112 protein-coding genes, 1 tRNA gene, 1 other RNA gene and 5 pseudogenes (1 of these 119 running past the window's edge) are annotated in these 115,343 nt (G+C 42.7%); 18 read left to right on the top strand and 101 right to left on the bottom strand.

Annotated elements, in window-relative coordinates:
* The 6 genes from MK370_RS07925 to gla all read right to left on the bottom strand — a co-directional run.
* A protein-coding gene (locus MK370_RS07925) for a phosphomevalonate kinase (protein WP_268684846.1) crosses the window boundary here: on the bottom strand, nt 1-527 show its 5' portion. Its footprint begins 493 nt before the window's first position; only the first 527 of its 1,020 coding nucleotides appear in the window; the start codon lies at nt 525-527; the stop codon falls past the left edge of the window.
* The gene (gene mvaD, locus MK370_RS07920) at nt 517-1,464 is read right to left on the bottom strand and encodes a diphosphomevalonate decarboxylase (RefSeq protein ID WP_268684845.1); all 948 of its coding nucleotides are present in this window, start codon (nt 1,462-1,464) and stop codon (nt 517-519) included. Before mvaD ends, MK370_RS07925 begins: the two co-directional genes overlap by 11 nt.
* Entirely contained in the window at nt 1,446-2,324 is an 879-nt protein-coding gene (mvk, locus tag MK370_RS07915) for a mevalonate kinase (protein ID WP_268684844.1), read from the bottom strand. Before mvk ends, mvaD begins: the two co-directional genes overlap by 19 nt.
* A 150-nt stretch (nt 2,325-2,474) precedes the next feature.
* Nucleotides 2,475-3,410 carry a serine hydrolase domain-containing protein gene (locus MK370_RS07910; RefSeq protein ID WP_268684843.1) on the bottom strand — a complete coding sequence of 312 codons (936 nt, stop codon included), beginning with the start codon at nt 3,408-3,410 and terminating at the stop codon, nt 2,475-2,477.
* Nucleotides 3,407-4,141: a CppA N-terminal domain-containing protein gene (locus MK370_RS07905; RefSeq protein WP_268684842.1), complete on the bottom strand. Its 735-nt coding sequence runs from the start codon at nt 4,139-4,141 to the stop codon at nt 3,407-3,409. The genes MK370_RS07910 and MK370_RS07905 overlap by 4 nt, the downstream gene beginning before the upstream one ends.
* A gap of 234 nt (nt 4,142-4,375) precedes the next feature.
* Nucleotides 4,376-5,281: an aquaglyceroporin Gla gene (gene gla / locus MK370_RS07900; RefSeq protein ID WP_011836437.1), complete on the bottom strand. Its 906-nt coding sequence runs from the start codon at nt 5,279-5,281 to the stop codon at nt 4,376-4,378.
* Nucleotides 5,282-5,385: 104 nt separating this feature from the next.
* Between gla and MK370_RS07895 the strand changes: the two genes are divergently transcribed.
* Genes MK370_RS07895 through MK370_RS07885 form a run of 4 tightly spaced genes read left to right on the top strand, consistent with a single transcriptional unit; the run spans nt 5,386 to nt 8,971 of the window.
* On the top strand, nt 5,386-7,671 hold the full coding sequence (locus MK370_RS07895; protein ID WP_268684841.1) for a Xaa-Pro dipeptidyl-peptidase: 2,286 nt from the start codon (nt 5,386-5,388) through the stop codon (nt 7,669-7,671).
* Nucleotides 7,672-7,700: 29 nt separating this feature from the next.
* Entirely contained in the window at nt 7,701-8,093 is a 393-nt protein-coding gene (locus tag MK370_RS07890) for a helix-turn-helix domain-containing protein (protein ID WP_268684840.1), read from the top strand.
* Between the two features lie 56 nt (nt 8,094-8,149).
* Nucleotides 8,150-8,398 carry an IS3 family transposase gene (locus MK370_RS11365; RefSeq protein ID WP_419152997.1) on the top strand — a complete coding sequence of 83 codons (249 nt, stop codon included), beginning with the start codon at nt 8,150-8,152 and terminating at the stop codon, nt 8,396-8,398.
* Between the two features lie 21 nt (nt 8,399-8,419).
* On the top strand, nt 8,420-8,971 hold the full coding sequence (locus tag MK370_RS07885; protein ID WP_419152999.1) for an IS3 family transposase: 552 nt from the start codon (nt 8,420-8,422) through the stop codon (nt 8,969-8,971).
* A gap of 54 nt (nt 8,972-9,025) precedes the next feature.
* On the opposite strand, the gene MK370_RS07880 is transcribed toward MK370_RS07885, so the two are convergent.
* Complete coding sequence (locus MK370_RS07880; RefSeq protein ID WP_268684838.1) at nt 9,026-9,430, bottom strand: glycosyltransferase; 405 nt, start codon at nt 9,428-9,430, stop codon at nt 9,026-9,028.
* Nucleotides 9,431-9,622: 192 nt separating this feature from the next.
* On the opposite strand from MK370_RS07880, the gene MK370_RS07875 reads away from it, so the two are divergent.
* Nucleotides 9,623-9,922: a YbaB/EbfC family nucleoid-associated protein gene (locus tag MK370_RS07875; protein ID WP_268684837.1), complete on the top strand. Its 300-nt coding sequence runs from the start codon at nt 9,623-9,625 to the stop codon at nt 9,920-9,922.
* A 116-nt stretch (nt 9,923-10,038) separates the two neighbouring features.
* On the opposite strand, the gene MK370_RS07870 is transcribed toward MK370_RS07875, so the two are convergent.
* The gene (locus tag MK370_RS07870) at nt 10,039-11,793 is read right to left on the bottom strand and encodes a glycerophosphodiester phosphodiesterase (protein WP_268684836.1); all 1,755 of its coding nucleotides are present in this window, start codon (nt 11,791-11,793) and stop codon (nt 10,039-10,041) included.
* Nucleotides 11,794-11,883: 90 nt separating this feature from the next.
* Complete coding sequence (locus MK370_RS07865; protein ID WP_111676580.1) at nt 11,884-12,378, bottom strand: DUF536 domain-containing protein; 495 nt, start codon at nt 12,376-12,378, stop codon at nt 11,884-11,886.
* A gap of 269 nt (nt 12,379-12,647) precedes the next feature.
* Here MK370_RS07865 and MK370_RS07860 point away from each other — a divergent pair, with 269 nt between their 5' ends.
* Nucleotides 12,648-13,823 carry an NAD(P)/FAD-dependent oxidoreductase gene (locus MK370_RS07860; RefSeq protein ID WP_268684835.1) on the top strand — a complete coding sequence of 392 codons (1,176 nt, stop codon included), beginning with the start codon at nt 12,648-12,650 and terminating at the stop codon, nt 13,821-13,823.
* A 117-nt stretch (nt 13,824-13,940) separates the two neighbouring features.
* Here MK370_RS07860 and MK370_RS07855 read toward each other — a convergent pair whose 3' ends face one another.
* The 7 genes from MK370_RS07855 to tsaB form a co-directional block, all read right to left on the bottom strand.
* On the bottom strand, nt 13,941-14,681 hold the full coding sequence (locus MK370_RS07855; RefSeq protein WP_268684834.1) for a MerR family transcriptional regulator: 741 nt from the start codon (nt 14,679-14,681) through the stop codon (nt 13,941-13,943).
* Between the two features lie 104 nt (nt 14,682-14,785).
* Nucleotides 14,786-15,532 (bottom strand): class I SAM-dependent methyltransferase, encoded by a 747-nt coding sequence (locus MK370_RS07850; protein ID WP_268684833.1) that lies wholly within the window; start codon nt 15,530-15,532, stop codon nt 14,786-14,788.
* Between the two features lie 121 nt (nt 15,533-15,653).
* Nucleotides 15,654-15,992 carry an AzlD domain-containing protein gene (locus MK370_RS07845; protein WP_268684832.1) on the bottom strand — a complete coding sequence of 113 codons (339 nt, stop codon included), beginning with the start codon at nt 15,990-15,992 and terminating at the stop codon, nt 15,654-15,656.
* On the bottom strand, nt 15,982-16,677 hold the full coding sequence (locus MK370_RS07840; protein WP_268684831.1) for an AzlC family ABC transporter permease: 696 nt from the start codon (nt 16,675-16,677) through the stop codon (nt 15,982-15,984). Before MK370_RS07840 ends, MK370_RS07845 begins: the two co-directional genes overlap by 11 nt.
* Before the next feature lie 9 nt (nt 16,678-16,686).
* Nucleotides 16,687-17,697: a tRNA (adenosine(37)-N6)-threonylcarbamoyltransferase complex transferase subunit TsaD gene (gene tsaD / locus MK370_RS07835; protein ID WP_268684830.1), complete on the bottom strand. Its 1,011-nt coding sequence runs from the start codon at nt 17,695-17,697 to the stop codon at nt 16,687-16,689.
* Nucleotides 17,687-18,139 carry a ribosomal protein S18-alanine N-acetyltransferase gene (gene rimI, locus MK370_RS07830; protein WP_268684829.1) on the bottom strand — a complete coding sequence of 151 codons (453 nt, stop codon included), beginning with the start codon at nt 18,137-18,139 and terminating at the stop codon, nt 17,687-17,689. The genes tsaD and rimI overlap by 11 nt, the downstream gene beginning before the upstream one ends.
* Nucleotides 18,136-18,822 (bottom strand): tRNA (adenosine(37)-N6)-threonylcarbamoyltransferase complex dimerization subunit type 1 TsaB, encoded by a 687-nt coding sequence (gene tsaB, locus MK370_RS07825; protein WP_268684878.1) that lies wholly within the window; start codon nt 18,820-18,822, stop codon nt 18,136-18,138. Before tsaB ends, rimI begins: the two co-directional genes overlap by 4 nt.
* 280 nt (nt 18,823-19,102) lie before the next feature.
* Between tsaB and MK370_RS07820 the strand changes: the two genes are divergently transcribed.
* Together MK370_RS07820 and rnjA are read left to right on the top strand one after the other, a co-directional pair.
* Nucleotides 19,103-19,333, top strand: coding sequence for a DNA-dependent RNA polymerase subunit epsilon (locus tag MK370_RS07820; protein ID WP_002903426.1), 231 nt, complete (start codon nt 19,103-19,105; stop codon nt 19,331-19,333).
* 3 nt (nt 19,334-19,336) lie between these two features.
* On the top strand, nt 19,337-21,019 hold the full coding sequence (gene rnjA, locus MK370_RS07815) for a ribonuclease J1 (protein WP_002898451.1): 1,683 nt from the start codon (nt 19,337-19,339) through the stop codon (nt 21,017-21,019).
* Nucleotides 21,020-21,048: 29 nt separating this feature from the next.
* Here the strand turns inward: rnjA and MK370_RS07810 are convergent, their stop codons facing one another.
* The 22 genes from MK370_RS07810 to MK370_RS07705 form a co-directional block, all read right to left on the bottom strand.
* Entirely contained in the window at nt 21,049-21,795 is a 747-nt protein-coding gene (locus MK370_RS07810; RefSeq protein WP_268684828.1) for a DNA alkylation repair protein, read from the bottom strand.
* The gene (locus MK370_RS07805) at nt 21,779-22,366 is read right to left on the bottom strand and encodes a TetR/AcrR family transcriptional regulator (protein ID WP_268684827.1); all 588 of its coding nucleotides are present in this window, start codon (nt 22,364-22,366) and stop codon (nt 21,779-21,781) included. Before MK370_RS07805 ends, MK370_RS07810 begins: the two co-directional genes overlap by 17 nt.
* Entirely contained in the window at nt 22,359-22,778 is a 420-nt protein-coding gene (locus MK370_RS07800; RefSeq protein ID WP_268684826.1) for a VOC family protein, read from the bottom strand. The genes MK370_RS07805 and MK370_RS07800 overlap by 8 nt, the downstream gene beginning before the upstream one ends.
* An 89-nt stretch (nt 22,779-22,867) precedes the next feature.
* Nucleotides 22,868-23,287 carry a GNAT family N-acetyltransferase gene (locus MK370_RS07795; protein WP_268684825.1) on the bottom strand — a complete coding sequence of 140 codons (420 nt, stop codon included), beginning with the start codon at nt 23,285-23,287 and terminating at the stop codon, nt 22,868-22,870.
* A gap of 54 nt (nt 23,288-23,341) precedes the next feature.
* Nucleotides 23,342-24,688 carry a type I glutamate--ammonia ligase gene (gene glnA / locus MK370_RS07790; RefSeq protein WP_002896640.1) on the bottom strand — a complete coding sequence of 449 codons (1,347 nt, stop codon included), beginning with the start codon at nt 24,686-24,688 and terminating at the stop codon, nt 23,342-23,344.
* Between the two features lie 31 nt (nt 24,689-24,719).
* Nucleotides 24,720-25,085 carry a MerR family transcriptional regulator gene (locus MK370_RS07785; protein WP_125351030.1) on the bottom strand — a complete coding sequence of 122 codons (366 nt, stop codon included), beginning with the start codon at nt 25,083-25,085 and terminating at the stop codon, nt 24,720-24,722.
* 80 nt (nt 25,086-25,165) lie between these two features.
* Entirely contained in the window at nt 25,166-25,690 is a 525-nt protein-coding gene (locus MK370_RS07780) for an FUSC family protein (protein WP_002903432.1), read from the bottom strand.
* A gap of 183 nt (nt 25,691-25,873) precedes the next feature.
* On the bottom strand, nt 25,874-26,539 hold the full coding sequence (locus tag MK370_RS07775; RefSeq protein ID WP_002898473.1) for a COG3942 and LysM peptidoglycan-binding domain-containing protein: 666 nt from the start codon (nt 26,537-26,539) through the stop codon (nt 25,874-25,876).
* Nucleotides 26,540-26,711: 172 nt separating this feature from the next.
* Nucleotides 26,712-31,277 carry an antigen I/II family LPXTG-anchored adhesin gene (locus MK370_RS07770; RefSeq protein ID WP_326845085.1) on the bottom strand — a complete coding sequence of 1,522 codons (4,566 nt, stop codon included), beginning with the start codon at nt 31,275-31,277 and terminating at the stop codon, nt 26,712-26,714.
* A 313-nt stretch (nt 31,278-31,590) separates the two neighbouring features.
* A complete protein-coding gene (locus MK370_RS07765; RefSeq protein ID WP_002911168.1) occupies nt 31,591-32,787 on the bottom strand; it encodes a phosphoglycerate kinase in 1,197 nt (398 codons plus the stop codon).
* A gap of 255 nt (nt 32,788-33,042) precedes the next feature.
* Nucleotides 33,043-34,050: a type I glyceraldehyde-3-phosphate dehydrogenase gene (gene gap, locus MK370_RS07760; RefSeq protein WP_002893859.1), complete on the bottom strand. Its 1,008-nt coding sequence runs from the start codon at nt 34,048-34,050 to the stop codon at nt 33,043-33,045.
* Between the two features lie 320 nt (nt 34,051-34,370).
* A complete protein-coding gene (gene fusA / locus MK370_RS07755; RefSeq protein WP_268684823.1) occupies nt 34,371-36,452 on the bottom strand; it encodes an elongation factor G in 2,082 nt (693 codons plus the stop codon).
* A 241-nt stretch (nt 36,453-36,693) separates the two neighbouring features.
* Nucleotides 36,694-37,164, bottom strand: coding sequence for a 30S ribosomal protein S7 (gene rpsG / locus MK370_RS07750; RefSeq protein ID WP_002893865.1), 471 nt, complete (start codon nt 37,162-37,164; stop codon nt 36,694-36,696).
* A gap of 19 nt (nt 37,165-37,183) precedes the next feature.
* On the bottom strand, nt 37,184-37,597 hold the full coding sequence (gene rpsL / locus MK370_RS07745) for a 30S ribosomal protein S12 (RefSeq protein ID WP_002893867.1): 414 nt from the start codon (nt 37,595-37,597) through the stop codon (nt 37,184-37,186).
* Between the two features lie 215 nt (nt 37,598-37,812).
* Nucleotides 37,813-38,277, bottom strand: coding sequence for a hypothetical protein (locus MK370_RS07740; RefSeq protein WP_268684822.1), 465 nt, complete (start codon nt 38,275-38,277; stop codon nt 37,813-37,815).
* 21 nt (nt 38,278-38,298) lie between these two features.
* Nucleotides 38,299-39,114, bottom strand: a complete 816-nt coding sequence (gene purR, locus MK370_RS07735) for a pur operon repressor (RefSeq protein WP_223312124.1) — start codon at nt 39,112-39,114, stop codon at nt 38,299-38,301.
* 92 nt (nt 39,115-39,206) lie between these two features.
* On the bottom strand, nt 39,207-40,151 hold the full coding sequence (locus tag MK370_RS07730; RefSeq protein WP_268684821.1) for a 3'-5' exoribonuclease YhaM family protein: 945 nt from the start codon (nt 40,149-40,151) through the stop codon (nt 39,207-39,209).
* Nucleotides 40,141-41,397: a DNA recombination protein RmuC gene (gene rmuC / locus MK370_RS07725; RefSeq protein WP_268684820.1), complete on the bottom strand. Its 1,257-nt coding sequence runs from the start codon at nt 41,395-41,397 to the stop codon at nt 40,141-40,143. Before rmuC ends, MK370_RS07730 begins: the two co-directional genes overlap by 11 nt.
* Before the next feature lies 1 nt (nt 41,398).
* Complete coding sequence (locus MK370_RS07720; RefSeq protein WP_268684819.1) at nt 41,399-42,031, bottom strand: thiamine diphosphokinase; 633 nt, start codon at nt 42,029-42,031, stop codon at nt 41,399-41,401.
* A complete protein-coding gene (gene rpe, locus MK370_RS07715) occupies nt 42,024-42,683 on the bottom strand; it encodes a ribulose-phosphate 3-epimerase (RefSeq protein ID WP_268684818.1) in 660 nt (219 codons plus the stop codon). The genes MK370_RS07720 and rpe overlap by 8 nt, the downstream gene beginning before the upstream one ends.
* Before the next feature lie 11 nt (nt 42,684-42,694).
* Nucleotides 42,695-43,573 (bottom strand): ribosome small subunit-dependent GTPase A, encoded by an 879-nt coding sequence (gene rsgA, locus MK370_RS07710; protein WP_268684817.1) that lies wholly within the window; start codon nt 43,571-43,573, stop codon nt 42,695-42,697.
* A gap of 232 nt (nt 43,574-43,805) precedes the next feature.
* Entirely contained in the window at nt 43,806-48,491 is a 4,686-nt protein-coding gene (locus MK370_RS07705; RefSeq protein ID WP_268684816.1) for a Cna B-type domain-containing protein, read from the bottom strand.
* 194 nt (nt 48,492-48,685) lie between these two features.
* On the opposite strand from MK370_RS07705, the gene MK370_RS07700 reads away from it, so the two are divergent.
* Nucleotides 48,686-48,768, top strand: a tRNA-Leu gene (locus tag MK370_RS07700).
* A gap of 146 nt (nt 48,769-48,914) precedes the next feature.
* Here MK370_RS07700 and rsmA read toward each other — a convergent pair.
* From rsmA to MK370_RS07670, 6 genes and pseudogenes are all read right to left on the bottom strand, one after another.
* On the bottom strand, nt 48,915-49,787 hold the full coding sequence (gene rsmA, locus MK370_RS07695) for a 16S rRNA (adenine(1518)-N(6)/adenine(1519)-N(6))-dimethyltransferase RsmA (protein WP_268684815.1): 873 nt from the start codon (nt 49,785-49,787) through the stop codon (nt 48,915-48,917).
* A gap of 20 nt (nt 49,788-49,807) precedes the next feature.
* On the bottom strand, nt 49,808-50,662 hold the full coding sequence (locus MK370_RS07690; protein ID WP_268684814.1) for an SDR family NAD(P)-dependent oxidoreductase: 855 nt from the start codon (nt 50,660-50,662) through the stop codon (nt 49,808-49,810).
* A gap of 11 nt (nt 50,663-50,673) precedes the next feature.
* On the bottom strand, nt 50,674-51,252 hold the full coding sequence (gene rnmV, locus MK370_RS07685) for a ribonuclease M5 (protein WP_268684813.1): 579 nt from the start codon (nt 51,250-51,252) through the stop codon (nt 50,674-50,676).
* A 575-nt stretch (nt 51,253-51,827) separates the two neighbouring features.
* Nucleotides 51,828-52,598, bottom strand: coding sequence for a TatD family hydrolase (locus MK370_RS07680; RefSeq protein WP_268684812.1), 771 nt, complete (start codon nt 52,596-52,598; stop codon nt 51,828-51,830).
* A gap of 97 nt (nt 52,599-52,695) precedes the next feature.
* On the bottom strand, nt 52,696-53,937 hold the full coding sequence (locus MK370_RS07675) for an MFS transporter (RefSeq protein WP_268684811.1): 1,242 nt from the start codon (nt 53,935-53,937) through the stop codon (nt 52,696-52,698).
* A 131-nt stretch (nt 53,938-54,068) separates the two neighbouring features.
* Nucleotides 54,069-55,155, bottom strand: a pseudogene (locus MK370_RS07670) (ArsR/SmtB family transcription factor).
* Nucleotides 55,156-55,360: 205 nt separating this feature from the next.
* Between MK370_RS07670 and MK370_RS07665 the strand changes: the two are divergent.
* From MK370_RS07665 to MK370_RS07655, 3 genes are read left to right on the top strand one after another with little or no spacing between them, the layout of a single operon-like run.
* Nucleotides 55,361-55,837, top strand: coding sequence for a DUF2975 domain-containing protein (locus MK370_RS07665; protein ID WP_002917772.1), 477 nt, complete (start codon nt 55,361-55,363; stop codon nt 55,835-55,837).
* An 8-nt stretch (nt 55,838-55,845) separates the two neighbouring features.
* Complete coding sequence (locus MK370_RS07660; RefSeq protein WP_002899126.1) at nt 55,846-56,064, top strand: helix-turn-helix domain-containing protein; 219 nt, start codon at nt 55,846-55,848, stop codon at nt 56,062-56,064.
* A 2-nt stretch (nt 56,065-56,066) separates the two neighbouring features.
* Nucleotides 56,067-57,482: a DUF4153 domain-containing protein gene (locus MK370_RS07655; protein WP_268684810.1), complete on the top strand. Its 1,416-nt coding sequence runs from the start codon at nt 56,067-56,069 to the stop codon at nt 57,480-57,482.
* Between the two features lie 130 nt (nt 57,483-57,612).
* On the opposite strand, the pseudogene MK370_RS07650 reads toward MK370_RS07655, so the two are convergent.
* Nucleotides 57,613-58,158, bottom strand: a pseudogene (locus tag MK370_RS07650) (DNA-3-methyladenine glycosylase I); the annotation flags it as partial.
* A 9-nt stretch (nt 58,159-58,167) separates the two neighbouring features.
* A complete protein-coding gene (locus MK370_RS07645; protein WP_268684809.1) occupies nt 58,168-58,632 on the bottom strand; it encodes a pyridoxamine 5'-phosphate oxidase family protein in 465 nt (154 codons plus the stop codon).
* A 24-nt stretch (nt 58,633-58,656) separates the two neighbouring features.
* Between MK370_RS07645 and MK370_RS07640 the strand changes: the two genes are divergently transcribed.
* Nucleotides 58,657-59,274 carry a helix-turn-helix transcriptional regulator gene (locus tag MK370_RS07640; protein ID WP_268684877.1) on the top strand — a complete coding sequence of 206 codons (618 nt, stop codon included), beginning with the start codon at nt 58,657-58,659 and terminating at the stop codon, nt 59,272-59,274.
* A 61-nt stretch (nt 59,275-59,335) separates the two neighbouring features.
* Here MK370_RS07640 and rpmH read toward each other — a convergent pair whose 3' ends face one another.
* The 15 genes from rpmH to MK370_RS07565 form a co-directional block, all read right to left on the bottom strand.
* Nucleotides 59,336-59,470, bottom strand: coding sequence for a 50S ribosomal protein L34 (gene rpmH, locus MK370_RS07635; protein WP_002893904.1), 135 nt, complete (start codon nt 59,468-59,470; stop codon nt 59,336-59,338).
* 138 nt (nt 59,471-59,608) lie between these two features.
* A complete protein-coding gene (locus tag MK370_RS07630; protein WP_268684808.1) occupies nt 59,609-60,241 on the bottom strand; it encodes an HI_0552 family protein in 633 nt (210 codons plus the stop codon).
* 16 nt (nt 60,242-60,257) lie between these two features.
* Nucleotides 60,258-61,352 carry a DUF6287 domain-containing protein gene (locus MK370_RS07625; protein WP_268684807.1) on the bottom strand — a complete coding sequence of 365 codons (1,095 nt, stop codon included), beginning with the start codon at nt 61,350-61,352 and terminating at the stop codon, nt 60,258-60,260.
* Nucleotides 61,324-62,349, bottom strand: coding sequence for an RNA-binding cell elongation regulator Jag/EloR (gene jag / locus MK370_RS07620; protein WP_268684806.1), 1,026 nt, complete (start codon nt 62,347-62,349; stop codon nt 61,324-61,326). Before jag ends, MK370_RS07625 begins: the two co-directional genes overlap by 29 nt.
* A 21-nt stretch (nt 62,350-62,370) precedes the next feature.
* Nucleotides 62,371-63,186: a membrane protein insertase YidC gene (locus tag MK370_RS07615; RefSeq protein WP_268684805.1), complete on the bottom strand. Its 816-nt coding sequence runs from the start codon at nt 63,184-63,186 to the stop codon at nt 62,371-62,373.
* Complete coding sequence (rnpA, locus tag MK370_RS07610) at nt 63,170-63,529, bottom strand: ribonuclease P protein component (protein ID WP_268684804.1); 360 nt, start codon at nt 63,527-63,529, stop codon at nt 63,170-63,172. The genes MK370_RS07615 and rnpA overlap by 17 nt, the downstream gene beginning before the upstream one ends.
* Nucleotides 63,530-63,676: 147 nt before the next feature.
* Entirely contained in the window at nt 63,677-65,062 is a 1,386-nt protein-coding gene (gene argH, locus MK370_RS07605) for an argininosuccinate lyase (protein ID WP_268684803.1), read from the bottom strand.
* 14 nt (nt 65,063-65,076) lie between these two features.
* Nucleotides 65,077-66,276: an argininosuccinate synthase gene (locus MK370_RS07600; RefSeq protein WP_268684802.1), complete on the bottom strand. Its 1,200-nt coding sequence runs from the start codon at nt 66,274-66,276 to the stop codon at nt 65,077-65,079.
* Nucleotides 66,277-66,452: 176 nt separating this feature from the next.
* A complete protein-coding gene (locus tag MK370_RS07595; RefSeq protein WP_268684801.1) occupies nt 66,453-67,088 on the bottom strand; it encodes a DUF6287 domain-containing protein in 636 nt (211 codons plus the stop codon).
* An 89-nt stretch (nt 67,089-67,177) separates the two neighbouring features.
* Nucleotides 67,178-68,635 (bottom strand): glutamate--tRNA ligase, encoded by a 1,458-nt coding sequence (gene gltX, locus MK370_RS07590; protein WP_268684800.1) that lies wholly within the window; start codon nt 68,633-68,635, stop codon nt 67,178-67,180.
* A gap of 106 nt (nt 68,636-68,741) precedes the next feature.
* Nucleotides 68,742-69,521, bottom strand: a complete 780-nt coding sequence (locus MK370_RS07585) for an alpha/beta hydrolase (protein ID WP_268684799.1) — start codon at nt 69,519-69,521, stop codon at nt 68,742-68,744.
* A 74-nt stretch (nt 69,522-69,595) separates the two neighbouring features.
* Nucleotides 69,596-71,263, bottom strand: coding sequence for a ribonuclease J (locus MK370_RS07580; protein WP_124764993.1), 1,668 nt, complete (start codon nt 71,261-71,263; stop codon nt 69,596-69,598).
* Between the two features lie 265 nt (nt 71,264-71,528).
* Entirely contained in the window at nt 71,529-71,690 is a 162-nt protein-coding gene (locus MK370_RS07575) for a hypothetical protein (protein WP_002908616.1), read from the bottom strand.
* Between the two features lie 385 nt (nt 71,691-72,075).
* Entirely contained in the window at nt 72,076-72,777 is a 702-nt protein-coding gene (locus MK370_RS07570) for a hypothetical protein (protein WP_268684798.1), read from the bottom strand.
* A 94-nt stretch (nt 72,778-72,871) separates the two neighbouring features.
* Nucleotides 72,872-73,786: a hypothetical protein gene (locus MK370_RS07565; protein WP_268684797.1), complete on the bottom strand. Its 915-nt coding sequence runs from the start codon at nt 73,784-73,786 to the stop codon at nt 72,872-72,874.
* 1,097 nt (nt 73,787-74,883) lie between these two features.
* Between MK370_RS07565 and MK370_RS07560 the strand changes: the two genes are divergently transcribed.
* The gene (locus MK370_RS07560; RefSeq protein WP_268684796.1) at nt 74,884-75,936 is read left to right on the top strand and encodes a TIGR00341 family protein; all 1,053 of its coding nucleotides are present in this window, start codon (nt 74,884-74,886) and stop codon (nt 75,934-75,936) included.
* 112 nt (nt 75,937-76,048) lie between these two features.
* Here MK370_RS07560 and MK370_RS07555 read toward each other — a convergent pair whose 3' ends face one another.
* The 5 genes from MK370_RS07555 to MK370_RS07535 form a co-directional block, all read right to left on the bottom strand.
* Complete coding sequence (locus MK370_RS07555; protein ID WP_002911569.1) at nt 76,049-76,261, bottom strand: CsbD family protein; 213 nt, start codon at nt 76,259-76,261, stop codon at nt 76,049-76,051.
* 76 nt (nt 76,262-76,337) lie between these two features.
* Nucleotides 76,338-76,958 (bottom strand): Asp23/Gls24 family envelope stress response protein, encoded by a 621-nt coding sequence (locus tag MK370_RS07550; protein WP_268684795.1) that lies wholly within the window; start codon nt 76,956-76,958, stop codon nt 76,338-76,340.
* Nucleotides 76,959-76,975: 17 nt separating this feature from the next.
* Nucleotides 76,976-77,146, bottom strand: coding sequence for a DUF2273 domain-containing protein (locus tag MK370_RS07545; protein ID WP_002899156.1), 171 nt, complete (start codon nt 77,144-77,146; stop codon nt 76,976-76,978).
* 11 nt (nt 77,147-77,157) lie between these two features.
* Nucleotides 77,158-77,739: an alkaline shock response membrane anchor protein AmaP gene (amaP, locus tag MK370_RS07540; protein ID WP_002911566.1), complete on the bottom strand. Its 582-nt coding sequence runs from the start codon at nt 77,737-77,739 to the stop codon at nt 77,158-77,160.
* 55 nt (nt 77,740-77,794) lie between these two features.
* Nucleotides 77,795-78,034 (bottom strand): GlsB/YeaQ/YmgE family stress response membrane protein, encoded by a 240-nt coding sequence (locus tag MK370_RS07535; protein WP_032913352.1) that lies wholly within the window; start codon nt 78,032-78,034, stop codon nt 77,795-77,797.
* Between the two features lie 304 nt (nt 78,035-78,338).
* Here MK370_RS07535 and MK370_RS07530 point away from each other — a divergent pair, with 304 nt between their 5' ends.
* A complete protein-coding gene (locus tag MK370_RS07530) occupies nt 78,339-79,820 on the top strand; it encodes a M protein trans-acting positive regulator PRD domain-containing protein (protein WP_268684794.1) in 1,482 nt (493 codons plus the stop codon).
* A 196-nt stretch (nt 79,821-80,016) separates the two neighbouring features.
* On the opposite strand, the gene MK370_RS07525 is transcribed toward MK370_RS07530, so the two are convergent.
* From MK370_RS07525 to MK370_RS07460, 16 genes and pseudogenes are all read right to left on the bottom strand, one after another.
* A complete protein-coding gene (locus MK370_RS07525) occupies nt 80,017-80,775 on the bottom strand; it encodes an ABC transporter ATP-binding protein (RefSeq protein WP_268684793.1) in 759 nt (252 codons plus the stop codon).
* Nucleotides 80,772-81,638: an ABC transporter permease gene (locus MK370_RS07520; protein ID WP_002908605.1), complete on the bottom strand. Its 867-nt coding sequence runs from the start codon at nt 81,636-81,638 to the stop codon at nt 80,772-80,774. Before MK370_RS07520 ends, MK370_RS07525 begins: the two co-directional genes overlap by 4 nt.
* Nucleotides 81,639-81,735: 97 nt before the next feature.
* Complete coding sequence (locus MK370_RS07515) at nt 81,736-82,233, bottom strand: beta-class carbonic anhydrase (protein ID WP_002928140.1); 498 nt, start codon at nt 82,231-82,233, stop codon at nt 81,736-81,738.
* 146 nt (nt 82,234-82,379) lie between these two features.
* Entirely contained in the window at nt 82,380-83,075 is a 696-nt protein-coding gene (locus MK370_RS07510) for a TIGR00266 family protein (RefSeq protein WP_002908599.1), read from the bottom strand.
* A 112-nt stretch (nt 83,076-83,187) separates the two neighbouring features.
* Entirely contained in the window at nt 83,188-83,904 is a 717-nt protein-coding gene (locus MK370_RS07505; protein WP_268684792.1) for a TIGR00266 family protein, read from the bottom strand.
* A gap of 115 nt (nt 83,905-84,019) precedes the next feature.
* On the bottom strand, nt 84,020-85,387 hold the full coding sequence (radA, locus tag MK370_RS07500; RefSeq protein ID WP_081102994.1) for a DNA repair protein RadA: 1,368 nt from the start codon (nt 85,385-85,387) through the stop codon (nt 84,020-84,022).
* A gap of 5 nt (nt 85,388-85,392) precedes the next feature.
* Nucleotides 85,393-86,025 (bottom strand): methyltransferase domain-containing protein, encoded by a 633-nt coding sequence (locus MK370_RS07495; protein WP_268684791.1) that lies wholly within the window; start codon nt 86,023-86,025, stop codon nt 85,393-85,395.
* Nucleotides 86,026-86,077: 52 nt separating this feature from the next.
* Nucleotides 86,078-86,593 carry a histidine phosphatase family protein gene (locus tag MK370_RS07490; protein WP_268684790.1) on the bottom strand — a complete coding sequence of 172 codons (516 nt, stop codon included), beginning with the start codon at nt 86,591-86,593 and terminating at the stop codon, nt 86,078-86,080.
* An 18-nt stretch (nt 86,594-86,611) separates the two neighbouring features.
* Nucleotides 86,612-87,070 (bottom strand): isochorismatase family cysteine hydrolase, encoded by a 459-nt coding sequence (locus MK370_RS07485; RefSeq protein WP_268684789.1) that lies wholly within the window; start codon nt 87,068-87,070, stop codon nt 86,612-86,614.
* A gap of 9 nt (nt 87,071-87,079) precedes the next feature.
* Nucleotides 87,080-87,523, bottom strand: coding sequence for a dUTP diphosphatase (locus tag MK370_RS07480; RefSeq protein WP_268684788.1), 444 nt, complete (start codon nt 87,521-87,523; stop codon nt 87,080-87,082).
* Between the two features lie 84 nt (nt 87,524-87,607).
* Nucleotides 87,608-88,057 carry an 8-oxo-dGTP diphosphatase gene (locus MK370_RS07475; RefSeq protein ID WP_268684787.1) on the bottom strand — a complete coding sequence of 150 codons (450 nt, stop codon included), beginning with the start codon at nt 88,055-88,057 and terminating at the stop codon, nt 87,608-87,610.
* Between the two features lie 265 nt (nt 88,058-88,322).
* Nucleotides 88,323-89,012: a gamma-glutamyl-gamma-aminobutyrate hydrolase family protein gene (locus tag MK370_RS07470; RefSeq protein WP_002907876.1), complete on the bottom strand. Its 690-nt coding sequence runs from the start codon at nt 89,010-89,012 to the stop codon at nt 88,323-88,325.
* Between the two features lie 181 nt (nt 89,013-89,193).
* A complete protein-coding gene (locus MK370_RS11360) occupies nt 89,194-89,982 on the bottom strand; it encodes an ABC transporter ATP-binding protein (RefSeq protein ID WP_419152998.1) in 789 nt (262 codons plus the stop codon).
* 135 nt (nt 89,983-90,117) lie between these two features.
* A pseudogene (locus MK370_RS11355) lies at nt 90,118-90,849 on the bottom strand (ABC transporter ATP-binding protein); the annotation flags it as partial.
* A pseudogene (locus tag MK370_RS11350) lies at nt 90,825-90,963 on the bottom strand (ABC transporter ATP-binding protein); the annotation flags it as partial. The pseudogenes MK370_RS11350 and MK370_RS11355, both read right to left, overlap by 25 nt.
* Before the next feature lies 1 nt (nt 90,964).
* Nucleotides 90,965-92,671 carry an ABC transporter ATP-binding protein gene (locus MK370_RS07460; protein ID WP_268684785.1) on the bottom strand — a complete coding sequence of 569 codons (1,707 nt, stop codon included), beginning with the start codon at nt 92,669-92,671 and terminating at the stop codon, nt 90,965-90,967.
* 159 nt (nt 92,672-92,830) lie between these two features.
* On the opposite strand from MK370_RS07460, the gene MK370_RS07455 reads away from it, so the two are divergent.
* Both MK370_RS07455 and galU read left to right on the top strand, forming a co-directional pair.
* Nucleotides 92,831-93,853: an NAD(P)H-dependent glycerol-3-phosphate dehydrogenase gene (locus tag MK370_RS07455; RefSeq protein ID WP_268684784.1), complete on the top strand. Its 1,023-nt coding sequence runs from the start codon at nt 92,831-92,833 to the stop codon at nt 93,851-93,853.
* A gap of 16 nt (nt 93,854-93,869) precedes the next feature.
* The gene (gene galU, locus MK370_RS07450) at nt 93,870-94,775 is read left to right on the top strand and encodes a UTP--glucose-1-phosphate uridylyltransferase GalU (RefSeq protein ID WP_268684783.1); all 906 of its coding nucleotides are present in this window, start codon (nt 93,870-93,872) and stop codon (nt 94,773-94,775) included.
* A 157-nt stretch (nt 94,776-94,932) separates the two neighbouring features.
* Here the strand turns inward: galU and MK370_RS07445 are convergent, their stop codons facing one another.
* The 17 genes from MK370_RS07445 to MK370_RS07365 all read right to left on the bottom strand — a co-directional run bounded on the left by MK370_RS07445 (nt 94,933) and on the right by MK370_RS07365 (nt 110,721).
* Nucleotides 94,933-95,616 (bottom strand): rhomboid family intramembrane serine protease, encoded by a 684-nt coding sequence (locus MK370_RS07445; RefSeq protein WP_268684782.1) that lies wholly within the window; start codon nt 95,614-95,616, stop codon nt 94,933-94,935.
* A complete protein-coding gene (locus tag MK370_RS07440; protein WP_268684781.1) occupies nt 95,597-96,136 on the bottom strand; it encodes a 5-formyltetrahydrofolate cyclo-ligase in 540 nt (179 codons plus the stop codon). The genes MK370_RS07445 and MK370_RS07440 overlap by 20 nt, the downstream gene beginning before the upstream one ends.
* Before the next feature lie 20 nt (nt 96,137-96,156).
* Complete coding sequence (locus MK370_RS07435) at nt 96,157-97,290, bottom strand: N-acetyldiaminopimelate deacetylase (protein ID WP_268684780.1); 1,134 nt, start codon at nt 97,288-97,290, stop codon at nt 96,157-96,159.
* Between the two features lie 75 nt (nt 97,291-97,365).
* Complete coding sequence (gene dapD, locus MK370_RS07430) at nt 97,366-98,064, bottom strand: 2,3,4,5-tetrahydropyridine-2,6-dicarboxylate N-acetyltransferase (RefSeq protein ID WP_268684779.1); 699 nt, start codon at nt 98,062-98,064, stop codon at nt 97,366-97,368.
* A 236-nt stretch (nt 98,065-98,300) separates the two neighbouring features.
* On the bottom strand, nt 98,301-98,840 hold the full coding sequence (locus MK370_RS07425) for a PepSY domain-containing protein (RefSeq protein ID WP_268684778.1): 540 nt from the start codon (nt 98,838-98,840) through the stop codon (nt 98,301-98,303).
* Nucleotides 98,841-99,046: 206 nt separating this feature from the next.
* Entirely contained in the window at nt 99,047-100,387 is a 1,341-nt protein-coding gene (locus MK370_RS07420) for a HAMP domain-containing sensor histidine kinase (RefSeq protein WP_268684777.1), read from the bottom strand.
* Complete coding sequence (locus MK370_RS07415) at nt 100,365-101,042, bottom strand: response regulator transcription factor (protein WP_268684776.1); 678 nt, start codon at nt 101,040-101,042, stop codon at nt 100,365-100,367. The genes MK370_RS07420 and MK370_RS07415 overlap by 23 nt, the downstream gene beginning before the upstream one ends.
* 323 nt (nt 101,043-101,365) lie before the next feature.
* Complete coding sequence (locus MK370_RS07410; protein WP_268684775.1) at nt 101,366-101,746, bottom strand: PTS glucitol/sorbitol transporter subunit IIA; 381 nt, start codon at nt 101,744-101,746, stop codon at nt 101,366-101,368.
* A 98-nt stretch (nt 101,747-101,844) separates the two neighbouring features.
* On the bottom strand, nt 101,845-102,825 hold the full coding sequence (locus MK370_RS07405; protein ID WP_009660130.1) for a PTS glucitol/sorbitol transporter subunit IIB: 981 nt from the start codon (nt 102,823-102,825) through the stop codon (nt 101,845-101,847).
* 16 nt (nt 102,826-102,841) lie between these two features.
* Nucleotides 102,842-103,384 carry a PTS glucitol/sorbitol transporter subunit IIC gene (locus MK370_RS07400; RefSeq protein WP_002893982.1) on the bottom strand — a complete coding sequence of 181 codons (543 nt, stop codon included), beginning with the start codon at nt 103,382-103,384 and terminating at the stop codon, nt 102,842-102,844.
* Nucleotides 103,381-103,878 (bottom strand): transcriptional regulator GutM, encoded by a 498-nt coding sequence (locus MK370_RS07395; protein ID WP_002893984.1) that lies wholly within the window; start codon nt 103,876-103,878, stop codon nt 103,381-103,383. Before MK370_RS07395 ends, MK370_RS07400 begins: the two co-directional genes overlap by 4 nt.
* Nucleotides 103,878-105,704, bottom strand: coding sequence for a BglG family transcription antiterminator (locus MK370_RS07390; RefSeq protein ID WP_268684876.1), 1,827 nt, complete (start codon nt 105,702-105,704; stop codon nt 103,878-103,880). Before MK370_RS07390 ends, MK370_RS07395 begins: the two co-directional genes overlap by 1 nt.
* Before the next feature lie 62 nt (nt 105,705-105,766).
* Nucleotides 105,767-106,567 carry an SDR family oxidoreductase gene (locus tag MK370_RS07385; RefSeq protein WP_002902100.1) on the bottom strand — a complete coding sequence of 267 codons (801 nt, stop codon included), beginning with the start codon at nt 106,565-106,567 and terminating at the stop codon, nt 105,767-105,769.
* 184 nt (nt 106,568-106,751) lie between these two features.
* Nucleotides 106,752-108,101 (bottom strand): glucose-6-phosphate isomerase, encoded by a 1,350-nt coding sequence (locus tag MK370_RS07380; protein WP_061595369.1) that lies wholly within the window; start codon nt 108,099-108,101, stop codon nt 106,752-106,754.
* Nucleotides 108,102-108,587: 486 nt separating this feature from the next.
* An RNA gene (ffs, locus tag MK370_RS07375) (signal recognition particle sRNA small type) lies at nt 108,588-108,686 on the bottom strand.
* A gap of 28 nt (nt 108,687-108,714) precedes the next feature.
* Nucleotides 108,715-109,185, bottom strand: coding sequence for a tRNA adenosine(34) deaminase TadA (gene tadA / locus MK370_RS07370; RefSeq protein ID WP_268684774.1), 471 nt, complete (start codon nt 109,183-109,185; stop codon nt 108,715-108,717).
* Between the two features lie 243 nt (nt 109,186-109,428).
* A complete protein-coding gene (locus tag MK370_RS07365; protein ID WP_002893992.1) occupies nt 109,429-110,721 on the bottom strand; it encodes an adenylosuccinate synthase in 1,293 nt (430 codons plus the stop codon).
* 297 nt (nt 110,722-111,018) lie between these two features.
* Between MK370_RS07365 and gshAB the strand changes: the two genes are divergently transcribed.
* Complete coding sequence (gshAB, locus tag MK370_RS07360; RefSeq protein WP_268684875.1) at nt 111,019-113,271, top strand: bifunctional glutamate--cysteine ligase GshA/glutathione synthetase GshB; 2,253 nt, start codon at nt 111,019-111,021, stop codon at nt 113,269-113,271.
* A 152-nt stretch (nt 113,272-113,423) separates the two neighbouring features.
* Here gshAB and tnpA read toward each other — a convergent pair.
* Together tnpA and MK370_RS07350 are read right to left on the bottom strand one after the other, a co-directional pair.
* Nucleotides 113,424-113,730, bottom strand: a pseudogene (gene tnpA, locus MK370_RS07355) (IS200/IS605 family transposase); the annotation flags it as partial.
* 690 nt (nt 113,731-114,420) lie between these two features.
* Nucleotides 114,421-114,579 (bottom strand): hypothetical protein, encoded by a 159-nt coding sequence (locus tag MK370_RS07350; protein WP_268684773.1) that lies wholly within the window; start codon nt 114,577-114,579, stop codon nt 114,421-114,423.
* Nucleotides 114,580-115,343: the final 764 nt, after the last annotated feature.

The raw sequence follows: 115,343 nt of genomic DNA, 5'->3' as shown, positions 1-115,343 counted from the left end.
CGCTTGCGGACCAGCTCTCTATCAAAAGACCGGTAGTAAATCAGATCTTCAAAAGCAATGCAGGCTAGATCTCCCATGGAGCCATTGTCTCCGCGCTTGAGGAGAACGTAGGAAGCCAGCTTAAAGAGTAGCTCTGGCTCTAAGTACAGCTCATAAAGTGCTGCCATGGCCTTGATGGTTAGAATAACAACACTACCACTGGAGCCAATCCCGAACTTCTTGCCGTCCCTTTCCATCTTGCCACTAATCTTTAGAGAAAAAGGCTGAAGCTGGTAGCCTAAGGCTAGCAAATAAGTGTTCATAACTGCTATCGTCTCCTGAATCAAGGCATAATCAGGGTCTGGCTTTAGGTTAGCGCTGTGATCAAACATATCTGATGTCAAGCAATAGGCAGAGGCTGCCCGGATTTCTCCCGTCATATAGATTGGGATGGCCTTGATAATGGCTGGCTGGCCGGCCGTCAGCACTGCATATTCACCCGCCAGATAGAGCTTGCCGCAGGTTTGAACTCTTGCACTAGTCTTCATCTGACAAGTCCTTTGTTTTGGATACGATAAGTCGGTAGTCCTTCTCAAAAATAGCCACCAGATGGTCTAGGTCTTCCTCCAAGCAGAGGACCTTGACATTTGGCCCTGCATCCATGGTAAAGTAGCAACGCTCGCCCTGGTCCCGCAGCTTTCTGACAGCATCCATAGCTTGGTAAGACTCCTCTGTCAGATAAGAAAACGGCGGATAAGTTTTTTCTGTTGTAGCATGCATTCGAAGAGCATTTTCTTCTGTCAGCTGACCCACCTTGGCAAAATCATTGTCCTGCAAATAGCCTAGCATAGCCTGATAATCCAAGGCAGACTGGGTAATCCAATCTGGGAAAATCGTGGAAGTTTTAGCACAGAGCTCCATACCGTCGCGGCTGGAAATAGGCTTTTTCTCATCGTGAAGAACCAGCATAATCATAGCTAGCTTCAAATCCGTCTTGACTGGATAAATATCCCCACTGTCCTTATCCCAGGCCGCTAGCGGACCAAAGAAAGAGCGAGCAGACGATCCTGAAGCAAACTTGGCCAGCTGAGCCAGCTCTTGCGTCTGATAGCCCGTCTGAAAATAAGCATTGCAGGCCTTGACGAGGGCAGACAGACCGCTGGAGCTGGAAGACAGACCCGCTGCTGTTGGCATATTGTTGCTGGTATCAACACGGACAAAACCATCTTCTGGAGGTCGGAAACGGTCAATTATCTTACTGATTTTGGCATGTTCTGCCGGACTTTGCAGCTGACCGTCAATATAAAACTCATCTCCAGTCGCTGTATCCGGCAAAGGACTCAGCTGGGTCTCGGTATACATATTTTCCAGTGTCAGCGAGATACTGCTGGTAGACGGAATCATCTTTTCTGCATCTTTCTTCCCCCAATATTTGACAATTGCAATATTGGCATAGGATTTGACACTTACAGGCTTTCGATCCATGTGTTAATGGCCCCTTTCTCTCTCAGTAAGGCGGCTAAGGCCTCCGCCTGACTTTTTTCTCCTACAAGAGCAATGACACAGCCACCCAGACCGCCGCCGCTCATCTTAGCACCCAAAGCTCCATTTTCAAGCGCTGCCGCCACCAGCTCATCTGCTTTCTGGCAAGACACTCCTAGCTTGGCTAGCTTCTCGTGCGCCTTGGTCATAGCTTGTCCCATTGTCATCAGGTCCTTGATAGAAATAGCCTTCTCAAGGATTTTCGTTAAATTCCCCAATTCCTGCAGCAAAGGCAGAGCCTTTTGACCCTGACTTTCTACAGCACGGATAGCTTCGCGGGTATGACCATGAATGCCCGTATCTGCAATGACTAAAAAAGCAGCCAGATCCAGCTCAATTTCACTGAAACCGAAATTGCGGATGAATTTGATAGCCACATCACTGAGGCAGGTCTTAGCATCAAGGCCACTGGGATTCATATGGGCAATCATCTCTGCCCGATTAGCTAGAATCTCCAGTGTTTGGTCATCCAGTTCTTCCTCAAAGTAGTCAAAGACCGCCCGAATAGCCGCAATACTGACCGCTGCTGAAGAACCCATCCCCCTCTTCTCAGGGACCATGGACTCCACCTGACAGCGAATCTTAGCCCCTTGCCGACCTAGATGTTCTAGACAGGCAAAGACAGCCATGGACAGCGTATCCTCGGCGTAGAGAGTCCAGGCCCGCTCAGACGGAAAGACCTGACAGGTCACTTCAATACGATTAAGAGGCAGGGATATGGCCGGATAGCCATAGACTACTGAATGCTCTCCCATTAAAATAATTTTACTGTGTGCCTTGCCGACACCGATTGCTTTTGTCATAGTCTTCTCTTATCTGTAGATTCTCTCTATCTTATTTTAATATACTTTGGCAAAAAAAGCGATTTTTATTAAGAGAAAATCACTGGGGCTAGAGACCGATATTTATATAGGCAGACATGATAAAACTCCGGGGCTTGCAGCCGGAGTCTTTTAAAGTTCTATTCTTATCAGGTCCATCAGCTGGTTCCGATCCAAGATCCATTGAGCCCGCTCGTCTTTTTCATAGGTCCGGTTGGATAGGAAAATAGCCGCCTTTTGCTCTTTATGATTATACATGATAAAGGTGCCCGTGTAGCCAGTGTGGTCCAGCCAGCTGCCCTCCAGATTCCAGGCTAGACTGCGTCTTTTGCCTGGCTCCTTGGAAAAATTCTGGGTCAGATTGGTCGCAAAGTCATCCTGTAGATAATGTTCCAGAAATATTTCCAAATCCCTGAGAGTTGAGAATAAGCCTGCACTGCCAGCATGGATGCCTAGAACACGCGCCTTAGGATCATGAACCTGACCATCCTTGAAACCGCGAACGGTCGGCACAGCTCCTGGAACTGGACCAAAACCAGTCTCAGCCAAACCCCAAGGCTGGAAAATCTGACTTTGAAAAATCTGAACCAAGGCCTGACCATAGATCTCTTCCAACATAAAGCCCAAGAGCAGAAAATTTACATCCGTATAGCGAAAGGTCTTATCTTCAAGCACCGTCAAATGATTAAGCGCTGCTTTCAACTCGGGAGCTGTCAGCTGGTCACGATTGGGAATAAAGGGATCCAGCCCAGATGTGTGGGTCAAAAGCTGACGCAAGGTCACATCTTCTCGATGGAAGGCTGGATAATAATGCTGTAAGGGCAAATCCAGCTCCAGCTTGCCCTGCTCATACAAAAAGGCTGCCAGAGTGCCAACTCCGACCACCTTGCTGACGCTAGCCAAGTCATAGACCAATCCCGCTTGAGTCTTCTTTCCTTCTTGCGGATCTGCCAGACCAAAGTAGAATTCCTGCCACCGGCCAGCTTGATACAAGGCCAGACTAGCACCGGGATAGATACCGTCTTTCAGCTGTTCTTGGATTTTACTGATGATTTTTTCTAGAGTCATGCTTCAAACCACAATTCAATCTTGCTAGAATCCTGACTCAGCAGGAACTTATCTGACTTGGGTACAAAGACCTCGCGTCCTTCAAAAATAGGACGCAGCGCAGCGGTTTCTAAACGATTGACCTGGGCTTTGAGCATGGTCAAGTCCCAAGTTAGGGCATTGTCTGCCTGCAAGTCTTGTCCCTCTGCTTCTGTAAAGGTCAGAAAATCCAGCGCATTTTCAACCTTGCTGTAAAATTCTTGAGCTGCATTAGCATCAGGTACATGAATCTCAACTGTCTCTATCTCAAAGTGGCTAAGACCGATAAAGTCCTCTTGCTTTTCAAATTCAGGCGCTGCCGTGACTTCTTGAAGATTTGCTCTATTCTCTTCTGCATGCAGGAGAACTAGGTCGCCTTCTGGTGACATCGCTTCAAAAGCATAGCCTTTCTCTCCTTGATAAAGCTTAGTCCAAGCAGGCTTTTGAGCCAATAGAGACTCGATTTCTTTAGCATCTGCAACCTTGACAACGATTCTGGCTAATTTTTTAGGGCCTTTGACTCGCCGAGACCGCATACTGGGCGATTCTTCCAACTGCAGTTTCTCAGTCTTAGTCTGATCTCCCAAAGACAAAATAGCAGCTTCCTCTAAAAGGGCCTTCATGCCCAGCCGTTTTACAAAAAACTCTTGATTTAAATGACGATTATTGATTTTTAATACAGGGATAATTCTAATAATATGATTCGCGCTCATAATTCCTCCAAACCATTTTATTGTAATGGATTTTCATCTTTTTGACAAGAAATTATGCGCAAATAAACAATTTTTAAAACAAGAAGGCCTTGGATTTATTGGTAAACAGTCTGAGCAATGAACCTTATAGATAGTGAAATGAATATAAAATTGCCAAACTTGTATTTTCCTATTGACCTCCTCTATCGTTCAAAAAAAGAGCTGGGGAAATCCCCCAACTCTGATCTTATATGCTTATCCGTAGATTGTTTTAAATAAGAGGACTGCTGTGATACCTGCAAGAATCGGTGCCACAACTGGAACCCAAGAATACCACCATTTTGAATCACCCTTGTGTTTGCCCAAAACAGATTCTGGCAGGATGAAGTGGAGGATACGAGGTCCAAGGTCACGAGCTGGGTTCAGTCCTGGTCCAGTAGGACCTCCCAGAGAGGTTACCAAAGCCATTACCAAGAAACCAAGTGCCAAGTGAGCGACTGAAAGGCTACCAACTTGGAATGGTGCAACTTGGTCTTTAGCCTGAGATATTGCAGCAGCAATCTGTTCTTTAGGAACCGAAGTCCCTTGTGCTGCCATCTGAGCAGCTTGAGAATTGATAGTTGCTTCAGCTTTGCTCAACAATTCTGCTCCAAAGAAGTTCTTGGTCAAGCCCATAGCAGCAAAGAAAAGAACAAAAGAACCAACAAATTCATTGATAAAACCATTGAACAAGGCTGCTTTACGTGATTCAGGCGTGCCATGGTCTAGACTAGAGATGGTAGAGAAAGTACCCAAAATATTATTAGGATTTTCTGTTCCCAAATAGTAAGGACGGTGGGTCGCAACTACTAAAGCCTGTCCGAAGATAGCTCCCAAAATCTGCGCTGCAATATATGGTGCAACCTGTGCCCAAGGGAAATAACCGCTGACAGCAAGTCCCAAAGTAAAGGCAGGGTTGATATGGTTACCGGACACATTACCAAACATCAAAGCTGGAATCATAACCCCCATACCGTAACCGACAGCGATGACTAACCAACCGCTCTGATGTCCCTTAGTTCCTTTTAATTCAACGTTGGCAACAGCTCCATTCCCCAAGACAATGAGGATAGCTGTCCCTAAAAATTCTGTGGCGTATTTAACGACCCATTCGAAATCCATTTAGTGATACTCCTTAAATATTTTTTAGACAAAGTCTATTTTATCAAGTATAATGGATAATGTAAAGGTCATTTTTAATAAAAATAAGAAAAAGAGGGAAGAATATGCGTTTTAATCAGTATAGTTATACAAGAACGAATCGGGAAAATATGTTGATAGAATTAGCTGAATTAGGCTTTTTTTATGACAGCAATCGCTCTGATAAGGAAAATCTTGAAGATTTTCTCCGCAACAGCTTTTTCACTTATAAAAATACAGATTATCCCTTGAAGTCCTGGGCTGCTGACAGCCAAACAGACCTGCTGAGCTTTTTCCAGTCTGACAGAGAACTGACGGCATCTGTCTTTTATACTGTGGCCTTTCAGCTGCTTGAGTTCTCGCCCTTCATTGATTTTACAGATGTTGAGGCCTTTCGCAAGGAAACAGGCTTTCCCATTACATTTGGAGACTTGTTGGAAAATCTCTACCAGCTGCTCAACACTCGGACAAAAAATGGCAACCTCTTAGTTGATAAGCTAGTCAGCGAGGGTTTGATTCCTGAGGACAATACCCACCACTACTTCAACGGCAAGAGCCTGGCAACCTTTTCCAGCCATGATGCTATCCGAGAGGTGGTTTATGTGGAATCACGCGTGGATACTGATCGAGACGGTCGTCCGGACCTCATCAAGCTCAGCATTATCCGGCCCCGCTATCAAGGACAAATGCCTGCAGTTATGACCGCTTCTCCTTATCATCAAGGAACCAATGACCCCGCAAGCGACAAGGCTCTCCATGATATGAATGTGGACTTAGCAAAAAAAGAGCCTCATCAAATCACAGTACAAGATCCTGAGCTCAAATTGCTCCAACTGGATTCGCCGGATTTTGCCCAAGAAGTCTCTGAAGCCGAGGAAAAATTAGGCCATATCGGTACCTACACGCTCAATGATTACTTGCTGCCCCGCGGCTTTGCCAATCTCTATGTGTCTGGCGTAGGAACTAAAGACTCTGAAGGACTGATGACCAGCGGCGACTATCAGCAAATCGAAGCCTATAAGAACGTTATTGATTGGCTCAACGGCCGCTGCCGAGCCTTCACCGACCACACTCGCCAACGGGAAATCAAGGCCACTTGGTCCAACGGAAAAGTGGCTACGACCGGTATCTCCTATCTGGGCACCATGTCCAACGGGCTGGCAACGACTGGCGTAGATGGTTTGGAGGTCATTATCGCTGAAGCTGGAATTTCTTCTTGGTATAATTACTACCGCGAAAACGGCCTCGTTACCAGTCCTAGCGGCTATCCAGGAGAGGACTTTGAATCCCTGACCGAACTGACCTACTCCCGCAACCTGAGGGCTGGTGACTACCTGCGCAACAACGACGCTTATCAGCAAAGCCTAGAGCAGCAGCGCAAAGACCTAGACCGGCAAACTGGGGATTACAATCAATTTTGGCATGACCGCAACTACCTGCTCCACGCAGAGAAGGTCAAGGCTGAAGTCGTCTTCACCCATGGCTCTCAAGACTGGAACGTTAAGCCTCTCCATGTCTATAATATGTTTCGGGCCTTACCGCCCCATATCAAAAAGCATCTTTTCTTCCATAACGGTGCCCATGTTTACATGAACAACTGGCAGTCCATCGACTTCCGCGAGTCTATCAATGCTCTGCTGAGCAAGAAACTGCTGGGATGTGAATCAGACTTCGAACTGCCAGCAGTCATCTGGCAGGACAATGGCCAAGCTCAAAGCTGGCTGACCTTGGAAGACTTCGGTGGACAAGAGCAGAATCTTCATCTCCAACTAGGCCAAGAATGCCAATCTATCCAAAATCAATACCCAGAAGAAGACTATAATCGTTTTGCTAAAAACTACCAAAGCTTCAAGACTGAGCTCTTTGACGGTAAGGTCAACCAGATTACTCTAGACTGGACCTTGGAAAAGGACCTCTTTCTCAACGGAGCGAGCCAGCTCAATCTTCGCCTCAAATCCAGCACAGATAAGGGACTGATTTCTGCTCAATTGCTGGACTTCGGACCAGCTAAACGCCTCACACCACTTCCTACGCCTATTGAACCTAGAGTCATGGACAACGGCCGCTACTATATGCTGGACAATCTGGTTGAACTCCCCCATACTGAAACGCCTCATCGCGTCATCACCAAAGGCTTCATCAACCTGCAAAACCGGACAAACCTACTGACTGTCGAAGAAGTCACTCCTGACCAATGGCTGGAATTTTCCTTTGAACTGCAACCAACCATCTATAAAATGAAAAAAGGCGACCAACTGCGCCTCGTCCTCTACACTACAGACTTTGAGCATACCGTTCGTGATAAGACCGACTATCAGCTGACGGTAGACTTGGAGCAATCTAGTATCGAACTCCCTCATACACTTTATTAGATCAAAATGGTAATGAAAAAAGCACAAATTTGAACAGAACCGCTTATAATGGACAGTATAAAAAAGTACACTATACTGTTCTTATAAGGAGGTTCTTTTCTTATGGCAAAAAAGGAAGTCAATTCACTACATATCATCCAGATTTTAAACTCCAAGTAGTAGAAGATTACTTAAGTGGAAAAAGTGGAGGACTGTCATTAATTGCACGAAAATATGGCTTAAAATCCAAAAATCAGATAGAGAACTGGGTTAAAAAGTATCGCAAAAATCCCGATCTTCTGAAACAAGATTTACGAGGGAAATCATCTGTCAGTCGTCCAAAGTCTGTCAAACTAGAAGATATGACATTAGAGGAACAAAATAAATATCTTAGGATGGAAAATGATATTTTAAAAACTTTAAGGGCACTCCTCAAGAAGTGAAAAGTGCCCAGTATCGAGTGGTTCACCAATTAAAAGATCGTTATTCAGTAGTGGCTATGTGTGCTTATTTTGGATTTCCTCGCTCGTCTTATTATCTATGGCTAAAAAATGGCAAACCAGATTATAAAGCGTTTGATTGGAATTTAGCTGAACACCTTACAGCATCTTTCAAAGAGCATCCTAAGGGCTATCGCTATCATTGGCGGCAACTCCAACGCCAAAAAAATATCTATCATAATCCGAAAACCATTCATCGTTATATGCGAATCTTAGGGCTCAAATCCCCCATTCGCAAGAAAAAATAGGACTCTTGTACACAAGGTGAGATAAACGAAAAGGCAAGACACGTCCACTACAACATGCTTGCCCGCAGGTTTGAAGCATCTCGTCCCAACCAAAAACTCGTGACAGACGTTAGTTATGTCTATTACAAAAATGGACGGATGTTTCTAAGTGTTATAAAAGACTTATATGACAACTCTATTCTAGCCTATCAGCTTTCCGATTTCAATGATAATCGTCTTGTTTTTGATCATTTAGATTTGATCTTTAATGAAACATGGGATACGACCCAATCTTGTATTCTGCATTCAGATCAAGGCTTTCAATACACAAACTTCCAATACTTGAGAAAATTAGATGCCTACGGCGTAACAATCTCTCACTCAGGAAGAGGAAACTGTTATGACAATGCTTGTTGTGAGAATTTCTTCTCCCATTTAAAGAGTGAGTCACTTAGCCTTCACAAACCAGAAACTAGAGATGAGTTAATCCAACAAATTGGCTACTATATTCAGTGGTATAACTTTGATAGACCACAAGAAAAATTAAAAGGTAGGACCCCTGTGGAATTCAGGGAGTCCTACCTTCATCAATAATGTACTTTTTTTACTTTCCAGTTTAGCTGGGGCTTGACAATCCACGCCTTTTTCTTATCGATTCATGTATTTTTCTGCATATTTCTCGTAGTTAGGAACTTCCTTACGGTTCATAGCCAAAATCATCTCTCCGTTCAGATAGTCATCATCTGAAGACGGCTGGAGCAGAATAGCAATATTCTTATCAGCATCTGGGAAAACTATTGAATATTTTTGCTTCTCGATCTCAATAACTACATAATGAGAATTATTCTTAAATCCTGTAGCAACTTGCTTATACTCTTTCTCCTTATCCTCAACAACTACTTTTTTATCTGTAAATTCCGTAGTATTTGTATCACCATAAGCTCCTTGAACGTTCCACTTCCCTTTGATACTAGGTGTACCATTACAGCCAGCTAAGAGGAAGAGAGGTAATAAAAGTCCAAGAAACAAAAGTTTCAATTTATGTTTTTTCATCCGAAAGTACTCCTAAATAATATATAAATTCTAGAATATTTTACCATAGTATCGCCTTTCTTGTCAAACTCACTATAAATCAATATCAAAATATCATTATACATTCTTGCCACTTTTCCAAAAAATGATATAATTTGAAGAGTGAAGATTACCAAGGGCTGAGCCCTTACTAGAGAAAGGAAAGAAAATCTTATGATGAACATGCAAAGCATGATGAAGCAAGCACAAAAGCTTCAAAAACAAATGGAAAAAGGACAGGCAGAACTAGCTGCAACAGAATTCACTGGCAAATCAGCCCAAGATTTAGTTGTTGCTAAACTGACAGGCGATAAAAAGGTAGTCAGCATTGACTTCAATCCGGCCGTTGTGGACCCTGAAGATTTGGAAACTCTGTCAGATATGACTGCGCAAGCTCTGAATCACGCGCTGGCTCAGATTGATGATGCCACTCAGAAGAAAATGGGCGCTTTCGCAGGCAAATTGCCTTTTTAAGCAAGATAAATAACCTTACCTCTTGACTAAACATAAGTCAAGTAATACTCGAACCAGCAAAAAAGACTGAAGAATCTCAGTCTTTTTTGATTTATAGTCGTTTCCTCACTAATCCACTACACAAAATTAAGCAAATCTGCTGCCTTACTCATCAAAAGCAGGGCATAGTCAGGATTGTTCTGCAGTTCCTTGATAGAGCTTTGCACCAGCTCTAAATCATCGGTAATCATGCCGTCAACACCCAAGCGGAAGGATTTGCCAATGCTGTCTGCATCATTGATGGTCCAGTCATAAAGCTTCTTATCCGTCGTCCAAAGCTTATCGACAAAGTTTTCATCGAGGGTCGAATACTCCATCGTATAGCCGGAAGCCTGTGTCCGTGGGAAAATAGTATTGTAGGGCAGGATAAAGAAGGTCGGTATGCTCTCATCATACTGGACTGTCTTGTCAATAACCTGATAGTCCAAAGACTGAATCTGGTGGCCATAAACCTTGATATTGGCTCCGTATTGACTCAGGAAGCGGTCCATCATATCGTCTGAGTCCAAGCTGCTGGTCTTGATTTCTATCAAGAGTCGCTGCCCCATCTGATTGGCTCGTTTGAGATAAGCATCAAAGCTTGAAATTTTGGCAGTGTGTCCATTTTCTGCAATATCTAAAGCCGTCAGCTCTTTCAGAGTCAGCTCTTGCGGTTTAACATCAACGCCGGCCAAGACCTTTAGATTGGCATCGTGCATCATGACAAACTGGCCGTCCTTGGTCTCCTGTACATCCATTTCGATATAATCTGGCTTGAGCAGGGCAGTTTTCTCTAGCGACTCAACCGTATTCTGAACACCATTTCCCTGCGAAACTCCGCGGTGAGAAATGGTCAGAGGGACGTTTTCCAAGGGTAGATTAAGATAGACATATCCTTCAAGGGCAAAGGCAGAGCTAGTGACCAAAAGGATAAACCAGCGCATGAGAGGCAGGCCTTTCCTGTAGCGGTATTCAGACAGCTCACTGTCTGTCAGAAAAGCCACAAACTTAATCAGAAAGTAGGCTACCATGAAGTAATAAGCCAGCTTGATGAGGCAGTAATTGACAACCGCTGCTATCAAGGCTATCTGATTGGACTGGCCACCAGCATACTGCTGCAACACTAAAATCGGAATGCTGCTTAAAAGAAAGAAGAGAAAGCTCTTGGCTAGCATCCAAAAGAGCTGCCAAGTATAGCGAATCAAGTGCCCCTTGGTCTTCTCCAAACTATACCTAATCGCATCTCGTAGGCGGAAATGCTCAAAAAAGAGCTTGGGCAGGGCAAACATCAGGCGAACAGCTATCAAAAAAAGCAGAAAACCTAAAGCATAGATTGATAATTTCATCCATAAGGACCTCTTGAGATAGGTCACAATAAAATCTGGAATCAAAATTTTATTCAAGTAATAGATTTTGAGAATTTGTCGCAGAAAGGGAAAGATAAAGCCCATATACAGCGCAATAAAGAGGATCTTGCTGGGCCTAGCGTAGCGAATCAGCGAACCGCTGTCTTTGAAACTTTTCTTAATAAACTGGAAGGCGCTGCGTTCTTCCTCGTCCAGAAGATTGCGGAGACCCATAAATATCAGTCCAATCTGAAAATAAGCGACAAAGAGATTAGCTGCAAAAAGCGCTAGAAAGGCTAAGCCAACCCAGACATTTGAAGTCAGAACTTTAAAGGCATTCGTATAAGATAAGAAGAGGTAGCCTGTCTGCTTGAGCAGAGTCTCTGCTGCAAAGGAGTTAAAAGGAACCCAAGCCAACTCCATGAGCATAAAGACTGTGAAAAAGAGCAACAGAATTTTATCAAGATTGCGATAGAGACGTAAAAGCCCTAGTCTTTGTGATTTCATTTTCTTCCTTTATGTTGTGAATAATACAAAACTTGCTAAAAAGCGATTCTTATTTAAAACAAGGTTGAGACAGATGTCCCAACCTTATTTTTATTTTCCAAATAAACGTGCCCAGAAGCCTTTGCGTTCCTGCTCCTGCACCTTTTCCTTGGCTTCATCCAACTCCAACAGCAAGGTTTCACGCTCATTCATAGCCTTGGCTGTTAGCTGCTGCTGCTGGTCCAGCTGTTTGTCCTTTTCAGCAATCTGGACATCCTTGATGCGCAGCTGCTCATCTTTCTTAGCCAGCTGGCTGTCCTTGGCCTTAAGCTGCTCATAGAGACGCACAATCTCAGCATTTTTTTCGTCCACCAAGATTTCCATCAGCTCGCGTTGCTTCACATCTTCGCTGACAGGTTCATCTTCAAAAATAGTTTTCTTATAAATCTCTTCCAGCTTAATCAAGCCGCTGCGGGTCACCACCGTGACTCCTTTTTCATTCTTTTCCGTATCTTCTGGCGGCAGTGCCTTGACACGATTGTTAATCGCCTGGCGGCTAACTCCAAGAATCTCGGCTAACTCGCTGACTGTCTTTTCAATTGCCATAATTTCCTCAAAAACTTTTTCTAGTTTGTAGATACCTAAATCTTATCATATCAAGCCTTAACTGTCAAATTTCACAATATTTTTTGAGCCTGACTCCTATCTTTTTAGCCCTTTTTTATGATACAATGAGACAGATTAAGTGACTTAAAAATGAGTAAGATACCACAGCTAAAATAAACAGGTGAGCAATAGATAACTCCTAGATAATAGTAGCTGATAAAAAACTCAACCTAGTCTTAGCCGAACTTATCTCTGAAAGGAAACCACCAATGAACCATTTCGACACAATCATCATCGGAGGAGGACCGGCTGGCATGATGGCTGCCATCTCAAGCTCCTTCTATGGACAAAAGACCCTGCTCCTCGAGAAAAATAGACGCCTAGGCAAGAAATTAGCTGGAACAGGCGGCGGCCGCTGCAATGTGACCAATAATGGAAATCTAGATGACCTCATGGCCGGAATTCCAGGCAACGGGCGCTTTCTTTACAGCGTATTTTCCCAGTTTGACAACCATGATATCATCAACTTCTTTACAGAGAACGGTGTCAAACTCAAGGTTGAGGACCACGGCCGTGTTTTCCCAGCGACAGACAAGTCCCGCACCATTATCGAAGCTTTGGAAAAGAAAATTGCAGAGCTGGGTGGCACTGTCATCACCAATACTGAAATCGTCTCCGTTAAAAAATCCGACGACCTTTTCACTGTCAGAGCCAGCGACCAGACTTGGACCTGTCAGAAATTGATTGTGACGACTGGCGGCAAGTCCTACCCTTCAACTGGTTCGACAGGTTTTGGACACGATATTGCTCGACACTTCAAGCACACTGTGACCGACCTAGAAGCCGCTGAAAGTCCGCTTCTGACTGACTTTCCTCACAAAGCACTTCAGGGGATTTCGCTGGACGATGTGATCCTCAGCTATGGGAAGCATGTCATCACCCACGACTTGCTCTTTACCTACTTTGGCCTATCAGGTCCGGCAGCCCTGCGCTTGTCTAGCTTTGTCAAGGGCGGCGAAACCATTTATCTGGACCTTCTGCCACAGATAAGTCAGCAGGATTTGGCAGACTTTTTAGAACAAAACCGGGAAAAATCGCTGAAGAACTGCCTGAAAATCCTCCTGCCTGAGCGAATAGCAGACTTTTTTGCCCAGCCCTTTCCCGAGAAACTCAAACAACTCAATCTCAGTGAAAAAGAGGCCCTCATCAAACAAATCAAAGAACTGCCCATCCCTGTCACTGGCAAAATGTCCCTGACCAAGTCCTTTGTCACCAAGGGTGGCATCAGTCTCAAGGAAATCAATCCTAAAACCCTGGAAAGCAAACTCGTTCCCGGCCTCCACTTCGCTGGAGAGGTCCTAGACATCAATGCCCACACGGGCGGCTTCAACATCACATCTGCCCTCTGCACCGGCTGGGTGGCAGGGAGTTTGCATTATGAGTGATTAGGAAAATATTTAAAAGTAATTGAAAAAACTGGTCGAGGAACTGAACTACCCCCAAAAAGTTAGATTTTTTGTGTCTAACTTTTTGGAGGCAGTGCAGAACATTCTCACCAGTTTTTATTCTGCATTTGTCTGCACATAAGCAGCAATCACATCTGCTGTGTACTGGGCAGTGCCTAGTCCAAATTTGTCGATATTTTCCTTAAACTCTGGGTTATAGACATAGCCTTTACCGATATGACCGAACACCTCAATAGAGCAGTCAAAACCATAAGTACGGATGGCTTGCAAGAGTTGAGCTGCCTGTTCTTGATTTTCTGCTACGTCAACTGACAAGCCTTGCTGCATATTCTCTGCTAGACTTTGAAAAACTTGATTGAAAGCTGCAGCAGATTCTTCTTCCCGGCCATTTTGACGAACCAATGCTTCCGACATGACTTCTTGACCGTATTCTTCGACAGCTTCTTGATGATATTTGTGATTGTCTTCATAGGTAAAACCTGCGAATTTTTCTTTCATTGTCATTTTTCTTTCTCCCTTTTCATCTTGGATGGTTTTTTGTAAGGTGGAAATCAAGGTATCCAAGCGGTCTCTTTCCTGCTGCAAATACTCTAACTGCCTAACCAGATGCGGCAATAAAGCCTGTTCATCCTGACTCAGCAGCTCTGCTATTTTCTCCAAAGAAAAACCCAGATACTTATAGTAAAGGATGACCTGCAGCCGCTCTAAATCAGCTTGGCTGTATGTTCGATAGCCATTTTCTGATTTGGCAGGGACTAACAGTCCGATTTTATCATAATGATGCAGGGTTTTGACAGAGACTCCTGAAAGCTGCGCAGCTTCTTTGATATGGTACATGATAGACCTCCTTACCTAACTAGTATATACCATGACCTAAGGGGAGGGTCAAGTTTTTTAGAAAATTTTTAAAATTTCCTTACAGTCTCCAAAGCGGCTAGCAGTTATTTACGAGAAACCATAGCAATAAAGCCCAGTTTTTCCTGATTTTTTTGAAACATCTTAAACATCTTCATAAACTGGCCGTAGTTCTCTTTTTTAAGGGCATTAAAGCAGATTTTCAGAGTTCCTCCAAGTCCTTCATCATAAATCATACCTCGAAGGCTCATCAAGGTCATTTCGCCGACAAAAGTGTCTACACGATTAAAAGCGTGAGAACGCGCCAGCTGAATCCAAGAGCCTTCTGTCAGAGGACCGACATTGACATTAATTGCACGAGATAGCTCTTCCCGGACATTCTCATCTTTTTGCTTGAGCATGACGTCGTGGGTGAGGAGCACTCCACCTGGCTTCAGCACCCGGTAGTACTCATCCATACATTTGGCCTTCCCCTTATCCGTCTGCATGGTCAGCATGGCTTCATTGATAACAATATCAAAAGAATTGTCATCATAAGGCAGCTTCATAGCATTTGCCTGCTCAAATGTGACGAGTTCACTAACACCAGCTTTGTCTCCATTAAGCTTAGCCTGAGCCAGCGCAGCCTTATCCAAATCAACTGCAGTAATCTGGCAGCCATATTTTTTAGCCAGCTCGATTGTTGTGGTCCCCATATTGCAGGCAACTTCTAGAACTTTCTTATCGCTGGAAAACTGCCCCTGCTCAATCAGCCAGTCTGTGGCCAGCTTGCCACCGGGACGAAGGCGTTTCTTTCCTAATTTTGCTAAAAATTTATGACCTGCTTCTGCCATTTCCGAACCTCCATAATTTTGATTGCTTCCATTATAGCATAAAATATTATATTTTCAGATAATTCTTAGAATTTAACAAAAAACAGACCGAATCGACCGATTCAGTCTGTCTTGTATCTCTTTACAGCCCAAAAAATCCAGCCAGATAGCGCAGCAGGGCTACCAAGACTACACCAAACACAACAGTCGCAATCAAGTTTTTATACTTAAAAGCCACATAGCTAGTCGGAAATACGGCCATTAAATCCAGCCATTTAAAACTCGGCAGCTGGCCTGTTTTAGCATTGGTGACACTGGACAGGATAAGGGCAAAGATTATGGAAACTGGCAGATATTTGAGGAAACGCTCCACCATAGGCGGAAGCCCCTTGTACTTGACTAGGATAAAGGGCAAAATCCGCGGAATCCAAGTGACCAGGGCTGACAAAAGAATGGCCAGCAAAATATACTTACTTATCATCCAAGATCACCCCCACCATACAGCCTAGCAAGGTTGCAAAAAGCACCGCCAGCGAATTTTGAAGCAGCATGGTCAGGAGTAAGTAGGCAAGGCCCACCACGCCCAAGACGAAAAAGAGCTTCTTTATCTTGACCCGTCGCAGCATGATTGTAAATTGAGAGGAGAAAATGCCAATAAACATGGCGACTAGGGCAAAGTCCAGACCAAAGCTCTCAGGATTGGGCAGAAGGGCGCCGAGGGCAGTTCCTAAAATAGTACCCAAAATCCAAGAAGTATAACTCATGAAATTGTTACCCATCATCCAGCTAGCCGCAATCTCTTCTGTATGCACCTGCTCTCCCATCAAGACCCCATAAGATTCGTCCGTCAAAAAAGAGCCAATGACAATATTCTGCATCAAGCTAGCCTTACGAAAAAGAGTTGATGCATGCAAACAGAGCAAAAGATGCCGGATATTAATAAGAAAAACAGTCAGTGCGATGGCCAAGACCGGCGCCTGCTGGGCAAATAAACCAATCATGGCAAACTGAGCACTGCCCGCATAAACCAGAATACTCATCAACCCCATCTCCAAGGGATTCATATAAGGCGATGCCATGATGCCGCAGGCTAGACCAATCCCAATATAGCCCAGAGCCGTTGGCACCGCCGCTTGTGCCCCCTGTTTAAATGTCTGTCCGCGCATTCTTCTCCTTTACTCCATGGTTTCAAAAGCCAGACTCGGCTTAGCATTCAGGTCCAAACTGGCAAAATTCTCCTTGTTCCACTCACTGACACTGGCATAGGCAATCATACCAGCATTATCACCGCAAAGGCGCAGAGGCGGAATGATCACCTTAACATCCTGAATCTCAGCTGCCAAGCGTTCTCTCAGCCCTTGATTGGCCGCAACACCGCCCGCCACGACCAGAGTCTTGACTGGATATTTTTCCAGCGCTTTCTTAGTCTTGGCCATGAGAATATCCATAACCGCCGCCTGAAAGCTTGCTGACAGGTCTTGATTAGACAAGGCCTCTCCTTTTTGCTGGGCATTGTGGTGCAGGTTGATAAAGGCCGACTTGAGACCAGAAAAAGAAAATTCCAGATTGCCTTCCTTAATCATCGCCCGCGGAAAATCATAAATATCTTGTCCCTGATGAGCTAACTGATCAATCTCCCGGCCTGCTGGATAGGTCAGCCCCATGACTCGACCGACCTTGTCATAGGCTTCACCGACCGCATCATCGCGAGTTTCCCCCACAATCTTATAATCACCAGCCTGACTGACATAGACCAGCTCAGTATGGCCGCCACTGACCAAGAGAGCCAGCAAGGGAAATTCCAAGGGCTCCACGCTCTGGGCTGCCATCAGGTGTCCAGCCATATGATTGACCGGAATCAAGGGAATATCATGAGCCCAAGCAAAGGACTTAGCCGCTGCCAAGCCGACCAAAAGCGCCCCAACCAGACCAGGACCATAGGTAACGGCCACTGCTGTGACCTGCTCCTCGCTAATCCCTGCTTCTGCCAAGGCCTCCTCAATGCAAACCGTAATGACCTCTACATGATGACGGCTGGCCACTTCCGGTACCACTCCGCCAAAACGCTTGTGGCTCTCAATCTGACTGGCAATGACATTGCTCAAAAGCTCGGTTTCATTCTTTAGAACCGCCACACTGGTCTCATCACAGGACGTCTCAAAAGCTAAAATATATCTATCTTTCATGGATCTCTCTTTTCATGACTATCGCGTCTTCCACCGGCGCATGATAGTAGGCCTTTCGCCGCGCAATTTCTTCAAATTTTTCTTTTTTGTAAAATAGCAGAGCTGGCCTGTTCGACTCCCTCACTTCGAGGAATATTTCCTTGTCAGCAGGCAAAAAGTCAAACAAGGCTGTCGCGATTTTCTGCCCCTGATAGCTAGGCAATACAGCAATCTGCAGGACTTCTGCTTCAAAATCTGTCTCCTGCCAGACTAAGAAGCCGACAAGTCGACTTTCATCTTCTGCTAGCGCACAACAATTCACATCCGAGCGCAGAACCTCTGCCACTTGGTCCGCTGTCCAAGGGCTGACCTCATAGACAGCAAGTAAGAGCTGTTCCAGCTCTTTTGCGAGAGTTGCCGCGTCCACATCCGAGCTGTCGCTCCATTTTCTCAACTTAATCATAGGCGCTGAATGTAAGAATCACTGGATTCCTGATGTGTCTTGAGCCAATTTTCCTCGGCTTCTACCCGCTTGAGATAGTTAGGAACAAAGTCATGAATGGACTGGGCTGGCAGGTCTAAACCGAGACGACCAACAGCTACGGCATCTGGCAACGTTGACTGAATGGCAGCCTGAGGAAGAGCAGCTTCAATCTGCTCCGCAAACACTGCAGTCTCTCCGACAAAGGTGACTGGCTGATCAGCAACGCCAGCTATTTCCAAAACCTCTGCCAATGGCAGATGAGCCTCCAGCCGTACAGACTGACCAGACTGATAAAAGCCAGCATAGACATTATTGCGGCGGGCATCCATGACAGGAATGACCAAACCTTCCACCTGCTCTGGGACTAAAGCCAGCAAACTAGACACACCGACCAGCTCAATCTTGAGGGTATGAGCCAGAGTCTTGGCTGTCGCCACCGCCATTCGCAGACCTGTGTAGCTGCCCGGACCCTGAGCAACTACGATACGATCCAAATCCGTCGGCTTCATGTCCAGACTATTCATCAGAAAATCAATAGCCGGCATAAGGGTAATGCTATGATTTTTCTTGATATTGAGCGTCACCTGTCCCAAGAGCTCCTTATCATGCAAAAGGGCCAAGGATAGAGCTTTGTTGGACGTATCCATCGCTAAAATGTTCATCATTCTTTTCCTTACTCGATTGTTTGCCTCTTATTATACTATAAAAGCAGCCACAAGCATAGACTCAGGCCAGAAAACTGCCTAGATAAGTCAAGAAATGTCAGAAAAAGCTTTCAAGATTTTTATGACTTCCACCTTTTACTATTCCCTTATTTTATGTTATAATCATTATAATTGTAACGAATCAGGATTAATCTACTACTCAGAATTGAATAAAAGAAAACAGCTAATCAGCTGTTGTTTTCTGCAGGTTAATCATGAAAATATGAAAGGAAATGTAATGATTTACAAAGTTTTTTATCAGGAAACCAAAGAGCGCAGCCCGCGCCGTGAAAAGACACGTGCCCTTTATTTAGAGATTGAAGCGGCTAATGAATTGGAAGGCCGCATTCAGGCTCGTAAGTTAGTCGAAGAAAATACCCCTTACAATATTGAATTTATCGAGCTCTTGTCTGACAAACACCTCGAATACGAAAAAGAGTCAGGCACTTTTGAATTGACGGAGTTCTAACCCATGGCATATACCTTAAAACCCAAAGAAGTTGGCGTTTTTGCGATTGGTGGGTTAGGCGAAATCGGTAAAAACACCTACGGGATTGAATACCAAAATGAAATCATCATCGTGGATGCCGGTATCAAGTTCCCAGAAGACGACCTGCTAGGAATCGACTATGTCATTCCCGACTACTCTTATATCGTGGAAAATATTGACCGCGTTAAAGCTGTTCTCATCACCCACGGGCACGAGGACCATATTGGCGGTATCCCTTTCCTGCTCAAGCAAGCCAATGTTCCTATCTATGCGGGTCCTTTGGCCTTGGCCCTCATTCGCGGTAAGCTAGAAGAGCATGGACTTTTGCGTGATGCCAAGCTCTATGAAATCAATCAAAACACAGAACTGCAGTTCAAGCATCTGAAAGCTACTTTCTTCCGGACAACCCACTCTATTCCTGAGCCCTTGGGAATTGTCATCCATACGCCGCAAGGTAAGATTGTCTGTACAGGTGACTTCAAGTTTGACTTTACACCAGTTGGTGAGCCGGCAGACCTGCACCGCATGGCTGCTCTTGGCGAGGAAGGCGTTCTCTGCCTCCTATCTGACTCGACCAATGCTGAAGTTCCAACCTTTACCAATTCCGAAAAAGTGGTCGGACAGTCTATCATGAAGATTATTGAAGGCATTCATGGGCGGATTATTTTTGCCTCTTTTGCCTCAAACATCTTCCGGCTCCAGCAGGCAGCAGATGCTGCTGTCAAGACCGGTCGTAAGATTGCGGTCTTTGGCCGCTCCATGGAAAAGGCTATTGTCAACGGGATTGAGCTGGGCTATATCAAGGTTCCCAAAGATACCTTTATCGAGCCAAACGAGCTTAAGGACTACCCAGCTGGTGAAGTGCTGATTATGTGTACCGGAAGCCAGGGTGAGCCGATGGCAGCACTGTCTCGGATTGCCAATGGTACCCATCGTCAGGTGCAGCTGCAACCTGGAGATACAGTCATCTTCTCATCTAGCCCTATCCCTGGTAATACGACCAGCGTTAACAAGCTGATTAACATCATTTCCGAGGCTGGTGTAGAAGTGATTCACGGTAAGATTAACAACATCCACACCTCTGGACACGGTGGCCAACAAGAGCAGAAACTCATGCTCCGCTTGATCAAGCCTAAATATTTCATGCCAGTCCATGGTGAATACCGTATGCAAAAAGTCCATGCAGGTCTAGCCGTTGATACTGGAGTACCCAAAGACAATATCTTCATCATGAGCAATGGTGACGTGCTAGCTCTGACAGCTGACTCAGCCCGTATTGCCGGCAGCTTCAACGCTCAGGATATTTATGTTGATGGGAACCGCATTGGTGAAATCGGAGCTGCAGTCCTGCGCGACCGTAAAGACCTGTCAGAGGACGGTGTGGTTCTGGCTGTCGCAACAGTTGACTTTGAGTCCAAGATGATTTTAGCCGGTCCAGATATTCTCAGCCGTGGCTTTATCTACATGCGCGAATCAGGTGACCTCATCCGCCAAAGCCAGCGCATCCTCTTCAATGCCATTCGCATTGCACTCAAGAATAAAGACGCCAGCGTCCAATCTGTCAGCGGCGCTATCGTCAACGCCTTGCGTCCTTTCCTCTACGAAAGTACCGAGCGCGAACCTATTATCATTCCGATGGTGCTTACACCAGACGAAGATAACTAAAAAATAAGCTTTGCTAGATTTAGCAAGGCTTATTTTTCTGCTTTATTTTTTGTTCGCGAAGCATGCTTGATAATCCAAGCGCAACTCGGACTCAGTTCTTCCTCTTGCCAAGCTCCAATCACACTCTCAAATTTTTCAGGATCTTCTTTATATAAATCATTCAGATTATTAGCGACACTTTTTTGGATTGATTTATCCGCATCATCCTTTAGATTCCTTAAAATAGCAGTAAACTTATCAAAATAATCTAAGACCACAGTCTGCTTCTTAGCCCAAGGCAGTCGGATACGCATACACTCACTGGCTAATCTGCGGACGCGCATATTCTCATCTTGGCTCCACTCTAGCAGTAAATCCATCGTAGCTTTAGGATAATTAGCCAGCAAGGGCCGCATGGAAAATTCTCCAGTAAATCGCTTGGTTAATTCCTTGCTGAAGGCTGCACTTAGATCGAATTCCTGACCTCCATAAAGTTCTACGTATTTGCCAATCGGCCACAACCAGTACCCCTCTGAGAACATCCCCAGGCCGCCCTCTAACTCTGGCCCAAGTATCTGCTCAAAAATCTTCAGAGAATCAGCATAAGAAAGCGGCAAGCATTCTTTGATACTCTTTGCAAGCAGCTCTTGACGCTGAGTAAATTCCAAAGCCTCTAAGTCGCTTTCAACTAGAGACATAAAATGCTGAGCATCAAATTTATCTGTTACTGTTTGCAAGCGACGGCTCAAATCTTCTGCATAAACCAAATCATAATAATCTTTAACCTTTTTCGCCATGATTTTTAAATCCCCTTAACAGACTTCTCACTGCTCCTCTGACTTCTACTTCTTCCTCTTTCTCAGCCAGAAAAAGAGACAACTCGTTCAAGGCACCTGAAATCATGTGAGCTGCCATATCCAGATCAATAGAGACAAGTTTCCCTTCTTTAGATAAAATGTCTAATTGTTCTCTCAAATGAAAGAAAGAATTAGCCTCGTCCTGACGACGCCACTCTTTCCACTCAACGACATTGGGACCATCAAGCAGGAGAATACGTCTATTTTCGGTCAAGGTCGCAAAACGAACAAAAGCAACACAGCCTTCCACCAACTGCTCCCAAGAATCCTGTGCTTCCAGGGCGTTTTTTTCTACATAAGATCCCAGTTCGGATTGAATTTGTGATAGTACGGCGGTAAATAAAGTTTTCTTATTCCCGAAATGATGATAGAGTGCGCCTCTTGTCATTCCCAATTCATCTACAATTTCTTCCAAGGAAGTTTCTGCATAACCCTTTAAAGAAAAATGTTTCCGGGCGATAGCTAATATTTTCTTGCTTGTCTCTAGAGAAGCCTGCTGTTTTTTATTCATCTTCACTCTCCAAATAATTTGCCGCAAATTCAGCGCTAGGTGGAATGACTTGAATGACATCAACCAAAACAGAACCAGGCGCTTCTACAATGAAATGGCGCTGACCAAAATCTTCACTCTTAATGGGAAGAAGGAACTCCATTTCTTCTTGCTGACGCAATTCTTCATAAAGACAATCAACATTGTCAACTTCGATATTGATGATTAGGCCACTCGCCTTAGACTGGTAGGCTTGTGGCACTGTCCCATGCTTACTATCAATAAAAGCAAGCTCAAAACCACTCTCGATATTCTTTAAACTAATATACCAATCTGAACGGAAGGTTTCCTGAAATTGGAAATGCTCAATGAAAAATTGTGCTGATTGTTCAACATCTTCACACATTAAAACTGGGTATAAACTGGTAATCATTTGTTCTCCTTTTCTTAAACTTTATTTTAACATACATACTGGATGTATGCAAATAGATATTAGAAAACAGAAGCCAAATTGGCTTCCATCTATTTAATAACAGCTTCGTTTAATCGCTTGATAAAATGATATTTGGTAATGCCCTTTTGCGGAACATCTGCTAGACTGGCGTAGATTTCATAGCCTTGCTTGATGTAAAAATACTTGGCTTGATATGATTTAGTGGACAAGGTAATGCTAGTTACTCCAGCTTCTGCAGCCTTTTCTTCTAATTCTGCCAGCAGACTGGCTCCCAAACCTTTTTTCTGATGTTCTTTATCCACCACCAAAGCCTTGACATGAATATTTTCCAGCACCTGTTGGGCATGGAGCAAGGCAATCAACCGTCCATCTTCCTCCCGCCTTAAATAATAATCTTGAGGTTCAAGTTTTTCAAGCATATCTGGACCAAAATAGACTTCATATTGCTCATCGAAAACCCGCTTGATAAAATCATGAAATTTTTCCATCTTTCTTCTCCTCCACGAAATAGCAGGGGATATGCCAATCCTCCTGCTCTAAGTTTAGTATAAATCCAGATAATTATCCACTTCCCATTGGGAGACAAAGGTTGCATAGCTAGCCCACTCGATGCGCTTGGCTTCTAAGAAGCTTGTATAGATATGCTCGCCAAGTGCTGCTTTCACAACTTCGTCTTCTGTCAAGGCCTTCAAGGCATTGTGAAGAGTTGATGGCAGGTCTGTAATTCCTGCTTCCTTACGCTCCTCTGGAGTCATGATATAGATATTCTCTTCGATTGGGGCTGGAGCTTCGATTTTATTTTCGACACCGTGCAGGCCAACTTCCAAGAGAACAGCCATAGCAATATATGGATTGGCCATCGGGTCAACGGAGCGCAACTCCAAGCGAGTACCCATACCACGAGAAGCCGGCACGCGCACCAACGGTGAACGATTGCGTCCTGCCCAAGCGATATAAACCGGTGCCTCATAGCCAGGAACCAGACGTTTGTATGAGTTAACTGTTGGATTCATGATAGCTGTGTAGTTATAGGCATGGTTAATCAAACCACCCAAGAAATGGTAGGCTGTTTCTGACAGCTGCATACCCTTTGGATCTTCTGGATCGAAGAAGGCATTATTGCCGTCTTGATCAAAGAGGGACATGTTACAGTGCATACCAGATCCCGCAATACCAAACTTCGGCTTGGCCATAAAGGTTGCATACAGACCGTGCTTACGAGCAATAGTTTTCACAACCAGCTTGAAAATCTGAATCTTGTCACAAGCCCGAAGCACTTCATCATACTTAAAGTCAATCTCGTGCTGGCCGACCGCGACCTCATGGTGACTAGCTTCTACTTCAAAGCCCATCTTGGTCAGGACATTGACGATTTCCCGGCGGGTATTGTCTGCCAAATCTGTTGGCGCCAAATCAAAATAGCCACCCTTGTCATTTACTTCCAGCGTCGGATCGCCATTTTCATCCAGCTTAAAGAGGAAAAATTCTGGCTCTGGTCCGAGGTTAAAGGACTTGAACCCCAGCTCTTCCATATGCTTGAGGGCACGCTTGAGGTTGCTGCGAGGATCCCCTAGAAACGGTACATGATCAGTTGTGTAAACATCACAAATCAGACCCGCTACACTGCCATTTTCATCCCCCCAAGGAAAGACCGTCCAAGTATCCAGATCAGGATAAAGATACATATCTGATTCATTGATACGGACAAAACCTTCAATGGAAGAACCATCAAACATGGCTTTATTGGATAAGACCTTGTCAAGCTGTTCATCCGTGGCAGGAATTTCCACATTCTTCATAGTCCCTAAAATATCAGAGAACATAAGACGAATAAAGGTAACATTTTTCTCTTTTACTTCGCGACGGATATCAGCTGCTGTAATAGACATTAAATTTCTCCTTGTAATTCAAACAAAATAGCTATGGTCGACGCATCTGACCAAAGGTTGGCAGAGAAGAAGCAAAACGGCCTTGCTGCAAGATGTCATGATGCAGGGCACGGCGGACATCTTTGTCACTAACGGTCTTGCGGGACTTGGCTTCACGCTCAGCATATTTCCTCTTAATCGCAGCGATATTATGGCCTTCCGAAATATAATCCTTAATTTCTAAAAGGCGGTCCATATCATTCAAAGAATACATCCGACGATTCCCCTCATTCCGAGCAGGGGTAATCAGATTCTGGTCTTCATAATAACGGATCTGACGGGCAGATAGGTCCGTCAGTTTCATAACACTGCCGATGGGAAAGACTGCCATGTTTCGGCGAAACTCTTTTTCCTTCATTCAAATTCCTCTCTACGCACTATTATAGGACGAAATAAATCTTATGTCAAGAAATAATGTCAGATTTTCTTACACGGATTTTATTTTTTCTTTTCAAAGATGGCTCGCAGCCGATCTATATCAGAATTTACCAGAATTGCAACAAAGACTCCCATAAAGGTTTCAAAGATTCTGGCAAAGACATACAGGATGGTATCTTCCGGCCGAATGGACAGGGTAATAATCAGCATGGCAGAAACTCCACCAATGACTCCAGCCTTGTTGTTCATGGCGACATTGGTCATGATTGTCAGCATGGTACAAACCGGCACCAAAAGGAGGGTGACCCAATACTGCTCCTTAAAGACACTATTGACAATGAAAAATAGCAGAGCGTAAAAACCACCGATGCTGTTTCCCAAGATTCGCGATGTTCCGAAGTGGACACTCTTATCAAAATCCTCACGAAGACTAAAGACTGCCGTCAAAGCACCGATTTGCAGGCCTTTCCAACCAAAAAGCCCAAAGAGCAATAGGATGATGAAGACAGCCAGACCGGTTTTAAAGGTACGCATGCCCAGACGAAATTTCGATTTATCAAACTTGTACTTATTGAAATAACTCATTAGTCTCCTTCCAGGAAATCCTCCCTCTCTTCATTTTAACATATTTCGCCTCAAAAAAACTCTTTCTGCTCAGGACTTTTCCCGCACAAAGAAAAAGCCCTATCAGCTAGCGCATCAAGAGCTCTCTCCTATTAAACAAAGCAGGCTGAGATAATCTTTATCCCAGCCTCGTTTTTATTATCTTTAGTTTGGATAAATGTAGGTAACACCACCCATAAATTCATTCGGGTTAAAGTAGCCACGATAGTTGTTAATTTGCTTTTGGCGATTGTAGTTCGCTTCTAGAACTTGAATTGAGCTGTCGCTTTGCACATCTGTCACATAAGCAACATGTCCATATTCACCGCCATCCCAAACTGCAATAGCCCCTGCTACTGGGACATTTCCTGTTGCATACCCCTGAGCACCAGCATTGATCGCCCAAGTATTAGCATTGCCCCACCAGTTACTTGCCCAAGGCGCCATTTCTTTCACACCCCAAGTACATTGGCCGATTGGGTAAGAATTGCCATAGTCAGTTGGTGTATTTAAGACAACATCCTCAGTATCAGATACCAAAGCAGCATCGCTTGTCGCTTCATAAGCTGGAGCACTGTATGGATTGTAAGTCTGTGCCAAAGCTGTACCATTTACTTGCAACACATCTCCTGGGTTAATCGTATCAAAAATTGATTTTCCATTATTGGCAGCAAGTTCGTAAGGATTCATCCCATTGGCGCTAGCAATGGCAAAAAAAGAGTCCCCTTGCTGGACAACGTAAGAATCTGCATTGACAGCTTGAGCGCCGATTGTCGCCAAAAAAGCTGTCGAAGTTAAACCAAGAGTTGCTTTAGCAAATGCTTTTTTCATAACTGTGTTTCTCCGTATAATTTGATGATAAAAAAATCATACCTTATTTACATGTCAGTTTTTTTAGAGTTATGTTTTTGTCATGTTACAAATGATTTAGACTTTTGCTACATGAGATTTTGCAGTATTTTTAAAGATAAAAAGGCTAGGGATTCCCTAGCCTCATCTATTATCAGTCTTCTTTACCTTTCAATTTTCCTAGACCTAAAGCACCAATAATGGCTGCTAAACCTAGATATGGCAGATAGACTGTATCTTTTGCTCCCGTTTCTGGAAGAAGAGAAACAGGAATCTTTTTAGCCACTGGAGTTGGATTGGCTCTTCTTGGATCGTTCACATCCGAAACAAGCAGATGCTGTGCCTTAGGAGTGACTGTTGTAACTGTATTTGAAGCATAGACTACATGGTTGACAGTATTAATGTAGGTGTTTTCAAAAGTACCCGTAGCAATCCGCTTCATCTGTAAATAGGTTTCAGCCTGAAAAGCTGAATCCAGAGAAATAGTCTCTAAGAATTCTTCCTTGAAACGAATAGAAATCAAGCCTTTCTCAAGATCAATATTCGCAGCTGTATACTCAGTCAAATCTGTGCCAGCCTTTATCACCTTACCATCTTTGAGTCTGATGTCTACTTTGGCAAAGTTTTTGTAAGCACCCGTGTACTCATCGCCTCGTTGATCATAATCATCCACAAAGCTATAGTCTGTCAAATCTTCAGAGTGGTTAGCAGGGATCAAGCCGCCGATGAGACGGTAGTTAAAGTGCTGTCCCAAAGTCAGTTCCTTGCCATCCAAGTTCTCTGCACTTGTTGGGTCAAGGCTCAGGGTAATATCTTTTTCAGGACTGATTTTAGGAACATTGTTCACAACTACGTCTGTCGCATAACCATTTCCAAAGTCAATTTGATAAGCTCGATTCTCGAATTTACCGCCTGTGCGGCCCATTCCTTCTTTGACAGCCATAGGGCTTGTAATGGTCAAAGATTTACCTGTTACGACATATTGGTCATAAAATGCTTGGGCATCGTCTGCTGCAAAGAGTTGGAAAGAACCTTTAACAGTGATATTGGCCTTTTGAAGGAGCTCCCGAACTGCTGCAGGGGCCTTTTCAAGACTCTCGTAGTGGGTCACTGTCACACCTGCTACAGCCTTGCCATCCGCATCTACTAGCTTGACTAATTCCGGACGAAGTTCAAGTGCTTCTTCCGGATAGTCATCCACATAGTAGAAACCTTTTTGAATCGTGCTCTTAGATGACTTGTTACCCTTATACTGATCCAAATCCCAAGTCAGCTCGTAGTAATTGGTCGAACCAGCCAAGACTTCCTTACCATCAATTACCAATCCTGCCTTGTTTTTATTGACCTTGGTTGGCTTGATGTAATTATTGCTTGGATTGTCTGAATCATCAGGCTTGCCTGGCGTGGTCACGCGTACTACGTTTGAGCGGACACCATAGGCATCATTGACTGTCAGGGTGAAATTATTAGTATAGGTTGCGCCATCGTTGAGCACTCGGCCGACTACTGTTGGAAAGAGCGTAGCAACTTCTTTGGTCGTATCTGCGTTATAAGTAGCTAAGGTTGCTGCATTTGCTTTAAATGTCACTGTGTGGCTAGCCTTATCATAGCTGACGTCAAAACCTGCACTAGCAGCTTTTGTTGCTTCTAAGTCAAATTCATAACCACTTGGCAGTGGATCAGCAATGACAAAAGAAGTCGTCTCACTGCGTCCGGCTGGAAGAGCTTCTGTCTTTAAGGCAAACTGAACGATGGACTGCTTAGCTACCAGAGTCTTATCAATATTGATGCCTTGGTCATTTTGAATTTCTTTATTAATCTGCGGTTGAGATTGCAAGAGATGATAATGATAATGCACAGTCGGAACTACGGGCGCTGCTGGCTCTTTTTGATAAACAGGCTCTGCTGGTGAGGTTGGCAGCGGGCTATAAGTTGGTTCTACCGGCTTATTAGGCTCCGGTGTATCTGGTGTAGGAGTTGGCGCTTCCGGCTCCTTCTCATAAGTCGGTGCTGCCGGAGGTGTGGGCTCCTTTTCATAGGTCGGTTCTACCACTGCTGGCCGGACAGCTTTTTCTACTTCACAGCTTGGCTCAGATGGCTTACTAGGCTCTGGTGTTTCCGGTGTACGAGTCGGTGGCGTCGGATCTTTTTCATAAGTCGGTGCTGCCGGAGGGGTTGGAAGAGCCTTCGGTGTTGGTGCAGTGGGAGCTGGATCCAAAGGCTTAAGCGCTTCTTCACTTGGCACTGCAGGAGCTGTAGGAGCTACGGGCGCTTCCGGTTCTTCTACTGTGATGATTGGCAGATCATTCGCTCGAACATCACCATTAATCGCAAACCAAATATTTGGTTTCTTAGGAGCTAGTTTGTCAGCCCTACGTGGATCAGTAGCCTCTGGCTGGCCTAACACTTCAGAAGAGGAAATCGTTCCAATCGTCATGCTGTTGGTTGTACCAGAAATTTCCACCGCTCCTGCCCCATACCATGAGTTAGGAGCATCTGTGGTGTCCCAGCCTGAGTCCGGCTGAGCATTCTTATACATGGTAAAGCGAGATCCGCCAACTCCTTTTTTGAAGTTTTCAGACTCGGTCGCATAGATTTGACCGTTTTTTTCATCAATAGATGAACCCGAAATCTTGTTGAAAGTTCCGGTATAATCTTTGGCCATTTCGATAGAGTTAGCTTCACGGTTGAGGGAAGCCACGGACATCAAGGCCTGATCAAAATTAATAGGTTGGCCTTTATCATCATAAAAGACAAATTCCGTCTTCACAAAGAGAGAGGTTGCATCTTCAAAATTTCCTGTATAAGCGGAAGCAAAAACTCCCATGGTCGGGTCTTTAAAAATACCTAACCAAGCCTTATCATTGCGGAATTGAGAGCTTGGATCAAGAGTATAAGTATAAACAATTTTAGAAACTTTTTTCCCTCGATAATAAGTTCCCTGAAGATTTGTATAGGTTGCTGTTGCAGACTGACCGCGACTCAGCAAAACAGAAGACCATTCAGTCGGTCCTTTACCGCTTGTTACGTTAGAACTATAGTCTGCATACTTACCAACCGTACCAAAGCTTTCCTGCTGATTGGTCTGATAGTTAGCATTTTGAATATCTGTTACTTTGAAGTTGTCCAACTGGAAGAGTTTCTTAGAAAACTCTGCAGTATTCTTCACAGCGGCTTCCATGCCAGCATAGCTGACAAACTCACCAGTTGTAGTCAGTGACAGATCAGCATTAGGTTCTGATTTGAAAACCAGGCTTTGCGCAATTGGACGGCTCAAATGCCCGTCTTCAGTCTTCTTTGCTTCTGCAAGAGCCAGTCCAGCCTTAATCTTGGCCTGTTCAGCATCATATTTAGCCTTATCTTGCTGATACTTGGCTAATTTTGTGTTATAGGCAGCCAAATCAGCATTATACTGGGCCAACTGAGCTTGATAGTTTGCTTGGGCTTGAGCATTACGCTTCTTGATTTCTTCATTTTCAGCTGCTATAGTGGCATTCTTAGCTTGATTCTCTGCTAGCTTTTGCTCATATTCTTTTTGAGCTGCTGCATTTTCAGCTTCAATTTGAGTCTTTCTAGCTTCATAAGCTGCTAAATCTGCTTCATATTGAGCTTTTTTATCTTGATTTTCTTTTTGGATACGAGCCAATTCTGCCTGATAATTCGCCTGAGCCGCTTGATATGCCGCTTCATTATCAGTATTGGTCTTTCGGACAGTAGCTAAATCTGTTTGATATTGGGCAAGTGCTGCCTCGTAGGCCGCTTTTGCAGCCGCATTCCGCTGTTTAATAGCTTCATTATCAGCAGCAATCTTAGCATTGGCAGCTTCAGTGTCAGCCAAAGCTTTTTCATACCGAGCCTTAGCTGCCGCATTCGCTTTTTGAACACGGTCCAGCTCACTAGCATAAGCCGCCAGAGCCGTATCATAATTAGCCTTTGTTTCCGCATTTAGTTTTTGAACACGAGCTAATTCTGCATCATAGGCCGCTTTAGCTGCTTGATAGGCTGCCGCATTATCCGCATTCGTCTTTTGAACCGCTGCTAAATCTGTTTTGTACTTGCTCAGTGCTGCTTCATAATCTGCTTTCAGCTGAGCATTTTCTGCTGTAATCCGAGCCACTTCTGCTTGATGAGCAGCCAAATCTTTAGCGTATTGGTCTGCAGCCGCTTTGTTTTCTGCTGTAATCCGAACTACTTCCGCCTCGTAGGCTGATACTTTTTCTTTGTACTCCTTGACCTTGGCATCAATGTCGGTTACTTGCGCTTGATAATCTGCTGCAATCTCCGCTTTTTTGTCTGCAGTTTCTTGAGCAGTCTGAGCTACTCCTTTGTCAACAGCTGGGTCTTTGACCACTGTCAGTCCAGCTTCTTGAGCCTTTTTGACGCTTTCATCTAAACCAGCTGTTGGAACAGTCACTGTCACATCGCCATCTGCCTGACCTGCTCTCGCCTGACTCTCTTTAGATGCCTGACTGGCTGGCCCTTGAGCTTGAGGCAGATTAGTCGCTGCATTTCCAGTGCCCACCATTTCAGTATTAACAGGACTATTGGTATCAGATACCACTTCATCTGCTCTTACTTGCATCGTTGACGTTAAAAAAGCCGCACCTAGAACAGCACCGCATAAAGTTTTAACAGCCTTGTTTTTCCGACAACCAAAAACTTCTTTTTTCTTCATTTTTCTCCTCCCTCTGCTAACTTTTACAGTATGCAGTTTTCTCATGCCCTCAGAAAATCAAAAAGTAATGGAAGCCACCAATCAGAAGTTTCTTTCTCATTTTGACCCTCTTTAAGCATCAGAATAAATATATATATCTTAATCCTAACAAGTTTTTCTCAGTTTTGCAAGCATTTTATGCTCGTTTTATTTACCTTTATGCAGATTTAGACATCCAAGGAAAAACGTATTTTTATTGTAGGATTTTTCCCTACAGCAGGACAATGAGAATACAAGAAAAAGACCAGCTTTCACTAGTCTTTCCTTATTACAGTTTTGTACTTGTTATCTACAAAATCAAAGTTTCTAAGCTTGCTGCTTATTTCTCAGTCAGTGCTGCAAGTCCTGGTAATACTTTACCTTCAAGGAGTTCCATTGATGCTCCACCACCAGTAGAAATCCATGAGAACTTGTCTGCACGGCCAAGGTTGATGGCTGCAGCAGCTGAGTCACCACCACCGATGATTGATTTTACGCCAGGTTGTTTCACGATAGCGTCCATGACACCGATTGTACCAGCTTGGAAGTCTGGGTTTTCAAATACACCCATAGGGCCATTCCAGACAACAGTTTTTGCACCAGTCAACGCTTCATCAAATTTAGCAATAGATTTAGGACCGATATCAAGGCCAAGGAAGCCTGGATCCACTGCTTCACCTTCAGTGTCTTTCACTTCAGTGTAGTCAGCAAATGCGTTTGCTTCTTTAGAGTCAACTGGCAAGATCAATTTGCCGTTTGCTTTTTCAAGAAGAGCTTTCGCAACATCCAATTTATCTTCTTCTACAAGTGAGTTACCGATTTCGATACCTTGCGCTTTGTAGAATGTGTAAGTCATACCACCACCGATAAGTACTTTATCAGCTTTTTCAAGCAAGTTTTCGATAACACCGATCTTGTCAGATACTTTTGAACCACCAAGAATGGCTACGAATGGACGTTCTGGAGTTTCAACAGCTTCTTGGATGTAGGCAATTTCGTTTTCAAGAAGGAAGCCAGCAACTGCTTTTTCAACGTTGCCTGAGATACCTACGTTAGATGCATGCGCGCGGTGAGCTGTACCGAATGCATCATTTACAAAGATACCATCTCCAAGAGATGCCCAGTATTTACCAAGTTCTGGATCGTTTTTAGATTCTTTCTTGCCGTCCACATCTTCAAAACGAGTGTTTTCAACCAAAAGAACTTGTCCATCTTCAAGAGCATTGATAGCTGCTTCCAATTCAGCACCACGAGTGACACCTGGGAAAACAACGTCTTGACCCAATTTAGCAGCCAAGTCTGCAGCTACTGGTGCAAGTGATTTGCCTTCTTTGTCTGCTTCTTCTTTGACACGTCCAAGGTGAGAGAAGAGAATTGCACGACCGCCTTGCTCAATGATGTATTTAATAGTTGGAAGAGCAGCAGTGATACGGTTGTCATTTGTAATCACTCCGTCTTTCAATGGTACGTTAAAGTCTACACGAACGAGGACTTTTTTACCTTTCAAGTCAACGTCTTTAACAGTAAGTTTTGCCATGTTACAAAAACTCCTTTTCATATTTTATACGCAACTATTATATCATATTTTCCAAAAGTTTTCTTGATATAAGGAAAATTTTCACAAAAAAGCAATGTACTTACTTTTTCCACACTTTAGTATTAGAGTATAAAAAGAATCACACTATACTTAGTAAAACCTAGCCCGGGTACAATTACTACACTTTATCTCTTTGTTATCACCAAATAATTAACAAAAAGAGACTCAAATGAGCCTCTTTCTTCTACTATTGAATTATTTAGCGATTTTCGCGAAGTATTCAAGAGTACGTACAAGTTGTGCAGTGTATGACATTTCGTTGTCGTACCATGATACAACTTTAACCAATTGTTTGCCGTCAACATCAAGAACTTTAGTTTGAGTTGCGTCGAACAATGAACCGTAAGACATACCTACGATATCTGAAGATACGATTGGATCTTCTGTGTAACCGTATGATTCGTTAGCTGCTGCTTTCATAGCCGCGTTTACTTCATCAACTGTTACGTTCTTTTCAAGAACAGCAACCAATTCAGTAACTGATCCAGTTGGAGTTGGAACGCGTTGTGCAGATCCGTCCAATTTACCGTTCAATTCTGGGATAACCAAGCCGATAGCTTTAGCAGCACCAGTTGAGTTAGGAACGATGTTTGCAGCACCAGCGCGAGCACGACGAAGGTCACCACCACGGTGTGGTCCGTCAAGGATCATTTGGTCACCAGTGTAAGCATGGATAGTAGTCATCAATCCTTCAACAACACCGAAGTTGTCTTGAAGCGCTTTAGCCATTGGAGCCAAGCAGTTTGTAGTACATGAAGCACCTGAGATAACTGTTTCAGTACCATCAAGAACATCGTGGTTAGTGTTAAATACAACTGTCTTAACGTCATTTCCACCAGGAGCAGTGATAACAACTTTCTTAGCACCACCTTTAAGGTGTTTTTCAGCAGCATCTTTCTTAGCAAAGAAACCAGTTGCTTCAAGAACGATTTCTACACCGTCAGTAGCCCAGTCAATTTGTTCTGGGTCACGTTCAGCAGAAACTTTAACGAATTTACCGTTAACTTCAAATCCACCTTCTTTAACTTCAACAGTACCATCGAAACGACCTTGAGTTGTGTCGTATTTCAACAAGTGTGCAAGCATTACTGGATCTGTAAGGTCGTTGATGCGAGTAACTTCAACACCTTCTACGTTTTGGATACGACGGAAAGCAAGACGACCGATACGACCGAAACCGTTAATACCAACTTTAACTACCATTCGTGATTTCCTCCTTATGAAAATCAAAAAATTTTATGTGAAAAGAGTAACTTGCGTTGCTACAAATCACCTTTCAACATCTCTATTATATACTTAATTGAGGTAAAATGCAACTGATTTCATTGTTATTAACAAGTATTATGAATTCTTTCACTAACTTTCATTTCGACTTTCATTGATTTGAAAAAGCAAAGCAGTATCTTTTGAAAATGTAGAAATATAACTTACAAAATCAATCATTTTCCCTTTTTATTGAGGGGTAAATTCTCCAAAATAGAAAAAGCACCCGCAAACGCGAGTGCCAAGGTTTAGCTCAAAGCTTAAGCTTCACCTTTATTTTTCTTAATGATTTCTTCTTGTACTGACTTAGGTACATCTTCGTAGTGGTCAAATACCATCATGAAGGTACCGCGTCCTTGTGATGCTGAACGAAGAACTGTTGCATAACCGAACATTTCAGCAAGTGGAACATAAGCACGAACGATTTGGCTGTTACCATGCGCTTCCATACCATCAACACGTCCACGACGAGCTGTTACATGACCCATAACGTCACCAAGATTTTCTTCAGGAACAGTGATTGTTACCAACATCATTGGCTCAAGGATAGCTGGTTGTGCAGTCTTAGCAGCTTCTTTTAACGCAAGTGATGCCGCAACCTTGAAGGCTGTTTCAGATGAGTCGACATCGTGGTATGAACCATCGTAAAGTTTAGCTTTCACGTCAACGATTGGGTAACCAGCAAGGACACCGTTCGCCATTGACTCAACCAAACCTTTTTCTACCGCTGGGATGAATTCACGTGGAACCACACCACCGACGATAGCATTTTCAAACTCGAAGCCTTTTCCTTCTTCATTTGGTGTGAACTCGATCCAAACGTCACCGAATTGACCTTTACCACCAGATTGGCGTTTGAAGAATCCACGAGCTTGAGTAGAAGCGCGGAAAGTTTCACGGTAAGATACTTGAGGTGCACCTACGTTAGCTTCAACCTTGAACTCACGACGCATACGGTCAACAAGGACATCCAAGTGAAGCTCACCCATACCAGAAATAACTGTTTCACCAGTTTCAACGTTTGTTTCAACGCGGAATGTTGGATCTTCTTCAGCCAATTTTTGCAGAGCAATACCCATCTTGTCTTGGTCAGCCTTAGACTTAGGCTCAACCATCAGCTGGATAACTGGTTCTGGAACATTGATAGACTCAAGGATGATTTTAGCTTTTTCATCTGTCAATGAGTCACCAGTAGTTGTATCTTTCAAACCTACGGCAGCAGCGATATCACCAGCGTATACTGTTTCGATTTCGTTACGGCTGTTGGCGTGCATTTGCAGGATACGTCCGATACGTTCACGTTTACCTTTAGAAGTATTCAATACGTATGAACCGCTGTTCAAGACACCTGAGTAAACACGGAAGAAAGTCAAACGACCTACGAATGGGTCAGTCATGATCTTGAAGGCAAGAGCTGCAAATGGCTCTTCATCAGATGCAGGACGAGTTTCTTCTTCTTCTGTATCTGGGTTGATACCTTTGATTGCCGGGATGTCAAGTGGGCTTGGCAAATAGTCAATAACTGCATCAAGCATCAATTGAACACCCTTGTTCTTGAAGGCAGAACCACACAATACTGGGAAGAATTCAACGTTGATAGTCGCACGGCGGATACCAGCTTTCAATTCTTCGTTAGTGATCTCTTCACCTTCAAGGTATTTCATCATCAATTCTTCATCAGTTTCAGCAACTGCTTCCACCAATTTTTCACGGTATTCTTGAGCTTGCTCAAGGTATTCAGCTGGGATATCTTCTTCCAAAATATCTGTACCAAGGTCGTTAGTATAGATTTCAGCCTTCATCTTGATCAAGTCGATAATTCCGCGGAAGTCATCTTCTGAACCAATTGGCAATTGGATTGGATGAGCGTTTGCTTGAAGACGATCATGCAAAGTGCTTACTGAGTAAAGGAAGTCAGCACCAATCTTGTCCATCTTGTTAGCAAATACGATACGAGGAACTCCGTATTCAGTTGCTTGACGCCAAACTGTTTCAGTTTGAGGCTCAACACCTGATTGTGAGTCAAGAACGGTTACCGCACCGTCCAAGACACGAAGAGAACGTTGTACTTCGATTGTGAAGTCCACGTGTCCCGGTGTGTCGATGATGTTTACGCGGTGGTTGTCCCATTGAGCAGTTGTCGCAGCAGATGTGATAGTGACACCACGCTCTTGCTCTTGCTCCATCCAGTCCATTTGTGACGCACCTTCGTGAGTTTCACCGATTTTGTGGATTTTACCAGTGTAGTAAAGAATACGCTCAGTTGTTGTTGTTTTACCAGCATCGACGTGGGCCATGATACCGATATTACGAGTTTTTTCAAGTGAAAATTCGCGAGCCATTTGGTTATTTCTCCTATTAATTTATTTTACAGTTTATTATAACATTATTTAGCAAAAACGGATAGGCAGGACCTACCCGTTCTCAATGTTTATCTTGTTTTTGTTGGTCTCAACTTGTAGATAAGTTGAATTGAACTCGGGCTAAAAGCTCGGAAAATAGATAAGCTTTTCTAGAATCTTTGATTCTGCGTCAAGCTTCCTAATTTTCAGTCGCTTTTTTTACGCCCTTAGTATCTTATTCTTACCAACGGAAGTGTGCGAAGGCACGGTTGGCTTCAGCCATACGATGAGTGTCTTCACGTTTCTTAACAGCTGCACCGGTGTTGTTAGATGCATCCAAGATTTCTTTTGCAAGGCGGTCAACCATTGTGTGCTCACCACGTTGACGAGCAATAGTTACCAACCAGCGAAGTCCAAGTGTTGTACGGCGTTCTGGACGAACTTCAACCGGAACTTGGTAGTTTGAACCACCGACACGGCGAGCACGAACTTCAAGTACAGGCATGATGTTTTCCATAGCTGTTTCAAATACTTCCAGCGCATCGTTTCCAGTTGCTTCTTTGATTTGATCAAAAGCTCCGTAAACGATAGAAGCCGCTGTACCACGCTTACCATCAAGCATAACGCGGTTGATAAGACGAGTAACTAATTTTGAATTGTAAAGCGGATCTGGCAATACTTCGCGCTTAGGCGCTTGGTTTTTACGACTCATTTATCTTTCTCCCCTTTCCTTATGCTTTTGGTTTTTTAGTACCGTATTTAGAACGGCCTTGTTTACGATCAGTAACACCTGCTGTATCAAGTGCACCGCGGACGATATGGTAACGTACCCCTGGAAGGTCTTTTACACGTCCACCACGAAGAAGCACAACACTGTGCTCTTGAAGGTTGTGTCCGATACCTGGGATGTAAGCTGTAACTTCAATCAGGTTGCTCAGACGTACACGGGCAAACTTACGAAGGGCAGAGTTCGGTTTCTTAGGTGTCATAGTTCCGACACGAGTTGCAACTCCACGTTTTTGTGGTGAAGATACGTTTGTTTGAACTTTTTTATGGCTGTTGTATCCAACGTTCAAAGCTGGTGATTTAGATTTTTCTACTTTTGATTTGCGCGGTTTGCGAACCAATTGGTTAATTGTAGGCATCTACATTCTCCTGTATTTTTTTAATTTTGGTGATGATACACTTGGTGACAGCTACCATCTGCGTGTACTTTTGCAACATTTGTCAGCACGTCTCTGTACACTTTTGAGAGACCAAAAGTAAAAAGTACCGTCTATCATTATAGCACGACGATACTTTTCTGTCAATACATTTTTTCTATTTTAAGCTTATCTCTCCTTATTAGATTTCTGCTAACTTATTGCTGCGGCTGAACCACTGCTTCTTCTGATACAGCAGCTGGATTTTCAGAAACAGCGGCCTGAGCTGCTTCTGGATCAATCAAGACTGCTATCGCCTGAATACGGCTTTGGAATCTAGCTTTCGTCGCTGCATCCTTGACCTTCTCTGCTGCAGTCTTAGCTAGCTGCAAATCTTCCAAAGTTTGCATGGTTTCAAGCTGTTTAACCGCTTCTTCTGCGGCCTGAACTGCTTGCTCCTCTTCCTGAATTTCTTTTTCCTGTGCTTCTTTTTGAGCAGATGACAGTTGTAAGGAAGAGCTGCTTGATGCGATGCTGGCAGCCGAACTAACTGAATTCCTATTGGTATTAGACTGCCCCTGCACAAAAACCATGCCAGTAATCAGAATCCCAAATAAAATCGACAATACTCCTAAACGAATCCACAGCGGACTGTGGTCAAACTTTTCTAAAACTGTTTTCATCTATAATCTCCGCCCTTTTCCCTAATCAAAAATATTTCCAATTTCCACATCAATGGTATTCGCCTTGACATCAATATTGGTTACTTTCAAGAGCGATTTATAGTCCAGATAATCGCGATTGGCCTGCGCGTTGTCTGCAAATACAGCTACACCTGCCAACTCAGAGTCAAACTCAGATAAGAGGCTAATCATCCCTGTAATGGTTCCCCCGCCTTTGAGGAAGTCATCCACAATCAAGACGCGACTACCAGCCTTGAGACTGCGCTTGGACAAGAACATCTTTTCAATACGATCTCCGCTGGAGCCCGATACATAGTTGACACTAACCGTTGATCCTTCTGTAATCTTTAAATCCCGACGAACGATGACAAAAGGTACATTAAGTACGTTTGCTACGGCATTGGCCAAAGGTACCCCCTTAGTTGCAACCGTCATGACAGCATCAATCTGTTGACCTTTAAAGCTTTTGGCAATGATACGTCCGATATTATTCAAAATGGATGGAGTACTGAGCAGATCAGATAGGTAAATGTAGCCCCCCGGAAGAATCCGATTGCTTTCAGACAGCTGATCACAAAGACCTTGTACAATGGTCTTAGCTTCTGCATCGGAGATAGACGGACTGAAAATGACTCCTCCACCGGCACCAGTAATCGTTTCAATGGTCCCAATTTCAATCTCTTCAAAGGCTCGCTTAATAATGACAATATCTTCTGAAATAGAAGATTTGGCAGATTCATATTTTTCTGCAAATGTATTTAAGCTCGTTAATTCATAAGGATGGTTAATCAAATAATTAGAAATAACCACCATACGCTCACTTCTTCTTAATTTCATTTTTTCACCAATTAAAGTTATTTTATTCATTATACCACAACAGAAACAAAAAAACGAACATTCTTTTCCAAGTAATGTCCATTTTTCGTATTTTACTGTTCAAGTTTTGGTTTGTAGAAGGAACGGCCTTCAAGAGCGAATATTTTATTGCTCATTTCACCTGGATCAACAAGTCCCAAGGCAGTAGTCATCATCATCATCTCCGCATCCAGATTATCAATCATGTGCAGGATCTCTGCCTCCATAATCTTAGGCCGGACAGGACTGCCGTATTCTAAGAGACCGTGGTGGCTGAGAAGAACATGGCGTAGGACGATTACTTCTTCTTTGCTGTCATCAATTTTCAGCTCCATCAAGGTCTTGGTCAATTCTTCATCAATCAAAGCGATGTGGCCAATCAGATTGCCTCGCACGGTATACTCGGTATTTTCCGGACCGCTGAGCTCAATAACCTTGGCCAAGTCATGAAGCATGATCCCAGCAAAGAGCAAGCTTTTATTAAGCTGAGGATAAATGTCTCCGATAGCATCTGCCAGCTTGACCATAGTAGCGGTATGAAAGGCTAGGCCAGACTCAAAAGCATGGTGATTGGTCTTGGCAGCTGGATAAGAATAAAACTCCTTGTCGTACTTGCTATAAAGCGAGCGGACCACGCGCTGCCAGACTGAATTCTCAATCTTGAAAATCATCTGAGATAAATAGTCTCGGATTTCTTTCTGGTCTACTGGCGGTTTTTCCTTGAAATCCGCTGGATCATTGGGCTCTCCATCCTTAGGAAGACGCAGGGTCAGTTGATTTACCTGAGGCGTGTTATTGTAGACTTCCCGTCGACCTTGCATGTGCACAACCTTGCCAGCAGTGAATTCTTCAACATTATGTGGCTGAGCATCCCAGAGTTTGCCTTCAATTACCCCTGTATCGTCTTGGAACGTAAAGGCCAGATAATTTTTCCCAGCCCTTGTCTGACGGACTTCTGCTGACTTGACCAGATAGAAACCTTCAAACAGTTCATCTTTTTTCATTTGATTAATCTTCATTGTTTTCCCTTTCTTCTGAAAAATCAGGTAAGTTCAAATCGAGGTCTTGGTCAGACAGCTCAATATGGCGTAAGGTTCTTTCAATTGCTCCTGTCCGTCGGGTCAAGAGTTCATCAATATTGCCCGAAGCATGCTGCAAATGCTTTTGTGCCTTGGTCAGAATGCCACCGAACTTGTTAAACTCGGATTTGACAGAACCCAGAACCTTGCTGATGTCGTCCGCACTTTTTTGGATATTGAGCGTTTTAAAGCCGACAGACAGTGAATTAAGCAAGGCAGAAAGGGTCGACGGACCCGCCACCACAATCTGCTCCTCCCGTCGCAAACTGTCAAAAAAGGCTGGATTGCGGACAACTTCCGAATAGAGGCCTTCCGTTGGCAGAAACATAATTCCAAAATTGGTCGTAGCTGGCGGTGCCAGATATTTACTCTTAATATCCTTGGCAAAGCGCTTGACACTTGCTAAGAGAGACTTGCGATAGAGCTCAATCTCTTCCTTGCTGCCAGACTCATAAGCATCTTCCAAACGGTAGTAATCAGCCAGAGGGAACTTAGAATCAATGGGCAGATAGACATATTCATGCTCCGTCTGTCCCGGTAGTTTAATAGCATATTCGACACGCTCACTGGAGCCGGTCACTGTCACAAACTCTCGCTCATATTGACTAGCCGTCATGATGTCCTCGATAATCTGGCCTAGCTGCAACTCCCCTAGAATCCCTCGGGTCTTGGTGTTGGAAAGAACTTTGTTCAGCGTACCTACATCTCGGGCAACACTCTGCATTTCTCCCAGACCGCGATTGACAGACTCCAACTGCTTAGAGACCGTTTCAAAAGAAGTCTGAAGACGAGTCTGAAGTGTCTTTTCCAACTTTTCTTCAACGGTCTGCCTCATCTGCTCTAGACGGGTTTCGTTGGACTCTTGAATCTGCCGCATACGCTCGTCAGTTTTATCCCGATTCTTGGTCAGGTTGTCACTGATTTCCAAGCGCAGCTCTGTCAAGTTGCGGTGCAAATCTGTCCTGACCTCGCTCAAACGATCTCCCAGAGCTAATTCCAGCTCTTTCTGAGCCGTTTGCTTTTTCTGGCTTTCTTGCTCCAAGCGATAGTCCAGCTGATCCGATAGATGATCTGCCTGATTTTCCAAGACTTGCTTTAGCGTCTCGGTCTGCTGACTGAGCTTTTGCCATAGAAGAAAGGTCAGCACTAGATTTCCCAAAAGAATGAGGATGATTATAAACTCCATATCAGCTCCTGTCTTTGCTGTAAATGACGACTGTATAGCCGCTATCAAAGTCCAAATAAATGGGCCTATCTATAAATTCGTTAGAAGCATACACTTTTTTGAAAAAAAAGTTATCTTTATTGAGCGGATATTTGGCGCCCTCAATCGTTAAGGCGGCATCATCCGATGGCAGAAAGGCTAGATAACGCATACCAGTTACTGGCTTGATTTCATGGCGCCCCTTGGGAACATAGGTCAGCAGATTCTGTTCGTCTTCCAGAAAAATCTTCTCCATATAAGGTGCAATTTTTTCATTACTGGGCATGAAGACATTAGCTAAGGCATGATCCAGACGGCCACCAAAGGCTCCGAAAATGGTCAAACAAGCATCTGGATACCGTTCAAAACAAGCTAGAACAGCTAACTCCAAGTCCGTATCATCCTTTTCAGGATGGGCCTGAATGACTTCCTTAGCTCTATCTTTTATGCGCAGCAACTCTTTCTCGGTCACAGAGTCAAAATCTCCGACAGCCAAGTCAGGACAAACTCCCTGCTCAAGCAGAAAGAGGCTCCCACGGTCTACTCCGACTAACACATCAAAGTCTAAGCTAAAATGCTCCAAATCCCCCCCAGCAAACAGCGCAACCTTAGCCATGCAGGGCATCCCGTAAGGTCTGAACTTGATGATTGACATCACCCTTAAAGACATAGCTGCCAGCTACGAAGACATTGGCACCAGCTTCTTTAGCAATCCCAATGGTCTTATTGTCAATACCGCCATCCACTTCAATATCAAAATTCAGCTGATTGACTTCGCGCAGAATGACCAGTTCACGAATCTTATCCATGGTTTCTGGCAGAAAGGCCTGGCCGCCAAAGCCAGGATTGACTGTCATCACAAGGACTTGGTCAACCAGATTTAAAACATTTTTGACTGCTTCGACTGGTGTTCCCGGATTAATCACAACACTAGGCTTGACTCCTGCTGCCCGAATCTTCTGCAGCGCTCCGTGGATATGAGGTGTCGCTTCGGCATGGATGCTGATAATATCTGCACCGGCACGAGCGAATTCTTCGATATGGTGCTCAGGATTGGAAACCATCAGATGACAGTCAAAGACTAGCTTGCTGTGAGGACGCATACTGGCAACAACCCCGGCTCCAAAGCTGATGTTAGGCACAAAATGACCATCCATAATATCAATATGAGCATACTCAGCACCTGTCGCTTCTAACTTCTTCAATTCTGCTTCAAAATTAGCATAGTCCGCACTTAGAATTGAAGGGGCAATTTTGAATGATGTCATAGTTCTTCTCCTTATTTAGAATTTTTTTTGGCAACTTTTTTATAGGTTTCCCGACGATTTTCAATCTCGCTGAGAAACTGCAGGTAATTCTCAAAGCGGAATGAAGCTATCTGGCCGGCCTCAACTGCTGGCTTAACGGCACAAGCTGGCTCGTGAGTATGAGTGCAAGTACGAAACTTACAGGACTGGCTGAACTCAGCAATCTCGGGAAAAGCTTGATTGAGATCTTCAGCTGTACTCACCTCGTAATCCAAAGATGAAAATCCTGGCGTATCGGCAATCTTCCCGCCATTTAGATTGTAAAAGCTGACAGCTCTTGTCGTATGGCGGCCGCGGCCCAGACTTTCAGAAATCTCTCCTGTTTCCAGCTGCAGGTCTGGGGCGATTTTATTGAGCAGGGTGGACTTCCCGACTCCAGTCTGTCCCATGAAAACAGTGATTTTCCCTGTCAGCAGCGGCAGCAACTCCTCAGTAGTCTTAAGAACCTCATACCCGATAGCCTGATAAGCCTGCACATAGACATCCAAGCTCTGCTCATCCTCTAGCAGGTCTAACTTGCTGATGTAGACAATAGGATGAATCCGCTTATGCTCTAAAAGCACCAAAAAGCGATCCAACAGATTGGCATTGAAATCCGGCTCTTTCGCGCTCATGATTACAACTGCCTGGTCAATATTGACAATCGGAGGGCGTACAAGACTGTTCTTTCGCTCTGCTATTTTTAAAATATAGCCTTCCGAGTCTTTTTCTGCTGAAAATTCGACTTCATCACCGACATAAGGTGTCTGCCCTTTTTTGCGAAAATTACCCCGCGCTCTGGTTTGATAAACCTGTCCGTCCGACTCCACATAATAGAAACCAGCTAGAGCCTTAATGATTTTTCCTTGCAAGATTGCTCCTTAAAAGTTAATACACTCATTATAACAAAAAATGCGAGATTTAGCTTGCTTGTTTTGCATATAAGGCATTTCTTAAGGTTGGTTTCATTTTTCATAGAAAGCGGCTGCTTTAAAATATTTGGATTAACACCAGCATGATAAAAGCGAACAAGTCCAAAAGAACCTGTTCGCTTTTTTATCGCATGAAATACTCACTGTGGTTTTCAGTAAGTCACAAAACTGATTAGCTGCGTTTCGCCTTAGCCATCAGCATTCCTCCTGCGAGAAGCGCTGCTAGGAAGCCAAGAATAGTAACAAGGAGATTTTCTTCCTGTCCAGTACGCGGAAGAGCTTTTCCTCCTGCTTTCGGAGCTTGACCGCCTGGCTTATCAGCAGAAACCTTCCCTTCAACACTCTCTTTCTTAGCAGGGACATGACTAAAGATCAGCTGAGTACCGTTGATCTCAAGCTTGTAGCCATCTACTGGATCAGCAGCAACTCTGTAGACAATTTCCTTACCGTCCTTGTACTTAGGAAGGTCGCTAAAGTTATACTGCCAACCATTTTCTTCTGATACAACCTCTTCTTTGATTGGTTTGCCATCTGCCAAGAGTCGAACAGTAATCTTAGAAGGTCGAACCTTATCTTGATTTTCAGCATCTGACCATGCCGCAGTTCCCTTAACAGCAATCTGTGTTGGTTTATAGCTGTTAGTCAAAGTGAAGCTGCCATCTATTGCTTGTTCTTGGCTGCTGCTATAACCCTCAACCGTCACTTCTTCAAGGACTTTATAGTTGATTTTTTTGCCCTTCTTATTCTTAGGTAGATCCTCGGACTCAAACTTCCAGTCAGTAGCGGCTGTCACTTCCAGTTCATCTACTACCTTATCTCCGTCCAAAATCTTGACCTTGATAGAGGATGGGCGCTTGCCATCTTGGTTATTTGCATCATCCCAAACCTTTTGACCAGAGACTTTAACGGTTTCTGGAGTGTAAGAGTTGGTAATGGTGAACTTATCAATCTTAGTTTCATACTGAGCAACCGCATCTTCCTTAAGTGTGTAGGCAATCTCTTGACCATTTCTATATTTAGGCAGGTCTTTAGATTCAAACTTCCATCCGTTAGCAGCTGTTACTTCAAGTGTATCAACAATAGTGCTTCCATCCATTACCTTAACTGTAATAGATGTTGGGCGTTTGCCGTCTTGATCGTCTGCATCATCCCAGACTTTCTGACCAGAAACTTTAACCTGCTCTGGAGTATGAGAGTTAGTGATTGTCTGACCTTCTACTTTCGGACTGTAACCTTTTTCTTTCAAAGCGGCTACTGTTGCATCATCCTCTTTGACAGAGTAGGTAATCTCCTGTCCCTTGTCAAACTGAGGCAGATTGGTGAAGCTTGCTTTCCAAGTGTTGGCAGCTGTCTCATTATCAGCCGTCAAGGTCAACGTTTTACCTGCGACAGCAATTGGGTCTTGACCGTTTACTGAGCGATACAGTTGCACTGTGATAGAAGCTGGACGCTTACCGTCTTGGTTATTAGCATCATCCCAGACCTTCGTAACAGCATACTCCGTATTTTGAGGAGTGTAAGAATTAGTAATGGTGAACTTATCAATCTTAGTTTGATATTCCGCAACTGCCTCTTCAGTAACAGTGTAGGCAATCTCTTGACCTGCTGCATACTTAGGAAGAGCTTTAGACTCAAACTTCCAATTGTTAGCAGCTGTTACTTCCAGCTCATCTACGACAGTATCGCCATTTTTCACCTTAACCTTAACAGAAGCCGGGCGCTTGCCATCTTGGTTATCAGCGTCATCCCAGACTTTTTGACCGGAAATCTTGATCATCTCTGGAGTGTAAGAGTTAGTAACTGTGAAATCTTTGATTTCTTTAATGTAGCCAGCTACATCATCTTCCTCGATAGAGTAATCAATCTTCTGACCATTTTCATAGACTGGCAGATTTTCAAATTTGGTTTGCCATTGATCAGCAGCTGTCACTTCCTTGCTAGCGACTTCTGTCTTGACACCGCCGACTGTCTTCATCAGCTTAATGCTAATCTTAGTTGGACGCTTGCCGTCTTGATTGTCGCTGTCATTCCAGGTCTTGCTAGCAGTGATTTCTGTCTTCTCTGGTGTATAAGAGTTGGTGATATTGTAGCCGTTAAGACTGGTTGAATAACCTGGCACAGCTTCTTCCGTTATTGTATAGGTAATCCGTTGGCCATCCTTGTAGACTGGCAAGCCAGTAAAGTTGTAAGACCAGCCTTCTGCCTCACCGACTGTTTGGGTATTGACTTTTTGACCGTCAGCTAGCAGATTAACTGTGATAGAAGCTGGACGTTTGCCATCTTGGTTATCGCCATCTTCCCAAGTCTTGCTTCCAGACACAGTCGTTGTCTCTGGAGTGTAAGAATTAGTGATGTTGTAACCATCTACTTTACTAGTATAACCTGGAACAGCTTCCTCACTTACGGTATAAGTGATTTCTTGGCCTGCTGCGTACTTAGGCAAAGCCTTGGACTCATATTTCCAGTCGTTAGCGGAAGTCACATTTTGCTCATCCACAACCGTATCACCATTCAGAATTTTAACCTTAACAAAAGCTGGACGCTTACCATCTTGGTTGTCCTCATCTTCCCATTTCTTCTGACCGGAAATATTGACCGTTTCTGGAGTGTAAGAGTTGGTGATGTTGTAGCCGTCCACCTTGCTCGTGTAGCCTGAGACAGTTTCTTCTGCAACAGTATAAGCAATTTCTTGGCCTGCTGCATACTTAGGAAGAGGATTGGATTCATATTTCCAACCGTTAGCAGCAGTCACTTCCTGTACATCGACAATATCTTGGCCTTTCATGATCTTGACTCTAACAGCATTTGGACGCTTGCCGTCTTGGTTTTCCGCGTCATCCCACTTCTTCTGACCGGAAATCTTGATGGTTTCTGGCTTATAAGTGTTGGTCACTACAAATCCATCAGCAGCATTGCCAGTTACCTGAGATTGATAGTGAGAGACCGCGTCTTCTTCCAGAGAATAAACAACTTCTTGTCCCTTTTCATATTTGTTCAAGTTGGTGAACTCGATTGCCCACTGGTCAGCTTCAGTCAGAGTTCGGTTCTCAACTTCTGATTTCTGACCACCAACTTCTTTATAAAGTTTTACAACAACATTGGCAGGGCGTTTACCGTCTTGATTTTCAGCGTCATCCCATTTCTTGCTAGCTTTGATAGCGATTTTCTCTGGCGTACGACTATTGGTAACAGTGAAATTTTCCTGATCTACTTCTGGAGCATCGTAGCCATCAAGCTGTTCTTCACCGATTGTATAGGTGATTTTTTGACCGCTTGCATCAAAGATTGGTAAATCAGTTGTCTGAGCTGTCCACTCCGCATCTGTACTTCCACCAGTTACGGTCACTGTCTTGTCAGCTAGCTTTTGACCGTTAGCGTAGACATCTACAGCAATAGAAGCTGGACGCTTGCCGTCCTGATTGTTTTCATCTTTCCAAATTTTCTTGACTGTCAGCTTTTTGCTGGCATTTGGATCCACCGTATTCTTGACTGTCTTAACCGCTCCATCAGCCTTGATAGTCACCTTCATCGGATTGCTATCCAGTACATAGCCTTCCGGAGCTGTTACTTCTTCTACTGTGAATTGACCTTTCTTGATTTCTTCATTTGAGAAAGGCTGTGTAGAAACCCGACCGTTAGCATCTGTCGGCGGCAGAGTAATCTCTTCACCGCTAGGAGTTGTCACCTTAAAGACAGCACCTTCTAGCATTTTGCCAGTCTTAGAATCTTGCTTGTAGAGAACCAGACTGTTGCTGATATCAGCTGTAATGACACCGCCCTCTGTAATCCGGCTGCTACGTTCTATTGTAGAAGACTTAACACCAGGACGGTCATCTCTGAATGGCAGTTTTTCATTATCAACTTCCATCTCAGCTATATTCGACACCAAAGAACCATCCGCTGGTGAAGTTGTCATATAGTTCAACATAAAGGCATGGTTGCCTGGGTTATTGATGGTTAGAGTAAACTCTGTATAAGTGTCATTATAGGCAACCGTATAATCTTGACCTTCTTTCAAGATAACAGAATTCGCAATACTTGATAAACTCTGCGTGTACTCCCCTTGGCGAAGGACAAATTGCTCCGGAACGAATTGCATTGGTGCACTGCTATCTGGAATGACATCCTTGATAACAATCGGAGAGTTATAGGTCTTTTGCTGAGTATTGATACGCACAGTCCAGTTGTGCGAGTAGTCACCGCTCTTACCAAGAATAGCCGAATTATATGGCTTCTTAGCAATGACCCCTCCAACCTTAGCGTAGTTTTCACCCGCTGTTGAAAAACTGCTCTGTTTGCGCTCGTTAATGGTTACCTTATGGCTCATCGCGCCTTGAGTTTCCTCGGGCTTATAATTCCAGTCCTGATCAGCGCCTACTGTCGTCGCCTGAAAGTCAAAGAAGAAACTTCCTCTTACTCCACTAGCAGTTGTCTTAGACTTGTAATCTGCCAAATTCTGAATAGTAACCGTGATCAGACCGCCCTTACCTGAACCATTCGATGTCATCTTAGCAGCTCCGAGCTGGACCTGCGTTTCATTATCTGTCAGGGTAAAGGTTGTATTATCAGCAATGGTTGCACCGTTCGGTACTGTAAAGGTAAAGGTATCTCCATCCTTGAGCTTGTTATCGTAAGCAGACAAATCAAAAACTAGTTCATAACGATAATTTCCCCCTTGAACCAAATTGTAAGCACCGTTAACCTTGGTTGCTTCGCGGCCATTAGAGTAGTCCCAGATTTTAATATCTGTGATTGCATTCTTCAAAGCATCCGCTTGAGCAGTTGCTGTAAACAGCTTCAAATCGAGCAAAAACAGAAGGGGCAGCATCAAAAATAGCAGCCATTTTTTCAGTTTCATAACATTCTCCTTTTTTATTTCGTTACCTAAATAAGTAATTAATCTAATTGTAACAAATACTTGCTATAATGGCAATATCATAGAACTATTTTAGTAAAGAAAAAATAGAAATTTTTCTGCTTTTTTCATACAGTGAAAAAAACTGATATTCTCTATTGGCATTTTCACAAAAATAAGTTATAATAGAATCTCAAGCGGAGGTGGTGGAACGGCAGACACGCATGCTTCAGGCGCATGTGCCCGTACGGGTGTGAGGGTTCAAATCCCTTCCTCCGCATAAAAAGCAATCCTATCATGATTGATAGGATTTTTTGTTATTATGAAGTAGAATTACACCGCAGAGAAAAGACAGACATTTCACTTTCATATGTACCTCATTAGTAAAATAGAAGACCAGCTATATAGAGCAGATCTTCTATTTTTTTATAATCCCTCAGACTTCAAAGCGTCTGCCAAGCGCGCAAATTCTTCTAAACTCAGAGCCTCTCCCCGAACACTTGGAGATAAGTCAGCTCGTTCTAAGGCTGCTGTTAACTTGTCTTTGGTCTCCTCTGACTTCCCAAAACAACTGGTCAGGTTATTCCATAGGGTCTTCCTGCGGTGGACAAAGCTGGCCTTGGAAACCTTGAAAAAGAATTTCTCGTCCTGTACTTCAACAGCTGGCTGGTCTCTGCGCACCATCTTGAGAATGGCCGAATCCACATTTGGCGCTGGTACAAAGACTGTCCGTGGCACGATAAAGGCAACCTTAGCCGTCATGTAATACTGCACCGCGATTGACAAACTACCGTAGGCCTTGGTATTAGGCTGAGCTGATATCCTATCTGCCACTTCTTTTTGCATCATAACGACGAACTCACTAAAAGGAATTCCGCTTTCAATCAAATGCATAAGAATCGGCGTCGTGATGTAGTAGGGCAAGTTTGCCACTATCTTGATAGGCAGGTCTGGATTCTTAAACTCTGCTATGTACTGGGCCAAATCAACCTTGAGAATATCCTGATTGACCACTGTCACATTATCAAAATCGCGCAGAGTATCCGCCAAAATGGGCACCAGACGATCATCAATCTCAAAGGCCATGACCTCCGCGGCACTTTCGGCCAAAAATTCTGTCAAAGCCCCAATACCAGGCCCAATCTCGATGACATTGACATTTTTGTCAATCTCGGCTGTATCCACAATCTTCTGGAGGATGTTGGTATCCGTCAGGAAATTCTGACCGAAAGATTTTTTAAAAGTGAAACCGTGACGCTCCAGAATGGCACGGGTCACACTATGGTCTGCAATACGCATCTTTTCTCTTTTCTAATTCGTTATTCGTTATCTTTTAAGAAGGTCATTTGCTCTAGCAAGGTGTAAAGTTTTTTCTGTTCTTCTTCCTTGTAAGCAAATACGTTAGCCTTGACTTCTCTACATTTCTCGTCATACAAAAAGCCCTCATAGCCATCTTCTGTAGATAAGGCTGTATAGATTTTCGCCATCTCTTCAGGACTAATCGAAAATCTCGACTTAATTTTATACAGATTTTTCATAAAAGCGCTGAGGTGATCATAGCGGCGCATATCTACTTTGACATTGGTCACACGGATGGCCTGAACCTTGATACCTTTCCAATGCTTCCGCATATAAAGCGACAGCATCAACAAGGCCAGTTTATTTTGATAATAGGTCTTAGCAGGACTGTAATGTTTTTGACCGGATAAATTTTCAAAATCAAGCTTCATGAAAGGATAAAGCATCAGTCCTTGGGAAGAAATATTAATAATCCGACCACTTTCTGACTTTTCCAACAAGTCTTTCAATAAGGAAGAAAGCAAGTACGGAGCGCCCACATTGGTCGCAAACTGCTTTTCTAATCCATCTTTGGTAAGAATCGGTTTTTTGACCGATAAATCAAAATCGGCTGCATTGTTAATTAAAACATCTAGAGTCTCTTCTTTTTGGATATACTGCTCCACTGCTTTACTGACACTCTTCATCTCAGATAAATCAGCCAAGATATAATCCACATGCAGATTTCCTGTTTGTTGACGGATTTTCTCACAGGCTTGCTCAGCAGCTTCTTTTCGACGGCAAAATAGGGTCACTGACCAACCTTTCTCAGCTAACTGTTTTGCAGTTTGATATCCAATCCCACTATTGCCGCCCGTAATAATTACTTTTTTCATTTCTTACTCCGTTAGACTGAATATTTGAGCATGGCTTCTTCCACTTCCGCCAAAGTCACCCCAAACAATTCCAACCGTTTTAGCAGTTGCTTGCCGTTAGAATAGCCGATGCGGAGCTCTTCTCCCAGATACTCTCGGCGCTGACGGCTGTCACTTCCCATAAGCAGACCTAGTCGCACAAGATCGCTTTTGGTGATGTCAAAATTATCCTCATCATCGAAATATCCGACCAACCCAGCCAATGCCTGCTGTAAATCCTCAAATGAAGCATGCTCTACCCCAAGCGATTTACCCTTGTTCTTAGACTTGGGAACTGCCTCATCTCGACGAAGAAAGGCATGCTGAGCAGTTGGCACTGCCTCCATAATCATTCGACGGATACGCTCGCCATTGTAGTCTGGATCAGTAAAGACAATAACCCCACGCAGCTGGTGCAGTTTCTCAATCCGCTCTAGGTCTTCTTCATTGATAGCGGAACCTCTCGTCTCGTAAGTGTCAACTTGGTAAAATCGCTGCAGATTGGCTGTATCATCCTTGCCCTCAACGACGATTACTTGAGGGATTTTTAGTTTTTTCACGTTATTAGTCATTGACCTCCATTTTCGACAATTTGATTCGTAAGCAAATAAAATATGTCACTATCCACAAAACAATCAGATACACTATGTTTACAACAATTTGTGTTACATCTTTATAAGCCAACATACATGGAACTAAGATATTTGCTAAATATTCAATACCATTCTCAAACGTATTGAGAAAACCCAATATATCAAATAAGTTTAGTATCTCAATAATTGATTTGATTGCACCCCAAAATTTTTGTAAAGTACCCAGAGGTAGATACCAAAATAAAATATATACCATAGTTATTGGATAACTCTTTATGATTTTGAAAAATTCACTTGACAGTAGTTTAAAGAAAAAAGCATCGCTTCCATATAAATCATTACGTTCTTGATATCCAAATAAAAATTGTTTTAGAGTCAATTTATCGTTACATCGATAAACATACCAATAAATACAAATCCATATTAATACAGTGCAAGTTAGTAAAGGTTTCACCAAATCCCCAATAAACATGAAAAAACATAATACGCATTCTATCCCAAGAATATATAAATTGCTTTTTACGGTTGTATTAGTTTTTACCCAGTTAAATAATTTATCCAAGCCCAAACACCTTCTTTGCATTGGCATAGGTCGCTTGCGCTACTTCTTCGACAGTCAGCCCACGAAGCTCAGCAATTTTCTCTACCACATAGCGAGTATAGGCTGTTTTGTTTTCTCGGCCACGCTTGGGAACAGGCGCTAGGTAAGGCGCATCAGTCTCGACGAGAATTTTGTCCAAGGGCAAGTTCTGCGCAGCTTCTTGAATATCCGTCGCTTTTTTAAAGGTAACGACTCCAGAAAAGGAAATCATCATCCCTAGCTCGATAAAGCGCTCTGCCATTTCCAAAGAACCCGAATAAGAGTGCATAATACCGCCTCGAGGACCTACACCCTCACTCTTGATAATCTCATAGGTATCTTCCAAAGCGTCACGAGTATGAACTACAAAAGGTAGATTTAAATCCTTTGAAAGCTGGATTTGCTGGCGAAACACCCGCTCCTGAACATCCTTTGGCGCTGTCATCCAGTGATAATCCAGCCCAATCTCGCCCAGAGCCAGCACCTTGGGGTGACGAAGCTTGTCCAGCAGATAGGCTTCCACCGCCTCATCATAAGTCCCAGCCTCAGTCGGATGCCAGCCAATCGTAGCATAAAGCTGATCATAGTTGTCCGCCAACTCCAAGGCGCGCTCAATGGTTGGTCGGTCAAAACCCACAACATTGTGTGCAGTAACACTAAGCTCTTTAGCCAGTTGCAGCTCCTCTGCCTCTCGACCAGCAAATTCTTCCACATTTAAATGCGTGTGTGTATCAAAAATTTTCATGCTTTACTTCCTTGTATTTCCTGTCCTTTATTATACCAAAAATGACCTGAAAAATCAGAAGTCTCTTCAAAGCAGAAAAAAATAAGATAGCCACCATTCAACAGCTATCCGAATCTGCCTTCAAGTTCTCCATTGGAATAATCAAGTAGAAAGACAGTACCAGCATTAAAACAAGCGGTAGGAGAACATAAATAATTCCCATGCTGCTCGCAAGAGCTATTAACAGCATGGATAAAACACTCGGAACAGCCATGCTAAATATATTAATAGCTGACTGGATGGCTCCCATCGCTTCTTCTGGAATCATACTGAATACAGATTTCTGCAATCTCGGACTCAGCAAACCGACTGTAACTGAGTAAGCAAAGCTTGCTATCAGTACAAGTAAAAAGTTTTGCCAGAAAAAACCGCAAAGAATAAAACCTTCACATACTTGGCTACTATACATAGCAAGCTTAGTCGAAATTTTTTTCAGCAAACTGCCACTCAAAATATTCCCTAAGATCAAACCAGCGGAACTTAGAATAACTAACACGGCAATGGACTGGCCGACCTGCAGATTCCAAAAAGGCCTTTTCAGCAATAAAAGAGTCGCTACTGGCGTCAGAATGTTCAGAGTGACTTGCCCAAAGGTTGAAACCAATAACAACCTCACAACGTTTTTCAATCCCAGCAAGACTTTAAGAGAATCCAATAAATGCTGCCAATAATTTTCTCTATTTAGCTCCTTGGCACTGTTAAACTCCGGTTTTAAGTCCTGTAAGCTTTTACTAATATGCCAAAAGCCTAGGTAAGCTAGCAAGAATGTCAGAGCATTCAGTCCCGCCAAAGCTCCAATACTCATCCAAGCAATGAGAAAACCACCAGCTAGATTCCCCAAAATATGAACCAGACTCATACTAGCCTGCCGAAAGCCCATAGCAGAGGTCATATCTTGCTCAATCACCTTTACATAAACCGGTGTCAGCATGGCACCTGAAAAATAACTCAGACTATCCGACAGAAAGTTAATCAAGCAAATCACAAGCAGAGTCAAGAAAGAGAAGTCTTGTCCAAGCAGCAAAAACGTTACCAAGCTATATAAGAGCACCTTACTAAACTGTATAAGTAGGTATTTATGGATACGATTCTCCTGAAAGTCCGCTGCGACTCCAGTAAAAACTTGAATTAACTGGGGCAGCGTTTCAGAAAGAGAAATCAATAAAACCGCAAGTGGAGCAAAAGAATAAGCGGAGACATAGTTCATCAAAGCCAAATAAAAAACTATGTCCCCAAAACCTGAAATCCATTGATTGATGAGCAACTGGCGAAAATTTTTGTTTTTTGCAAAAACAACCATACGACATCTCCTTTACTCTTGTTAGATTTTTATTTAACAAATCATAACAATAAATTAGATATTTGTCAAATTTTTGTTAGATTATTATTTCATAAAAAGAAAGACCTAGAATGAATCCAGGTCTTCTGAAACTATGTTAGGTCTTGTTTGAACTTCTCTATAATCTTTCGAATCAGTTCTTTATTGACCGTGTATTTAACCGAATCATCATCCATCACAAGCTCTAGCAAGCCAGAATTTAGCAGCTTCTGCGTATGGAATGAGATAGAGGCTCTTGTAAGCCCCAGTTTTTTAGCTATATCTTTATTCTTGGCATGCGGTTGAATCAATTCAATCAAGACTTTATAGCGGGTTTCATCTCCAAGAGTTTTTAAGGTCAGAGCCAATGTTTCATCGTTAAGCTCCGATTCCGCCTTTGATAACTGGGAACTTCTCGTCGAAAGGACTAAGGAATAGGAGGTGAAATCAGGAACCTTTTCGAGAAAAGAGTCAATGAACATAGGTGACAGAACAAAGACTTGTGTGTCCTTTTCAAGAAGTTTGGCATTCTGCTCATCATCATTCATCACATCAGATAGGCTAAATTCTTGTTCAAAAGCTAGAACTTCCTGCTCAAACTGCTTATAAATAGGCTGATAGAGCTCGAACACTCTTTCCAACAAGGAAACTAATTGGTCCCGAAGCTTCTCTGGATGCTGAATAGCTTGGTACCAGTACCATTTATTTTCTGGAGACTTGTCACTATTCTCTATAAAAGACAGCAGATCTTCAGGATGTCCCTTGATGATTTCCCCTTTAGAAAGCTTAAGTGATAAACAATAGATGATTTGCTCTGCATCTAGTTTTTTCAGACATTCTAACAAGTCATGCGGATTGGCCGGATCTTCTCCTTTTTCTAGCAAGTAGAGGTAGAGGAGCGGAGCCAGTCCCACCGTAGCTCCTTCAAACAAACTAACCGCAACAAGCTCGTTTTTCAAAGGAAGTAAATCCTGATAGAGCTTATCATAGTGCGGCTGTACATCAAGAAGTAGCTCCTTTTGATTCTGCCGTAAATCCCTCCACATATGTTTATCATCCCTTGAAACGATGGCAGGCACCATGAGAAATTCATATAACTTACTACGATAATGAACAAGCTTTACACCCACAGGCTCTTCCCTCCTTACATACACATACTCCGCTTCTGACCAGAAAGAGTATACAATTCCTGTTTTTCATTATACCAAAAATCAAGCAAAATATTCATCCCCTTCTGCTCTATTCATCTCCTGACAAGAAATCCATATCTATACAATAAGAACTTTTTAGAAACTTTCATCTAGTCCTTAAGACTGATTTTATCTTTTTTCGATATTTTTTTATTGATTATCGATAATATTCGTGTTGTAGTTACTAAGAAATGAAACGTTAGTCGGAGGAAATTATGACAGACAAGATGAAAAAGACTGCTGAAGATATGAGCATCACTCTTACAAAAATCAGTATCAGCCTTTTATTTATTGCTTCTATTATCCTGATAGCCCTAGGACCTTGGGTCGTCAACCTAGTTATTGAATTTCCCTCTCCTTTCTTTCAAGGAGAGACACGCTTTTGGATCTTGCTGCTGCTCGGCTATGTCCTCGGCTGCCTAGCCCTGGCCTGCATTGTCCATCTCTATCGACTCCTTAGCCGCATCGGTAAAAATCAGGTTTTTATCACGCAAAATGTTCAATACATGCGCTACCTTGGCTGGGAAGTAGGCACTGTCGCTCTCATCTCCCTCTTTATGGGACTGACAGCCTATTTGCCCATGCTCTTAGTCACTGTTTCTTGCAGTATCTTGACCCTGATTATCCGTGTCATCCGCAACGCTTTTGGCAAGGCCATTGAGCTGCAGGATCAAGTAGACTACACTATTTAGGAGGTCTTATGATTCAGATAAATTTAGACCTTGTCATGGCGCAAAAGCGCATCAGTGCTGGCCGTTTAGCAGAGTTGATTGACCTAACACCAGCCAATCTATCTATCCTAAAAAATAATCGAGCCAAGGCTGTCCGCTTTTCAACACTCAACGCTCTCTGCCGTGAATTAGACTGCCAGCCTGGCGATATTTTGGAGTATATCCCTGACGATGAGGAGGAGAAATAATCATGGAATATCCAGCACAAGAAGAGATGAATGTCCAGCCTTGTCTGCTCGCAGAAGCAGAACGACAGACCATCTTCACAGGCCTAGAGGACAAGCAACTGCGATTCTTTAAAATCAGCTATCTAATCCTCTATCTCTTAACCTACTTTTACTCTGCTGTATTTTTTAATTATCAAACTGCATCCTTTTTCCCTTTTGCAATCGGCCTTATATTATTAAGCGAGGCCTTAATCAGGAAATTAGCCTATCCATCTCTGCTGATAAAAAATCTTGACAGCAGATTAGAGGCTCGAAGCTTTCTGATCATGACGCTAGCTCAAGCTCTGGCTTTAAGTCTCTGGGGGCTTCATCGTCAGCTAGAATTTTTCCAATTTCTAGCCATCCACATCTCATTCGCTTTCTATATTTTGTCCCGCACCGGCTGGTTAAGCCAAGGGCGTTTGGGGATCCTGGTCTGGTTTGATGCCATTCAAGCCTTCTGCATCCTGCCCTTTAAAAATTTCATTGCTGCTATTCTAGTCTTTATAGAAGGCAAGCAGCAGGACTCTTCCGACAGCTCTGACAGTCTGTCTTCAAAGAAAGCCCAACAGCTCGCTATTATTGTCAGTAGCTTCTTTGTCGCGGGAATCTTGGTCTACTTTGTCTGGTCCCAGCTGAGTCACGTTTCAGACAGCTTTGCCTCTTTCTTCAGCAATACCGCTGATTTCATTGAGAATCTATTTGACTCCCTCTTTTCAAGTCTTGATAGCAGCACGATTCTCTTCAAGGCCTTCCTGGCTGTTCCCGTCAGTCTTTACTTGTATGGGCTCCTAGCCGGAAGTCTGTTAGGCAAAAAAGATACTAAACTTAGCTACAAAAAATTTCAAGCAAGTATCCGTCCTTTGCGAGTAGCCCCTGCTTTGGCAGCCTACATTATCATCGGCAGCCTCTGCCTGACCTATGCAGTCTTCTTCCTGACGGGTCTGGGTGAGCTCGGTCAGCTCCTAAGCGCAGGAACAGTAGCTCAGGCTATTTCTCCACAGAATGCTTCAACCGTTGCCATGGCTGGCTTCTGGCAGCTGGTTCGAGTATCTATCCTTAACTTTGCAGTCCTAGGCGTCTTCTATCTGATTGCCAAAAAGCCACTCTGGGACCAGAAAGGAACACGATTCGCAGCTACTATCCTCTTTATCTTTACTGGTCTGCTGGCCTTGCTAGCTGGCTGGAAATTATTTGGCATCTACATCTACCTCTACGGACCAACACCGCTGCGCTTGATTTCAGCTTGGTTCATCCTAGTTCTCTTGGTTTGGTGCCTACTGACCCTGATTCGTTTCTATAAACCTATCCAAGCCATTCGCATCGGTATCTTTTACGCCCTGATAAGCTTTACCTTGCTCTGCTATCTTTATCCAATGCTTTTACCAGTGGCAAAATAAGCAACTGTACTTAACTATACACAAAAAACCAGAAAGAAAATATATTTCTTTCTGGTTTTATTCTCTTTTTTACATCATTTACCGGCATTCAATAATAGACTGCTTACCTTTCTCATTCAAAGGAAAAAAATTATATCCTAAAATCACAGGTCAGCAAATGATCATTGACCATGCCAATGGACTGCATAAAGGCATATACAGTCGTAGAACCAACAAAGGAAAAACCTTTCTTTTTGAGTTCTTTGCTAATTTTATCGGATAGATTTGTTCGAGCGGGCACCTCTTTAATACTGGACCATGAATTAACAATCGGCTCATTATCTACAAAAGACCAAATATAAGAATCCAAACTACCATATTCTTCTTTTAATTTTAAATAGGCTTTAGCATTTTTTATAACTGCCTTTATTTTCAGCCTATTTCGTATCACTCTTTGATCACTAAGCAATTCTTCAATCTTCTGCTCATCAAAGTTGGCAAGAATTTCAGGATTAAAGTTTTCATAAGTCTCTGTCATAGCATCCATTTTTGACAAAATAGTTTGCCAGCTCAAGCCCGCCTGCTGGCCTTCCAAAATCAACATTTTAAAGAGTTTATGCTCGTCATGCACAGGTCGCCCCCATTCATGGTCATGATAATTTCTCTCAAGCTCACTATTTTCAGCCCAGTCACATCTATTTTCTCCTTATAGTTTGATTTTCTCAACTTGATTATTATCTAAGACCAAGAAAGCATCAGAAAAAGATACTTCAAAAAGTTGCAAAGAGTCGGTATGCTGCTCAATAATATCTTGATAATAAGGGTACTTCTGGACAAAAACGCTTCTTATTTCCTCAATAGAAAGCTGGCTTTCTTTGACTATCCCTTGAATTCGGATATACCTCCCTTCACCTTTCGGGATTGTTGTAAGAGCTATACGATTATTGGTTGCCAACTCTTGAATTTTTTGACTATTTTTAAATGAGATAAAGAACAATTTCTTTGTCTCCTCATCATAGTAAAAATTCACAATTCTTACATTTGGGATATCCTTTACAGAAGTTGCTAGGGCCATTTCTGTCTGTTCTGCCAATAAGGTCTTAAAATATTGATTCATATTTGACTCCTTTATTATTTTCTCTAAAACTAGTATAATATAAAAAGGTATCATTTTTTGAAACCATTTAATAAAAATATGGAGTTTCTCATGAATAAATCTCAAAGAATTAACGATATGCTCATTTTTCTTAACAAGAAAAGACAATTCAATCTAAAAGATATTATGAATCGATATCATATTTCAAAAAGCACTGCTCTTCGTGATATTGCCAGCCTTGAAACGCTAGGCATTCCGATTTATTCTGACTTAGGCCGGAATGGCAGTTATAAAATTCTTAGCAACGATTTGTTATCTCCTATTATTTTCTCCATAGATGAAATTTCTGCCTTGTATTTTTCCATGCTGACTCTGGAAAACTACAATATGTGCCCTTTTGATATAGACCTGCAAAAATTAAAAGAAAAATTTGAAAACTCGATTTCAGAACAGCAGTTAAGCAAGATTGCAAAAATTGAGAAAATCCTTCAACCAGAAGTCAGAAAGACAATCAACAACTCTCAATTGCGAATAATTCTAGATATTTTATTGCACAGGCAGGAAGAATTTTTTCCAATTAAGTATGAACAACAGTCTCTTCAGGTTCAATTTATCAAACTATTTAGCCACAAAGGGGATTGGTATGCAGAGGTCATAAATAAAGACACTGGCCAAAAAGAGGAACTTTCCTGCCAGTCTATCGACTTTTACCTGTAAATTTAAGACAAAAAAACCAGCGGTCTCGAGTCTCCGCTGGTTTCTTGATAAATCGTTTGGATTAAGCAGCCAAAACTTTGCGTCCTTTACGACGGCGAGCTGCCAATACACGACGACCGTTTTTAGTTGACATACGGTGGCGGAAACCATGTTTACGCGCACGACGGATTTTACTTGGTTGATAAGTACGTTTCACGATGAATACCTCCTCTTAGATTCTTGTATTCGTTTAGCCGGCTAGTTGTGATCAGTTACTAAACATACTTTACTATTCTATATGATTCTAGGGCTTTTGTCAATACTTACTTAAATAACTTTCTCTTTGTAAACGTAATCATAAAGTCCGAGTCGCTTCATAAAAGGGAATCAAAGCTGTCATGGCCTCTTGCAGCTGGGACAGCACCTGCTCTCTTGAAGCTGCCTGAGAAAGAGGAACATCGTATTTGACCAAGACCTTACGAACCTGACCGGCCGCTAGCTGCTGAGTAAGGAACTGGCGATTTTCCTCTGTTCCTTCAAAACGCTGACTCACACCATCTATCTGAGCAAAATAGTAAGCTGGCGACTGAATGGGCAGCTCCAAGACCCGATTTTGCTTGCTGAGGCTGTACTCATCTTTCTTGCGCTCCATGAAGCTCACCTCCAGCGACACTCCGAAATCTTCTTCCGTTCCATACAAGCGCAGGGCGAACATAGGTTCTGTAATTTCTCCATAGCCTTTAAGATAATTCCAAAAATGGGGCCGCAGTATCTGCGCTTGATTCATCCACTGGCTGGTTCGCTCCAAGGTCAGCTTAGAATAGAGGGTCTGAAAATCCTTGACCAAGTCTGCAAACTCTTTGCGTGCTGCCTGACCCTTAGCTCTCAACTTCAACATAGACTCACGTAGCTGCCCTGCCTTGTCTGGAGATATATACTTAGCCCCTTGATGAGGCAGATAACTTTCAATAGCTGGAAAAAGTGACATAAAAATCCTTTCTTTTTTACTCTTTATAATAGAATACTTCTGAGTTATTAACGTTAACACTTTGCGTAATAAGAATCCTGTCCCTCTTACGATTAGAAGCATCCATTATTTTTTGATTATCTAAAGTCATAGACATATCTATACCAGCAGGAATAAATAATATCGCTGCACGCGGACCACCATAGGACACGCCACCCTCTAAATAGGAGTTGACTATTTTAAACTGATTTCCTAATTTTAGCCCATTAGTCACCAAACCATTTTTATCAAAGGTCAACTCTTCTCCATTTCCATTTTTCCACGTACCTTCAATACTTGAGAAATCACCGTTTTGAATGCTTGATAAATCCATTTGAGTTGAAATTTCTGGATTGTCCTCTGCTCCTACAGAGCTTTTTGATTGATAAGATTCAATATCTTTCCAAGTCAACGAAGCTAAATCAATTTCTTTTTTAGAAGCTAACCCAAAAACTGAATCTACGCTTTTTTCAGAATTTGAATCTACACCTGCTATTTGAAAATCTGCTTCTTTTAGCACATCTATACCACTATTATCAGATCTCAGTCGATAAAGATAACCCTTAGCATCAGGACTTAGAGAGTGCCATTGAGCATAAAAGACTGTTCCATCTGTATATATTGTGGCGCTTTCTCGACTTCCACCTGCTGAAGCTACTTTTGATTGAGCTAAATAAGTTGATGTTCCTTGATTCAAATAATAAATAGCCGCTAAATAATAAGCCCCGTCAGAATGATGTCCTGTGATTAATTCATTCGTCCCATTTTTATCAATATCATAGAATGTGTATATCTGCGCACGGCCTTCAGAAGTATCTTTTGTTAATTTATCCAAAGTCGAAGCATATAATTTTTCATCTTGTTCTACTGAAATCGAAGAACTCTTTTGCTCTTTGTCCAATGTACGCTTACTCGAATCAGGAGTATTATCCTGATTCTCTATTTTCTTTTGACCACAGGCAGCAAGTAATGCTAACCCTAAAATGATTAGAAAAATTCTCTTCTTCATAATTCTTTCTCCTGGTTTATTACTACAAAAACCAGCATCTCTGCTGGCTTTCTTTTTATTCACTGTCAATATCCACAACGACATAGCGGTTAGGCTCGTCGCCTTCGGAATAGCTAGTTACGCCATCGATGCGAGATATGATGCGGTGGATAATTTTGCGCTCGCTGTTAGACATAGGGTCTGTGTGCTGACCGCGTCGGTCTTCCAAAGCCCGCTGAGCCAGTTTCTGCGCATAGCTTTGCAGCACTTCTGCCCGATGCTCAACATAGTCATTGACATTAATGGAAATATAAAAGCTCTTAGAGTATCGGTTATAAAGATAGTTTTGCGCTAATAGCTGCAGAGCTTTCAAGACTTTTCCGTGGTAGCCAATCACGCGCCCCGGTTCATTGGTATCAATCTGCATGTTGATAGTTCGGCGGTTGTGGCTGCTGGAAATGCCCGCTTCAACATCCATCTCATCAACAATTTTCTGAACATAGTTCGTTACGTTTTCAACTACTTCTTCAATATCATAGTCTGCTTCAACTTGGATGCCTAAGTCAGCAAAAGAGCTTTCTTCTGTTTCTGTCGGCTCAGCCTTGTCTTTAGCCGCTTGTTCAAAAGAGATAACCTTGCTATCGTCCGCTTCTGCTTGAGCAATTGACTCATCAATAGCTTGGTTGGTCTTGAGAAGATCAATAGTGCCAGTCTCTTCTAAAATCGTATTGGCTTGCTTGTCATTTTTGAGAATTTCAGCCTTGACCTCATCTGAGATAACTTCACCTTCTCCTTCGACCTTCTTGATGGCAGCTACCACACGGCCCAAATCAACCGTCGCTTCACTGACAGACTGCACAGGCTCATTCTGAGCATTAATCTCTTCGGGAACACCTTTTACAGCCTTTTGATTGGCCTTGACAACTGTCGTCTCAGCAATCGGCTCGACATCCACCTGAGCTGGTTTCTTGCCAAACAGACCTAAAAAGCCTTTTTTCTCACGTGAAATAACAGTGATATGCGCTCTCATACGTGGAATATCCAACGTTTTCAAACCATTTTGAATGGCTTCTTCAACACTTGCTCCTGTAAAAATAACCATTGCAAGAGTCCTCCTTCTTACTTACTTTTTCTTTTTCTGTGCTTTTTTCAGGGCACGTTTCTTTTTCTGTTCCAATTGACGCTCTGATCGTTCCTTAGCTTCCCGCTCGGCAATGATTTTAAAAGGATTGCTCAACAGCAAAGTCTGAACCACCTGATAAGCATTTGAGACCGCCCAGTAGAGGGCTACCCCACTCGCTGCATAGAAGGCAAAAAAGAAAATCGCAACTGGCAACAGGTACATCATGACTGTCATCCCGCCATTTCTCTCAGGCAAGGCTTTGTTTGAAAGCCACGTACTGAGGAAAGTGAAGAGAGCCGCTAACAGCGGAAGAATAAAGGTCGGATCTGTCGCTCCTAGATTGAGCCAGAGGAAGTGACCTGTCTTCATAAAATCAACCCGAGTCAGGGCTTGAAACAGAGCCAAGAGCACTGGCATCTGGATAAAGAGCGGAATGAATGAGGCATAAGGATTGACACCCTTTTCTTTGTAGAGCTTTTGAGTTTCCTCAGCCAAGGCTGTTCTGCTCTCCATATCCTTACCAGGATACTTTTCCTGCAGGCGCTTGATATGCGGCTGTACTTCCTGCAGCTTGCGCGAAGAAGTCGTCTGGAATTGGAAGACCGGCAGGAGAACTGTCCGGATAATCAAGGTAAAGAGAATAATCCCAATCCCCTTGCTTCCACCAAAGGATAGAAAACGAATGGTGTCCGCAAAGAAATAGACCAACTTCTCCCAGAAGCCATTTGAATCGGCCGTTACTTGACTGGTTCCGCAAGCTGTGAGAAAGAGCAGCGAGGCAACCAGCAAAATCCCTAATTTACTTTTCTGTTTCACAAATGAATCCTTCCTGATAAAGTTTAGCAATTTTTAATACATGCAATAAATTTTGTTCAACTTGGTGGTAGTCCAGCTCTTCTACCCCTTTGCGAGCGATAACCACGAAGTCTGCCTGGACTAACTGTTTTTGATGCTGCATCAAGACATGGCGAATTTTTCTTTTAATACGATTACGAACCACTGCATTCCCCAGCTTTTTACTGACGGAAATTCCTACTCGAAAATGCTTTTGCTCATTTTCTAACATGTAAACGACAAATTTTCGATTAGCAAAACTTTGACCTTTTTTAAAAATCGCATTAAAATCTTTTTCGCTCTTGACGCGATAGTTTTTTCTCAAAACTCAACTCCATCCACCAAAATTATATCTATTATACCATATTTTTCGAAAATGCCAATAAGAGCCGCTATGACGCTGTTTTTGCAAATATTTAAAAGGTTTATTCACTTAAAAACACCGCAATTTCCTTGCGATGTTCCCTATATCTTATCCCTTTTTCAGCTGTTTCTTCGCTCTTTCCAACTCCTGACGAATCTGTGCAAATCCTGTCCCGCCAAGGGAATTCCGCTTTTGTACAGCCGTTTGTGATTCGAGCGCTTGATAAATATCTCCCTCAATCAGCGACGACACTTCCTGATAGCGGCTCAGCGGAATATCCTGTAGATAATAGCTTGCCTTGCTGCATTCCAGCACCAACTTTCCGACAATCTCATGGGCTTCTCGGAAAGGCAGTCCTTTCTTGGCCAGATAATCAGCCAACTCCGTCGCATTGGAGAAGTCTTGCTGAGTTGAAACCAGCATTTTTTCTTTGTTTACTGTCATACTAGACAGCATACCCGCCATAATATCCAGTGATTTTTGAATGGTATCTACTGTATCGAACATACCTTCCTTGTCTTCCTGCAGGTCCTTATTGTAAGCCAAGGGCATTGATTTCATAACCGTCAGAAGACTGAAGAGATGGCCATAGATCCGGCCGCTCTTGCCCCGAATCAACTCTGCCATGTCCGGATTTTTCTTTTGCGGCATAATGGAGGATCCAGTGCTAAAGGTATCTGACAGGCTGACAAAGCCGTATTCATAGCTGCACCAGTTAATCAGCTCCTCGCAGAGACGAGACAGATGCATGATGAGAATACTGCTGTTAGATAGAAACTCCAAGATAAAGTCCCGATCACTTACCGCATCCAAGGAATTGTGGTAAAGTCCTTTGAAGCCCAATAAATCAGCCGTCAGCTCTCTATCAATCGGAAACGTTGTCCCCGCCAGAGCCGCTGCTCCTAAAGGAGACAAATCCGTATGCTCCAGATTAAAGGCAAAGCGCTGACTATCACGGCTGAACATCTGATAATAGGCCAGCAGATGATGGGCAAAGCTAATCGGCTGAGCATGCTGCAGATGGGTATAGCCTGGCATGATGGTCTCTACATGCTCTTCTGCCAAGTCCAGCAGCACCTGTCGCAAATTAAAGAGTTTCTCCGCAATCTGACCGAGCTGATCCTTGAGATAAAGGTGCATATCTGTCGCCACCTGGTCATTACGGGAGCGAGCCGTATGAAGCTTGCCAGCTACTGACCCAATCTCCTCGGTCAGAAGAGCCTCCATATTCATGTGAATATCTTCATTACGCACATCAAACTCAAGCTCTCCAGACTCATGACGCGCCAACAGCTTTTCCAAGCCTGCCTGAATAGCAGCCGCTTCCTCTGGAGCAATGATTCCTGTCTGCCCCAACATTTTGACATGGGCTAGGCTGCCCTCTAGATCATAAGAAGCCAGACGATAGTCAAAGCCAATGCTGGCACCAAACTCCTCTACCCATCCTTCCAGAGAGGCTTCAAAACGTCCGCCCCACAGTTTATGATTCGCCATAGGAAGGCCCCTTTCTATTTGTCTTTGTGAGCCTGAACCTCTGCGTGAACCTTAGACGGAAGGCCCCATAGCTTGATAAAACCAATCGCGGCATCCTGGTCAAAGGTATCTGCACTGGTATAAGTGGCCAGACTTTCATCATAGAGAGAATTGTCAGACTTACGCGCTACGACTGTCGCAGACCCCTTGTAAAGCTTCACTTTAGCTGTGCCATTGACCACCTGCTGAGTGGACTTGAGATAGGCAATCAGAGCTTCTGTCGCTGGATTAAACCAAAGGCCATTGTAGATGAGATTGGACAGTTCGTTTTCGATAATCGGCTTGAAATGAGCCAGTTCTCTGACTAGAGTTAGATCCTCAATTTCCTTGTGGGCAGCCAAGAGAGTCACCGCACCAGGGCATTCATAAATTTCCCGAGACTTAATTCCTACCAGACGATTTTCCACATGGTCAATCCGTCCAACACCGTGCTGTCCAGCGAGGTCATTCAGCTTAAGGATCAAGTCTGCCAGCTTCATCTTTTTGCCATCTAAAGCAACTGGCACACCCGCCTCAAAGTCAATATTTACATAGACTGGGCTGTCTGGCGCTGCTTCTGGCGCAACCGTCAAATCATAGGCGTCTTCCGGTGCTTCATTCCAAGGATTTTCTAAGACACCACACTCATTGGCCCGTCCCCAAAGGTTTTGATCGACTGAGTAAGGGCTATCCAGATCTGCTGGAATTGGCACACCATTAGCTTTGGCGTAATTAATCTCTTCTTCCCGAGACCATTTCCATTCCCGAACTGGAGCAATCACCTTGAGACTGGGATCCAAGGAGGCGATAGCGACTTCAAAACGAACCTGATCGTTTCCTTTTCCGGTACAGCCATGGGCAATGGTCGTCGCCCCTGTCTTGTGGGCAATTTCAACCAATTTCTTAGAAATCAAAGGTCGGCTCAGAGCGGACACTAGAGGATATTTTCGTTCGTAGAAGGTGTGTCCTTGCAGAGCAACCAAGACGTAGTCTTCCGCAAACTCGTCTTTAACATCAATAACATGTGATTCGATAGCGCCAACTTTCAGCGCCTTATCATGAATGAAATCCAAATCATTTCCTTCACCTACGTCCATACAGACCGCGATCACATCATAATCCTTGTCCAGCCAAGTAATGGCCACCGAAGTGTCCAAGCCGCCGGAATACGCTAAAATGACTTTCTCTTTAACCATGCGATTACCTCTATCCTTCTACATTTTATTTTTAAACATTCTACTGTATGAAAATGCTAATGTCAAGAGGAAATTTAATATTTATTAAAATAAAAACGTTTTATCAATTTTTATTCAAAATCAATATATTATATACTGGACTCAAAATAAGAAAAAAAAGAGTCTGTCAAGACTCCTTATTTTACGCGATAAAAAACATCAGGATGTTCGGAAACGCTTTGAGTAATGATAAAGCGATCTTGACTGGTATCAGTCGGATCCGTTCCATTGACAGTCTCCCCAGCTGGCAGGCTCTTTCCTGCTGGGATTATAAGAAAGGCAGCACCGGTTTGGTTTTTCCAACGAATCCCTGCTCGGTAAATTCCATTTTCATCTGGCCCAGAGTAATCTCCTGTCTCAAGCTTGGTAACATCTGACTCAATACCTGACGCATCAAATGTATAACTGTTCCCTTTTGCATCCTGCCAAGTACCAATCATGCTGGAAAAATCTCCAGAAGCAATAGCCTTCATATCCAAACTAGAAGTTGATGCCGTCTCTTTCTCCCCTTTGCTAGCTTCCTTGGCAGACTTTTCAGCTTCAGTTTCCGAATTCTGCTGAGAGCCTGTATCAGAAGTTTCCTGATTATCCGCTTGACCATCAAGTTCGCTCGAACTGGCCCCTCTTTCAGACTTTTTAGAAGATGCAGAACTAGTCGAACTTACTTTAGAATTGTTGGAAGCAGGATTCGTCTGCTCTTTCTTTTGGTTACAGGTTACTAGCACGAGTATGGCTGCTAGTCCTACAACCAAGATGATGATCCATTTTTTCATTTTTATCTCCTTAAGGTATTTTCTTATTACAATTGTGACATAAAAATAAAAATTTGCAAAGTAAAAACCAGCTCGAAAGCTGGTTTATCTTATTGAATTTGATTCAGCATGTTTTCGATATGCTGGATGGATTTTTCGCGGCCTAATAGATAAATCGTATCTGGCAGCTCTGGTCCATGCATTTCACCCGAAACGGCAATTCTAATCGGCATAAAGAGGTTTTTGCCCTTGATTCCTGTCTCTTTTTGGACAGCCTTGATTTGAGGGAAGATGTTTTCCGTCACAAAATCTGCATCAGACATGGCTTCTAACTTTTCTTTAAAGGCGGTCAACACAGTCGGTACCGTTTCACCAGCCATGACCTCACGCTCCGCATCTGTCAACTCTGGAAAGTCCGCAAAGAAGAGGTCTGTCAGCGGCACGATTTCGTCTACAGACTTCATTTGTGGTTTGTAGAGCTCCACAAGCTTTTCTGCCTTATCTGTCAAACGGCCCGCTTCTTCCAGGTATGGCTTAGCCAGAGCGAATATTGTGTCAAAATCTGCATTCTTGATGTATTCGTTGTTCATCCAGTCCAGTTTCTTCTGGTCAAAGGCAGCTGGGGACTTGCTGAGACGTTTTTCATCAAAGAGCTCAATCAACTCTTGGCGAGAGAAAATCTCATGCTCGCCACCAGGATTCCAGCCCAGCAGTGCAATAAAGTTAAAGACTGCTTCTGGCAGGTAGCCTTTCTTGCGATAATCCTCGATAAATTGCAAGGTATTGGTATCGCGCTTGGACAGTTTCTTGCCTGTTTCAGAGTTGATAATCAGGGTCATATGGCCAAATTCTGGAGCTTCCCAGCCCAGAGCTTCATAAACCATGAGCTGCTTAGGTGTGTTGGCAATGTGGTCATCTCCACGAATAACGTGAGAGATTTCCATCAGATGGTCATCAATAACAACAGCAAAGTTGTAAGTTGGGTAGCCGTCTTTCTTCTGGATAACCCAGTCACCACCGATATTGCCGCCTTCAAACTCAATGTCGCCCTTGACCATGTCAGTCCACTTGTAGACACCAGCTTCATTGACAGCCAGACGAACCGTTGGAATAATCCCCGCTGCTTCGCGCTCAGCGATATAGACTGCCTTTTCTTCCTCTGACATGCCTAGAAACTCATTGATATAACGCGGTGTTTCACCAGCCGCTTCCTGACGTTCGCGTTCAGCTGCTAATTCTTCCTCGGTCACATAGGACTTGTAAGCTAAGCCCTTTTCCAAGAGTTCATTGACGTATTTTTGGTAAATATCCAATCGCTCAGACTGGCGGTAGTTCTCGTGAGTCTCAGGACTTTCATCCCAGTCAATACCCAACCAGCGCAAGTTTTCAAGCTGTGAGCGTTCTCCGTCTTCTACATGGCGCTTGCGGTCTGTATCCTCGATACGGATAATGAAGATTCCACCATAGTGACGAGCATAGAGGTAGTTAAAGAGCGCAGTCCGCGCATTTCCGATGTGTAATAGTCCAGTCGGACTTGGTGCATAACGCACTCGAATCGCTTTTGTCAAAGTTCCATTCTCCTATTTGTATTTCGGGGAATCATTCCCACTCCGATTTTCAAACGTAATCATTATATCATACTCTGAGGGCAGAATACGACTTTACAATCTATTTTTACGACAGGCGCTCTTCCAGCTGGAAGTCAATAGGAAGCCAGGCCAGTACATTCTCCATCTGCTTTTCCCAGTAATACCACTCATGCTTACCTGGACTGTGGATGTAAGTAATCTCCAAGCCCAAGTCTTGCAGGTTTTTCACTGCCTCCTGATTAGCCTTGTAGAGAAAGTCTTCTTCACCACACCAAGCCCAAAGCTTAATCTTTTTATCAGATTGCTTGGCTATACTTTCCAGCGAGTGAGGGCTGCTGGTCCAGTCTTTATAGTCTCCAAAAACTCCTCGCAAATAGGCTGGCGATGCCATTTCAGCATTATCCGGACGAGCATCAAGAAAACTCAAAGCCCCAGAAAGACTAGCCGCGTATGAAAAGCGGTTAGACTTGAGAGCTAGCTTAAAGGCTCCGTATCCGCCCATGGAAAGGCCTGCGATAAAATTCTTCTCCCGCTTATCTGACATATTTGGGAAAAAGCGCTTGAGCACCCGAGGCAGCTCCTCAGCAATGGCTTCGTAATAGTTAAAACCGTACTGAGTATCGGTGTACCAGCCGTTGCTGGTATTAGGCATGACAACAATCAGATTCGTCGAGCGAACCAGACGCTCAATATTTGAGCGCTTGAGCCAGCTATTGTGATTACCGTTCATACCATGAAGCAGGTACAAAACAGGAATGTCCTTATCATCTGGCTTGTCTACGCGAGCTGCATCCGGATAGAGGACATTAACGCCCCATTCCATCTCCAAAGCCTCAGAATAATACTCTATTTTCATCACTGCCATTCGCATTTCTCCTTCGTATCTTCCTGACAAGAAAAAGCCGAAGCCCGACTTTTCTTGTATTTGTGTTGAGATTTTTACCGCACTTCCATAACGACCGGCAAAATAGCTGGACGACGCTTAGTTTGGTCAAAGAGATATTTGGCCAGACTGTCACGGACAGCACCCTTCAGCTCGCCCCAGTCAAAGCTATCCTGCGCCAGATAGTCTTCTACGGTTTTATTGATAATGTCAGAGCTTTCACGCAAAATATCTCTGCTCTTCTTGACATAGACAAATCCACGGGTGTGTACTTTAGCCTTGGAAATGATTTTCTTTTCCTTACGGTTAACTGTGAGTGCCACAATGAAAATACCATCTTCAGACAAGACCTTGCGGTCGCGCAGGACGATATTGCCCACATCACCAATCGCATTCCCATCAATCATGACATCTCCAGCTGATACTGCACCAGCAGGCACAAAATCACCATGGTCGTATTCCATGATGCTGCCCCGCTTAGGAATGAAGATATTTTCCGGCAGCATGCCAACTTCCATGGCAGCCTTAGCATGAGCATCCAAGCCACGGTACTCACCCTGAATCGGGAAGAGGTACTTAGGCTGCAACAGGTTAATCATGAGCTGCAAATCACGCGCATTTGCGTGACCCGAAACCCGCAGGTTTTGGGTAATCAGCTTGACAATGCCCCCAGCCTGATAAATCATATTTTCTACACGAGCCACGACCGCTTCCTTGGCAATAGAAGGCGTTGTTACGATGTAAATCAAATCACCTTCCTTGATTTCCACATAGCGGTGACGGCCGATTGACATCTTACGCAGGCCATTGATAGGCTCACCCATCCGGCCAGTCTCCAAGATAATCAATTCATGGTCTTCAAACTTAGACATTTCCTTGGGCTTGATCAAGAGGCGTTCGTCCACCAAGGACAGCTTCTTGAGGCGGATAGCCGTACGGACGATATTTTCAATGTCAAAACCTGTCAAAACCACTCGGCGGCCAGTCTCAGCAGCTGCATCAAAGACCTGCTGGATACGAGACAAGTTGCTGGCAACCGCCGCAACAATCACGCGGCCATCCCAGTCAGCAATCGTATCTTCGATTTCCTTGCCAACCTCGCTCTCACTAGCCACTTGAACGCTACTGTCCGCATTGGCTGAATCACTGAGCAAGGCCAGAACGCCCTCACGGCCAATCTCAGCCAGACGGCCAAAGTCTGTCGCGTAGGACGGGTTGGCAGACTGATCAAACTTGAAGTCACCTGTATAAACGATGCTGCCTTTTCTGGTCTTGATGACAATTCCCAAACTCTCAGGAATCGAGTGGGTCGTCCGGAAGAAGGAAACCACGGTTTTGCCAAATTCAATCTCGGTATTTTCATCAATCACATGGAAATCATTGAACTTCTTAACTGCATCGTTATTCTTGACAAAGAGCTTAGCCAGCTCAATCGTCAACTCTGATCCAAAAACCGGCACCTTAGCATCTGCCAAAAGATTAGGTAGAGCACCAATAGCATCTGCGTGCCCGTGTGTCAGAAAGACACCCGCAATCCGCTTCTTGTTTTCAAACAAATAGTCCATGTTGGGAACGACATAATCCACACCCAACTGCTCATTTTCTGGGTACTTCAGCCCAACATCCAATACAAAAATGGAATCATCCACTTCGGCAACGTAGAGGTTTTTCCCATTTTCACGTACGCCGCCCAAAGCAATCAGTTTAATATTGCTCTTGCTCATTTTTTCTCCTATTCAATTTTCAGAACCTCACTTTTATCAAAGATTCTTTATTTTATTACTAACGGTCCTTGGCTAGCCAAGTCGAATTACAGTCTTGCAAACCAAAGATTCGCATATCTAACCTATTATAGCATTTTTTCATGTTTTTTCAAAACAAAGAAAAATTGTTTTTCCATTGTGACTTAGAATGAAGCTATTTTTCTAACCACGAAAAAACACACCGACAGCAAAAAAAGAAACAGCCGCAAACTGTCCCTTTTTAGGGTTAGGCTTTACCAGTCAGATTAAAACGGACAAAATAAACCATTATCGCAGCTGTAACCAAGAAAGCCAGCCCGACCGTTGCCAGAGCATGAGCAGAAAAGAACAGCAGGCTAGCTATCAAGCTTAGAATCGGAAGTGCTACCTCTATAAGCAGAAACCTCATTGAAAATCTACGTTCTAGCTTGTTACAAGGAGTGTAGGGCAGAAGGACAGACAGGGGGGAGAAATTTTCATTGCCGAAATGCTCGGAAAGCCCAATCAACTTCTACCCAAAAGTGATAATGTCCAGAAGAAACAGCCGCTCAATCAAATGAGGAAAATCGGTGGGGCTGAGATCAGCCGAGACAAAATCGTGATTGGGATTACTGAGAAAGCCGGGCAGGATTTAGGTCGCCAAAATTCCAATCACTGCTACCCAAAGACCGATATGGCAAGGAAAGAGCAGAGGCAGAAAGAGGCAGGCCGTACAAATGACATAGTCGGCTTCATAGTCAAACAGTTGGTGGCGGCATTTTGTTTTTTTTCATATCTACTCTCTTTCCTGAATCCTAAAATCGATTAACCCGTATAGCCAAGCGCTGGTAGAAAAAGAGCCAGCAGTCTGCAAGAAAATTAAGGCCCAGCACAATGTAGAGGCCGCGAAGATTCTCCTTGGCATAGACCATACTGGCGTAAATCAGTTCCTGGCCATCTAAGTGATAATTCAACAAGTCCATCTCTTCTAAATAAATAAGCTTACTCCAAAATTCACTGCCTAGATAAATTAACAGAATATAATTTGCTACTCTGATTACTGGATACAGATATGATGCCAAATAGTAATGTGCATGCTTTTGAAGATGCCAGCGTCTCAGCCATTCTCGTCTATCAAGCTGAGGTCCTGCAAGAATAAAAGTGAGGACGGCCGCTGTCTCTACAACATCTTTGAAGGGATAGAAGCTCCATTTGAGAATAGGCTCAAAAGAATCAATACCTGTAATCCCGTAGCTCTTAATCACTAAACTATCCAAGAATTGATAATTGAAGATAATGAATAACATTAAAAATAATATTAAAAACAAGAAAAAGAAATAACCTTTTTTCCACCTTAAAAATCTTTTATACTTCCGACTCCGCCGAATCATCTGCAGCTTGAAATTGGGATTATTCGGTATATTCTCCGCAATAGGCTCACCGCAGACCGGGCAGATGACATAGTCGGCCTCATAGTCAAACAGCTGGTGCCGACATTTTTCTTTTTTCAGCTTCATTTTCTCTTTACCTTTCCAAAAACCCGAATATCAAGCCGTATGATATTCGGGTTTCTCACCTTTTATTGGCTCACATGGTCTTGCAAATTGCTTATCACCAGTCAACACCATAGTATCGGAGCATCCGCTTGCTGACCCGCATGCCATTGTACTGAATCAGCGAAATCCAACGGTATTTGTCAATCAAATCCTTGGCGACCATGAAGAAGAGTCCTTGCGGCATAACTCCCAGACTTGACAGAACATAGCTGTCTACTCCGATTGTTACGGAGGAAACAGCATTGAAGAGTAAGTCTACCACACTATTCCTATAGTATTCGTCATATTTTTCCAAGTCAAGACTTTTATTCAAGGCTGCGATTAGTTCCCTTAAATTTGAGGAAGAATTATATAAGGTTTTAAAGGTGTCCACTTGATTTCTTAAATCTACTCCACTTCTACCAGCTTGTATTATCAAATGAGATGCTCTAAGTGCTGTCTGCGAAGCAGTCAAATCAAGTTCTTCTATATTGACAGCCTCCTTCAATAAATCAGCGCTATCTTTTAGGGTTTTAACGGTATTGATAGTATTATAAATCAGTTCTCCCCTCTGAACCCCTCTTAGATAGGTATCGTAAGTGCGCCTGTCGTCATTGACAATCCAGGAACTGAAGTAGGTTTCGTTAGAATACTCTGGTACGACTTTCTCTAAAACACCTGTCTTGATATCCACGAAGTGAGACAAATACATATAGGCCGTCTCTTTTTCAAGAGTAGTCGCATTGGCATCGCGACCCATGTTTAACTTGGCCATCTCAAAAGCATAGTTCCATTGATTGGCCATGTTCTTAGCTTTTTCCTTTTCCTCCATCGCTTCTTTATCGACTGTCAGTTGATTTGCCACATCATTGACATATTCTTTTAAATCCCTATAAAATTGGTCGTCTTTCCGGTTTAATGACGTAAAATCATTGATGGACAAACCAACTTTTTGCAGGGAAGAGTCTACCAGATAGAGATTGGACAGCACTGTATCACTTATCTCCCCGTTCTGCGACTATTCCGCAAAAACAATCTGACTTGGCAAGACACCGCTCAAAGAGAAAAACAGAAGCAAAAGATACATTTGAACTTTTCTTATAATCGGCATAATCATACCCTCCTAATAATGAAAAGCAATGATGACACTTGAAAAACTGCTCCTACAATAACCTCCCTCCTAACTGCTAATTGTTTTCCAATCATCATTCCTAATATAAATATACAATGAAAACCCTTTCCTGTCAACGGTATCTTATACTTGCAAAGTACAAGAAAACAGGCCCCAGAGGGCTCTCACCCCAGATACACGGCATGCCAATCGTAGCAAAAAAAAAAAAAAACGACCTCTAGCTTTACTCAGCTAGAGGTCTGGTTTACTTCGCTGGTATGAGAGCAATCAGTTCATCCAAGGTGTAACTGAATAACAATTTTTTTATTTATTGTTTTTATTATTTTTTATAAACTTTTAATTCCTTCAACCGCTAATGATTTTCTTTTTATCTTAGCATTGGAAATCTCTATAACATAATAAAGCACTATTGATTGAATTCTCGAAGTTTGAAAACCATCTAAAAGCTTCTACTTTCTATACTATCGTTACAATCAGGCAAGCTAAGCAGGCCTGTCTGACAATTCAACCAATATTTCAAGTAAAGCAACTACTTATGTATTACAAACAACTATACCAACAAAGTAAACTTAAAAGCGAATGAATTTGGCTTCCTTTCTTTCTATTTCCTTAACTCTATTATAGTACACTATCCAGATTTTTGCAAGCGTTTACACATTAAAAATACAAAAATATTTTAAGACTTTTGAAAAAGTAGTTACACAAAGAAAAAAGGCCGTGACAAACTAATGCTGTTTTGTTATTCAGTTAATAATTCAGTATGTGTTGCTTTTTTTAGCCTGTAAGAATGTTATGAAACCTCTTCTCAAAAATTAGATTTTAATTATGTTGTTTTTATGTTAAAATAAATAGCGGTTATATACTTCTTTCTGTAATTTCTTTGGAATATTACCTATTTCATTCATTACTTTACATGAGTTTATAATTTAGAGAACTTTAATAAGGGGAATATTATTATGAGAAAAATTTTAAAAGAGGATAAACTTTATTCTTTAGTTGAATTTAGAGATAGGCTATACGATGATTTAGATTTATCAAGAAGCGATGTAGCTACTTTGCTATGTGCTATGTTGATTGCATCTATTGGCTTAAACATGAATTCCACTCCAGTTATCATTGGGGCAATGTTGATTTCTCCATTAATGACAACTATTATTGGAATTGGTTTTTCATTAGCAATACTAGATATGAAACTGCTCAAAAAGTCGTTTAAAATTCTTTCTATTCAAGTTTTGTTAAGCCTCTTAGCATCTACGATTTATTTTTTTATTTCTCCAATCTCTTTTGCAAGTTCAGAAATTATTGCCAGAACTTCACCAACAATTTGGGATGTAGTTATAGCTTTTGTGGGTGGACTAGCTGGAGTTATTGGAGCACGTAAAAAAGAAGCAAATAACATTGTGCCTGGAGTGGCTATCGCAACAGCTCTTATGCCCCCAGTATGTACTGTCGGCTATGCTATAGCAACAGGAAACTTTGAGTTTATGTTAGGAGCATCCTACTTATTTTTCATTAACTGTAGTTTCATTATGATTGCTACATACATAGGGACGAGCTTAACTATGGTGAAAAATCATTACATTAAACACAATCAAGAAGCCTATAAAATGCGAAAAATATTAATTCTAGTTTCGCTTATTCTTATTATTCCAAGTTTGGTTTCAGCGACTACCTTAGTGAGAGAGACCTTAATCAATGAATCTATAAATAAATACTTATCTGATCAGTTTAAAGAGAACACAATCCTAAAAAAGAACTATGATAAAGAAGATAATACTCTAAAGTTAACTATTTCAGGAAACTATCTTTCAGATGAGAAATTGAAAGAAATTCTTAGTAAACAAAACGACTATGGCTTGAAAAATATTTCAATTCAAATTTCACAATTATCCAATGACCGCTTAACCGAAAAAGACATCGTTGAGTATATTATTCAATATAAAAATGACCATGAACTTCAAAAAATTGATAAGGAGAAGAAAGAAACTCCAACTAAAAACAAGGAATAGAAACAATTTTCCTAGACAAATACACAAAAAAGAGAGAACAGAATTAATTGTTCTCTCTTTTTAGTTACTATAGTTAACAAAGACTTTTTATAAGGAAAATCGACTATTGGTATTATTTAACGTCTTTATCGTCTTTCTTAACCATATTTTTAACACCTTCGATCGCGCCTTCAACAGCATCTTTGGCATCTTCTGCAACTTCTTTAACTTTAGAAACTACTTTTTCAGCAGCTCCTTCTTTTTCTGTTTTTTTATCACCAGTTAATTTGCCAAAGCCTTCTTTAACAGAACCTTTAGCTTGGTTGAATTTTTCTTCTGTAGACATAATTGATACCTCCGTTATTAGTTTCAATTTTTAAAGAAATGAAAGAATATAAGAATTCCTAATCCTAATTAGAGAATTAACGAACGCGAGTTTTTTCATTTGATGCAGCGTCTTTAACAGCATCTACACCATCGCCAACTTTTTCTTGAACAGCTGAGAAGCCACCACTAATGCCAGATTTTGCTTTTTCGAATTGCTCTGAAGCAAATTCGCCTGTTGATTCAGCAACATCTGTCACTCGGTCTTGAAGGCTTACTGAATCCGCTTCGTGTTGTTCTTTTGTTTTAATATCAACAACATTGACATTTACTTCAACAACTTCCAAATCAGTCATCTTAGAAACTTCTTCTACAACAACTTTCTTGATTTCTTTGTATAAAGTTGGAACATTCTTTTGATATTCCGCAACCACATTCAAGTCAACAGCTACTTGTTCTTTACCAACTTCAACATTAACACCATGAGTGACATTGTCAGAGTTGACCAATTTATCTTTTATATTAGAGAAAAAGCCACCGTCAACAGCCAGCAAACCTGAAACTTTTTCTAAAGAGAGGCCGATAATTTTTTGAATGACCTTATCATCGTAAGTCAATTCACCTCTTACTTCATGAGTTGCTGGTTTCACTTCATGAGCTGCTTGAGCAACATCATTTTTAGTAAATTCTTTTACATCTTTAACATCTTTATTTGACATGTTAAACTCCTTTATTCTTATTTAAATATATTTTTATTTTGAATATAATATCCAATTCCTGCCCCTAGAGTAGCGCAAATCAAGACAAATAGAGTCTTAAAGAAGCCAAAGGATAGGATAAAACACGCTAGAATAATGCCTGCTAATCCAGACAAGATTGGATATTGATATTTTTTAAACCATTCCATTTTTTACTTCCTTACTTTACACGACTAGTAGTTTTTTTAGCCGCTTCTTTTGGCTTGAAGTCTGAGACAGAGATTTTAAGCTTGACATTATGATTGATTCCGAAGAATTCTGTCAATCCAGACGCAATTTCTTCTTGAATCAACTGACTTCTCTTGATGATGTTTTCCGAAGGAACGATTGCCCCTTTAACGGAAACCATGCATTTGTTTTTACGGCTATTTACTGAAACCGTAGGATCTTTAATTAAACCGTGTTCTGTTAACAGACTACGAACAAACCCTTCAATCGCTGAATTTTTCAGCATCAGTTTCCCATCCGCATCAGCTAGCTGAATTTCCAAACGTCTCTTAGGATAAAAAGCTATCACTAACATCAGTAGTAAGATTAAGCTTGCTAAAACCACAGTGCCCCAGAAAACATACCTAGAAAGATAGTAGCCCACAAAAGGAATCTGCTTCCAAGTGAATAACTTCCAACTAAATATCTGGAGCCCCAGACCGCTGACTTTATGAAAGTCTAGCAAAACAGGAATCAAAATTGTCAAGATTAAAATACAGAAAATAAGGGAAAGTATTTTTCTTGATTTTGACATATTGAATCCTCACATCATTAAATTTTAAATTGTATTTTGAAAGCAAAAAGGCAATTTACGCCTTTTTACCCAAAACAAATGATACAACAGCTACTACAATAACTGCACCAATGATAGAAGGAAGCAAGGCCATACCAGCCAAACTAGGACCCCAAGTTCCCAGAAGCGATTGACCAACAACTGAACCGACTAAGCCAGCAACAACGTTTGCAATAACACCCATTGAGCCGCCTTTTTTAGTGATTGATCCAGCAATAAGACCAATAACACCTCCAACAATAATAGACCAAAGCATATCGATTCTCCTTTCTAATTTTTCTAAATCAAAATTGTTCAATAATATTCTTTTATATTATTTTTTGATTAACATAATTATATAATTTTTTGACATAAAAAGGCAACATTTATGCTTATTTTCCTTTCTTTATTTATGTACTCAAAGTACATATATATAGTAAAAAGCCTATATTAAAGCGTTTTCAGTTCTTTTTGTAACATAATTGATGTTTAAAAAATTTCTTCACTTAGGATAAACGAATAAAAAATGGTATAATTATGTGATAATTAAAACACCATGTAATGAAGGATAATATATTAAAATGAGAGAATTATTGTCTAAAAAGAGCCACAGGCAATTAGAACTATTAGAACTTCTATTTAAAAACAAACACTGGTTTCATATTTCTGAGTTGGCTGAACTATTGAATTGTACAGAACGTTCAGTAAAAGATGATTTATCCCATGTCAAGTCTGCGTTTCCTCAATTGATTTTTCACTCCTCTACTAATGGTATACGTATCATCAATACTGATGATAGTGATATTGAGATGGTCTATCACTATTTCTTTAAGCACTCAAGATATTTTTCAATTTTAGAATTCATCTTCTTTAATGAGGGGAGAAAATCTGAAAGTATTTGTCAAGAGTTTTATATGAGTTCTTCTTCACTCTATCGAATAACAAATGATATTAACAAAATTATAAAAAAACAATATAATTTTAAGATTAGTCTCAATCCTATTCGAATTATTGGAGATGAGGTTGATATCCGTTATTTTTTTACACAATATTTTTCAGAAAAATATTATTTTCTTGAATGGCCCTTTACAGATTTTTCAGCAGAACCTTTGTGTAAACTATTAGCACTGGTTTATAAAGAAACTGCATTTCCTGTCAATTTCGCAACTCAACGAATGTTAAAATTGCTCCTGGTTACAAATTTATATCGAATAAAGTTTGGTCATTTCTTGGAAGTTGAGAAAGATTTTTTTAACAATCAATTGTTAGAATCTTTCATGCAGGCAGAAGGAATCGAAGACATTGTAGCGAGCTTTGATTCTGAATACCATATCTCTTTGAATAAAGAAGTGATAGGTCAACTATTTGTCTCCTATTTTCAAAAAATGTTTTTCATTGATGAAAATCTATTTATGAGCTGTGCAAAAACAGACAGCTATGTAAAAAATTCGTATCAATTATTAAGTGATTTAATTGATCAGATAGAAAGCAAATATAATCTTAAAATTGACAATAAGGACAATCTTATTTGGCATTTGCATAATACAGCACATCTGCATCGCCAGGAACTATCTACAGAGTTTATTCTGTTTGATCAAAAAGGCAATACAATCAAGAACTTTCAAAATATTTTCCCTCAATTTGTTTCAGATATTAAAAAAGGAATTGAACATTATCTAGAGACTTTGGATATCCCTAGCACACCAATGAAAGTTAACCATCTATCCTATACTTTTATCACTCACAGCAAACATTTAGTGCTGAATCTTTTACAAAATCAGCCTAAATTAAAAGTTTTAGTCATGAGTAATTTTGATCAATATCATGCAAGATCAGTAGCAGAGACACTTTCTTATTATTGCAGTAATAATTTTGAACTTGAAGTTTGGAATAAATTAGAACTATCAATCGATTCTTTAAAAGAAGCACCTTACGATATCATCATTTCTAATTTTATTATTCCACCCATTGAAAACAAGAGACTGATCTATTACAATAATATTAATACGGTCGCACTCATCTCCTTACTTAACGCAATGATGTTTATTCGCTTAGATGAGTAATTCAGACTATTTTTTTAACAAAAAAACCGCAATCTAGCGGTTTTTATTCATCTATGAGGGCAATTTGAAGAAAAAGGACATAGTCCTATTTAACAGAGAACTAGAGACTTTTAATCATTAATTGTCTAACTTTGTGGGAGCCGTACATTATTTAGTACGTATTCTTTCTCTTGTTTTTACAAAACTCTGAGCAAGCCTATTCAAACAAGCCATAGTAGTCTGCGATGGTCATCTTGGCTTTCTCATCTTTGTTTAAGTCCTGAATAATCTGCCCGTCTTTCATAACGATTAGTCGGTTGCCGTATTTGAGGGCATCCTCCATGTGATGGGTAATCATAAGGGCTGTGAGGCGGTCACGATTGACAAATTCATTGGTCAGCTCCATCAAGGCTACACTGGTCCTAGGATCCAGTGCTGCAGTATGCTCATCCAGAAGCAAAAGCTCTGGACGCTTGAGCGTTGCCATGAGCAGACTCAAAGCCTGTCTTTGCCCACCAGAAAGAAATTCAATCGGTGTATCCAGATGCTTGTCCAGACCATTACCGATTTTCTCAATCGTCGCCTGAAACTCTTCCCTATAACTGTTGAGCCCACGGGGCACCAAGCCACGCTTTTCACCTCGGAATTTGGCAATGAGAAGATTTTCCGCCACTGTCATACGCGGAGCCGTTCCCATCTTAGGATCCTGAAAGACACGGGACAGGTACTTAGCCCGCTTTTCTGGTGAAAAATGAGTGACATTTTCCCCCAAGATATGAATGCTGCCGCTGGTCAAAGGGAGAGTGCCGGCAATGACATTGAACAGGGTTGACTTTCCTGCACCGTTTCCACCTAAAATCGTAATAAAATCATGCTCGTGAATGTCTAAAGAAACATCATTTAGGATGATTTTTTCTTCATCAAAGCCGCTCTTTACAAGCTTGGTTGCATTTCTTAATTCTACAATCGCTGTCATTTGCTTAACTTGGCTCCTTTAAAGAATTTATTTTTCAGGGTTGGAATCATGAGACAGACGGCCAGAATCACCGCACTGTAGAGACGGAGATAGTTGGTATTAAAGCCGAGAGCAATAACGCCCCAGATCAAGAACTGATAGGCAATCGCACCAACGACAATGGTAATCAGACGCTCTGCCAAGGTCAGACTCTGGAAGAGCACCTCGCCAATGATAAGACTGGCCAGACCGACAACAATTACTCCAATCCCACGGGAAACATCTGCATAGCCTTCCTGTTGGGCAATCAGCGCCCCAGCTAGAGCAATCAAGCCATTTGACAGAATCAATCCCATCAACTCCATACGGCCGGTATTGATACCAAAACTGCGGGCCATATCCGGATTATCTCCGGTCGCGATATAGGCCTGCCCTAGCTTAGTATCCAAGAAAAAGAGCAGGGCCACAATCACTAAGCTGACAAAAATTAAACCAGTCAGCAGGTCATTGACTTCCCCTGAAAATGGTAGAACATCCTGAATCTTACTGCTGCCTAAAAGCCCTAGATTGGCACGCCCCATTAACATCAGCATGATAGAGTGGCAGGAGGTCATGACCAAAATCCCAGAAAGCAGAGTCGGAATTTTCCCCTTGGTATAAAGCAGGCCTGTCACTGCACCCGCTGCACAGCCCGCTAAAACAGCTGCTGCTGTTGCCAGAAAAGGATTGACTCCCTTGGTAATCAAGGTAACAGCCACCGCCCCGCCCAAGGGGAAGGAGCCTTCTGTCGTCATATCAGGAAAGCCCAGAATCCGGAAGGTCATAAAAATACCTAGACCTAGGACGGCCCAAACCAGTCCCTGAGAAATAATGGAAAGAATCATAACATTGTCCTAACTAATTAAAATCGTTTCTCTATTTTAACATAAAAAAGGAGCCAATTTCAATGCCGATTCGCAGACAAAGAAATTGACTTCCTAACTATTCCTCAACAACTGTCATCCGACCAGTATCTACATCATAAACCGCTCCAGATATTTCTACATCAGCTGGAATCAGCGGTGACTGTCGCAGCAAGGCCATGTCCTCGCGCACACTTTCCTCTACATCTGTAAAGGGCAAAAAGTCCTGATTGCTGACATCGACGCCTAGTTCTTTATGAAGATAGGCCGTAAAATCCTCATTCTTGAAGGTCTGTGCCCCGCAGTCTGTATGATGTAAAACTACGATTTCCCGCGTTCCTAGCTGCTGCTGCGAAATAACCAGCGAGCGAATCATGTCCTCTGTTACCCGACCGCCGGCATTGCGCAAGATATGGGCGTCTCCTAGTGCCAGTCCTAGAGCCTGAGCCACGTGGAGCCTAGAGTCCATGCAGGTCACGATGGCTACCTTGGTCTTGGGCTTGATCGGCAGATGTGCCGTTCCATGCAGATCGACATAAGCTTGATTGGCCTTCATAAAATTTTCAAAATATGACATTCTTTCCCCTTACTGGTACTTTGATATTCAAATAATTTTATATTATCTTACCATCTTTTCTGCTATTTGTCAGCTGTCGGCTTTGTTACAAAAAATAGGACAGATAAATCCAGCATCTAGCCTAATTTCTGTCCTAGTTTTATTCCTTATGAGCTTCTTGGAATAAACTTGCTGAGTGAGCCTGCAAAGGTTTGAAGATTGAGACTTTGCACATAGACTTCACCAGTTCCTTGGAAGGTGTTGACCACTCCTTCACCTGTTCCGATAGACTGCCAGAAGCCATTTTCTAGATGGATATTATAATTCAAAGACTGGCTCCAAGCTACTACATGGGCATTGTCAATCGTCACTTCTTGGTTATGAAGCTCAATTTTTTTAATAGATCCAAAAGCATTGGCCAAAAGAGTGCCCTGACCTTGGGTCGTCATGACGAAGAGACCCCCTTGCCCTCCAAAGATAGCCTTGCCAACAGACTGACGCTCCATCGTATAGTAAGCTGTGCCATCAAGGGCAAGAAAGGCACCGTCATTGAGCCGGTATTGTTTTTCGCCTAGCTGAAGAGGAATAACCTGACCAGGAGAATCTGGTGCCAAAGCAAGGTAACCATTATCAGACTGGGCAACAGCCTGGGTGATGAAGGTACTTTCGCCAGAAACCATCGAACGTCCCACAGCCTTGACAAAACGTCCCAAACCAGAACCGCTAGCATTGAGCTGGGTATTCAGAGTCACATTTGGCGTGTGGTAGACCATGCTGCCACGCTGGATAAAGACGGTTTCTCCTTGATTGAGCGACAACTCAACCAAAGGAAACTGCATATTACTGTCCATAGAAAATCGCATAAGAAATGCCTCCTTCTTATTATGACTTGATTATAACATTTTCATATATTTTGGACAAAGGAAAACTGAAGAATCGAAAAAAAGAGACTGCCTGAGTCTCTCCTAGAAATTTTCAAGAATTGTTAATATGTAGATGTGGGCGAAGAACATTAGCAAAGGTTTCAATATTGAGACTTTGGATGTAAATTTCCCCAGTTCCATGAAAGGTATTGACTACTCCTTCGCCAGTCCCCATGGACTGCCAGAAACCATTTTCTAAATGAATATCATATTCCAGCTCTCTGCTCCATGCTACCACGTGAGCATTGTCAATCGTTATCCGATCATTATGCAGCTCGACCTTTTGAATCGAGCCAAAGGAATTTACCAAGAGTGTCCCCTGACCTTGGGTACTCATCACATAAAAGCCTCCTTGACCACCAAAGAGAGCCCGACCTACTGACTGCGTCTCCAAGGTATAAGAGGCGGAACCATCCATAGCCAGAAAAGCCCCATCATTCAGGCGGTACTGCTTTTCTCCTAACTCCAGAACAACAATCTGACCAGGTACATTAGGTGCTAAGGCTAGACGACCGTTATTTGATTGGGCAGTTGCTTCAGTGATGAACACTCCTTCGCCAGAAGCCATAGAACGGCCCACAGCTTGGATTGCCTTGCCAAAGATTGATTGAGATTCTGCATTCACTTTGGCATTCAGGACAACATTGGGAGTGTGGTATATCATGCTCCCAGTCTGAATACGAACAGACTCTGATACATCTAAGGCAATCTCCGCCAAGGGAAATTGAGCATTATTGGTAATAGAAACATTCATACGATGATCTACCATGGTTGATTATCCTCCTAAAAAATCTGGAAAAACAACTTATAGGAATTTCCAGACAAATCCTATTTTTTCTAGCAATATTATAGCACGCGCAATAACTTTTCGCAATACTGTTAAATCAGGAAAATACTTTCTTTAAGACTTCCCCAATCGTCGTCACACCGATGACTTGGATATTGTCTGGAACTTTGAGACCGTTCAGAGAGTTTTTAGGAGCGTAGACTTTGGTGAAGCCCAGCTTTGCTGCTTCATTGATGCGCTGCTCGATGCGATTGACTCGACGGATTTCGCCAGTCAGGCCAATTTCACCGATAAAACACTCTTGGGGATTGGTAGGTAAATCCTTGTAGCTGGAAGCAATGGCAACCGCTACCGCCAAATCAATAGCCGGCTCATCTAGCTTGACGCCACCAGCTGACTTAAGGTAGGCATCTTGATTTTGCAGGAGGAGCCCCGCCCTCTTTTCCAGAACCGCCATAATGAGGCTGGCTCTGTTAAAGTCCAGTCCAGTCGTGGTTCGCTTGGCATTGCCAAACATGGTCGGTGTCACCAAAGCCTGTACCTCTGCTAAAATCGGCCGCGTTCCTTCCATGGTTACAACGATGGAAGAGCCTGTCGCGCCGTCCAGCCGTTCTTCCAGAAAGACTTCACTGGGGTTGATAACCTCAACTAGCCCACCAGATTGCATTTCAAAAATGCCAATCTCATTGGTGGAGCCAAAGCGATTTTTGACTGCTCTCAAGATACGAAAAGTGTGCTGACGTTCGCCCTCAAAATAAAGCACGGTATCCACCATGTGCTCTAGCGTTCGGGGGCCAGCTAAGGTTCCTTCCTTGGTCATGTGACCAACGATAAAGGTCGCGATATTATTGGTCTTGGCCAGCTGCATGAGTTCAGCTGTCACCTCTCGAACCTGAGAAACAGAGCCTTGAACACTGGAAATTTCTGGCGACATCACTGTCTGAATGGAGTCGATAATCAGAAAATCTGGCTTAATCTTTTCAATCTCTGTGCGGATATTTTGCATATTGGTCTCGGCATAAAGATAAAATTCACTGTCAATATCACCAAGCCGTTCCGCCCGCAGCTTAATCTGCTCAGCTGATTCCTCCCCGCTGACATAAAGGACGGTGCCCTGATGAGAAAGCTGGGTAGATACCTGCAGAAGCAGGGTGGACTTCCCGATACCGGGATCTCCACCAATCAGAACCAGACTGCCAGGCACTACACCACCACCCAGCACACGATTGAACTCGTCCATTTCTGTCTTGGTCCGGTTGACATCAATCGAAGTGACCTCAGCCAGCTTCATGGGCCGAGTCTTTTCGCCCGTCAAGGAAACACGGGCATGCTTGACCTCAGCAGCTTCTACTTCCTCAACAAAAGAAGACCAAGAGCCGCAGTTAGGACAGCGGCCTAGATACTTGGGCGAATGGTATTCACAATTTTGACAGACAAAGGTCGTTTTTTTCTTAGCGATGGTGATTCTCCTTATTTTCTAATAATCCAAACAAAAGCAGATAAGACCTGACAAACTTGCTCTATTTTAGTAAAGCCAGCCTCTTCTAGTAGGTTTGCAACTTCTTGAGGCGAGAGGGTATTCATCAAACTAGCTTGATTCTCATAAGTACGCTGAATTTGTTGCTGATTGGCTCCTAGCTCTGAAGCAAGTGTTTTCCAATAGCCTAGTTGCTGGTTGGAAAAAAAACTAAGAATCAGAAGGCCATCTTCACTTAAAGACTCATAAATTTTTCGAAGAAAAAAGCTGGGATTTTCAACAAACTGCAATACTAGCAAGCAAGAACAAATCTGATAAGCAGAAGGTAGCACTGCTTCTTCAAATCGACAATTAAGATACTCCGCTTGAGGCAGATAAACCTGTCTTTTAAGCTCTTGTAGCATCGCCTCACTTGGCTCCACTACCGTCAATCCGGCCTTAGGAAATAAGGATGCCAAACCATTCAACTCATCCGTCTGGCTTGCTAAAGCTAACACCTTATCGACTTTTAAACTGGGGGCTAATCTAAGCAATACTCCTCGGAAAATCACATCTAGCATCACATCGTAGCCTGGAATTTTCTGACGAATTTCTGTTGCATAATCCTTGTTCTTAAATTCTTTCATATTCTCTTCTATCTCTAAATCCTTTTGTTAAGATTCTTTTTACGACGAAACATTAAAACTTCAGTTCATATTCAACAAACTGGCAAAAATCAATCTGCTGATCAGCTACAAACTGGCGGATGAGCATGCGATGGGCTACAAGAGCTACCGTCTCGTAGTCTCTGTATTTGCTTAAGGCACTGAAAAAGCGGGCTTTCATCTGCTCAGCCGTTTCATACTGGACAGGACTTCTTGCAGGGAGACAACCATTATTTTCAAAAAACAACTCCCGAGCCTGCTCAAACTTTTCTATCCCACTCTCATATACCTGCCATTCATGCAGCAAAGGCTCCACAAAAAGCGCCAGTTGGCGGTCTCGAATCAAATAGGAAGCCGTCTCCAAAGCTCGCGTCACAGAAGATGAAATCAGAATTTCCGCCTGTTCCAGCAGAGGATTAGCAGCTGCCTCTGTCGCCATCCGACGACCAGCAGCCGACAAAGGAGCCAAATCTAGTCCAAAGCCAGTGTAACCAGTCTCTTCCAAAAGTGAATAATCTGGCTCTCCATGGCGGATAAAAATTATTTTCATGCTAAGTTCCTCATAAAACTATCCAATCTTGATTCCGCAATCTTGCCATTGCTTCAGTATTTTAGAGAATTTCTTCTGGTTGGCAACTCCGACAGCGGACAAATCGACGGAAACCTGATAATTCTCCTTGACAGCTGCCAAAACGGAAGCTTTGACACAGCCATTGCCATCTACCCCTATAAACTCTATGCTTTTAGCACCAGTTCCCTCTAAAAACTCTTTTAAATCCGGATTCGTAAAGCAAGAAGCCCGACGCTTCTCAAGGATGCGAGAAGATACAACCTGCAAACCAGTCGCAAATTTCTTCTTCCTATCTTTTCTCTCCCAGAAAAAACGGTTGAGAATATAGATAACTCGGTCGCTGGGATAACTAGCTATTTTGTCATTGACAGCCGCAGTCAGTGCTTCATTATCATATACTTTTCCTGCAGCAACATAATCTGACTGCATATCTACAACTAATAAATAGTCTGACATTTTCTTACTCTATTTCCCTGTCGAGCCAAATCCGCCGGTCCGCACACCTTCCGCTTCATCTCCATCAGCAATCAGAAATGGTGCAAAGACAGCCTGCACTACACGTTCGCCAGCTTCGAGGACGACTTCCTGATCTGTGATGTTTTTCATCTGAGCAAAGATATGCCCTTCGTTTCCAGGATTACCATAGTAGTCGCCGTCAATGACCCCAACGGAGTTAATCAAGACCAAGCCTTTTTTACGAGGATTGGACGAGCGATCATAAAGATAGAGCACCTCGCCCGGCTGCATATAAGCCTTGACACCAGTCGGAACCAGCTTAATCTCCCCTGGCGCAATGAGGGTGCTCTCTGCCACTTTCAAATCGTAGCCAGCTGCGTGAGCTGTCTCTCTCTTAGGCAGCAAATCTTCATTTGTAAAGCTGGAAACCAGCTCGAATCCGCGAATTTTCATGCATTTCTCTTTTCTATTTTTGCTGTCCCTATTATACTAAATTCGTAAAAAACAAGCAAAAAACCGCCAATTGGGCGGTTCTCCCTAGTATAGATTTCTGATGATCTCTCCATTATCCAGATAGGTAAATTGCTCCGTCAGGTCTGATGTGAAAACTTGATACATTTCTTTAAAGCTCAAGGCCAGCGAGTGGTGATCAAGATCCTCGCGTTTAATCCAGAACACTTCTCCTTCGTCGGACGAGACCAGCTCTCCTTCAAAACGATTGGTTTTGTAAAGAAAAACGACGTAACGTTCATCCTTTTCGGTATAAAACTGCTTGACACCGCATAACCTAGGCTCATAGATGGTCAGACCTGTTTCCTCCTTGATTTCCCGTATTACTGATTTGACAAAGGATTCATGATTTTCAACATGGCCGCCTGGAAAACAAAGGCTAGTCCAATCATCATTTACTTTATTTTGTACTAAAATGCGGTCCTCATCATAAACCATACACATATTTGTTAAAATAACTCGCTCCGCTCTTGACATCTGTGCTCCTCCATCTACCGACCGATTCGCTCGGCCTACCTGTGACTCATTATAACATAAAAGACATCAAATTGATGAAAATCTAGATTTTTCAGCCTTTCCAGCAAAAAAACCGCCAATTGGGCGGTTCTTATAGGGAGATTATTATGAAAAAGAAAAGTTTTAGGATTTCTAAACAAAGTTAGGAGGTCTTTGTTTATGATCTTAGTATAGGACACTTATCTTAAATTTTCCTAAAAGTAACTTAAAAAAATGAAATAATTTTTTACAGCTCTTGCAAGAGGTACTGAAACAGCTCCAAATTGCCCTTTTCTTCGTTAATTAAAAACTCTGGATGCCATTGAAGGCCTATGATACGATGATTGTCAACCGATTCGATCGCTTCGATGGTATTGTCTCTTGGGTCAAAGGCTGTCGCGCGGAAATTAGGTGCCAAGTCCTTGATGCTTTGGCGATGAACCGAATTAATCTGGCTAGCCTGACCAAACAAACGCTCCACAACGCTATCTTTCTCCGTGCGAATGGAGTGCGAAGTACCAAATGGCAAGCCCTGCCAGTGATTATCAATGTGCTGATTGAGAGTGCCGCCAAAAGCAACATTTACCAACTGCAGACCGCGGCAAATAGCCATGACTGGCTTGTTTTGGCGCAGAGCTTCTTTCAAGAGTGCCAACTCAAACTCATCGCGAACAATATTGTAATCGTCACTATCGATAGTCTTTTCTTCCCCATAAAACTGTGGGTGAACATTTTGCCCGCCTGACAAGATCAGCTTGTCAATCGTTTCTACGTAATCCTGAACTAAACTTTTATCGCCAACAGGAATCACCATCGGCAGACCACCAACCATTCGTACGCCATCCACAAACTTGCGTGAAACAGAGGTGTGAATATTCTTTCCAGCTTCATCTACTGGACAAAGATTGGCTGAAATTCCAACAATTGTTCTGCACATACTGTGATTCCCCCTTATTTTGATATAGTATATCTTACCACGCCTTTTCTCAGTCGTCCAATAGATTTTTTTTAAGCTGCTTATAAAATTTTTTTATCAAATACTCTGCATGTCTCTCAAATATAAAACTCTCGAATGCACTATAAGCACAAATGAGAGTTTGGAAAAATGTCTCAACTTTCTACTCAAAGACAAACTGGTTATGATAAAGTTCTGAGTAGAAACCACCCAGTTTGAGGAGCTGGTGATGATCGCCCTGTTCGATGACCTCTCCGTCTTTGAGGACGATAATCTGGTCTGCATTTAGAATAGTCTTGAGGCGGTGAGCAATAACAAAGCTAGTCCGGCCAGCCACAACGGCTTCCATGGCTTGCTGAATCTTACTCTCCGTCACCGTATCGACATTGGAAGTCGCTTCGTCCAAAATCAAGACTTGCGGATCCGTCAGCAAAGTTCTAGCAATGGAAATCAGCTGTTTCTGGCCAGTTGAGAAGATATTTTGATCATCATCAACGATGGTATCATATTTGTCTGGCAGACTTTCGATATAGTCATGAATATGGGTCGCATGCGCAGCTGTTTCGACCATTTCCTGACTGGCATCCGGCACACCGAAGCGGATATTGTCCCGAATCGTACCGCTAAAGAGCACCGAATCCTGCAGGACAATGCCCACATGGCCCCGTAAGCTATCCAACTCATAGTCCCGAATGTCGCGACCGTCAAACTCAATGCTGCCACTATCCACATCGTAAAAGCGATTGAGCAGGTTCATAATGGTCGTCTTACCTGAACCAGTAGGGCCAACAACAGCCGTCATCTTGCCCTTAGGGGCTAAAATAGATACGTCTTTGAGAATAGGCTTGCCTTCCACATAAGAGAAGTCCACATGCTTAATCTCCACAGAGTCTGTGAGCTCTGTGAAAGCAGGGGCATTCTCTGGCCGGACTTCCTCCGGCGCATCAAACATCTCCTGAATCCGGTCAGCCCCTGTAAAGGCCAACTGCAAACTACCCCAGCTGGCTGCAATCTGGATGATAGGCTGATAATACTGCTGGGAAAACTGAGTAAAAGTAGTAATCAGGCCAACTGCAACTGCCGTTTCGACATTGGGATCGCTCAGTAAGACAGCGGAACCAACAAAAATAACAATAGCTGTATTAATCAAATTCATCCCGTTCATGATAGGGAAGAGAAGGCCTGAAAAGGTTCGGCCTTTAAAGGTCGCTGAGCGCACTCGATCATTCTGCTCAATGAAACCTTTGATGACCTCCTCCTGCATTCCCTGAACGATAACAGCCTTCTGACCTGAAATGGTCTCGTCCATATAAGCATTGAGGCGGCCGACTTCTTTTTGCTGAAGATTGGTGTACTTTCTGGCCAGCCTGACAATGACCACTAGAAGAAGAAAAGCAACCGGTGTGCTGGCTACCGTTATCCAGGCCAATCTAGCATTTTGGACAAACATGATAATCACTAGACCCAGATAGAGCAAGGCATTGCTCATAACTTGGATCATACTCTCATTTAGAGCCTGCAGGATGTTGTCCAAGTCGCTGGTAAAGCGCGACAGAATATCTCCATCCTGATGGCGGTCAAAGAAAGCGACAGTCATCTTGGACAGCTTGCCAAACAGGCCCTTACGCATCTCATTGGTCGAATGGGCAATAACTCGGGTCATCAAAAGCATGTAAATCAAGCTGGAAACAGACAGGCAGACAAAGGACACCAATACACTGCCCATGACGCTGCCAAAAGTCGACAGAATCTGATCAGTCTCACCCTTCTCCGCAAAAGCCCGTCCCAACTCAACTAAATGCTGAACAGCCTGACCGACATAAACCGGAAAAAGGACCTGAAAAATAGTCGCTGTTACCATCATCAAAAGGACAATGACAAAGGATAATTTGTAACGCTTAAAATATTGCCAAAAAAATGCAATCGTCCGCATCTTAGTCCTCCCTTCCTTTCTGAGTTTCGTAGATTTCACGGTAAACATCGTTAGTTGCGACCAATTCCGCATGCGTCCCTTGGCCAATCAGCCGACCCTGATCCAAGACCAGAATCTTATCTGCATGAACGACGGAGCTAATCTTTTGAGCGATGATAATCGTTGTCGTTCCTTGCAGCTCTTTGTTCAAAGCTTCTTGAACCAGCTTTTCTGACTTGGCATCCAAGGCTGAGGTCGAATCATCTAAAATCAAAATATTGGGATTGTTGACAACACCTCTGGCAATGGACATCCGCTGCTTCTGACCGCCAGAGAAGTTGCTGCCACGCTCCTCCACTGCACTGTCAAAACTCTCTTCCATACGGCTGATAAATTCACTGGCTTGGGCAATGCGAGCCGCCCGCTCCATCTCAGGCAGTGAAGCGTTGAGCTTGCCCTGACGGAGATTATCCGCAATCGTCCCGCTAAATAGAATCGCTCGCTGGAGCACGATGGAAACATTTTTTCGAAGAGTTCCCTGACTGAGCTCTCGCAAATCGCGACCGCCAATCTTGACAGAACCTTCTTGCGGATCAAAAAGACGCGGAATCAGCTGGGCCAAGGTAGATTTCCCAGCGCCTGTCGCACCGACAACGCCAATCATTTGCCCCGGCTCAACCTCAAAGCTGATATCCTTTAGCATTGGCTTGTCATCATTGGGATAAGAAAAAGTCACATGCTCAAAGCTTAGGCTGCCTTCTAGTTCTTCATCTGGTGAGTCTGGGAAAGTCATAGCTGGCTCCGTCGCCAATACTTCCTTGATCCGACGAATAGAAATGATCCCCCTCGTCACGCCATTTCCCAAGAAGCCAACCATAATGATAGTGAAAATAATCTGGCTCAAATAACCGATAAAAGAAGCTATAGAGCTAACCAGTCCTGGCTCAGCCTGAATCATGCCAGACAAAGTCCAGATAGCCAAGTAAACAGAACTGTAGCCGACCAACATCATCATTGGCTCAATGATTGAAAAAGCATAGCCAATATAGAGATTCTCTGATAAAAGTTCATCAGACACCTGACTAAACTTATGAAACTGGTCTTCCTCCCGAACGAAGGACTTGACCACTCGCACACCACGAAGATTTTCCTTAGCAATGGCATTAATCTTATCCAAAAGAGTTTGGAATTTCTTAAAACGAGGCCCCATCATCCCCATCATGACAGCCGTTAGACCAGCTATGAGCACAATCAGCAAGAAGATAATCCACCAGAGAGAGGGCATGGTCACAATGGCCAAGATGACTGAACCGATAAAAAGGATGGGCAAGCGAAGAAGAATTTGAAAGAGCATCATGGTCACATTTTGAATCTGATTGATGTCATTGGTCATCCGCACGACTAGATTTCCAGCGTTGAATTCCTCAATATTGGCATAAGAAAAGGTCTGTATCTTGCGGAAAGTCTCCTCACGGAGATCTGATGAGACCGCCTGGGCAATGTAAGCTGCCAAGGTCACATTAATTCCTCCTGCCACCAGCCCAACGAAACCGATACCAATCAGCCAGCCGCCCATACTGTAGATGGTCTGGCTATTTTGCTCCTGCAGAGCATCTAAGATGTGCTTTAAAAACCAGGGCAGTAAAAGAGAGCTGGCAATCATCAATGAGGTCATTAAAAACGAACTCAGGGCATACCATTTATACCGTAATAGACTTTTAAAAAACATGCTTCCTCCTACTTTTTCATATTTGACTTAGTTTCCTTACTATATCACAGATAAAAACAATGTCAAGCAAGAAATTTCTTATATTATATGGTAAAATGAGATATAGAACTCTAAAACTGATTTAAATTCAGACTCGGAATTTCATCATAAGGAGAAGATATGGATAAACAACGAGTTGCTGTGATTGGTCCTGGTTCTTGGGGAACGGCCTTATCACAAGTGTTAAATGACAACGGACACGAGGTTCGTATTTGGGGAAATATCGCTGAACAAATCAACGAAATCAACGATGAGCACACCAATAAACGCTATTTCAAAGATATTGTACTGGATGAAAAGATCAAGGCTTATCATGACCTAGAAGAGGCTTTAAAAGATGCGGATGCCGTGCTTTTTGTCGTGCCGACCAAGGTAACCCGTCTGGTAGCCAAACAAGTAGCTCAAGCTCTGAACCACAAGGTAAAAATCATGCACGCCTCCAAGGGACTGGAGCCCAATACCCACGAACGGATTTCAACTATCCTAGAAGAAGAAATCCCTGCAGAGCTACGCAGCGAGATTGTCGTCGTCTCAGGTCCCAGTCATGCTGAGGAAACCATTGTACGCGATATTACCCTAATTACTGCTGCTTCTAAGGACCTAGAAACAGCTAAATATGTGCAGGGGCTCTTCAGCAATCACTACTTCCGCCTCTACACCAATACCGATGTCATCGGAGTGGAGACTGCAGGGGCTCTGAAAAATATCATCGCAGTTGGAGCTGGTGCTCTACATGGACTAGGCTATGGCGACAATGCCAAGGCTGCCATTATCACGCGCGGCCTGGCCGAAATCACGAGGCTAGGTGTCAAGTTAGGAGCCAACCCTCTCACCTACAGCGGCCTATCTGGTGTTGGTGACCTGATTGTCACTGGAACCTCTGTCCACTCCCGCAACTGGCGGGCCGGCAATGCTCTAGGACGTGGCGAGAAATTAGCTGATATTGAAGCCAACATGGGCATGGTTATCGAAGGAATTTCTACCACTAAGGCTGCCTATGAACTGGCCCAAGAGCTGGATGTTTATATGCCGATTACCCAAGCTATCTACAAGGTTATTTATCAAAACTGTAATATCAAAGATGCCATTTATGAAATCATGAACAATGAATTCAAGGCTGAGAACGAATGGACTTCGTTCTAATAGAAAGGAACTGATTATGTCAAAAGTTAAGAAAGCCGTCATCCCTGCAGCTGGTCTCGGAACCCGCTTCCTGCCAGCCACTAAAGCTCTGGCCAAGGAAATGTTGCCGATTGTTGACAAGCCAACCATCCAGTTTATCGTTGAGGAAGCTCTCAAATCTGGAATTGAAGATATTCTAGTTGTTACAGGTAAGTCAAAACGCTCAATCGAAGACCACTTTGACTCCAACTTCGAATTGGAATACAATCTCAAAGAAAAAGGTAAGAACGACTTGCTCAAATTGGTCGATGAAACCACTGGTATCGGTCTGCACTTCATCCGTCAGAGCCATCCACGCGGACTGGGAGATGCTGTTCTTCAGGCTAAGGCTTTCGTTGGAAACGAACCTTTCGTTGTCATGCTTGGTGATGACCTCATGGATATCACCAATGATAAGGCTGTACCGCTAACCAAGCAATTGATTGATGACTACGAAGCTACTCATGCTTCTACTATCGCTGTCATGCAGGTCCCTCATGACGAAGTTTCCTCTTACGGGGTCATTGCCCCTCAGGGTGAAGGCGTCAAAGGTCTCTACAGCGTGGAAACTTTTGTCGAAAAGCCAAAACCTGAAGATGCACCGAGTGATTTAGCTATTATTGGCCGCTACTTGCTGACACCGGAAATTTTTGAAATCTTGGAAAATCAAGCTCCTGGCGCTGGGAACGAAGTCCAGCTGACCGATGCAATTGATACCCTCAACAAGACGCAACGCGTGTTTGCTCGCGAATTCAAGGGTGATCGCTATGATGTCGGCGACAAATTCGGCTTTATGAAGACTTCTATCGACTACGCTCTCAAGCATCCGCAGGTCAAAGACTCCTTGAAGCAGTATATCATTGACTTGGGTCATAAACTAGAGAAAAAACAAGAGAAAAAATAATGGCTTCAAACAACTAACGTTGAAAATAAAATTTTAGCTATAAAAAAGAGGTTAATTGAACCGCACCCCAAAGTTAGACAGAAAAAATCTAACTTTTGGGGGTCAGTACAAATGGACCTCTTTTTTGATATTTCATCAGTTATTTTCTAAAGACTCATTAAATCAAGGAATGATGAAAGCCTAGAAAAATCAGAAGGGCCGCTAAGGCAAGATAGCCAAACAAGACCAGCCAGCGCTGAGCAGGTTTAAAGGCATTGCTTGAGCCTTTTACAGGTAAAATGACCGCACAGAGTATGCCGCCAATCAAACCGCCCAAATGCCCAGCCAAGCTGATGCCAGGCATGAAACTAAAGATGATATTGACCACAATTAAGGTCATATAAGACTGCCCCAGCTGCTGAATGTAGCTGTCGCGAACGACATAGTGAAGGGTTACGATAGAGGCAAAAAGTCCAAACAAGGCTGTAGAGGCTCCTGCTGACAGAGTATCCGGACTGAAAAAGAAGACAAAGATGTTTCCCATCAGGCCAGACATCATATAGAGCAGAAGGAAATTTCGCGAGCCAAAAATATCTTCTGCCTGCCGTCCAATAAAATAAAGAGTAACAGCATTTACCACAAAGTGCTCCAAGCCAATATGCACAAAGATAGCAGAAAAGATACGCCATATCTGAGCAGGATACATGATAATGGTTGGAGAAAACACTGCTCCAAATTCAAAGACAGTTTGTTCTTCAGCATAAGAAAAACCACGTAAAATAAGCATCCCCACAAAGACAAGTGTTGTTAGAATTAACAAAACACTGGTCACAGGATATTTTTTATCGTAGATGTAGTTCATAAATCAGTACTTCCTTTACTGCTATATCGTGATAATCGGGCTCAAAATCAGACTTTTGAAAACTATAGATGCTGCTGATGGATGCTCCTGCAAAATCAGCCAGATAACGGTCATAGTACCCGCCTCCGTAACCAATCCGAAAACCTTGAGAATTGAAGACCACGCCTGGCACATGAATCATATCAATTTCTGTCTTGTCCACAGCCTCTTCGCTCATTGGCTCCATAAGACCAAAAGAGCTTTTTTGCAGATGACTTTCATCATAATCCACAAATATCATCCGACCCTGGCCATAGGTCTTAGGCACTAAAACCCTCTTGCCGTCCAACTGAGCCTGTTTGATAAAGGCTGCAGTTGAGACTTCATGCGGCATAGAAAGATAAGTAGCGATAACCTGAGCTTTTTGATAAGCTGCTGAACTGAGCAAGTGCTGGGTCAGCCAGCTATCTGCCTGCTCTTTTTCTTTTCCTGAAAGTTTCTTCATCTGCTTCAGTACAGTTTGTCTCAGCTCTTTTTTCATGCAGCTCGTCCACTCTTTCCTTATCTTTCGTTGATTTTATAATCTAGGAATTTCCCAATCTTTTCAATAGCAAAGGGCAGTGCTGCCTCGTCCGGTGTCATCTTGGGATGATGGAGGGCATAGGGACTGTCCACTCCCAGCCAGAACATGACGCCCTTAACCTTGCTGAGCAGATAGCCAAAATCCTCGCCTGTCATAGCCGGCGCAATATCAATCAGCTGCACTCCTTCTTCCTTCTGGAAAAAGTCCATCAATTCGTCTGCTAGGTCAGGATGATTTTCCACAGGTAAATAGCCGCCTTGTTTAAGCTCCAAGTCCAATTCCAGACCGAAACTTTGGGCTATGCCCTCTGCTATTTCCCGTAAGCGCTTCTGAGTTAAGAGGTTCATCTCCTGAGTCAGAGTCCGAATGGTGCCATGCAAAAAGGCCGTTTCTGCGATGACATTGTTGGTCGTGCCAGCATGGAGCGAACCAAAGGTTACAACCGCCCCCTCGATAGGATCGACATTGCGGCTGACAATGGTCTGCACCTGGGTGATAAAGTAGCTAGCCGCAACCAAAGCATCGTTGGCTTCATGAGGAAAGGCTGCATGACCTCCCTTCCCCTTAAAGGTCAGCTTAACTTCACAGGTACCAGCAAAAAGGGTTTCTCTGTTAGTGGCAATATCGCCGACCTTGAGATCCGGTCGCACATGGAGACCGTAAAATTCATCTGGCAGCCAGTCGCCAAAGGCACCGTCTTCATACATGAGCATACCGCCAGCTTCATTTTCCTCTGCAGGCTGAAAGAGAAAGAGCAGATTGTGGGTAGGTTGAGCGCTCACAGCTTGTTCCAGCAGGCCTAGGGCAACCGTCATGTGCATATCGTGTCCGCAGGCATGCATCCGGCCTTCATGGGTACTGGCAAAGTCCAGTCCTGTATTCTCCACAATCGGCAAACCATCAATATCTGTCCGCCAGCCAATCGTCTTATCCGGTGAACTTCCCTTGATAAAGACCAAAATACCTGTCCGCCAAGTTCGGATTTCCACAAAGGCTAGAGCTGCTGTCAGTCCATCAATGACCTGCATCAGGTAGGCATGGGTCTTGTATTCTTCCAGACCGATTTCCGGTATCTGGTGCAAATCACGGCGAATGTTCAGATAATCAAGCATGTTTCTTTCCTTTAAAATCTTGTCAGACCAGTCAGAGCGTTGAGCCACACCAATCAATTCAAATTTATGTTATTTTTAAAGAGTACGCAGAGCATCTTCCAGAGCTGTCTTCTGCTGGGTCTTCTCGTCAATGGTCTTGATAACTCGTGCTGGAACACCAGCAACCACTACATTTTCCGGAACATCCTGAGTCACAATCGCACCGGCTGCAACAACGGAACCACTGCCAATTTGTACACCTTCAATCACAACCGCATTGGCACCAATCAGCACATTGTCTCCAACGCGAACTGGCTCAGCACTAGCCGGCTCAATGACTCCCGCCAGAACCGCACCAGCACCGACATGACTGTTTTTCCCGACAATAGCTCGGCCGCCCAGAATAGCACCCATATCAATCATGGTTCCAGCACCAATCTCCGCACCTATATTGATAACCGCCCCCATCATGATGACAGCATTGTCGCCAATTTCGACTTGGTCACGGATAATAGCGCCCGGCTCAATACGGGCATTGATGTCACGCTTATCCAAAAGCGGCACCGCTGAATTGCGGGCATCCTGCTCTACGACATAGGTCTTATTTTCCTCTAAGTTCGCTAGAAGTGGCTTGATTTCTTCCCAGTCCCCAAAAAGAACATTGCCTAACTTCACAACAGACCAAGGAATCGAACCGTGCAATTCCCCATTAAAGGTCACCTTGACCGGAGTCTTTTTCTTGGCATCAGCGATAAATTTGATAATTTCTTGAGCGTTCATTTTAGTAGCAGACATGATTCTTCCCTCGATTCGTGAATAGTTTAGCCTTTTAGTTTGTTTATCTCCTCAATCTCCAACAACTTGAAGAACAATTGAAGTAAACCAAGAAGCTTGATTAGACAATATTATAACACAAAAAAAGGGATTGCAAAACTCCTATAAGATTCTCTACTTGGGACACGGATTATAAAAAAAGGCACGAACTTTCGTCCGTGCCCAACAAAGCAATGCCAAACTATATACCAACGATGTTATTTAATTCTTTCGTTCAAAATGTTCCTACTATTGGCATCAATGGTCATTTTGATCTTTTGCGTACCGTTCAGAGCTTCCAACTTATAGACTACCTGACCGCCCCAAATATCCAGTTCTTCGTCATAAACATGGGCTTGAGGATATTTTTGCTGCAAGATCTTCTCAGCATTTTCAAAGGTCAATTGCACATTAGTCTGAGTCAGTTGCAAGTCCTCATTGTCATCAATTGGCTCTTCTTTAGCTTTGAGAATGCTTCCTGTTCGAGCATCAATCTTATACTCTTTTTCTGTAAAGCCGTCCAATACCGTTACATCATAGTATACAGCACCAGCTTTATTTCCGTCTAAATCAATAGAAACGACTTTTCCTGAACCAGCTGTCTGCAAGGCAATCGCCTTAGCGTCTGAAAGAGTTACGGTTGCTGCCTGAATCCGAGTAGCTTGCTTATACGAATCCGCTGAAACAACGGTTGCTGCTCCACCTGCTAAAATTCCTACTGCCAAACCGGCTAATAAGATTCCTTTTAGTTTTTTCATGGCTCGTCCTTCCTTTCTAAAACTTGCCCCTAGAAATCAAAATCAGGCAAGGAAAACACCGTTCCAGTTAATGCATCCTAGACCATTCTTTTCATTTCAAAGGGAAGAGCTATCAAATGTTATTCATTTGATACTTTCATTGTACAAGGACTAAATGAATCTAAAATGAATTTTGAGGAAATTTAAAAAATAATTCTAAAAGCCTTTTATTTCTTCTCCAACTGGAAATTCAGGATAAAGCGACTTCCCTGGCCAAGCTCTGATACCAGCTCTATCTGAACCTGATGCAAATCAGCGATTTTTCGAACCAAGGCTAGTCCTAGGCCGCTTCCCTCTCGACTGTTTTTATTTCTGGCTTGATCGACTTGGTAAAACCGATTCCAGATTTTATCTGTCTCAGACGGAGCAATACCAGCACCATTATCTGTCACCGTCAGCTGACAAATGCCATCTAGCTTACGCAAGGAAAGCTCAATGCGGTCCTTCGTAAATTTCAAGGCATTGCTAATCAGATTATCCAAGAGCCGGTGAAGCAGAAGCTCATCAGCAACAATCCAGCAATCATCATCTATGGAAGCTTCTAAAACAAGACCACGCTCCTGACTTAGCTTCTGGAAATCTGTCATCTTATCCGACAGTAAGTCAGACAGAGACAGGTATTTTTTGACGAGAACCGGCTGATTCTCAAGCCTGGACAGATCCAAGATATGGCTAATCATCTCCTTCATGCGCTTGGTCTGACGGTTGATGATTTCAAAAGATTCTTTGGATTCATCTAGATTTTCTGCATAACGAAGGCCATACTCACTCTCCGATAGAATAACCGCCACCGGTGTCCGCAGCTCATGGGAGACATCATGGTTAAACTGCTTTTCCCGCTGGTAGGAAGTCTCTAGCGAATCCAGCATGAGATTCAAAGCCTTCCCCAGACGATGCAGCTCATCATCCTTATCTTTCAAAGCCAGCCGCTTGGAAAAGTCTCCGCTCTTGCGAATTTCCAATGCCGTCTGAGATAGCTGATCTACCGGCCGCAGGGCTTTTTTGAGAATCCAGCAACCACCAGCAATAATTAAGATTAATAGAAATGGAGAAATGAAGACCAGGGACGTCAAATAATCAATCCACTCATGATTGCTATGACTACTCATAGTTACCGCCCGTAGCCACTGACCGCCATTTTTCATCTCAATGTCAAAATAGAGATAGGTCTTTTGATCCACTGTCGCCGTCGTTACAACAGATTGGTTAAAAGGAAGAGTCTCATCAAAGCCAGATGGCAGACTTTTTCTGACAAGGTTTCCCGAACTATCATAGATTGAATAAAAAATCCCATCATCCACAGCCTCGTACTCACTAGGCTGCTGGCTGATTTCCGTGGCTGACTCAATCAGCTCCCGCTTAGCTGCTGCATCTGCCAGATTGCTGGATAGCAGAAAGGCCAGACCCAGCAGCACCAGAATAAAGACAAAGAGAAAACTGCTGTACCAAAGAGTAATGCGTAGAACAATGCTGCCTTTTTTCTCCTTATTCCGAGCTCCAGATAACATAGCCTACTCCCCTCTTGGTGTGAATAATGGACTGCTTCTTGTCCTGATCGATCTTGCGGCGAATATTTTTAATCAGAACATCAATGATATTGGATTCTCCCTCATAATCAAAATCCCAGACATGGTCACGAATCTGCTCCCGTGACAGAATATGATCTTGATTGCGCGCTAGGTATTCCAGTACTTCGTATTCCTTGGCTGTCAGCTCCAAGACCTGATCATCTTTCAGGACAGCTTTTTTAGTCAGATCCAAGATGATATCCCCTAGGTCAATCTTCTGGCTAACCAGCTCACGCTGCTGTCGCCGCAGAAGAGCCCGAAGCCGCGCCAAGAGTTCCTCAAACTCAAATGGCTTGACCAGATAATCATCTGCCCCCAAGTCCAAGCCCCTAATCTTGTCTTCCAAGCTGTCACGCGCCGTCAGGACCAAGACAATGACCTGCTTTCCAGCCTGACGGATCTTCTCCAGAAAGGCAAAGCCGTCCATACGGGGCATCATAACATCTAAAATGATTAAGTCATAGTCCACCATTTCCAAAAATTCCAGAGCTTCCTCTCCATCAAAAGCACTGTCCACACTAAAATGCTCTTTCTTGAGAAGCTTGGTCAAACTGCGATTCAGATCCGCTTCATCTTCCACCAACAATAACTTCATCAGGACTCCTTTCCAATCTTGGTCTTTCGTTTTTCAGAGCCATCACAAGAATGGCAATTACAACTAAAAAACTGAGCTAATTGAGTTTCTAGTAGCTAGATGAAAGTCTAGCACAATACTGCTACATCTCCTCTGATTGTAACATATAAACAAGGAAAGGAAAACTGCTGCTGAATAGATAAGTAAGTAAAAGACAAGCTAGATAGCGAGCTAACTTACAAAACATGATAAAATCTATTTTTTAAAATAGCAAAAAACCTCCCCTAAGGGAGGATGCGTTTAGTTTTAGGCTACTGCTTTGATAGTTTACAGGATTTGATTTTCTATCCTACTTGAGCTACTTCAAAAATCTGAATGGTAGAGCCTTTTTCAATTACTACTGCTTGGTCTGCTGCGACATGGAGTGTACCAGGAAGGCTCCCCTCTTTTGAACCATCAAAAGAAATCGTGATATGGCCCAGTCCAGTTAAATTTTTTTCTACTACATTTCCTACGGCAGTAATCGAATATTCCTGATTATCTACCACCAGCTTGCCGCCTTCTAGTATTGAACCTAGCAGATTTTTGTTATCAATCTTAAAACAATACTCTGCTAAATCTTCCGGCGCTTCTTCTCCAAATAAAATGAGCATATTGGCCTCTTCAATCATATTCTGAGCTTCAGGCCCTACTTGAAGTATTTTAGCTTCAAAAATTTTCTTCATCTAATTCCGATTCATCCTTTCTCAAATCTGTCATAAACTTATGCTTATAGATAAGTTTAACATAATAGTTGCTCTGTTTACGTGCACCTATCAAAGGTCTATTGATAAAGACCAATACTAGCTATCCAAGCTACTAGCACCCGCGGAACACCATTGAGAAAGCGTGAATATAGCACAGAAGGGACACCAACCTCAACTGTTTCAGACTTGGCTTCAGATAGACCGAGTGCTACAGGAATGAAATCACAACCGTTTTGAGTGTTGATAGCAAATATAGCTGGCAGAGCCATTTGGGGCGGAATATTCCCTTTTCCGATTTCGACTCCAATTAAGGTTCCGATAATCTGACTGATAACAGCTCCGGGGCCTAACAAAGGAGATAGGAATGGCAAGGAACAGATAAAGCCAATCAAAATGAGTCCCCAGATGTTCCCCGCTAGGGGAACCATTAATTTTGCCAGCCAATTTCCAACACCTGAACCTTGAATAACCCCAATCAGCAAGGAAACAAAGGCCATGAAAGGAATGATTGTGTTGAGCATTGTTTGGATGGCTTCACGAGCAGCCTGGTTGAAAGTCGCAACGACCTTCCCAGCGCCCATCCCAATTCTTGCTACAATACTTGTTTCAGCTTTTTGCTCTGTAATTTTTTTACTAGTATCGTAAGTTGGCTTTTCTGTTACCACAGTTGTCGCTTTTTCGTCTTCATTAGCAGCAGAAATTTGATTAAGGCCAACTGCTGACACATAGATTTCCTCGGTGATATATTGTGCTAGAGGGCCACTTTTCCCTGTAGCGACAATATTAATTGTAGGGATCCCCTTTTTAGGATAAATACCGCAGCGAAGAGTACCGCCGCAATCCACGATTGCTAAAGCAATTTCCTCATCAGGGATAGAAGTTTTAAACCCGTTAACAGCTTCCATACCAGTCAAATCAGCAATTTTATCTACAATATCTGGCTTTTCTCCGCCGCCAGTGATATAGATAAATTTATGCTTAGCCTCACTAGGTGTAATGACCAAAGGGCCTCCGAAACCACCATTTCCTTTAACAACTTTTATACTCTTATATGACATAATTTCACTCTTTCTATCAATCAAATGTTTTACTCAAGGTAACACCTTGCTGTTTTGCAACATAGGCAGTCGTAAAATCTGTTACCCATCCACCAACAAAGTTCATGATAATTCCTACAAGCATGTAACGGATTGCCAAGTCCATCTGACTTAAACCTAAAGTTTGAATTCCTGTCGCAATTCCCATCCATACAAACAATTCCCCAGGATTGATATGTGGGAATACACCATTTGAAGTATGGCAGAACTGCATCTGAGCTGCTACAAAACTAGGTTTATAATATTCTGGCAAGAAGCGTCCCATACTGATCGCCATCGGATTCCCCAGCATAAAGGCTGAAATGAAAGGTAAAATCATATAACGGCTAACAGGATTTTTGGCAGAAATCTTAGCCAAGGAATTGACCTTCTCTTCTCCCAAGAAAGCTATAAGGGTATTCATTGCAATCAATAGCATCAAGACAAGCGGTACAATATTTGTCATCCAGCTAATAAAGGTTTCTCCACCTAATTGGAAGAGTTTCATAAAACTCTCTGCAAATTTTGTAATGTGATTCATAAGGAACTCCTTTTCTTATTTTTTTTAAATAACTGTTTAATAGATAATTGTAAGTAATTCGCATAAAAGCCGAATCCCAGAAAAGAATCAGAAGAACTTGTCTCTTTCTCAATACCTGCCTCATGCCAAAGATAGACTTTTCTAGCATCTTCTATGGCTGATTGCATCAACTTATTTTCTTTTCTCACAAGAGGATTATACTTGTCAAAATAATGGATGTCTTCTCCGACATAATCGTCCATATTTTGAAAACGCGCTAAGATTGTGACTCCTTGCATTTTGCTAGCTTTAAGAACCCGACCGTTTTCATCAACCGCGAACATGACAATCGTACCGGATTTTATTCTTCCGGACTTCCTGCCAATCGCTACGCGCCCCAGTTTTCGGAGCATCGTATAGGTCTTATTGAAGTCTTTGAGTTGCTGCCAGCCGAGGAACATTTGAAATATATAAGCTGCCATGACAAATACAGCGAAAATTATTAGCGAATTCATTAAAATACTCCTTTGCTCTTAGAAAATGATAGAAACTCTGTCTCTGTTTCTACAGCCCTCAATGCTTCTTTTAGAGAAGGCTCTCCTGCAATTCGAAAAATGTCGTCATACAATTCCAGCAATTCACTTTCCATTTTTCTTTCAATTTCTGAGGGCATGGCGACTAGAAAGATAAATTCAATCCATTCATCTCCTTTTTGATAAGGCTCTTCTAGTTTTCCGAACATTAAAATAGTCTTTGCATAACCCTGGTTAATTGTATGGGGGAAGGCAATTCCTCCACCAAAAATGGTTGATTGCTTTTTCTCCCTATCAATTATCCGATTTCTAAAACCTTCATCAATCATCTGAAGTTTCTCTAACTCTGCAACCATATTTAGCAAGTATTGCTGATAGGTTTTTTGGGGGCTCAACCGAAGAAAACGTAAGCTGACTGTTTCTAGATTTTTTTGATGAAAAGCATTGGCCCTCTGCCATTCTTCCTGCAGCCATTGATCATCAAAAAGATGATTAACTTGAATGACTGGAGATTTAGAATCTTTATATTTTAGAGGAACTGTCGTAAAAATCGCGAAATAGTCCTGATTTAAATCCACATTAAAATCCTCTTCAGAATACTGAGTAATGTCTACATCATTTCCAAGGACTCGTCTGAGTTGCTGAATAATCATCGCAGCAGTTCCTCTTCCTGTTGTGCAAACTACAGCTATCTGCTTGCGATAACCCTTAACAGCAGAATTTTGCTTTCTTAAAATCATTTCAAAATACAAAGCCAGATATCCGATTTCAGATAATTCCAATTCAGAACCAAAAATTGCAGATAATTCTTCTCCAGCTATTTTTGCCATTTCAAAAGCAAAAGGATATTGAGTTTGAACCTCGCCATGAAATATATCATTAGCTTGCACATGGAAAATCAGTCGATTGATTAAGGGGCCTAGATGAGATTTGATTTCTTCAAATAATTCTTCATCATCAAAGTGAACCAACATTGTTTCTTTGACTTTCTTGACAATCCCTTGAAAAATCTTTGCAAGCTGTTCAGATTGATAAGATGTCTTGCTTAAAGTGTCAATAAAACGGACATTAAACGGAAAACACAAAAAGTCTATCTCAAACTGACTGAGGGAAATCTTATAAGTCATTTCAATATGATAGATTAATTTCTCAGCTAAAGGTGTCTCTGTTAAATCATTCCTATAGTAAGGAATAGGACAATTCAACACTCTAGATGTATGAATACGCTCCACCATAATTGAAATGGTCTTTCGAAGGAGTTCCTGTGTTTCTTTAGGGATTTTATAGTCCTGAACTAGCGTCTCCAGAAAAGAAGATGTTGCCTCAGTGAGTGTCCTTCCTTCAAAGTAAGGAGCCACTTGGTGGATATATAGCAAGCGCAAATTCAGCTCGCTCCCCAAGACCTCCAGCCCACGGTTGGGCTTTCCTGAAATAGTGATAGAGTAACTCTCTGCCAAAGATTTTACTTGTTTTAAATCCTTATTAAGGGTACTTCTACTAACACCTACTTCCTCAGCCAAGTCGTCAATAAGAAGAGGGGAGGTTGACTCAATTAAACGTTTTAGCAAATAGGCAATTCTTTTACTGGAAGAATTGAAGTCACTCTCCTGTTTTAAACTACCAGATAAAATCCTTTCCAACTCTGTATAGTCATACACTTCTAACATTAACTGATCATCTTGTGCGATAATCTGGATATTAGGAGCCAAAACATCATTTAATTGTTGGATACTCTTTTGCAAGGTTTGCAAGCTAATATCCAGTTCTGAGCGCATATCTAACAAGGAATAAGTTGGCTGCGAGACCATTTTATTTAAAATATTATACCACCGATTTACTAAGGTCAACTCTCTTCCCTACCTTCATTGTTTTAACCGCGAGTTTTACCTCCGGCAATATTTGTAGTGACACCTGTTATATAGCTAGAACGGTCTGAAATATAGAACGCTACAAGATCAGCTACTTCCCGTAGTTTCCCACTCCGTCCCAATGGAGTCGTTGAAGTTGAAGCATAACCAGCTCGAATATCTTCTACCGTCTTTCCACGGGTATAAGCAAGAGCTTCCTCGTAAGAAAGAGTTCGAAGACCCGTAGCTTCCATAATTCCTGGAGCAATTCCAACCACACGTACACCATGTTTACCAAGCTCTTTCGCCCATGAACGAGTGTAACTATAGACTGCCGCTTTCGTTGCAGCATAGGCACTTTGTCCTTCAGAACCTTCCAAGCCTGCTTCTGAAGCCATGTTCACAATTACACCTTTTCCATTTTTCACTAAAATACGTCCTACTGCCTGACTAACCAGATACAAACCTTTTTGATTAATCATTGTTACTTTTTCGAACGTCTCATCGTCCAACTCGTAAGGACCTTTAGGATTTTCTGCATCGATTAATAATCTAGGGACATTAATCCCCGCATTATTGACTACCGCATCAATATTGCCAAATCTTTCCACTATTTTGGCAACACCCTCTTCTACTTCAGAGCGAGAAGTTACATCAACTTTTACAAATAATAGGTTCGGGTGACGCAAATCGTTGTCGCTAAGATCAAAATTCGCTACATTGACTCCTAATTCCAACAATTCTTCGACGATTGCCTTACCGATCCCAGATGACGCACCCGTCACAAGAACTGTTTTGCCTTTAATGTCTAACCAATCATTCATTTTGATACCTCTCAAATTTTATTTTCAAGGCAATTATACAGCGCTTTCATAAAAGAATTAAGACACTCTTTTTTACACTGTTCAAAAAAATAATAAACTAATTAAGAGGCTTGTACTAAAAGATCCACAAGAAATGAACTTGTGGATCTTTTTATATTCTAAATGAACTCAAAGCATATGAGAATCAAAGACGTGCATTCAACTCAGCACCCAGCTCTTCAAAGCCTGGTTTCCCAAGAAGAGCAAACATGTTTTTCTTATAAGCCTCAACTCCAGGCTGATCAAATGGATTGATACCATTCAGGTAGCCAGAAAGAGCAATAGCTAACTCAAAGAAGTAAATAGTATAGCCCAAAGTGAACTCATCTTGCTCAGGCAGGGTCACAAACATATTTGGCACTCCGCCGTCTGTGTGAGCTAACAGCACTCCATCTGTTGCTTTCTTATTGACAAAGTCAACATCTTTTCCTTGCAGATAGCCAAGGCCATCCAAGTCTTCTGCTAATTCAGGAATCAACACATTTTTGCGAGGCTTATCTACACGAATAACTGTTTCAAAGAGGATACGAGTTCCTTCTTGAATAAATTGCCCCAAAGAGTGCAGGTCTGTTGAGAAGTTAGCTGAAGTTGGGTAGATACCTTTTTGGTCTTTACCTTCTGACTCACCAGCCAGTTGCTTCCACCATTCTGAGAAGTATTGCAAAGATGGTTCGTAGTTAGCTAGAACTTCTGTCAGATAACCTTTACGGTACAAGATATTGCGTACAACTGCATATTGATATGCTTCATTTTCAGCCAACTTATCAGAAGCATAAGCCTTGCGAGCAGCATTTGCTCCTTCCATCAACTTGCTGATATCAGCCCCTGCAGCTGCGATTGGCAAGAGTCCCACTGCTGTCAATACTGTAAAACGACCACCAACACTATCAGGCACTACAAAAGTATCCCAGCCATTAGCATCTGCTTCAACCTTAACTGCACCTTTAGCGCGGTCTGTAGTTGCATAAATCCGTTTATTTGCTTCTTCCTGACCATACTTCTTAACCAAGAGTTCTTTGAAGACACGGAAAGCAATAGCAGGCTCTGTAGTTGTTCCTGACTTAGAAATAACGTTGACAGAGAAATCTTTGTCTGATACATAATCTACCAAATCAGCCAAATAGCTTGAAGAGATAGAGTTTCCAGCATAGAGGATCTGAGGTGCCTCGCGTTCTTCTTTGCTTTGCAAGTTTACAAATGAATTATTCAAGAAATCAATCGCTGCACGTGCCCCTAAATAAGATCCTCCAATACCGATGACGATTAACACTTCACTATCAGATTGGATTTTAGCAGCCGCCTTTTGAATACGAGCAAATTCATCTTTATCATATTCTTCAGGCAAATTCAACCAGCCTGTCATTTCTGCTCCAGGACCTGTTCCGTTTCGTAGAGCATTATCTGCTGCAGTCACTTGAGGCTGCATATAATCTAATTCATGTGGTGCTACAAACTTATCCAGTACCTTTGAATAGTCAAATTTAATATGTGTCATGTTTATCCTCCAATTGTTCTTTTCTTTTATGATAACGCTTTAAGAAAAAATAAGCAAGTGCTTTTACTATTTTAAAACGTTTACATTTTTTATTCTATACTATTTTTCTAAATAAGCTAATCCTAGGATATAACTGAGAGCAATCGTTTGCGTAAGTCGACAAATTTTAGGCCTATTAAGAAGAATAATTTTGATTGACAAGAAAGCCAATATGCTTCTTAAGATTGAATGTCAGCTGAATTCATTTCAGGTCCATTCGAACTAGATTCACTGCTCCAATATTCATCTGCGCCTTCTAGGCTTGATTTATTCAACATTGGAACCTCGTTCTCGCTTCGCTCAAACTGCGTCAATGTACCTAAGTTCTTCTGCGTCTTTTGGACTTGATTCACTAAAAGACTCTATATGGTTTACAGATTTTTCCCTTATGGGAAAAACTGCATCCATTGCTCTAAGATTCATCTGCGCCTTTCAGGCTTGATTCATTAAGAGCAATAGAAAAGAGCACACAGTTTACATCGCTTAGGACTGCTGGATTCCTCCCCTGACCCGCTTCACGCAAAACTGTTGCTCCATTAACTAGTATAACACAAACTTTTGGTTTTGGCTAATTTTATTTTTTCCTTCTCTGTCTGAAAAATTCTTGCATGATTTGAGCACACTCTTCTTGAAGGATACCTGTTTCCACCTCTACTCGGTGGTTAAGTCGCTCATCTATCAAAATATCATAAAGGCTTCCAGCTGCTCCAAACTTTTGATTTGCTGCGCCATAGACAACGTGAGGAATGCGCGCTAGACCAATCGCTCCACTGCACATGACACAGGGCTCAATGGTCACAAAAAGCGTTGTATCCAGCAAGCGCCAGCTATTTTCATTCCGATTCGCCTCTTCAATAGCCATAATTTCCGCATGCATAACAGCCCGTTGCAGTTCCTCACGTGCATTGTGACCGCGGCCGATAATCTTACCTTCTTTAACCAAGACACAGCCGATGGGAATTTCATCATGAGCCAGAGCAATCTCCGCCTCCTTTAAAGCTTCCCGCATAAATGCTTCTTTTTCTTCAATCGTATAATTCATCATTGTCTTTCTAAATCTCTAGTCGTCTATCTCATTATACCACAAGCCTGATGCACTTCTCAGAAAAAATAAAAGCCACCTCTGGGGTGACTTTCAGGAGATTATTATGAAAAAGTTTAGGATTTTTAAACAAAGTTAGGAGGTCTTTGTTTATGCTGTTAGTATAATATATATATCTTAAATGAATCTTAAGATGAAATTTTCTTGCAAAAAAGCACAAGAAGCAAGTTACTTGTGCTGACTTTTTTATAAATTAGACCAGACGCTTTCCAAGATATTGGTCTGCTCACGGCCAGGACCGACTGAGAAGGTAGAAATACGAACACCAACCAACTCACTCACTCGGCGAACATAGTTGCGGGCATTTTCTGGCAATTCTTCCAGACTGCGGACACTGGTGATGTCCTCTGACCAGCCTGGCAGCTCTTCGTAAATCGGCTTGCAACGCTTGAGCTGTTCCAGACTAGCTGGGTAATGGTCAATTCGCTGCCCATCCAAGTCATAGGCTACACAGATTTTCACTGTATCCAGACCGCTCAAAACATCGATGGAGTTAAGCGAAAGATTGGTAATCCCTGATACACGGCGGCTATGGCGCATAACAACCGAGTCAAACCAACCTACCCGACGTGGGCGACCAGTGGTAGTGCCATATTCATGGCCGATATCACGAATGCGGTCACCAACTTCATCAAAAAGCTCTGTTGGGAATGGTCCATCTCCGACCCGACTGGTGTAGGCCTTGCAGACACCAACAACCTTGTCAATTTTGCTCGGACCAACTCCAGAACCGATGGTGACTCCCCCCGCAACCGGATTAGATGAAGTTACAAATGGATAAGTACCTTGGTCAATATCCAGCATAACCCCTTGAGCCCCTTCAAAGAGCACTCGCTTGCCCTGATCCAGCGCATCGTTGAGGATAACAGAAGTATCGGTCACATACTGCTTGATTTGCTGGCCATATTCATAGTATTCTTCAAAAATATCATCAAAGCTGATTGCTGTACTATCGTACAATTTCTCAAAGAGGCGGTTTTTCTCAGCTAGATTCCGCTCCAAGCGCTCTCTGAAAATATCTTTATCCAAAAGGTCAGCAATGCGGATACCGACACGAGCAGCCTTGTCCATATAGGCAGGACCGATTCCCTTGATTGTCGTTCCGATTTTATTGTCACCTTTTGCTTCTTCCTGCAGACGATCCAGCTCGATATGGTAAGGCAGGATGACATGCGCTCGATCAGAGATACGAAGGTTATCCGTCGTCACACCCTCTTCATGCAGGTAGTTCAATTCTTTGACCAGAGATTTGGGATTGACCACCATTCCATTTCCAATTACAGAGATTTTTTCTGGGAAGAAAATCCCTGACGGAATCAGGTGCAGCTTGTACTTCTTGCCGTCAATCACGATAGTGTGGCCGGCATTGTCACCACCCTGATAGCGGGCAATCACTTCGGCATTGGCTGAAAGGAAGTCTGTAATCTTCCCTTTTCCTTCATCTCCCCACTGGGTTCCTACAACAACTACTGATGTCATAATTTTGTCTGAGCTGAAGCAGCTCTTCCTTTCTTGAAAAGCAGGCAGGAATCTCACCTGCGATTATGTTTTATACCTCATTATATGAAAAATTTAACAATTTTTCAAGGTGAGATCCATTCTTGATTTGCTTTTTTCCTTTTGAAAACGAATTAAATTTTCACAAAATCTGTATTTTCTGAAATTTAGCAGTTTATTAAAAATAAAAGTTCGGAATTTTTTTAAAATCGTAGCGGAAATTTGTTTTCTTTTTCCGTTTGTAATAGACTAAAATTACTACCATAGGACGGTGAAATGATGACGATTAATCAATTACTGCAGAAACTGAATATAGCAAGCCCTATTCTTCAAGCGACCTTTGGGCTGGAGAGGGAAAATCTGCGGGTGACAACTGATGGACACTTAGCTCAAACTACTCATCCGAGTCAGCTTGGTTCCCGCAATTTCCACCCAACCATCCAAACAGACTTCAGCGAGCAACAACTGGAACTAATTACACCTATCGCTCACTCGACTAAGGAAGCACGACGCTTACTGGGAGCTATTAGCGATGTGGCTGGCCGCTCGATTGACCAGAGTGAACTCCTCTGGCCCCTGTCCATGCCACCACAGCTGACTGAAGAAGAGATTGCCATCGCCCATCTGGAAAACGACTATGAACGTCACTACCGAGAGGGCTTAGCGAAAAAATATGGCAAAAAACTACAGGCTATCTCTGGCATCCACTACAATATGGAACTAGGGAAAGATCTGGTCACTGCTCTCTTTCAAGTCAGCTCCCACCATTCGCTCAAGGACTTTAAAAATGACCTCTATCTCAAGCTGGCTCGAAACTTTCTGCGCTTCCGCTGGATTTTAACCTATCTCTACGGGGCAGCCCCTTTGGCAGAAGCTGGCTTCTACAGTCAGGACATTCCCCAGCCTATCCGCTCTTTTCGTAACAGCGACTATGGCTATGTCAATGACGAGAATATTCAGGTGTCCTACGCTTCTTTGGAGCAATATGTAACTGATATTGAAAACTACGTTCAGTCAGGCGAGCTCAGCGCTGAAAAGGAATTTTACTCAGCCGTTCGCTTCCGTGGACAGAAGCACAATCGTGCCTATCTGGAGCAAGGCATCACTTATCTGGAATTCCGCTGCTTTGATCTCAATCCTTTTGACCATTTAGGCATTAGCCAAGAGACCTTAGATACCGTCCATCTCTTTTTACTGAGCCTGCTATGGTTAGATGATGTAGAAAATGTAGATACGGCATTAAAAGCTGCCCACGACTTGAACCAAAAAATTGCTTGTAGCCATCCGCTGACTGCCCTGCCAGATGAGGCGGACAGCTCAGCCCTTCTGCAAGCCATGGAAGAGCTCATTCAACATTTTGAACTGCCAACTTACTACCAAACCTTGCTTCAGCAACTTAAAGAAGCACTTCTGAATCCTCAGCTAACCCTATCTGGTCAGCTCCTGCCTCATATCCAGCAGGATTCCTTAATGGCCTTTGGGCGAGAAAAAGCAGAGGAATATCACCGCTACGCTTGGACTGCTCCTTATGCCCTCAAAGGCTACGAAAATATGGAACTATCCACCCAGATGCTGCTCTTTGATGCCATTCAAAAGGGCCTGAATGTTGAAATTTTAGATGAAAATGACCAATTTCTCAAGCTTTGGTATGGTCACCATGTAGAATATGTCAAGAACGGCAATATGACCTCCAAGGATAACTATGTCATCCCTTTGGCTATGGCCAATAAAACAGTCACTAAAAAGATTTTGGCTGCAGCTGACTTTCCCGTTCCCACTGGAGCAGAATTTTCTTCTCTTGAAGAGGGACTAGCCTATTACCCTTTGATTAAGAACCGACAAATTGTTGTCAAACCTAAGTCAACCAACTTCGGACTGGGCATCTCCATCTTCCAAGAACCGGCTAGTCTGGAATCTTATGGCAAGGCTTTGGAGATTGCTTTTTCAGAAGACGCTGCTGTCTTAGTCGAAGAATTTATCGCTGGAACGGAGTACCGCTTCTTTGTCTTAGACGGTCAGTGTGAGGCAGTCCTCTTGCGAGTGGCGGCCAATGTCGTCGGAGACAGTCAGCATACCGTGAGAGAATTGGTTGCCAGCAAAAATGACAATCCGCTGCGGGGCCGAGATCATCGTTCACCGCTTGAAATCATTGAACTGGGCGACATTGAACTCCTTATGCTGGACCAACAAGGCTATGGACCAGATGATATCCTGCCTGCCGGAGTCAAGGTTGACTTGCGGCGCAATTCCAACATTTCTACTGGCGGAGACTCGATTGATGTTACTGACAGTATGCACGCATCTTATAAGGCTCTGGCTGCAGACATGGCTAAAGTTATGGGAGCTTGGGCTTGTGGCGTTGACCTGATCATCCCTGACAGCTCTGCTATTTCCACAAAGGAAAATCCCAACTGTACCTGCATCGAGCTCAACTTCAATCCCTCTATGTATATGCACACCTATTGTGCTGAGGGACCGGGACAAAGCATCACCCCTAAAATACTGGCCAAACTTTTCCCAGAAATGGACTGAATTTCTAAAATAAGTTTTATAACAGCTAGAATTTTGTTTTAGCCCTCAGTCTCCCATATGATTCCATATTAAACCAGTGGGAAGAACAACATTTTCTATGGAAAGTTGGAATGTAATTCCACTCCTTGGTATATATCAATCCAAAAATGTCAGTTCCCAAACTTATATTTTAGGTTGGCGTGTTTATCAAACATCATGAGAGCACTTTTACCTTTTAAATAACCCATGAAACTAGAAACACTTATCCTTGGTGGAATGCTTACTAACATATGTACATGATCTGGCATTAAGTGTCCCTCAATAATTTCAACGCCTTTATAACCACATAATCGGTGAAATATTTCACCCAAACTGTTTCGAAATTGATTATAGATAAGATTCACCTATACTTAGGTGTAAACACAATGTAATAGAACACATCCACCTTGTGTGTGATAAACTATGTGCCTTTTGCACCATATATTTCTCCTTTCGCTTCACAATTGGCTTGAACACCTTTATTGTATCGCGTTGGGAGTTTTTTTAGTATAACCTTCGATGCGCACCCGCATAGCGGGTGGTTTATTTGTCTCGCACCTACCGGAGCGAGACAGACTGAAAATCACAACCAAATAAAAATCCCATAACGGATTTAAGCATTTGTTGTTTAAACCCAAAGCCCTTATCTATTACAGTAGATAAGGGCTTTTTTATGTTCTTTTATTGTGAACAAAGGGTTATTTTGGGCGACGCTTTTTATGACGTCGCGTTTTTCGCGCCGTTCTTTTGATATGCTAGGCGTTCTATTAGTGAAGATAGTTGACAAAAGGGGAAAAATAAGGTATAATAGTATCTCCAGAATAAGGATTTGTCATAAATCCAAACCCAAAGCCCTTATCTATGGTGGTAGATAAGGGCTTTTTTATGTTCTTTTATTGTGAACAAAGGGTTATTTTGGGCGACGCTTTTTATGACGTCGCGTTTTTCGCGCCGTTCTTTTGATATGCTAGGCATTCTATTAGTGAAGATAGTTGACAAAAGGGGAAAAATAAGGTATAATAGTATCTCCAGAATAAGGATTTGTCATAAATCCAAACCCAAAGCCCTTATCTACTGGGATAGATAAGGGCTTTTTTATGTTCTTTTATTGTGAACAAGGGTACTGCAGAACTAATGGTTTCTGCTTTTTCGTAAGAAACGGCGTGATTTTTTCGCACGTTTCTTAGAAAGATTTCTTTTTGCAAATAGTTGATCAATACATTTTTTGACAAAATGTATCAGAATTTGTTCAACTATTCGAAGAAGAATCTCCAGAATAATATCTGTCATAATTGTCGCCACCTTTCGTTAGGATGTGCTAATCTCAGTCTTTAAGACTTACAATCAACACTCGAAAGGAAGTAGGGGTGATTGCCACGGCAATCTTCTATCTTGATTCGATATCCTCCTTACTTCCACTGCAGTAGAAGCAGGGACGAGCCCAAACTCTTACTGAAAGTAACCACTGCTAACATCAAATCGGCTTAACAGTGATGGGTATCTCTTTTCCTCCTTTCCATTGCTGGACATATAAAAAATAAGCAGCTTACGCCGCTTACATCCTTTCCCCGAATTGTTCAGAACCGTCGTGTTCCTTCAAATTCGGTGTTTGCTAACAGTCGCGCATACCTTGCTCTTCCGCAAGATAGGCACAACCCAAACGTAACAGTTCCCTAAATATAAAAAAACCACACTGAAAAACAGCCCCAATTGATCTTTTCTTATCAATCAAGACTCCCTGTTGCCACGGATTTCAGACTTCTCTGAATCGTGATGACACAACAGGCTTTTTCAAGTGTGTTTCATTCCTTTTTTAGGTTACCGCGCGGTCTTTTTCCTCCTAGAGGCTGCTTTCATCTAATCCGACCGGTAGATGTTGCTCTATCAATAAATGATAAAGTGGATGAAAGGGACCCGTCAGTGTTAAAATAAAGACAATGCTTTATCAATTCCAGCTCACTGAGCGTTTCTCTTGTGAACCGAACTATCGGTTCCTCTCATTCTGGATCATAAGAGATAAAAATAAAATTTTTACATGACTAGTATAGCATATT

The organism is Streptococcus sanguinis, from assembly GCF_026781265.1.
Classification (GTDB): domain Bacteria; phylum Bacillota; class Bacilli; order Lactobacillales; family Streptococcaceae; genus Streptococcus; species Streptococcus sanguinis_T.
Note: the sequence above shows the minus strand (reverse complement) of the source record. Positions and strands in the feature narration are given on the sequence as shown.

What these genes read in the sequence shown, in the direction of transcription:
- mvaD (WP_268684845.1), bottom strand. Translation starts at nt 1,464, where the DNA reads ATGGATCGAAAGCCTGTAAGTGTCAAATCCTATGCCAATATTGCAATT.
- mvk (WP_268684844.1), bottom strand. Translation starts at nt 2,324, where the DNA reads ATGACAAAAGCAATCGGTGTCGGCAAGGCACACAGTAAAATTATTTTA.
- MK370_RS07910 (WP_268684843.1), bottom strand. Translation starts at nt 3,410, where the DNA reads ATGACTCTAGAAAAAATCATCAGTAAAATCCAAGAACAGCTGAAAGAC.
- MK370_RS07905 (WP_268684842.1), bottom strand. Translation starts at nt 4,141, where the DNA reads ATGAGCGCGAATCATATTATTAGAATTATCCCTGTATTAAAAATCAAT.
- gla (WP_011836437.1), bottom strand. Translation starts at nt 5,281, where the DNA reads ATGGATTTCGAATGGGTCGTTAAATACGCCACAGAATTTTTAGGGACA.
- MK370_RS07895 (WP_268684841.1), top strand. Translation starts at nt 5,386, where the DNA reads ATGCGTTTTAATCAGTATAGTTATACAAGAACGAATCGGGAAAATATG.
- MK370_RS11365 (WP_419152997.1), top strand. Translation starts at nt 8,150, where the DNA reads ATGTGTGCTTATTTTGGATTTCCTCGCTCGTCTTATTATCTATGGCTA.
- MK370_RS07880 (WP_268684838.1), bottom strand. Translation starts at nt 9,430, where the DNA reads ATGAAAAAACATAAATTGAAACTTTTGTTTCTTGGACTTTTATTACCT.
- MK370_RS07875 (WP_268684837.1), top strand. Translation starts at nt 9,623, where the DNA reads ATGATGAACATGCAAAGCATGATGAAGCAAGCACAAAAGCTTCAAAAA.
- MK370_RS07870 (WP_268684836.1), bottom strand. Translation starts at nt 11,793, where the DNA reads ATGAAATCACAAAGACTAGGGCTTTTACGTCTCTATCGCAATCTTGAT.
- MK370_RS07865 (WP_111676580.1), bottom strand. Translation starts at nt 12,378, where the DNA reads ATGGCAATTGAAAAGACAGTCAGCGAGTTAGCCGAGATTCTTGGAGTT.
- MK370_RS07860 (WP_268684835.1), top strand. Translation starts at nt 12,648, where the DNA reads ATGAACCATTTCGACACAATCATCATCGGAGGAGGACCGGCTGGCATG.
- MK370_RS07855 (WP_268684834.1), bottom strand. Translation starts at nt 14,681, where the DNA reads ATGTACCATATCAAAGAAGCTGCGCAGCTTTCAGGAGTCTCTGTCAAA.
- MK370_RS07850 (WP_268684833.1), bottom strand. Translation starts at nt 15,532, where the DNA reads ATGGCAGAAGCAGGTCATAAATTTTTAGCAAAATTAGGAAAGAAACGC.
- MK370_RS07845 (WP_268684832.1), bottom strand. Translation starts at nt 15,992, where the DNA reads ATGATAAGTAAGTATATTTTGCTGGCCATTCTTTTGTCAGCCCTGGTC.
- MK370_RS07840 (WP_268684831.1), bottom strand. Translation starts at nt 16,677, where the DNA reads ATGCGCGGACAGACATTTAAACAGGGGGCACAAGCGGCGGTGCCAACG.
- tsaD (WP_268684830.1), bottom strand. Translation starts at nt 17,697, where the DNA reads ATGAAAGATAGATATATTTTAGCTTTTGAGACGTCCTGTGATGAGACC.
- rimI (WP_268684829.1), bottom strand. Translation starts at nt 18,139, where the DNA reads ATGATTAAGTTGAGAAAATGGAGCGACAGCTCGGATGTGGACGCGGCA.
- tsaB (WP_268684878.1), bottom strand. Translation starts at nt 18,822, where the DNA reads ATGAACATTTTAGCGATGGATACGTCCAACAAAGCTCTATCCTTGGCC.
- MK370_RS07820 (WP_002903426.1), top strand. Translation starts at nt 19,103, where the DNA reads ATGATTTACAAAGTTTTTTATCAGGAAACCAAAGAGCGCAGCCCGCGC.
- rnjA (WP_002898451.1), top strand. Translation starts at nt 19,337, where the DNA reads ATGGCATATACCTTAAAACCCAAAGAAGTTGGCGTTTTTGCGATTGGT.
- MK370_RS07810 (WP_268684828.1), bottom strand. Translation starts at nt 21,795, where the DNA reads ATGGCGAAAAAGGTTAAAGATTATTATGATTTGGTTTATGCAGAAGAT.
- MK370_RS07805 (WP_268684827.1), bottom strand. Translation starts at nt 22,366, where the DNA reads ATGAATAAAAAACAGCAGGCTTCTCTAGAGACAAGCAAGAAAATATTA.
- MK370_RS07800 (WP_268684826.1), bottom strand. Translation starts at nt 22,778, where the DNA reads ATGATTACCAGTTTATACCCAGTTTTAATGTGTGAAGATGTTGAACAA.
- MK370_RS07795 (WP_268684825.1), bottom strand. Translation starts at nt 23,287, where the DNA reads ATGGAAAAATTTCATGATTTTATCAAGCGGGTTTTCGATGAGCAATAT.
- glnA (WP_002896640.1), bottom strand. Translation starts at nt 24,688, where the DNA reads ATGTCTATTACAGCAGCTGATATCCGTCGCGAAGTAAAAGAGAAAAAT.
- MK370_RS07785 (WP_125351030.1), bottom strand. Translation starts at nt 25,085, where the DNA reads ATGAAGGAAAAAGAGTTTCGCCGAAACATGGCAGTCTTTCCCATCGGC.
- MK370_RS07780 (WP_002903432.1), bottom strand. Translation starts at nt 25,690, where the DNA reads ATGAGTTATTTCAATAAGTACAAGTTTGATAAATCGAAATTTCGTCTG.
- MK370_RS07775 (WP_002898473.1), bottom strand. Translation starts at nt 26,539, where the DNA reads ATGAAAAAAGCATTTGCTAAAGCAACTCTTGGTTTAACTTCGACAGCT.
- MK370_RS07770 (WP_326845085.1), bottom strand. Translation starts at nt 31,277, where the DNA reads ATGAGAAAACTGCATACTGTAAAAGTTAGCAGAGGGAGGAGAAAAATG.
- MK370_RS07765 (WP_002911168.1), bottom strand. Translation starts at nt 32,787, where the DNA reads ATGGCAAAACTTACTGTTAAAGACGTTGACTTGAAAGGTAAAAAAGTC.
- gap (WP_002893859.1), bottom strand. Translation starts at nt 34,050, where the DNA reads ATGGTAGTTAAAGTTGGTATTAACGGTTTCGGTCGTATCGGTCGTCTT.
- fusA (WP_268684823.1), bottom strand. Translation starts at nt 36,452, where the DNA reads ATGGCTCGCGAATTTTCACTTGAAAAAACTCGTAATATCGGTATCATG.
- rpsG (WP_002893865.1), bottom strand. Translation starts at nt 37,164, where the DNA reads ATGAGTCGTAAAAACCAAGCGCCTAAGCGCGAAGTATTGCCAGATCCG.
- rpsL (WP_002893867.1), bottom strand. Translation starts at nt 37,597, where the DNA reads ATGCCTACAATTAACCAATTGGTTCGCAAACCGCGCAAATCAAAAGTA.
- MK370_RS07740 (WP_268684822.1), bottom strand. Translation starts at nt 38,277, where the DNA reads ATGAAAACAGTTTTAGAAAAGTTTGACCACAGTCCGCTGTGGATTCGT.
- purR (WP_223312124.1), bottom strand. Translation starts at nt 39,114, where the DNA reads ATGAAATTAAGAAGAAGTGAGCGTATGGTGGTTATTTCTAATTATTTG.
- MK370_RS07730 (WP_268684821.1), bottom strand. Translation starts at nt 40,151, where the DNA reads ATGAAGATTAATCAAATGAAAAAAGATGAACTGTTTGAAGGTTTCTAT.
- rmuC (WP_268684820.1), bottom strand. Translation starts at nt 41,397, where the DNA reads ATGGAGTTTATAATCATCCTCATTCTTTTGGGAAATCTAGTGCTGACC.
- MK370_RS07720 (WP_268684819.1), bottom strand. Translation starts at nt 42,031, where the DNA reads ATGGCTAAGGTTGCGCTGTTTGCTGGGGGGGATTTGGAGCATTTTAGC.
- rpe (WP_268684818.1), bottom strand. Translation starts at nt 42,683, where the DNA reads ATGACATCATTCAAAATTGCCCCTTCAATTCTAAGTGCGGACTATGCT.
- MK370_RS07705 (WP_268684816.1), bottom strand. Translation starts at nt 48,491, where the DNA reads ATGAAACTGAAAAAATGGCTGCTATTTTTGATGCTGCCCCTTCTGTTT.
- rsmA (WP_268684815.1), bottom strand. Translation starts at nt 49,787, where the DNA reads ATGCGTATTGCAGACCATAGTGTGACCCGTGCCATTCTGGAGCGTCAC.
- MK370_RS07690 (WP_268684814.1), bottom strand. Translation starts at nt 50,662, where the DNA reads ATGAAAAAAGTAATTATTACGGGCGGCAATAGTGGGATTGGATATCAA.
- rnmV (WP_268684813.1), bottom strand. Translation starts at nt 51,252, where the DNA reads ATGACTAATAACGTGAAAAAACTAAAAATCCCTCAAGTAATCGTCGTT.
- MK370_RS07680 (WP_268684812.1), bottom strand. Translation starts at nt 52,598, where the DNA reads ATGAAAATTTTTGATACACACACGCATTTAAATGTGGAAGAATTTGCT.
- MK370_RS07675 (WP_268684811.1), bottom strand. Translation starts at nt 53,937, where the DNA reads ATGGTTGTTTTTGCAAAAAACAAAAATTTTCGCCAGTTGCTCATCAAT.
- MK370_RS07665 (WP_002917772.1), top strand. Translation starts at nt 55,361, where the DNA reads ATGACAGACAAGATGAAAAAGACTGCTGAAGATATGAGCATCACTCTT.
- MK370_RS07660 (WP_002899126.1), top strand. Translation starts at nt 55,846, where the DNA reads ATGATTCAGATAAATTTAGACCTTGTCATGGCGCAAAAGCGCATCAGT.
- MK370_RS07655 (WP_268684810.1), top strand. Translation starts at nt 56,067, where the DNA reads ATGGAATATCCAGCACAAGAAGAGATGAATGTCCAGCCTTGTCTGCTC.
- MK370_RS07645 (WP_268684809.1), bottom strand. Translation starts at nt 58,632, where the DNA reads ATGATACCTTTTTATATTATACTAGTTTTAGAGAAAATAATAAAGGAG.
- MK370_RS07640 (WP_268684877.1), top strand. Translation starts at nt 58,657, where the DNA reads ATGGAGTTTCTCATGAATAAATCTCAAAGAATTAACGATATGCTCATT.
- MK370_RS07630 (WP_268684808.1), bottom strand. Translation starts at nt 60,241, where the DNA reads ATGTCACTTTTTCCAGCTATTGAAAGTTATCTGCCTCATCAAGGGGCT.
- MK370_RS07625 (WP_268684807.1), bottom strand. Translation starts at nt 61,352, where the DNA reads ATGTCGTTGTGGATATTGACAGTGAATAAAAAGAAAGCCAGCAGAGAT.
- jag (WP_268684806.1), bottom strand. Translation starts at nt 62,349, where the DNA reads ATGGTTATTTTTACAGGAGCAAGTGTTGAAGAAGCCATTCAAAATGGT.
- argH (WP_268684803.1), bottom strand. Translation starts at nt 65,062, where the DNA reads ATGGCGAATCATAAACTGTGGGGCGGACGTTTTGAAGCCTCTCTGGAA.
- MK370_RS07600 (WP_268684802.1), bottom strand. Translation starts at nt 66,276, where the DNA reads ATGGTTAAAGAGAAAGTCATTTTAGCGTATTCCGGCGGCTTGGACACT.
- MK370_RS07595 (WP_268684801.1), bottom strand. Translation starts at nt 67,088, where the DNA reads ATGAAAAAATGGATCATCATCTTGGTTGTAGGACTAGCAGCCATACTC.
- MK370_RS07585 (WP_268684799.1), bottom strand. Translation starts at nt 69,521, where the DNA reads ATGGCAGTGATGAAAATAGAGTATTATTCTGAGGCTTTGGAGATGGAA.
- MK370_RS07580 (WP_124764993.1), bottom strand. Translation starts at nt 71,263, where the DNA reads ATGAGCAAGAGCAATATTAAACTGATTGCTTTGGGCGGCGTACGTGAA.
- MK370_RS07575 (WP_002908616.1), bottom strand. Translation starts at nt 71,690, where the DNA reads ATGAGGTTTCTGCTTATAGAGGTAGCACTTCCGATTCTAAGCTTGATA.
- MK370_RS07570 (WP_268684798.1), bottom strand. Translation starts at nt 72,777, where the DNA reads ATGAAGCTGAAAAAAGAAAAATGTCGGCACCAGCTGTTTGACTATGAG.
- MK370_RS07560 (WP_268684796.1), top strand. Translation starts at nt 74,884, where the DNA reads ATGAGAAAAATTTTAAAAGAGGATAAACTTTATTCTTTAGTTGAATTT.
- MK370_RS07555 (WP_002911569.1), bottom strand. Translation starts at nt 76,261, where the DNA reads ATGTCTACAGAAGAAAAATTCAACCAAGCTAAAGGTTCTGTTAAAGAA.
- MK370_RS07550 (WP_268684795.1), bottom strand. Translation starts at nt 76,958, where the DNA reads ATGTCAAATAAAGATGTTAAAGATGTAAAAGAATTTACTAAAAATGAT.
- MK370_RS07545 (WP_002899156.1), bottom strand. Translation starts at nt 77,146, where the DNA reads ATGGAATGGTTTAAAAAATATCAATATCCAATCTTGTCTGGATTAGCA.
- amaP (WP_002911566.1), bottom strand. Translation starts at nt 77,739, where the DNA reads ATGTCAAAATCAAGAAAAATACTTTCCCTTATTTTCTGTATTTTAATC.
- MK370_RS07535 (WP_032913352.1), bottom strand. Translation starts at nt 78,034, where the DNA reads ATGCTTTGGTCTATTATTGTTGGAGGTGTTATTGGTCTTATTGCTGGA.
- MK370_RS07530 (WP_268684794.1), top strand. Translation starts at nt 78,339, where the DNA reads ATGAGAGAATTATTGTCTAAAAAGAGCCACAGGCAATTAGAACTATTA.
- MK370_RS07525 (WP_268684793.1), bottom strand. Translation starts at nt 80,775, where the DNA reads ATGACAGCGATTGTAGAATTAAGAAATGCAACCAAGCTTGTAAAGAGC.
- MK370_RS07520 (WP_002908605.1), bottom strand. Translation starts at nt 81,638, where the DNA reads ATGATTCTTTCCATTATTTCTCAGGGACTGGTTTGGGCCGTCCTAGGT.
- MK370_RS07515 (WP_002928140.1), bottom strand. Translation starts at nt 82,233, where the DNA reads ATGTCATATTTTGAAAATTTTATGAAGGCCAATCAAGCTTATGTCGAT.
- MK370_RS07510 (WP_002908599.1), bottom strand. Translation starts at nt 83,075, where the DNA reads ATGCGATTTTCTATGGACAGTAATATGCAGTTTCCTTTGGTTGAGTTG.
- MK370_RS07505 (WP_268684792.1), bottom strand. Translation starts at nt 83,904, where the DNA reads ATGGTAGATCATCGTATGAATGTTTCTATTACCAATAATGCTCAATTT.
- MK370_RS07495 (WP_268684791.1), bottom strand. Translation starts at nt 86,025, where the DNA reads ATGAAAGAATTTAAGAACAAGGATTATGCAACAGAAATTCGTCAGAAA.
- MK370_RS07490 (WP_268684790.1), bottom strand. Translation starts at nt 86,593, where the DNA reads ATGAAAATAATTTTTATCCGCCATGGAGAGCCAGATTATTCACTTTTG.
- MK370_RS07485 (WP_268684789.1), bottom strand. Translation starts at nt 87,070, where the DNA reads ATGTCAGACTATTTATTAGTTGTAGATATGCAGTCAGATTATGTTGCT.
- MK370_RS07480 (WP_268684788.1), bottom strand. Translation starts at nt 87,523, where the DNA reads ATGAAAATTCGCGGATTCGAGCTGGTTTCCAGCTTTACAAATGAAGAT.
- MK370_RS07475 (WP_268684787.1), bottom strand. Translation starts at nt 88,057, where the DNA reads ATGTCAAGAGCGGAGCGAGTTATTTTAACAAATATGTGTATGGTTTAT.
- MK370_RS07470 (WP_002907876.1), bottom strand. Translation starts at nt 89,012, where the DNA reads ATGTGCAGAACAATTGTTGGAATTTCAGCCAATCTTTGTCCAGTAGAT.
- MK370_RS11360 (WP_419152998.1), bottom strand. Translation starts at nt 89,982, where the DNA reads ATGTTTGATGCGCCGGAGGAAGTCCGGCCAGAGAATGCCCCTGCTTTC.
- MK370_RS07460 (WP_268684785.1), bottom strand. Translation starts at nt 92,671, where the DNA reads ATGTTTTTTAAAAGTCTATTACGGTATAAATGGTATGCCCTGAGTTCG.
- MK370_RS07455 (WP_268684784.1), top strand. Translation starts at nt 92,831, where the DNA reads ATGGATAAACAACGAGTTGCTGTGATTGGTCCTGGTTCTTGGGGAACG.
- galU (WP_268684783.1), top strand. Translation starts at nt 93,870, where the DNA reads ATGTCAAAAGTTAAGAAAGCCGTCATCCCTGCAGCTGGTCTCGGAACC.
- MK370_RS07445 (WP_268684782.1), bottom strand. Translation starts at nt 95,616, where the DNA reads ATGAACTACATCTACGATAAAAAATATCCTGTGACCAGTGTTTTGTTA.
- MK370_RS07440 (WP_268684781.1), bottom strand. Translation starts at nt 96,136, where the DNA reads ATGAAAAAAGAGCTGAGACAAACTGTACTGAAGCAGATGAAGAAACTT.
- MK370_RS07435 (WP_268684780.1), bottom strand. Translation starts at nt 97,290, where the DNA reads ATGCTTGATTATCTGAACATTCGCCGTGATTTGCACCAGATACCGGAA.
- dapD (WP_268684779.1), bottom strand. Translation starts at nt 98,064, where the DNA reads ATGTCTGCTACTAAAATGAACGCTCAAGAAATTATCAAATTTATCGCT.
- MK370_RS07425 (WP_268684778.1), bottom strand. Translation starts at nt 98,840, where the DNA reads ATGAAAAAACTAAAAGGAATCTTATTAGCCGGTTTGGCAGTAGGAATT.
- MK370_RS07420 (WP_268684777.1), bottom strand. Translation starts at nt 100,387, where the DNA reads ATGTTATCTGGAGCTCGGAATAAGGAGAAAAAAGGCAGCATTGTTCTA.
- MK370_RS07415 (WP_268684776.1), bottom strand. Translation starts at nt 101,042, where the DNA reads ATGAAGTTATTGTTGGTGGAAGATGAAGCGGATCTGAATCGCAGTTTG.
- MK370_RS07410 (WP_268684775.1), bottom strand. Translation starts at nt 101,746, where the DNA reads ATGAAGAAAATTTTTGAAGCTAAAATACTTCAAGTAGGGCCTGAAGCT.
- MK370_RS07405 (WP_009660130.1), bottom strand. Translation starts at nt 102,825, where the DNA reads ATGTCATATAAGAGTATAAAAGTTGTTAAAGGAAATGGTGGTTTCGGA.
- MK370_RS07400 (WP_002893982.1), bottom strand. Translation starts at nt 103,384, where the DNA reads ATGAATCACATTACAAAATTTGCAGAGAGTTTTATGAAACTCTTCCAA.
- MK370_RS07395 (WP_002893984.1), bottom strand. Translation starts at nt 103,878, where the DNA reads ATGAATTCGCTAATAATTTTCGCTGTATTTGTCATGGCAGCTTATATA.
- MK370_RS07390 (WP_268684876.1), bottom strand. Translation starts at nt 105,704, where the DNA reads ATGGTCTCGCAGCCAACTTATTCCTTGTTAGATATGCGCTCAGAACTG.
- MK370_RS07385 (WP_002902100.1), bottom strand. Translation starts at nt 106,567, where the DNA reads ATGAATGATTGGTTAGACATTAAAGGCAAAACAGTTCTTGTGACGGGT.
- MK370_RS07380 (WP_061595369.1), bottom strand. Translation starts at nt 108,101, where the DNA reads ATGACACATATTAAATTTGACTATTCAAAGGTACTGGATAAGTTTGTA.
- tadA (WP_268684774.1), bottom strand. Translation starts at nt 109,185, where the DNA reads ATGATGAATTATACGATTGAAGAAAAAGAAGCATTTATGCGGGAAGCT.
- MK370_RS07365 (WP_002893992.1), bottom strand. Translation starts at nt 110,721, where the DNA reads ATGACATCAGTAGTTGTTGTAGGAACCCAGTGGGGAGATGAAGGAAAA.
- gshAB (WP_268684875.1), top strand. Translation starts at nt 111,019, where the DNA reads ATGACGATTAATCAATTACTGCAGAAACTGAATATAGCAAGCCCTATT.
- MK370_RS07350 (WP_268684773.1), bottom strand. Translation starts at nt 114,579, where the DNA reads ATGACAGATATTATTCTGGAGATTCTTCTTCGAATAGTTGAACAAATT.